Source organism: Loktanella sp. D2R18, assembly GCF_003318235.1.
GTDB lineage: Bacteria > Pseudomonadota > Alphaproteobacteria > Rhodobacterales > Rhodobacteraceae > Yoonia.
Genome location: NZ_QOCG01000030.1, coordinates 563,716 through 652,579, shown reverse-complemented (window position 1 = coordinate 652,579; position 88,864 = coordinate 563,716). Strand labels below are relative to the sequence as shown.

Genomic DNA, 88,864 nt, shown 5'->3' with positions numbered 1-88,864 from the left:
TTCGAACGAAAGGTGGCTTAGACTATCTCAGTGGATAGTTAAGGTATTCAACAAAAAAGGGGCGGATTTCTCCGCCCCAGTTTTCAACTTCAGATTGGGCCTGCGAGGGCGCAGCCCGCTTGGGAATGCAAACCCGCGCTTAGTTGAAAGAGTACACCAGCGAAACGCCGAAGGTGTTGTCTGTGTTTTCAGCGGTGCCGGGCTCAGTGTGATACTCTGTCAGTACGCTTGTGCGCAGGGCCAGTGTTTCAGTCATCGCCACATTCAAAGCTAGGTCGTTGAACAGAACTGTGTCAGATTCAGACCAGATGACGTCAGTGTCATTGGTGACAAACACGGTTTCGCTCAGCTTGTGCGCATAGTCCGATGACACACCGAATGCACCTTCGCTCACGTCGCCATCTGTGACGTCATTCAGCTCGGCAAAACGGTAGCCTGGGCCAGCCTGAACAGACCACTGACGGTCAGCATCGTTGAACACACGGTAGCCTGCACCGAAGCTCAGGAATGTGTCGGATTCAAACTGCGCGTCTGTCGCACTGTCAGCCGAACCTTGGAGTTTCGCGAAACCAAAGAACTGTGGGTTCAGGTCACGTGTGTACTCAAGGCCGTAAAACAGGCTTTCTTCTGCATCAGTTTCGTCGTCGTCGCTGTAGGCATAGTTCAACTGCAGCTCGATACCGTTTGGTCCGAAGACATAGTTCATGTCAGAACCGATACCGATGTATGTGGTGTCGGTGTTACCGCTTTGCGCGATGCCGCGAAGTGCGACAGAACCGGTAAAGCCATCAGGACGGCCTTCGTTGCCGAAACGATCAAGCTCACGCTCTGCGTCGTCTTCAATGGCTTCGATCAGGTCTTCGTTACGGTCACCGGCAACGGTGTCACGGCCGATCAGGTTTTGCGCTGATGCGGATGATGCGATGATTGCAGCGATAGCCGCTACGATAAATACGTTCTTTGTCATGGGTCTATCCTTTCCCAACAAGGTGACCCGTCCTTCCTCAGGATCGGGAGCATTTCTGCTGAGGGGATATCTAGTGGGAAACGATGCTTAAGAGAAATTCAAAATAATCATGCTTAAAGCGATATTCTCTTATGTTTGGCCAAGCACCTCGACAACGGTATTATCGTTGATATCACGCAGTCGTTCCAACACAGCTTCGCCGTCCGCCTCTGCGGCATTTGCGACCTGGGTCAGCGTTGTTTTCGCAATCTCAGCGATGGTTGGATCAAGGTCTTCACGCCAGACGGCCCATACCGGATAGGGAAAGCGTGGTGCATCCGCGACGAGGTACAGCTGACCGCTATCAATGTAGCGCTTCACATAGCGTGCGGGCAGATAGGCAGAGGCTTTGCGATTGATGACATATTCAGCCACCATGGCCCCAAGCGAAAACGTCAACCCCGGATTGGTCAGCTCCGGCAGCGCGAGAGCATGCGCGCTGACGAATTCTGGACCCCAGTCAACGAACACATAGTCGGTCAGATTGTTGATGTCCGCATCCGGCCGCGACGCAACCATCACCAGTTCTTCTTCCATCACTTTGTCGACGGATAGGCCCGGTCGCAGTTGCGGCATATACAATAGACCCACCTGCATGATCCCTTCTGTCAGAAACCGGGTTAGCCTGTCAGGCATGCCCAGTTCGGCCCGGATGTTCAAGTCGGGTGCGGCAGCCTGCAACCCATCAATCCAGCGAAAACCCAGCCGTGGCCAAAGTGAGTATTGCGCACCAATGGTCAAGCTGCGCGTAAATCCATCAGGGATAGCAACTTGCTGGCGCGCCTCTTCCCAGACCCGGATCATGGACAGCGCATAGCGCTCAAACTCGCGCCCTGCGTTGGTTAATTCTGCCCCGGCCTTCGAGCGCGTGAACATTGGCTTTCCAAGCGCATCCTCCAGCCGCTGGATACGCAGCGACACTGCGGATTGGGTGACGTAAAGGCGTTCGGACGCTGAAACAAACGATCCAGTTGCAGCGACTTCGAGGAAGGTTTTGAGAAGGGTAATGTCCATCCCGCGATCATGAGAGTTGCTCATCTAAACGTCAATTCAGCTTATGATCTCTGATGCGTGTAATGTGGAAACAAATCCGGAGAAAGTCGGGTTGGGACCAACCCCTCACGACGCCACCGAAGCGGTTTGAACTCGCTTCCACGGCTTCGTCATAGCAACATCCAGAAAATTCTGAAAACGAGTTTTAATGGTATGATCGCTGAGAAATACTCATGCATTGATGCAGCCGTTGGCGGGGACGATCGATGAGGAAAGCTGTGGTTGACCCTGAGTATTTGCCGTTTTGGAAAACCATTAGGATACATATCTGATTGACGTGGAAGTGCGCCACCAATGTCGCGCTAAGCACTTGGGCCAGATACTTGTCCCCACCCCGGAAAACCTGGCGGGATCATTTCCACAACTTCAGATGCAACACACGTTCCGTGCGATGCCCGGTATCTGCGAGAGGATGAAAACACCGGCCCCGGCAAATTGCCCTACATTCGAAAATTCGATATCAAGTATCAGATAAATTCGCTATTCAAATGCCAATATCAGATCTATTTCCGACTGGTAACGATGGTTTCATGTGCCCATGCGTTTGTTGAAACAAGAGTGCTGACCAAAGGAAGTTTGGAATGTCAAAACGGAAACCTGTGGACAAGTATCTCCGTGATGAAGATCGCAATCCCACGAGCATACTGTCCCGCCTGAAGTCCCAAAAGCAATTGCGTAAGTTTGCCAAGAAACACGCCAAGACATGGCGGGAAGATTTCTACGGCTCGGCGATTGAGAGCTAGGCAGTTTCGATACTGCCGGGTGCGCGTACCCGTTTTGATACGGTGGGTACCTGAAGTGACCTGACCACGAGCATTACCCAAGAAGACGACTGCGCCCGCATGTGTCTGCTATGACCATGCGGGTATTTTTGTAGCTCGACATAAAGGATGGCTGTTGCCGATCCGCAGTATTCAATGCGAACCAATCGTCAGGGACCGCGAAACGCTTTGAAGATGTCGTGCTGCCTGCCCTGGAAAACTATCTTCCTGATCCTTGTTGAACACCGCATGTACCGCATAGGCAAACCGGGGCGCATCATCGATCAGACGCAACGACCCGCGTTTGATGTCCGCCTCTACAATTCTGCGCGGAAAATAGCCCGACGCAGGCGTTGAAAGCAGGTATTGCAAGCCAAGTGTACCGATCATCAAATGCAGTCCAGGCGAGACAAGATCAGGGAAATTCAGCAAGTGATCCGCACGGAACTCTGGCCCCCAGTCCACAAAAACATACGACGTGCCGAACGGATCACCGTTGTCGTCTTTGTCGCTACTGACAAGCACCAACTCATCCTCAAACAGCTGCAACGCAACAAGCCCCATCGCATTTCTGGGCCGGTACATAATCGCAAGATCAAGTGCGCCATCCTCGATCTGCCGGTTGAGATCCTCGGTGTTGGCCCAAGTGGCTTTTATGGCCACATTAGGCAAGCTTTCCTGCAAAGTTGGCATTGCCTCAATCAGGAACCCATCCCATAGGCTGGGGACTGCGCCTATTTCCAGTGACGCATACAGTTCGGCAGGCAGTGCCGCATCGAGTTTTGCCTGCGTCCAAGTGCGCACCAGCGTTATCGCATGCCGTTGGAAGTGCAGTCCGGCAGGTGTCAGTTTGGCGCCGGTTTTGCTGCGCTCAAAGACCGGATGCCCCAGTTGTTCCTCAAGCGTTTTGATCCGCATGCTGACGGTCGATTGGGTGACATGCACCTTGTCGGCGGCATCAAGGAAACTCCCCGTTTCCACAACAGCCAAAAACGTCCGTGCGAGTTCGATATCCATGCGGCACCTATTGGTATTTCAAATATCATCGTCGTTTTAAATTCGTTATTCAAGACTGAAAGAATATGCGACCTTATTGATGCGGGCGACTGCCGCCCGCCGTGATCAGGCGCGTTTCAAATGGCAACACTGCCAAAGCTTGAACAACTGGGGCAAACTGATGAAACAAGTGGTCTTTGCTGCTGTCGTGCTCTCACTTGCCGCCACTATGGCAAGCGCAATGCCGACTGATGTGGACACAAACCGTGATGGTTTCGCTTCACTGACTGAACTGCGCGCAGTCTATCTTGATATAACTGACGAACGATTTATCGAAATCGACTTTGATGGTGACGGTCTTATCAACGATGAAGAGATGCTGATTGCGATCGATGCAATGTTGATCTCAAAGGCAGACGCCTATGTTTGAAGGCCCGAGAGATCGTGACATGCACAGATCTGTATTCCTTCGGCAAACCTATGTGGTCGCTGGGCTCTGGCTGATCATATCGCCGTTTTTGTTGTTCAGCCAAATGTCCCTGTCACAGAATGCGACTGCCTCAGAAGCGACAATCCTGATGTTCTTTGGTCTGCTCGCATTGATGATGGCCGGGCTGAATTCTAGATGGCCCGACATCTTGCTGACGGGACTTGGTATCCTGCTAGCCATGACGCTGATGATGGCACCCTGGTTCTTTGGTTTTAGCATAGGCGGCGTGGCTGAATGGAACGCTGGCATTGTCGGTCTAGCGGTCCTGGTGATTGCCCTTTTCAGTCTCACAAGACATGGAATTGGACGCGCGATCTAGGACCCAAGCACGGGAGAAGGGAGGCTCCCGTGCAATTTTCAATTCGAACCAATTAGCAGATATCCAACATAAACGACATAGGCCGAAAGCAGGCCGAAACCTTCACGCCGCCCGATCTGCCAGCCAGTGCGCGCGAATATGATCAACGCGAGCGTCGCAAGGCTCATCACCCAGATATCGAGCTTGGCGATCTCTGGTGGGACGCTTAGCGGCTGGACCAGTGCTGTAATGCCCAAAATGCCCAGAATGTTGAAAATGTTGCTACCAATGATGTTGCCCAATGCCACATCCCCCTGACCTTTGCGGATGGCAATGATCGAAGTCACCAGTTCAGGCATCGAGGTCCCGATGGCGACAATGGTTAAGCCAATCACGGTCTCGGACAGTCCTACGGCTTGTGCAAGGGAAACCGCGCCAAGGATCAGATAGCGTGCAGCGAGAATGGTGACTACCAACCCCACACCCGCGATCAGCAGCGACTTTCCGAGGCTTGTAGTCGGGGCCGTCACGAGGGTAGCCTCAGCGCTATATAGCTCAGCCACAGGCGAGGACTTGCGCCGTTCCAAAAACAGCGTCACGCCAAGATAAACACAGAGCAGTGTGATCATGGTACCACCCGCCATGCGACCGATATCCCCAAGCAGCACGGCGACAACACAAACGGCCGATGCCAGCACCAAAACAGTTCCGTCGCGCTTCAGCACCTGTGGATCAACAGCGATTGGCATCAGCAATGTCGCGATCCCAAGGATCAGCAGGATGTTTCCGATATTGCTGCCCACAACGTTACCCATGGCGATACCCGGGGATCCGGCCAAAGCCGCCTGAATGCTGGTCACCAATTCGGGGCTGGATGTTCCGAAACCCACCAGCGTCAGGCCAATAATCATCGGCGAAATGCCAAAGCGTTCTGCGGCAGCAACGGCACCACGCACCAGCATTTCGCCGCCAATCACCAGCCCAATAAGGCCGCCGAGAAGAAATAGAACGTCCATTTTCGTTTTCCTCATCGCGCTTTACGGGCCGAGTGCATCTCTATACCTATCGGCCCAGCAATATAGGCATATTCCCATGAAACAACCCGAACAAAGTGTCGAGACCGACAAAGTCTTGCGGTTTGCACATCGATTTGAAGAGATTGTCATTATCATTCTTTACGGCGTCATTGCTCTGATCACGATCTTTGCGCTCATCCGATTGGCATTGGCCATTTTTGATGCCGCGTTTACCTCTTGGGATGTAAAGAACGTCTATTCCTTACAGGTATTGTTCGCGATGGTGCTTACCGTTCTCATCGCCCTTGAACTCGGCAACACGATCTTGCGGCATTTGCGGGAACACTCGACCATTGTTCAGGCACAGGAAATTATCCTGATCGGCATGATGGCGGTTGTGCGCAAAATAATGTTGATTGATCTCAGCACGGTATCAGCAGGACTACTGGCCGCATTGGCCTCTGTCGCATTGGCGCTCTCTGCCGCATACTGGTTCACGCGCAAGATGGATGAGCGATGAACCCTGCATGATTGAAAATATTGAGGACTACTTCACCAAAGGCTGTGGGCGATGCAAGCGCTTTGCGACGCCGGATTGTTCGACCAGAAAGTGGGCCAAAGGACTTGCCATACTAAGAAGCTATTGCATAGACGCAGGGCTGGTTGAAACGGTGAAGTGGGGCCATCCCTGCTATATGCATGAGCAGCGCAATATTGCGATCTTGGGGGCCTTCCGTGATGACTTCCGGCTGAACTTTTTCAATCCTGCATTGATGAAGGATGCGCGGGGAGTGTTGGAAAAACGGGGCTCGAATACGCAGAATGCGGGCATGATCCGCTTCACGTCCAATGATCAAGCGACCGAGATGAAACCCGTTATTGTTGCCTATCTGGAAGAGGCGATGGGCTATGCAGTGGCCGGAATTCTGCCTTCTAAAATCGTCACAACGTTTGAATTGCCCGATGAGTTGATAGAGGCTCTGGATGCCGACCCTGAATTGGCGGAGGCGTTTCACGGTCTGACACGCGGGCGACAAAAAAAGCTATGCCATCAACCTTAACGCCGCCAAGAAGCCTGAAACACGCGTCGCCCGCATCGCCAAATTCCGTGATCACATCCTGTCCGGCAAAGGTGCCTTAGAGCGTTAATGTCTTGACTAGCGCGTTCTGGTTGGCGTTCAGCCGGTCATTTATCAGATGCAGGCCCTTCTTCCTTCTCTGCCAGCACGGCAGTTTCAGGCGTCGTCGAACGTGGGAGCGGTGCTGCTTGGAATGCCACCTTTTCTTCAGGCGCAACGGCGGCTCTTTTCCGCAATCGCAGGGCGGCAAAGCCAAGCAGAAGGACGTGCGCGAAACCCGTGACGGCAAACATGCTGTTGTTGCCAAATGACGTCATGGCAAAGCCTGCCACCGTTGGCCCGATGATCGATCCTATTCCGAACACCAACAGCAGCCCGCCGCTGACCTGAATGAAGGTTCCCGGTGCGGCATGATCACTCGCGTGGGCCACGATGACAGGGTACATCGCAAAGACCGATGCACCAAACACGCCGGACATGGCCAAGATCGCCAATGGCGTGGAGATACCGGAGAAGACAAAAATCAAATCGGCCAAGACCGCGATTGCAGCCGTACCCATCAACACCTTCCGGCGGTCGAACTTGTCAGATAATATGCCGACGGGCACCTGTGCAAGCGCCCCAGCGAGGATCGGAATACTGGCAAAAAGTGCAATCTCAGCAATCGAAAGACCGGCACGTGCGCCGTAGACCGCCGCCAATGTGCCAAAGGTCGCGTTGGATATGCCGACCATCAGGATTGCAAAAACAGCGATGGGCGAGTTGCGCCAAAGGCCCCGCAGGTCCAGTTTGACGCTGACAAGGGCCGTCGGCGTCGCGGAAGCTGTAAGTGCTGTCGGCAGCAACGCCAGACAATAGACCATCGCGGCAACGACAAAGAACAAATACCCAGATGCGTCCCCAAGTGTGATCACCATCTGCCCTGCGGTCATCGCGCCAAGATTGATCATCGTGTAGAACCCGAAAACCTTGCCGCGTGAGGCGCTGTCGGACCGTTCGTTCAACCAACTTTCGACGATCATCGCAGCCCCCGCAAAGCAGAAACCGGAAATCGCGCGCAGTGGTATCCAGATGTAAGGTGTGAGGAAGATTAGCGCCATAAGCACTGTGATCGCTGCCAAAGCGCACATCACACTGAAGGACCGGATATGGCCGACGTTGGCAACCAGTGTGGGCGTTAGCAGACATCCTGCAACGTATCCGATGGCCCAGCCGGTCCCCAACAGACCAAGCGACGCCGCTGAAAACCCCTCAATCTCGCCGCGCACAGGCAAGATCAGCCCGTTCACGCCCCCCGCAAACAGCAGGAACGCTGATCCCAAAAGCAATGCAGAGACGGGCAATAGACCTCTTACCATTTTCTAAATTCCTTCGAGGTCACAGCCATTTTGAAAATTTGAAGACGAGGTACAACAAGATACCAGTAACAGCGGAGGCAACGGTCAAGGTCCAGAAAGCATTTGGCGCTTCAACGCCCGGCATGCCGCCCACATTCACCCCGAACAATCCGGTCAGAAAACCCAGTGGCAAGAAAATCGCCGCGACGACAGACAAAAGATACCCGTTGCGTGTTAGTGCCTGCGCGCGATCCGCGTCGATGTGATCCTGAATAACGGAAAGGCGTTCGCGGGTGGCATCTAACGCCTCGACTGAACGGCGCGACCGGTTACAGGTCTCTCGGATCAAAACCAACGCAGTCTCTTCAATGAGCGCGCCGTTCCAATTCGCCAAGGCATCCAGCGCCTCGCGTTGGGGGTTCAGGAAACGGCGCATCTTGATCACTGTTTGGCGTAGCACGGCGACTGTTTCGGGCTGTATCTTATGTCCGCCAAGCGCCATCTCCTCCAGATCATCGGTATTGTCCTCCAATTCCAGTGAGACACCTTCGATCCGCTTGGACAGTCCGTGAGTAAGCTCTGCCATGAAGGCACCAACTGTAACTGGCGCTTTGCCTGACAATGCGCCTTGCCGAATAGTGTCAATGGCCCAGACCTTTCTCAGACGCGCCGAAATGATGCAATTTGGCGTCACCCATAGACGCAGTGAAACCATGTCTTCAGGGCTTGCTTCCGGGTTCAAATTGACCCCGCGTAGGTTCAGGATCATCCCGTCGCCAAGCGCATCGCATCTGGGCCGCGTTTCGCTTTGCAACAAGGCGCTGGCGGCGATTTCGGGCAGCTTCTCTGCTGCCCAAACCTTGATTTTAGGATCGTTTAGATCCAGGTGAATCCAGCGGTAGCTCGACTGTTCATCCGGAGCCAAGTCGTATTCTTGATCGGTGATTGGCTTTGCATGCCCGTCGCTATCGACATCGAATGCGCAAATTGGCTGAATTGAAGTCAATGACATATCTACTTTCGATCAATCAAGCGCTTTGGCGTAGCGTGGCATTTGACTTTACAGAACACAAGACAACGGCATCACCGCCGTGAAACACTCAACATCGATCTTATACCAATGGCAATGCTGCCTGCGACGATTAAGAAACGCCGGGTTTCCCAAGTCCAACTGAGGAAGCTGATTTCAATCTCTGCAGCCTCCCAAACAGAGAGTGTCACGGTCAATGAGATCAGTGAAACGGCAAGCGCGATTTTGAGCTGGCTGTTCGCTCATTCGCTTCTGGTAGCTGCGTTAATCGCAGCACCAGTGCCGCGTACGACAAGTTTACCCGCACCTACAGCACCTTTGACAGCAGTTTGGCCAACAAACAATGTTCCGCCGACAGTGTTGTCCACAACCTTTTCAGCAGTACAAGCGGACAGCGTGATTGCTGCGGTTATTACAAAAATCAGAACTTTGTTCATCGGTTTAAGTCTTTCCCAACAAGTTACCCGTTCCTTCATAGGGACAGGAGCATCTCTGCTGTGATGGGGGATAACGAACTTCTATACATGATAGAAATTCTAAATATTTATACTTAAAACGATAATTGCAAATACAATGATCTATATGATCTCATCCTCATCAAACATTGGATCATCGCTCAGTTGGGTGCTCAGATCCTCAACCTTGCCTTCAACCGTTTCGACCGATTTGACGCGGGCGAGGTGAAAGATGGCATCGCCTTCGTTCACGATAGGCATGACCGCCCGTCCCACGACGATACCATCGAAGGGCGCAATCAATTCTTCTTCCTGTTCACCAAAGGGGTCGGATACGGACGCCATCACATCGCCTTCACGGACGAGGTCACCATCGGCCTTGAAGGTTCGCAACAGCCCGCCGATGGGCGCACGCAACCACTTACTTGACGGACAAAACTGCGGCTGCGTTTTTGCTTTGGCGATACCTTTGCCCGCAACCATGCCCTTGTAACGCAGAACCCGCAGAATGCCTGCAACACCTGACCGAACAGAGTATTCATCAAACCGCAAACCCTCGCCAGCTTCGAATAGCAGGACGTCAATCCCCATATCCTTCGCGGACCCGCGCAATGATCCTTCGCGCACCGACGATTGCATGATGATCGGTGCGCCAAAGACGTTTGCAAGGTCCAGCATGTCTGGGTTGTCGGGCGACACACGGATTTGGGGATAGTTCGTGCGATGAATGGCCGCCGAATGCAGGTCAATCCCGAGGTCGCATCTTGCGACAATCTCGGTCGTGAAGATATGTGCCAGTCGCGATGCAAGCGAGCCTGTTTCAGTGCCGGGAAACATGCGGTTCAAGTCACGTCGATCAGGCAGATAGCGGGAGTGATTTAGGAACCCATATGTGTTCACAATCGGAACCACGATCAGAGTACCTTTGACGGTGCCCATGCTGGGTGACCGCAATAGACGGCGAACAATCTCCACACCAATCACTTCGTCCCCATGGATACCCGCGCTGACAAAGATGGTTGGTCCATCAAGACGGCCATGGATGACATGCACCGACATCGAAACCGGGGTATGATCAGATAACACACTCACAGGCAGGTTCACCGTTTGTCGGGAACCTGCTGGGATGATGGTATTCCCGATTTTGAAATCTGGGCGCTTCAGCACTTAACCCTTTCCTTTGGTCTTGGTTGCACCGGGTTTGGCATGTTTTTCGATATGTTCGATGATCTTGCCTGCGATATCCAGGCCGGTCGCTTTCTCGACGCCTTCCAGACCGGGGGAAGAGTTCACTTCCATCACAAGCGGACCACTGTTTGCGCGTAACATGTCTACGCCACAAGCATTCAATCCCATCGACTTAGCCGCCCCAACAGCGGTTGCGCGTTCTTTGGGGGAAAGTTTGATTACTTCAGCAGACCCACCAAGATGCAAGTTAGAGCGGAATTCACCCTCTGCACCTGTGCGTTTCATTGCAGCCACAACTTTACCACCGATAACAATCGCGCGGATGTCCGTACCGCCAGCCTCTTTGATAAACTCTTGGACCAAGATGTTGGTCTTCGTGGCGCGAAACGCTTCGATCACCGATTTGGCGGAACGATCCGTATCAGCCAAAACAACACCCATGCCCTGTGTCCCTTCCAGCAGTTTAATAACGAGGGGGGCGCTGCCTGCGACCTTAAGCACTTCTTCGGTTTGCTTGGGGTCATGGGCAAAGGTGGTGACGGGCAGACCGATGCCGTCACGGGCCAACAACTGCATCGAGCGCAGTTTGTCACGTGACCGGCCAATCCCGACACTTTCGTTTAGGGGGTATACGCCCATCATTTCAAATTGCCGCAAAACCGCCATACCGTAAAAGGTAATCGAGGCTCCAATCCGTGGGATTACGGCGTCATAACCTGTCAGCTTCTCGCCATTGTAATAAATCTCGGGCTTTCGCGAGGCGATGTTCATGTAGCACCGGAGGGTGTCAACAATACGTATCTCATGCCCGCGTGTTTCAGCGGCTTCAACAAGGCGTTTGTGGGAATATAGGTTGGGATTTCGGGCGAGCATTGCGATTTTCATGGGTGCTCCTTTTCTGCCTATAGGCGTTAATCAGGTCGTTTCTGCGTGAGGAGGGCGCGGCGCGTATGCACTGCGATGGAATGGTTCTTGAGTGCAGTGCGTCCGACAATAAGCCCGAAGGCCATATTTTCGCGGTCTGCCAGCGAAAGGTCTATGGTCCACGACCGTTTTGCTATGCGGAACTTAGCACGGATGACGATCCGTTCTTCCGGCACGCCACCGGTGTTCTTGATGCTGCGTTTGGAACTGACCGGGCATTCAAGGCGAGTATCTTTTTCGCCATGCGTTGCGTGGGTCGTAAACCGCACCCATTCCTCATCACCCTTCATGAAGGTGTCAATATCCCGTGCGTGAAGAGCAGAGGTCCGCGCACCAGTATCAATCTTGGCCTTGAGATCAACAAGCCCCAAGTCTGGCAAGTCGACATATTCCATCCAACCCACAATCAAAAGCGGGCGCTCGGTTTTTTGTGGGTGCGGGTGTTCGGCCATCTGGTTCATACGAGCCACGGCATCATGAGGGTTGCAAGGCTGAGCACAAAGAAAAATCCTGCCATATCAGTGATTGTTGTCAGAAGCGGACCACTGGCAACCGCCGGGTCCTGACCAATTCGTTTCAGAAGAAGTGGCACAACGCCACCGATTGAGACCGCAAGAATAGTGTTGAGGGCCAATGCAAGACCAATGACCAATCCCAAGGCCGGACTGCCTTTCCAGATCCAAGCCACGATGCCGATCAGGATACCGAGCGCGATGCCGTTGATGACGCCAACGCTGACTTCTTTCAGCCAAACGCGAAACGCATCTGATGGACGCACAAGGCCCAAGCTGAGTTCACGCATAGTCACACCGACAGCCTGATTGCCGGAACACCCGCTCATGTCTGAAACCATCGGCAAAAACACCGCAATGGCGATAACGGCGATCAGGGTTTCTTCGTATGCAGAAATCACGCTGGCCGCGATGATATTGAGAACGATGTTGGCCGAAAGCCAAGCCAATCTGCGACGTGACCGCAACCATGTCGGCATTGAGCGCAACTCATCGCCCACAACACCCTGGCGTTTTAGGCTTTCGCTCTCGGATCGTTCCAAAGCCGCAGCACTGACAGCGGCGCGTGACACAACACCGACGAGGGTTCCGTCAGCCTCCACAACTGGAATGCCCAAGAACGCATGTTCATCGAACAAATCTTCTAGATTGAAGAGCGGCATATCAACCGTAACGGTCAATGGAGGTGTCATGATCGAAGTCAGTAGTGCGCTACGCTTTGATGTCAGCAGGCCCCGCAATGACACAACGCCAACCGGCTTTCCGTCTTCATCCACAACATATGGGTGTTGGCCGCGATACCGTTCAAAATCATCGTCGCCACTGGCCAGGTCCCGTAAAACCTTGCCGACTGTCTGCGTGTCTGAGAATGAAAAAGCTTCGGCGACCATCAAGCCACCGGCGGTGTCATCGTCGTATGTGACAAGCCGACGGACATCTGCCGCGTCTTCGACATCCATTTCCGACAAGATCGCCTCAGCGTCTGCGTCATCCAGATCGCCAATGAGGTCCGCCTGAACATCTGAGTCCAACTCGTCCATGATCTCGGCCGCACGAATGGCAGTCAGACCTTCGACCAGATCAGCGGCGGCCTCGCCCGGTGCTTCCTCGATCAGTTCGGCGGCGAGCTCAGCGGGGACGAGTGACAAAACCAGAATTCTGTCGTCCACCGACAGGTACAACAACTCTCGCAGTGCTTCGCTCAGCGCAAGCGGGTCAAGCATTTCGACAAGCGCAGATGCATCAGCCGCATCGGCGGCTGCTTTGATCCGGGCTGACAGCTCTCTGTCATTTTGACTTTGGTTTGGTTGGTCGGACATTGCGGCACCTTTCAAGAGGTGTTCGTATATAAGCAACATAAATTTGTCTATAGACAATAATTTATCACACAATATACTTTGATTATGGAAAACGAAGAGATTACAGCCAAAAAGCTTGCAGACATGTACGCGACAGAGTTTGGCGGCAAGCCATCCGGTCGGTATCGAATCTCACGCAAGCTGCTAGCCGAACTCGCGGAGCGACGTAGGCTCTACTCCGAGGATGTGACGGCTCTGACACGGGCGCTTTTTGAACAGGGTTATGTGCTGATCGACATGGAAAACTTTTTTGTCGTGATGAGCGTCAACGCGTTCGTTAACTACCGGCGGGTGGGTAAAGGAACGAGCGGCGAAAAGTAGGCCACAGGCCGTCTGTCGAGAAGATGCCCCGACACCATCCCGCAATGACCGGTTCGGAGAGATAGGCTGCATGGCAGCAATTGGTATGCCGCATGAGCGAAACGATGCTGCGTCAGCGAAGCGGGAAAAACGAATGTCGGTTTTGTCCCGCTTAGCAGACATCGACGGTGTTTTTCTACGTCAATCTGGATGCGGGTGCAGCGAATGGCAGGAACGAGCCCAGAGCGTAAGAAAGCCCCCGCGTCGTCCCAAACGCGGGGGCCGAATCCACAGTAGCGGACTCTGGCGGTAGCCGTGTCAGTCAATTTGACACAGTGCTAATGAACAACTGAGGCACTTTGCGCGGTCCGTGAGTGGGTCGTGTGTGAACCTTCGTTAAGACCTCTGTCATTCAATGCACTTTTGGCATTTTCCTATGAAATACGAGGGATGCTACTCGGGCAAGCGCGTCTCCGGATAGCTGCCGTATCCGAAAGGGTAGGTCCGGTTTGTCCCGCTGAGCGGACATAGGCCTGTGATATTGAACCAAACGGCGTTCGAACATGCAGCGAACGGAGGCTACCTTGCGGGCATCGCTCGGGTAGGAAGAACCCCAAGGAAATGCTAGATTTGCCTATAGATTTCGGAAAATATCTTGAGGTGCGAAAATGGGCGGATACGGATCGGGACGACCCAGTAACAAACAAAAGGCAGAAGATTGTCGTTCTCTTGATATCTACAAGATGAAGCGAGAGGGTTGCTTTGAACCGGGCATGCGCGGCAATTGGATTTGGTCGCGCAACGAAAACGAGATTGCCCGCATTGGGTATCACTACACCGGAACTGCGCTGGAACTGGATTACCGCGTGAGGCTCTCTGGCGGGAAGTGGGAGCTAATCAAGCAAAATGTGCCGCTGGTCCAAACGGATTGCAATTATGGCGGTCAACGCACCTATGCCATTTGCCCCGGCGTGTTGAATGGTCGGCACTGCGGGCGGCGTGTTGGTAAGTTGTTTTCGGGTGGGCGCTTCTTTCTTTGCCGCCATTGTTATGGCATCGCTTACGCCAGCCAATCAGAACCGCGCTATGACCGTATGCTGCGCCGCGCTCAAAAATTACGTATGGCGCTGGGCGGCGAACCCGGTGCAGCCTATCCGATTGCGCCTAGGCCAAAGGGCATGTGGGAACGGACATACAGGCGCAAACGTCTTGAAATTGACTGGTGCGAGCATCAAGCAAACATCGGGTTTATTGAGAAGTATAGGCACCAGTTTAGCGGCAGTGATTTGAAGCTCTTTGATGATTTGTTCTGAGAGCTTTTGTGCTGTTCAGCGCACCATCACGACAATTGCTAAGCATTTATCAGTTGTGGGGTGTTATGTGGGGTAGGTTGCTAAAAGAAGTGATTTATTCAATAATTTCAAGATTGTCGAACGTCGCGAACCTTTGACTCTTTCGTTGTCCCAAACCTCAAGAAACGCCCAGATCACGTCATTCAATTCTGACCCAAACGTCAAGCATTTCTGACCCAAAGACGAGAACAGCAGAAGCGGTCGTTCGTTTGCCGCGCAGCGAATTCACCAAAAGAGCCCGACTTGTGAATTCGATTTTCTCGCTGCGTGCGCTCGCTGCGCGGAAAATGCTGCGCCAGCGTAAAACCCGATGCCACCACGCAACGGGAAAACCAGTCGTTCATGCAAGCCGCAGCGAGGAGCAACGCTCGAATTCACAGGTTGCGGACGGAGTTATCGTTCGATGCTGCGATGCAAACGACCGCTTAACTCCAACCGCAAACTTGCTGTGTGAGCCTCTAGCTTCAGGCTGCTTCGATCTCCGGAAGCTGTACATCGGCATTCTTGAGTTGCCGCGCCATAATTTCCGTAAAGGACAAAGTTGGGTTTGCCTCGGCAAGCATTCCGACTTTCATCCAGAACTCGGCCTGCGCATTGATCGACCGGCACATGACAGAGCTGGATTTGCGCAGTTCTTCGTGCAGACCGTCTCCTATTTTTACGATACCCATCGACCTCTCTCCCATCTCTCAATATATGAATCATATACGATTCGTATATCTTCATAACTTTCCACAGGTCAAACTGACCTTGAATGTTGTGTGCTACTTTACAGGAACAGGACAGGAAATGGACAATTATATCAACGTGCCCGTTGCACCACCGGCACGGAATGCCCGCAGAACTGAAAGCATCAAACTTTATGGACCGGATGCCTTTGAGGGAATGCGGCGCGCTGGTGTCTTGACTGCCAGATGTCTCGACGGCGTGACAGACCTAATTCGCAGGGGCACAGCTCTCGCTGAGATAAACTCCTTCGTTATCGACTTCGCTGCGGCCAATAAATCAACGCCTGCCACATTGGGCTACAAGGGTTATCAATACGCCTGCTGCACATCGGTCAATCACGTCGTCTGCCACGGATTCCCGAACGAGAAGAAGCTGCGTGACGGCGATATCGTCAACGTAGATGTCACGCTTATTTTGGACGGTTGGTACGGAGATTCCAGTCGGATGTACGTAGTCGGAAGGCCTAAACGCGCGGCTGAGAGACTAATCCAGATTGCACATGAGGCGATGATGAAGGGGATTAAGGCCGTGCGGCCCGGCGCGCGATTGGGCGACATCGGCTATGCAATCCAGAACTACGCACATTCCGAACGCTGCTCCGTCGTCCGCGACTTTTGCGGCCATGGCATCGGTCAGGTCTTTCACGACTCGCCTAACATTCTGAACTTCGGAAAGTCCGATACCGGCCCAGAGCTTCGCCCGGGTATGATTTTCACAGTCGAACCGATGATTAACCTAGGACGCGGCGACGTGAAGATGCTTGCAGACGATTGGACCGCTGTCACGCGAGACAAGTCTCTTTCGGCGCAATTTGAGCACTCAATCGGCGTGACAGACAATGGGTTCGAGATCTTCACGCTCTCCCCCAAAGGCCTTCATGCGCCAAATATCGATTTGCTATCTATTTCCGCGTAGCCGATTTACTTGTTAGGTCTCGCCACTTCTCGAAAGTTGCACAAACCCAGTCTCAAAGTATGGCATCGGAACGTCGTGCGGGACGGATACGATGGTCAAATCGACACCGGCGCAAAACGTGCCGGTGCCAAGATAGTGCAGTTTTTTGTCGCCACATTCACACCATGCCGCCATTGGCGCGCAGAGTTTGGCCGTTGATCCATCCGCCCTCGGGACCGGCAAGGAATGATACAGCATTTGCGATGTCTTCTGGCTGGCCGAGCCGTTCCAGCGGGTTCAGTTTCGACAGGCCTTTAATCTGCTCATCTGTCTTGCCATCCATGAAGAGTTCAGTTTCCGTTGGCCCTGGGGCGACAGAATTGACGGTGATGTTCCGTCCGCGTAGTTCCTTTGACAGAATGTCGCCCATCACTTCTATTGCGGCCTTGGTGGCAGCATAGACACCATAGCTGGGCAGTTTCACGCCGGTGACCGAGGTTGAAAGGTTTACGATCCGTCCGCCATCCGGCATCCGCTTTGCGGCTTCCCGCAGGGTGTTGAACGTGCCCTTCAAGTTCGTCGCAATTGTGCGATCGAACATCTCGTCCTCACTTGTCGCCAAGGGCGAGAGCTGCATGATCCCAGCGGAGTTCACCAACACGTCCGGGACACCAAACGTCGCTTTGGAGTGGTCGAAGAGTTCGGCGACCTGCGCGGGATCGGCAACATTGGCCTGCAGTGCAATCGCGCGACCGCCTGCACTTTCGATCTTGGCCACAACGTCGTGCGCGGCTTTCTCGCTGGCTGCATAGTTCACCACGACGGCGAACCCATCCGCAGCGAGTCTTTCGGCGATTGCAGCACCGATTCCGCGAGAGGCACCCGTCACGAGGGCGGTCTTCTGCTTTTCAATAGTCATCTTAAACTTCCTTCCTGATTTATTTCATCAAATGGAAATAGGGTGTGATAGAGATAGGATAATAGCCATGATACCGGCATCAGAATCCGAAAAGAGCGAACAATGGACCGCTTCGATGAAATGCGCATCTTTATCCGCGTCGTTGAGACGCGTAGTTTCCGACGCACCGCCGAGACCCTTGGTTTTCCGCGGTCAACAGTCACGGATGTAATCAAGCGGATAGAGGCGCGGCTCGGCGTACGTTTGCTTGACCGGACGACACGCATGGTGGCTCCCACACTTGACGGGGAGGCGTGGTATCGACGGTGTGTATTAATTGTCGGACAGATTGAGGACGCAGAGGCGGCCTTCACCGGTGGCAATGTGAAGGGAAGGCTAAGGGTCGAAGTTCACGGCACATTGGCGCGACACTTTCTGCTTCCGAAACTGCCGGATTTCCTCGCACTGCATCCAAACTTGGACCTTGTAATATCCGAAGGCGACCGGCTGATTGACCTGATCCGAGAGGGGGTTGATTGCGTGGTCCGCGTCGGCGAACCGGCGGACAGCGATCTTATTGCCCGCCGTCTCTGTGATCTTCCCGAAGCCGTTGTCGCCACCCCCGACTATCTGCAGCAGCACGGCATTCCGCAGACACCTGACGACTTGGACGGACATCATGTCGTTGCCTTCCTGTCATCAAAGACCGGCCAACCGATAGACTTGGAGTTCACCTTTCGCGGACGCACAGTCGTCCGTCCGCTTCCGGCAACGCTAACGACAACTGGGGCCGAGACGATGGTGGCTGCGGGGCGGCGGGGCCTCGGCTTGATCCAGGTTCCGCGTTACCATCTGGAGACTGATATAGCCGCCGGGCGACTGGTAGAAGTCCTTGCCGACTATGCCCCCTCTCCCTCGCCAGTCGTCGCACTCTACCAGCGCGATCGGCAGCTCTCACCTCGTCTCCGCGTTTTTCTCGCTTGGCTTGCTCAAAGTGCGTTCGCCATCCAACGCGTAGGTCACGACGCAAAAGGGTCGCCGTGACCTTGATTTAAGAATTCGGCTCTAAATCCTTACTGCAACCATTCTGAATGACACATGTTCTGGCTGCACTTATGCCCGTCAGAGATTTTGACCAATAGCGTTCAACGGGCTTTAGCGGACATTTGTGGCGAAGGTCGCGCTGGCCTGTCTTCGTTCACGGCCGACAGTGTGATCCGCGAAAAGCCGAAGGCGATGACACTGCACAGGGCGATTGCTGTGACCATTGGAAGGGCTGTTCCGTCAAAGAACGGCTCGCCCGCCAGAATGACAATCGCTGCTGTGACCATCTGAATAGTCCCGCCAAGGGATGACGCCAGTCCCGCAATTTGGCCGTGGTTTCGGAGTGCCAGAACCATCGTTGGGGGAATGACGAGGCCGAGCATTGAGAAGCCAAAAAAGAACAGTGCAATCGTAACTGGCAGGCTGCCGAACCCAGTTGCCGTGAGCACCGCGAGGGCGATCATGATGACGGCAAAAACTGTGACCGCCCCTTTGATCATGCGCGTCATTCCAAGTCGTTGCGCAAGCGGTGCCTGAAGGCGGGAGGCACAGAACAGGCTCAATCCGTTGACCGCAAAGGCAAGGCTGTATTGCACGTGAGTCAACCCGAATTGACCTGTGTAGACGAAGGACGCATTCGCAAAAAACAGATAAAGACCGGCCATGCCGAACGCACCTACGAACGTTAACCCCATAAAGGTACGGTCGGTGAACAGAACGCGCAGCCCCGCGAAAAAGCGACGCAGATTGAATTTGACGCGGTTCTCTTCAGAGAGCGTTTCTGGCAGTGCTGTTCTGGCAAGCACCATGTTGAACACGGCGAAAATAGCTAAAGACAGAAAGATGATGCGCCAACCGCCGAGGATCAACACGCCGCTGCCAGCAAGGGGGGCAAGCATGGGCGAGACACTGACCACCATCATAATCGTGCCCATAAGGCGCGTCGCACCGACGCCTGCATCCATATCGCGGATCGCAGCGCGGGGGATGATCATGCCAGCGGCTCCACCTAAGCCTTGCAAGACCCGTGCCGCAGAAAGGGCCTCGATCGTGGGCGCGAAGTAGCAGCCGAGTGATCCGAGGATGAACAGAAACAGCCCCAGATACATCGGAAATTTACGACCCGTCTGATCCGAAATCGGGCCGTAGAACAATTGACCCAAACCGAATCCGATCATATAGGCCGTTAACGTGATTTGCGTGCCACCAATTGTGGTGCTGAGGTCAGTCGCGATAGACGGCATCGCTGGTAGATACATGTCCGTGGAAAATGGACCGAGGACAGTGAGCAGGCCCAAGACCAGCCCTATTCTGAGCATACTTTGTGACATTTGGTTTCCTGTGTGATGGACGGGCGCTTAGACACCCGTTGAATGTTGAAAATGGGGATCAGGGCCGATGGGCCTTAAGCGCAAAGGGCGACAGAATCTTTCCCGGCGGGAATACGCATTGGGCTGTCGGGGTCTATGACAGCCTGCCAAATCGCTTCGGTAACATCTTTGGCGTAGGTATATTTTTTACCTTGGGTGTTTCTATTTGCCCCCATGACCTGCGCGACAAACGCTGCGTAGTCGTCCGGCGTGTCCTTTGCTTGCGCCATCAAAGCCATTGCGTTCTGGCCGAAACGGGTTGTCGGTGCTTGGCCAGGCAGAACAAGATGCGCACGGACGCCAAAGGGTTCCAGTTCAAGGGCAAGACATTCGGTAAACGCGTTCACGGCAGTCTTACTGGCGGTATAAACCGAGGCCAGCGGCAAGGGCTTCAATGTCACGCTTGACGTGACATTGACGATCACGCCCGCCTTCTCCGCGCGCATTTGCGGTAGGACCGCACGGGTCACCGCAAGTGTGCCAAAGACATTGGTTTCAAAAATTCGGCGAACGTTGTCTTCTGATGTGCCTTCAAACGGATTGAGCCAGCCAACGCCTGCGTTGTTAACCAACGCATTGATGGAGCCCGCTTCCTGCACGACGCGCGAGACGCCGTTTGGGTCCGTGATGTCGAGTTCAACGATTTTTAGGTGGTCGGACGCTGGCAGCAACGTGTGATCAGGTTTGCGCATCGTGGCAGTAACGGCCCACCCTTGGTTCAGAAAATGATGCGCCGTTTCCAAGCCAAAGCCAGAGGAACATCCAGTAATCAGTACGGTCTTCATTATGAAGTCTCCTTATATGTGATGAACTGAAGGTAGACTTTGAATGATGTACTTTCTATAATGAAAAATCCGCATTTAATTATCGAAAGTCCTAAAATGAGCGACCCGTACTCGGAAATCATCTCTCTTTTGCAGCCGCAGGTTGCTCTTTCGAAGTTGGTGCACACATCGGGGCCCTTTCGGGTGCAGCGCGATGATGTGAACGAAGCAATATATTGTTCCGTTTTGGCAGGTCGGGCCTGCCTGGAGGCCGAGGGACACAGCCCGTTGATGTTGGAGGCAGGTGATTTTGTACTTATTCCTGCAGTCAAATCCTTTACGTTTTCCAGTGTTGATCCACCGCCACCCGCAGGGTTGCTGAGTCACCCTGTTGAAGGCAAAGACGGGATCGTCTGGCTTGGAACGCCTGCAGATACTGCAGAGGCCCAGCAGCTTATCGGGCATTGCACATTTGCAAGCCCTGATGCCGAACTTCTGGTATCACTATTGCCGGACTTGGTCCTTGTCCGTGGCGAAGGGCGGTTACCGGTTGTGACTAACCTTTTACGCGACGAGGTGCGTTCCAATCGTCCGGCGCGGAACGTGATTGTCCAGCATTTGTTGCAGGTCCTTCTCATCGAGGCCTTCCGCTCGGCTGCGGCACCGGATGGGGCCGGAGGGCTTCTACATGGCTTGTCAGACCTACGCATTGGCCCTAGTTTGCGCGCCATTCACGCCGCACCGCACCGAACTTGGAAAATCGCGGAACTGGCTAAAGAGGCCGGACTTTCACGGTCGGCATTTTTTACGCGCTTCAGTCAAATCGTAGGAATGGCGCCAATGGGCTATGTGTTAAATTGGCGCATCACGCTGGCAAAACACATGCTTAGAATGGGGGATTGCAGTATCGCCGAAATCGCCGAAAGCACGGGATACGGCTCTTCCAGCGCGTTCAGCACGGCGTTTGCCCGACATGTTGGGGCACCGCCAGCCCAATACGCGCGGATGACCGCGATCGAATGACGTTTTAGCCGCGTCCGGCCTAGCACTGGATGAAGACAGCAGCGAAGACAGAATCGATGAGGCATAGCAGCAAAGCAACCGGTCCTTGCCGCAATATACAGGTTGGAATCTGAGGGGCGTGTTCTCAATGGCATATCTTATGAATTGCTGATTGCCCTCTTACACCAACGATTGCGTATTTAGCACATGCCGCGAACGCGAAGTGATGCTGAGTCAACGAAGACGAAAAACCCAAGGGCGGTTTGCCCGCGTCTTTTGAGTTCAGACAAATCGCCGCGTAACGACGCTCTGGCTCCCATCTATTTTTACTCGTTTAAATGGCTGGTTTGGTGGGAATTGCTGCACCGCTGAAATTCCCGTGTTGCGCGCGTAAGTAAATGCTGCGTGAGCAACAGCTGCGCCTGCACAAATCCGGTTTGTCCGCAACTTACCCCTTCATACGTCGTGCAGCGAACGGCGGGTTTGAGGTTTGCTGTGCAAACGGTCCTTTGAGCAACTTGGTGCAATGACTGCCTGAAACGGATTCATAATAGTGTTGCACACCTCTCTGCTTCCGCAACAGGTTTGCGCAACGCTTCAAACTTGGATGCATTGAAACGTCAGCAAACAAAACTCTTAGAAACGGCTCACAGCCGTGGCCTCGAAGCAATCAGTTATTCCTCCAGAATTATCTCGGAACGAAAAAGGTTGCCAATGGTCATAGATGCAAACCCTTCGCTACCTTTGCTCACACTGCTCCCAAGCTCAGATGCCCAGCTGGACCCGGATTCCGACACAAGGCCATCTATGCTCGGATTTGATTGCATCTCCTCGATGGCTTCTTTGCGCAGACCTTGCCTCAAAATTACGCGATAGGCCGGGTTTCCATCGACGATCACAGGTCGAGGCAACATGAACTGCCTTTCGCGACCAACATAATCTTCTGCGAACTGGACTGTGCGCTCTCTGCTTCCTAGCTCTTCACGTGCACGTTCATCACGCCGGTCAGTTTCGGCCGCATCATCAGAGAAAGCCTTAGATGCTCGGCGTTGCGCGAAAAAGACATCGTCACGCGGAGAGGCCATAGCTTCAGCCGCGACTTCGTAGCCTGATTGGCGCAGGGCCTTTGAGATTACACATCTGGTTGCGGCATCATCCGCAATCGCCATATCCGCTTCGTTCACCTGGAACGGATCTTCTGAAACGGGGTCAATGATGGTCAAACGACTTGGCTGCCCGTTTGGAACGCCAATCTGAAGCCCACTGACAAGGCGTTGTCCTGTATGTCCTGCAGGAAAAATGATGGAGTGTTTCTGGGCAATGCCTCCCGTTCGCGGCGGACCTTCTTCCCCCAACTGTCTGGCACTGTAACCTGAGCCAGATTGCGTCCCTTTGCATTCTATCACATGCCACAAACCGGTAATATCCCGCGCCACAAAATCGGGGGTTTTGTTCGGGCCACGCTTGGCGGTTCTTTGCTGTGTGGCCCCCAACCTTGGAGCTAGGTATTCTACGAAATAACGCCCGTCTACTATTCGGTCTAAGTCAAAGCGTTCACTTAGCCACAATAGAGGTGCTCCAATTCCAAAGTCGTCGCTCAAGATTGTCTTTTGGTGCGCATCAAGTTCCGAAAAACTGTTGGTGAGCCTGAGGTCTGGATCGGGCGTTACAGCAGATAAATACCTTACCCATGCCCAAAACTCGCTAAGAGAGACGCCCGTTGAAGTGGTCGGTGTCGTCAAATACCCGGTCATCAGCAACATCGCAGGAAAATTCATATCCCACTGCGCGATGCCCCGGTGAAAGGTACTCGGAAAAGCGGGAAGATTTCCAGGCTGCGGCCAAGAGGACGCAACCACGTCAACGATCAGGTTTCTATTCAATGGCTTCCTCAGAAATAGTTTTCCAACGGCTTAGACGCCGCCAGTCACACTTATTATCTAAGTCCGCTTGATGGCAACGCGTTTCCAATCATGACCACCCTGACGAAATGGCACAATCCCATATCGCCGCGCCACAACCGCCACCGTCGCGCCTGGCTCATAGCTCTCAGCAACAATCACCGCTAGTTCTGCAGACATCCTCCGAACTGCCTTACGCCGCCCCAATCCAATTCCGTCATCAAGCATCTAAACCTCCATAGCTGCTGGCGGTCAGAATCTCACATCACGAATAACTGCGATACCATGGGATCCACGCATCGCTTACGTTTCTACAATCGGTTTATGCCAAGCATAAGGCTGCGTTAAATAAGATCGACCACTTGCCCGTTTTGAGTATACTCGCAACGGACGCCCGAAATGCCACCCCAATTGTCTCATATGACTTAACGAATCATTTATCGGACGATAGGGATTTATCGGACAGTCATATGGAACAGGAGAACATGCATGGGTGAACTTATTGGTTACGGTCGCGTCAGTAGCCCGAGTCAGTCACTGGACATCCAAATCGAAGCTTTGACCACCGCAGGTGTCTCCCGTGAACACCTCTATTTGGAGAAGGCGTCAGGCCGTAACCGTAAAGGCCGTGCCGCATTGGAAGACCTTCTGGGCCGTGGAATCCGCAAAGGTGATACCGTCGTCTGTACCCGTCTGGATAGGTTGGCCCGCTCTACTCGTGATCTGTTGCAGATTTCGGAGACGTTGGAAGATAAGGGTGTGAACCTAAAGGTCCTGGAACAACCCATCGATACATCGTCACCCGCAGGTCGATTGTTCTTCACCGTTCTGGCGGCGTTTGGTGAGTTTGAAGCCAGCATCCGTGCGGAACGTCAGCGCGAAGGCATAGATGCAGCTTTGGCCAAGGGGGATGGTAGTCCGTTCAAGGGGAGGCCTACAACAATTGATCCGATGGCTGTTCGTCATTTGCATGATGATGGAATGAACCCAACATCTATTGCCAAAAAGCTTGGGATCGCCCGATCTTCAGTTTATCGCTACTTGCAAACCAAGAACGAGTAATCAATCTATGGGGGTGCAACCTTTTATATTTGATTGGAACTTTATTGCGGCTTATTTCGCCAAGACGTTTTGATGCGTTGTGCTATGTCAGGGCACCCTACATGACGATGATGGCCGCTGAGGTCCGTCATTATGAAACGCCTGACAAGTCTAACCTCGCCATCGTTGTTTTTGATAAGACTGATAGTGATTTCGGATACATAATACTTGGCCGCGATGGTCGGAAGATTTTTAGGTGCCTTGAGGTTGGCAACGAATTCTATGCATCTGCGGACGCGGCTGAAGAGGCGCTGAATGAAGCAATCAAGCCTTACGAAGCAGACGGAATTTCAGAGTACTCTCAGGGTGATGAGGTTAAGCCGATCCTGGACATTTTTGCTCCAATAGTGGCTGACGACAAGCAACATGACTACTTCAAGGTTCTTTCATCCAATGAGATGCGTTCCGCGGCTCGTAACCTCATCCAAGAAATAGCGTATTCTTTTGTTGATGTAGACGGGAACTACATCGAACAGTTTCAAACGACTGGCTTCGATCAACGGCTTTGGGAACTATTTCTGTATGTTCTGTTTCACAAGGAGGGCTTTGAGTTTGATAACACCAAGCCTGCCCCTGACTTCTCACTCTCCAGGTTTGGGATGCCTGTTTTCGTAGAAGCTGTTACCGTCGGCCAAAACCCTGATTTCGATGTTCCCGCTGACACCGCAGCCCAAATTGCGGAGTTGTCTCAGAACTACATGCCGATCAAATTTGGTAGCCCGCTATTCAGCAAAATTAACAGAAAGAACAAGTATTGGGACCTACCACACGTCGCAGGTCACCCATTTGTTCTAGCAATTCACGACTACCATGGCCTTGCGACATCGGACACGCCTGGTTCGATGACATGGTCACGTGCTGGTTTGGTAAATTATCTGTATGGTGTACGTGATGACGTGATCATTGAAGGCGAGACCGTAAGGCCGCGAATGGTTGTGGGGAAATATGGCCTGGAACCTTCCATCAAGATTACAACTGAGCATACGTATGGTGACAAGACGATACCTAGCCGCTTCTTTGGTCTGCCTGATGCTGAAAACGTCAGTGCGGTATTGTTTTCTAATGGAGCAACAGTGACGACATTCGGTCGTATGGGAAAAATTGCAGGGCTAGGTGACCATGATGTAAAGATGCTTCGCATGGGCATGTGGGTGAGCGACGAGATGGGAACTACACAGCCCTTCGCGACAGATGTTGATGCGGACGACTATGATGAGGCATGGGGCGATACAGTGACAATGTTTCACAATCCTTGGGCAAAAAATCCAGTTCCCGACGAACTATTCCCCAACATCAGTCACGCAATTCTTGACCCACTGACAAATCAAGTGCGGTATCGGTTTACTCCGAAGCATGTATTGACCTCGATGACGACCGTTATTGTTCCGACAAATGATGACACAACGGAAGACTAGAAGCCCTATGCGGCAGACCGCAGGCGCTTGAGGATTGATCCGCACCGGGTTTGCGCACCACCCTAACTCGCTGAAATATGTGGCAACGGCGGCCTGCTGCACAAACCATGACATGCGCACCACCCCGCCATATTCATCATACCTTCAAAAGTGCGAAAGCGCATTGCACCCCATCCGAAACTCACGTGGTTGCGATCAATTTCCGCAGTGCGGCTACGATTTCGTCCTCAACCTGCGCAAGCCGCAATCCCCGTTCCAGTGTTAGTTCTCGAACAAGATTTTCTATATCCACGTTCTTAGGCCCATAGAGAAACCAGTCATCGATTGCATGTTGATCAGGATGCCCCACATCTTCGTCCGATTTCATACTTCGCCCCCCTTTCTTACCTGAGAACCATCCAAGCCAAACTCTCTCTTACTGTAAACTCGGACAAGTGCCCCTGCACATGGGATTGGCTCGATACCTTCAACATCCAGCTTGCGCGCGAGATGGATTGGGGCAACTTTCTGGACTTCCGCCAACTGCCCAAGGGTTACATATGACCGCTCAAATGCTTGGATACTGCCCTTAGAAATATATTGCTTTTGATGATTGGTGTCTGGATTACGTTTGCGGACTTCTGAAAGGATCCCTTGATCTCGTAGGTGTCTGATCGCGGCGACATTTATTTTCAAGTACCGGGCGGTTTCAGGTAACGTGATATCTTGGTGAAGCCTTACAGTCTTTCGTGGGCATATTGCGTCCCAATCAACTTCAATTGCATTCAAACCCACACCGCCTCCTCGGCAAATTTGGCCCTCTAAGTCTCCTTTGCGCCAGAGATCAACAACTTCCGACAATGGTATACCCTTTTCTCGGCAGAACACGTTTAGCGGCGCAACGGATTTTCCAAGAAGTAGTTCTGGTAGCCGTTCAACTTGCTCAATAAGATCCATCACCTCAACACGGGACAGATACCGCAACGTCGATGTTATCCGAATGGTCTTAAGCACGCCTCGGTCTTGCAAGCCTTTTACCTGGGCAGTCATAAGCCCAAGGAGCCCGGCCGCGTCCTTTAAGTTGATCAGACCATCCCAGTAAGTAAGAACTTTGGGGATTTCGTCGACATGGACATCAGTTCGTTTTAGGGCTTGGTTTTCCGCAACACCGTCCAAATGACCTAATAGTTTTTTGAGGAAAACTGCGCCAAACCCAAGGCGTTTCCGCGCTTGATCAATCGTGAGCCAGACCTGCCCTGGGGGCAATCGGTCAAAGACCTTTTTGCCAGGTTGAGTTGGGTAGCGCGCAAAAACGTGCTCCCGGGCAATACTTGCGAGCACTTCGATCTCCGGCGCATTGCGCACTTCGCGCAACCAACGGAAATGCACGCCAAAGTCGGCCGAGTAGTAGGGTCGCTCTGCGTTTCCACTGTCATACAGGCTGGATAACGCTTTCCTGTAGGCCTGAGGGCCCTCGACAAGGCTTTGAAAGCCCGCTTGGCACAACTCCCTAATCCGCGTTTTTGGCAAATCCTGCATGCGTTTGACTTTGACGTCACATAAAGCCGCCCCAAGCGATACGCTGGCTCGATGAAGTTGCGTTAGGTCCAAATTCTGCAGCCAATCGTCCGCAGCCCCATTTCGAAGCCTTTCCCTGACATAGGTTTCAAAACCAATTTCTGGCACCTGCACGCTGCGATCAGCTGCTTGAAAAACTTCATAATGATGCGCCAGAACACGGGCGACAAAATCATAAGTTGCATGTGAATTTTCTGCGCTCGGTAGCGTTATGAACCGACAGCCATGCTCAGCGCATCGATCAATACAAACAAGTGACCACTCTAGTAATTGACAGACGCCGGCAGGCCCAGCTTTAGACAACGAGCGAGCAACGCATTGCGGGCACAGGCGGACAGCTGTGCGCCGCAACGTACCCATGCTTGCATGCGCTTGTCCCACTCGATATCGGCCATTTCCGACTTTCTTAACGCTCCATGATCGTAGCTTCTCGGACGACTCGCCTGTCAACCATGCCAAACGCCCAATTTGCTCATCGTAACCGCTGCAAAGTGCTGGCCAACGCATTCCGAGGTCAGTGCAGAAATCACGCGGTGTCGTCTCAAATAGCTTTGCATGCCGACTGACGTAACCTGTCAACGCCTCCCCCTCAAAGAGGGGTAGAGTTGGTATTAGACGCGCGGTCACGCGTCCATTCCATCGAACTCGAAGATTTTTCTTGAGTCGATCCGCGCAAAGTCCTCGGCAAGAAATGGGTTGAGTGCATCAATCGCAGAACTTCTGTCATAGTACACATCCGCAAAGTGCCGAATTCCTAGCTTTGCATCGAAACCATCGCAAAGAAGCACCTTCGCGAAGGCCTGAACCGTAATCTCAGCCATCAGGCCAAACTCATAATCCGCCGCGTGCATGAGCCGCTGCGCGAAAACCTCGTCAAGCACCGACGACTGCGTTTCGACCTTCGCCTTTTTCGCATACTGCTGGATTGTGCCCAGCACTGGCGTGACATCACGGATCGCGTGCAACCTCCCGATCTCTACCGGATACAGGCGACGTGACAACTGCGGGTCTTGATTCACAATCTTCTTGAGATCAGGCATCCCAGACAGAATAAGCCCCGTTGGCCAGTACGAATTCTCCATAACGGATTTCAACGTATTGACGACGGACTGTCGTTCCTTGTCGGTTTGATAGCGCGCCAAGTCCTGTGCTTCATCCAGATGTAGAAAGCATGTCTGCCTCAACTTGAGCTGTACCTTGACCTGATCCCAAATCGCTGGCCCCTGCTTGTCGCCTGAATAGGGGTAACCAAGCGCGCGCAGCGTCGCCGCACCGACAAACTTCATGGTTGCCGGACTTGGCACCTGGAGGCCAAAAAACTCGCAATGGTCTTGCGTGGCATCAATCTTCAGTAGCGACCTATTCTTGCGAATAAGCTCTCGAATGGCAGTGGTTTTCCCACTGCCAGAATGCCCCACCACAACAATGCCACGTGCGTTATTTATCATGCCGTCAGCCATGTCTGCACGGCGTTGTTCCAGCAGGCTTTGGAAGTGGGTTTCCAGCTTTTGGTATGATGGTGTCACGAGGTATGTCGAGCGCAGGTATTGGATGGTTTTCCGGATTTCATCATTCGTGGTTGTCATCGTCGCTCTCCTGTTTGGCAGGGTTGTCGTCATTCACTGGTTCGTCATGGTCATCGCTGGATGGCCAATATGGGATGGGTTCGTCTTGTCCTTCGGGCAAGATCGGCCGCTCCTCTTGCTCAGGTTTGGGGTCGTATTCGATTTCGTTGGATAGAAGACCCTGACTGTTTTGCCCGCGATCATCCAAAGGCTTGGGGTCCAACTGAGGATCCGAACCCAAAGAGAGCCCCCAGAAGGTCTCCTTCTGGGCCCGCTTGATCTGTTCGTAGGTCTCACCAATTGGCCCGAGCTGTCGCAGCGCACATTGCTCCGCGTCGATTTCTTTGATGCGCTCGATTGCGCGATCAACAACACCTTGTGTCAGAGACGCAGCATTCCGATTGTTCTGTCGAAGATCGAAGATGGTCTGTTCCCACGCGGCAAAGGACACGCCATCAAGTCCATCGATTTGCGCATTAAGAGTGGACCAACCGCTATCCGGGCCATTTTCCAACCAGACAGAGATGTACCCCATATCTTCGGGGTCGATCCGAACGTCTGCATGCTGTTTTCCAAATTTCTGGAAGTGTTTAGCCAAGCGTTCTGAATGGTAGTTTACTCCATTCATCAAAACGCCATGCCGTCCGATGTCGCGGGATAGTGCAACCCCAAGGACGTGGCGCAGAGTATGGTTGCTCATCGACGGGGACCAGCCAAAGTCCTTGATCAGACGATCCCAAACGATGTTGGGCGTCGCATATTCAAGCCCCCTATGTTTGCGGTTGTGGTACACATCAACAGTAAACCGCACCAAAAGCTCAATAATGCTCTCCGCCGTGTGCACGGCGTATTTCTGTGCCGGGTAGTCACCCCGTTCTTTCGGGTTGGAGTGTGTTCGCCCCGTTAAATACGGCATTAGCCGTTTTGCAAGGGTGAGGAATACGCGTTCCACGTGCCCCCTCAGCTTGGGTATGCCAGCGGGCAACACCGAGTAATCAATACAGAGGTCTGAAAGAGCCGCTTTAAACTCTGCATTGACGAAGGCAGGTCCGTTGTCGACCGCAACATGACCTATGTGTCCGTGTTGTTTCCATACCGTTTCACAGCCAAGTTGACGTGCAAGATCAGTTTTATCACGCATGGCCATCCACAAGACCGCTTTGGCATCTTCGGCAGTCGGACTTCTCGACAGCTTCAAGCCAACTATGCTGCGGGTGGCCGTATCGAAAGCGACACAAACCCAATATCGGCCAGTTTCGATATCACGTACGCTATCTTTGCTTATGTCAAACCCACCCTTCTTCAGCAGAGCAATGAGATCAATTTCCCATTCATCCATCTCAATCCGGCTGAGCGGGACGGCAAGTTTTAAACCCCCGCCATGCGCACCAAGCTTGTTTTTGGCAACTGCCAATCCCTTTCGAGCCGCAAGAACTTCAAACTGATCAAGTTCTTTGATCCGGCGCTCGATTGTGCTTTGTGAAACTTCGCTTAACGGGATTTCGCCACTCAACTCTCGAACCTTGTTGCGCTTGCGGATTTCAATATTCACAGTTTCATGGACATGCGCCGAAGCAATTTGGTTTGGATGCAAGTAACCCTCGAGGGCCCATTGAATGATGGCTTCTTGTTCAGCGCCCACGCGTTTGGCATTGCTGCCGTTGAAGATCGATTTCTTAACAAAGACCATGGGGTCTTTGGCGTCCTCCCAATCTCGAACCCAAGACATAATGGACGTCCTTCCTGGCGTCCTGCGCAAGGCGATACTGTCAAAGAAGGCACCAGCCGTTGCCTTCTTCAAACCCAACTTGAGTTTTTCAGTAACACGGCGTTCAAGTTCCGGTAGGAATTCATCCCAGCGATTGGAGGAACGATTAATCGCACCCTCGGCTTCCATTTCTAGATACGTTGTCGCCCAACACTCCTTCCAAAAGGCATCCAGCTGGGCTTTGATCGAAATGCGCGTCATCAGCGAGCGCCCAGCAATGGCACGTCTCGCAACTTGGCGACTTTCAAAATAGCCATACTGGATCGAAAACTGGCCTCCGTTAATCAATTCGGCAAGCTCTGCGTGTGTGAGCGAGATTGGCTCTCGATCGCCGCGAAGGTACTTTATTTCCACGAATAGCGACGTCACTTTCGTGATTGCATGCAGTTCGCCGTTTGCGATGATCGCATCACAAGTGGTCACGCCAAGACGGATTGGTTCATGCTTCATGGTTTTCTCCACTGGGCGCTACAATTGAGTTGTTAGTGATCAGCTCACGCGTGTTGGCAATGAGACTTCCAGCGTAGATTGCGCGAAAGGCTGCTCTGAAGGCCCGTGCACCCAAGCCAGACTTGCTGATCAACTCTGTCAGAGAGATTTCGCCAAATAGCCGGTTTGTAAGGTCAGAAATGACGCTATCCGCTTCGGTGTCCGGGCACCGTCGAAAGAAGTTCAAGAGCTCTGCATTCTGAACTTCGACGCGATGCCGTTCGCGCTCTGTGACCAAAACGACCTTATCGGCGAAGCCAACAGGTAGATCGCGTTTGATCGCCCTAAGCGAAGCTTTGAAGTTCAGTTTTTTCGCGCGTTCAAATGGTTTGACCGCGATCGCGACACGTTTTCCGCCTCTGAACTCAGCGAGATAATCAAACCGGTGAGTTCGCTGCCTGCCATCGATTTCGACGAAGCTGACTGGTTTCGGTTGATCGAATAGGTTCCAAAGGTTTGGCATCGCCAGCGTCAGGAGGCAGGTTTCGCGTTCTCCTTGGCTGGCACTGATGATCTGCCGCCAATGCTGCTCTGCTGGCGTCTTCGCCAATGTGAAACCACGTACAGTCTGCTTCGACCGCGCAGGGAACATTAACCCAGCCGTTGTCGGCGCAGGCGGACGATAGAAATCGTCGTCAAAAAATGAAGTCATGTTTCTTGCCAGGGCAGCCGGTTCTCCCGACGCCAACGGCACTCCTTGATGTTTAAGACAAGCGGGACCCGCCCACAGAAGCGCTCTGCAGAGTTGACGGGTCTCGGAATTTGGGTCATGAAGGAGGTGCGAAGGGCGACAAACTCTTGCACCTAAGGCCTTGTCGGAAGTCTTCAGCTTCCTTCGAGGCCTTTGCTGTCTATGGGCTCATTATTCATCCTCCTTGGATATGGGTGAGAAAAGTTCGTCGACCGGCTGATCGAGCACCTCGGCGATAGCACGCTCAACCCGTGGCACGCTCATTTTCCGTAGACCGACAAGCGACATCGTGGTTCGCGACACGCCTACCTCCCTTGCAATCTGCGCAAGCGATGTACCCTTCAGACGAAGCGCCATTTTTAACCTTTCATGGGCGGCAAACGCCTTTTGATCGTGTTTGCTCATGCAGAAGTCCAATCGCTAATGATCTTCAGAGAGACCAAGTTTCAGCGAGGTTTGCGTGTAAAGTGGCTGCAGGCAAGGGCTGTCAGCCGTTCGCGCAGCCTCAACATTTTGAGGGTACGTAAACGCCATGCACAACAATTTGTAGATTTTCCCGATTGCCTGTTTGATTTCAGCGGCATCGACTTGATAGGTTCGCAGTTAAGGAACCACAAAAAATTCTGCGACAGCGCAATTAGTGACGAAAACGACGACCATGAAACGATCCCGAAGACAACAAATAGGCACCGCAGAGCGTTGTCCGAGAGAATCGAAGGCACATCACAACGATGGAGTCCGCCTACGGATTATTCGGCGACGCCTTGGAAAGACCCAGAAGGAATTTGCAACCGAACTAGGTATTTCAATGAGCACCCTCGCCAACTACGAAAACGCTAGAACGGAAATGCCACCTAGTTTTGCAAGAGCCGTTTTTAGGACCACTGGCTTGAACCCCGTCCCTCACGATCCTGAACAAGAACCCAAGCTGCTCCTACAATTGAACGACACGAATGCGGCGCTGCCTACAGGATCCATTTACGTCAAAATACAGCGGGTGCGGAAACGGTACATAGCGATGAGAAACGAGCTGTATTCGCCGATGCGACTGATGGTCGATGATGCTATTCACATCGCTTTCTCGATAGCTGCGTTGGTTTTCGCAATTGAACAGCTTAGACGCTCCACCTCCCTTGTGGCACAAGAACCAAGCCTCTTCAGAGACGTCTCATTAGTAGTCGCGTTCTTGACAATAATCGCACTGTTTGTCCCAGTCGCTCAGAGCTTTCCATGGGGAATACGGGCACAGGTCAGCCATAGAACTTGAACCTGGGGGGCGGGAGAGCAGACCTTCGCTGCGGTTGCAAAGTCGAGACAGTTGTTGTGCAAATTACCTATACCTCCTTGAGAGGCGGTAGTTTTCAACGATTGGCCTGCGCGGTATGGTTGTGCAAAGAATGTAATGATGAACGAGGCTGGCAGAGTGACGGACGAAAGCAAATTAGCTCAACTGATTATCGAAGGCGACGCCGCCAGACGCCTTATCCCCGTAATTCTCGACCTCGAATACAAAGACAGAAAGCGTGAATTAGGCGGTTTTTTAGCTGAACTGCACAACTCGGGTGAGATCACTCTGCTCTCGAACGACAACCTTGCGGCCATACGACGGCTTGAGCACAATGAATTTTGGATGATTTTCGGAGCGTTGTCTGACGCAATTGAGCACGTGGTGGATGACTACCCCGCTGTGCAGCAGTTTGCCGAGTGTCTGGTCGAGAAAGCCGGTAACGACGGAGCTTCTAACACACCGTTTGTATCATTCGTTCGTTGGTGCGAAAAACATCCCTCGCAAGCCATACGAATTATGAAAGGCGCAAAAGACGGCCAAGAGAATTGCCAACGCTCCTGTGTGTTCGCCCTACAAGGCCTCAATGATTTTGGGCGCTTGGTAGATTTCCTAGCGGACAGCAGAGCAGAAATTCGATCCATTGGATTTCGCGCCTTAGGAAGGCTCAAGAACTTGACATCACAGGATGACCAAACTGGCATAGATGCTTGCTTGTCGGAAATTCTAAGTTCTTCTTCTGGTGATGCGCGAAATGCAGCTATTGAGGCCGTTTTTCGCATTTGGGACAAAGAGACGGACAAGAAGAAGTATCGGCAAGACGAAGTGCTCATGTCCCTTCTCGCCAAGCCATCAGATGAAGACTTGGTGCGCCTGTGTGCGATGCTTTTCTATCACAAGAATGCATCTACAGGCAAAACTATCAGTGCGGTATTGAGTAGATCACAAAGCATATCCTCCGGCTTCGAGACCGCAAGCCACTGGATAGAAAGCGCCCTAACTTGGAAAGATGTCCGATGGTCATTCAAGGAGGTGGTCGCATTCATGGAGGCTATGGTTCCGCACTTTGAGCAGCCAGTGAAAAGCAAGCAGTTTCATAGCTTTTGCGAATGGGTTTGGGAAGAACCTGCAAACGCTTCATATCTTTTCGCACGCTGGCTTTATTCTGGCGACTTCTCCTTGTGCAGCTTCTTGGCTGAAATGGTCAGCGGCGGAGATAAGGGAGCAGCGCTATCTCTCCTGCCGCAAGACCTACCTTCAGAAGCGGTAGATCAAGTCTTTCTAGCCCGAAAATGTATCGGCTTCCTTTGGCTGCATGAGGTCACTGCAGCGTCAATTCTGCTAAGCTTAATAGAACATGGGCATCCAGATGCTGTCCCTGAGATCGAAGAACTTCTTTGGAAACCGCTTCTTCTTAGCTACTCTAGTGAGCTTAGGCCGTATCTTGGGCAACAAGCATCTAGTGCTTCCCCGACTGTGGCTAAGGCGTCTCAAGAGCTGATGGCGAAGCACGCAGCATACATTGAGGGGCTGGAACAGGCGCAAGACCTAAGCGAACTTGAGCCTTCAAACGAGGCGAGGCGGGCGGCTGCGATCAAGGATCACCAGAGGAACACAGATATCCAAAAGCAAGCGCGAAAGATGTCGGTCTTTGGCGATATGTTTCACACTGCTACGATGCTCTATGGACGCAAGAGCTTTAGTCTGGTGACTGGTGGTGACGGCAAAAAGTTTCCGAACATCACCCCGCTCAGCGAACACTCCTATAGTTTTGAGTTTCCGCGTTTGTCCGTAGTCGACCCGGTTGGTTTCAATGGTCTGCTCGTCGTTTGTAGGATCGAGCAGAGGAAAACCCAATGAAACTAATACTTAAAGAATACTTGTCGTCTCTTAAAGAGCGGGGTGATCTCGACAAAGCACTGCTACCAAACCTGCTATCGGCGATGGGTTTGCAGGTTGTGAAGACTCCAATGATCGGGACCCGCCAAGATGGAGTTGACATTGCTGCTGTAGGACGCTTGCCAGATGACGACCAGAAGTACCTTTACCTGCTTTGCGTCAAAGCAGGAGACGTAGGCCGTACTGATTGGGACGCTGGCCCGCAATCAGTGCGCCCGGAGCTACAAGAAATTCTAGACGTCTATATCGGTTCAAGGATTGCAAAAGAGCACCAGAGTTTACCAATCAAAATCTGCCTCTGCATGGGCGGTGAACTTAAGGAAACGGTTGAAGGTAACTGGGCTGGGTTCACTCGGAAGAACGCGACTAACGAAGTTCATTTTGAGCTTTGGAATGGGGACCGGCTTGCTGGATTTATGGAAAAATCTTTGCTCGCTCGGGAACTGCTGGACGAAGCAGCGCGTAGGCACTTCCAGAAAGCCTTGGCAATGGTGAATGAGCCGGAGGCCTGCTACGAGTATACCAGAAGTTTAGTCGCCATCATTCTCCCACAAGAGGACATGAAAGACAAAGAGCGCCTATTGAGGCTCAGGCAGGCGTATATTTGCCTCCACGCGATTAGCGCCTGGGCCGTTGAAGCAAAGAGCCTCGATGTCGTTTATCGGATATCTGAATTGGGCTTGCTTTTCTGCTGGGATGCAATGCGAGAAGAACCAGTCAAGACGAAGCCCACCAAACATCAAGTCGCTCTGACGGAAATTCTAGATCAGTACGTCCGGCTCTATTTGATGATGTCCGAGATATATTTTGAGAAAGTACTGTATCCTCATGCCGAGACGCTTCATGCCCTAACGGTTTCGGTGAAGTCGCGAGAAGCGGTCGATGCCAATCTTGCGATGTTCGACTTGCTTGGCCGTGTGACCACCCGCGCAATCTGGACAGACTTGTTCGGGAAAGCTCTCTCGGAGGCGAACCCCGAGTTCGCTCGCAGTCTGAACGAGCAGACAAAGAAAATGCTCGATATGTTGGTGGCCCTGATCAACAACAATCCGACTTTGGGGTCTCCGTTCAAGGACGATCACATGATCGAGGCAGCCTTGGTCATGTATCTTGCTCAACAAACATCGTCAGGCAGGCGATTTATGCCATGGTTTCATGCCATGGCTGAGAACACATCGTTCGCGCTTCTAACCAATGCCAGTTACCCAACGTGTTTTCGCGACTACAACGATCTGCTTGCTCATCCTGCGAGTAATGAACAGGAATATCGTGCTGAGGCTTGTGTTGGCAGCGTCCTGTATCCCTACCTGTTCGTTTGGCTTCAGTTTGGCGCTGAACAAGGTTTCATTGAAGAGTTCTCCAGCCGACTTTCACAGAAAATACCCGACTGCACACATCAGGCGTGGTTCCCCGATGAAGACACGGATCAGAAAATCTGGCGTGGGGATACCTACCATGGGATTTGCGTGACTGATTTGTCGCCAGCAAGTGGACATGCGGAGATAGCAGATGCCTTGAACCTAGCAATCAAGGAGTGTGGGGCAATTTTTGAAATGACAGCAATGAAACGAGGACTGGTTCCACTTTTCTTGACGGCCTGTAGGCATTACCGCTTGCCTATCCCGCCAGCACTTTGGATGCCGCCGCAAAGCAATTCAGATGTGGTTCAGGTGGAGCCCCATTCATAGTTGAGCAAGAAGCTTCCTTGTCCTTTGGTAAAAGCTGCGCCGCAGCACCGTCGGGGTCCGCCAATGTCCGTATTGGGCCGTTTTGTACGGTGGTGAGAACGCTCCGCACCATTTTTTGCACCTAGCCTACGTTAACTCAAATACTTCGAGATAGCCGTTCATCGCCATCAGCGGCGATTTCTTCGAAGCAGCTATCGAGAGTTTGAAACAATTCCCACCGATCAGCTTGTAGCCGGGCTACGACACCATCAATAACTTGTAGCTCCAAGTCGGCTTCTCGTGAACCTTTCCACAATGTATCGGCAAGCGCGATTATAAGCTCTTCGAAGGAAGCACCCATGCTGGCGTATTGTGCGTGGCTGCGACAGCACCGAGCAATTTTGGCGTCAACCCCACGTTCTAGAAGTAACTTTTCGCCTGCTGCTTCATGCAAGTCCCCGCCTTTTTCAAGCTCGCTGGGATGAACGATTTTACCCGCATCATGTACCGCAATGCCGATTTCGACGAAGAGCCTATCGTACTGAACCCCAAGGTTATCGAGCTTTGAAATGACTTCAACGCCGACTTCCCCAACTAATTCGAGATGTCTTATCAATCGTCTTGGTGCACCTAATCTTTCGAGCAACTTGAAAGCGTCTTCTGGAGATTTCAGCACGACTAGCTCCAAATAGAATAATCGATCATGGATTTAGGCTTACCTTATGCAGCATTCAAGTCAGCATCGATCTCTGCGGGCTCAGAGCCGCCCATGCTGGCGCAATATAAACGGGGTGCGGTGTTGGTTCCAAATCTGCCAATGGCAGGAATGACCAACCACATCCGACCCAAAGAAAAGAAGGGTGAGGGCGCGGCCCTCCCCCTCGGGCAACCCAATTAGACTGAGCCGTGTCCTCGGCTACGCCTGCGGGCCGCACCACCTCTGTCGAATTGCATTGCCTCGCCCCCACCCGCGTTCGCCACGTGGCAGATTTGCAGGAGCAGGCGGCTTCGCCGTCTGACCTCCAAATCAGCCCTGATTTTCGGGAACGGAAGTCAGATCAATGAAACAAAACGTGGGAGCATAAAATGAAGATGTTGGGTCAGTTAATGACGCAAAGGTCAAAGTCGTGTGACGTTCAACAGTTAATGACGCAAAGGTCAAAGTCGTGTGACGTTCAACAAAGATGTAATGGCGGACTGGGGAGGATTCGAACCCCCGACCCCTTGATTCGTAGTCAAGTACTCTATCCAACTGAGCTACCAATCCGCGTATGGGGGGATTTAGACGGGCTGGCGGGTGGACGCAAGGCCCTAATTGGATTCTTTTGTCATTCGTTGGATTGTATCAGCGCAAGATCCGCTTTGGGCAGTTCAATGACGAATGTTGTGCCTGAGGGGCCGGTGTCTTGAAGGCGCAGGCGCCCGCCATGCCCTCGGATCAGGTCACCTGCAATCACCAGGCCAAGTCCAGAGCCCCCCTTACGGACACCGCCCTGAAACGGTTGGAACAGGTGTTCTTGGGCTTTGGGTGGCAGACCTGGCCCGGTGTCAGAAACGGTCACTTGCCAGCAGTCGTCATCTTCATGCGCGTGAATGCAAATTTCACCGGGTTTCTTGGTCGCCATGATGGCTTGGCGCGCATTGCGCACAAGGTTTTGAATAACGCGGTAAAGCTGCTCGCCGTCCGCGCGCACCGCCATTGTGGCGGGAATATCTTCAGAGAACGATAGCGCGTAGTCCCCAGCCGCGAGCCGTTCGCTATCAATCACGTCGCCGACAATATGGGCGAGGGTCACGCGAGAGAGGGCGGGGGCGGGTTCTTCAGCGCCGCCAAAGGCTAACGTGTTCTCGCATAGGTTCACCGCGCGTGTGATCGATCCAACGAGTTTGGGGGCCATGCGTTGCACCAGCGGATCTTCGGAGCCTTCGATGCGATCCGTAAACAGTTGCGCGGATGTTAAGATGTTGCGCAGATCATGGCTTACCTTAGCAACACCGCTGCCCAATTGGGCGAGCCTTTGCTTTTGCTTAAGCGCGCTGGTCAGCTGCATTTGCATCATTTGCAACGATTCTTCGGCGGCGCGCAGTTCTTTGATGCTCGCGGATGGCACAATGATTTGGCGGGCGTCTTCAGGGGCTTTGGCGTATGATTCCATATGGGTCACAACGCCCTTGATTGGCGTCACCAACAATTTGCGCACGGCAAAGAATAACATCCCAGCTGTCACAACTGAAATGAACGCGGAGAGGATCAGAATGTTCCAGCCGTATTGCAGCATCGCGTTGCGCAGAGGCATTTCATCGATGGTGACTTCGATCAGCAAGCCGCCATCTCGGACCGGGTTGCCGATGATCCGAATGACGCGTTCTTCTTTATCAAGCAACGTGCGCAGTGCATCGCGGATCAAGGTCATGCTGGTCGGCGCACGCATATCGTAGGTAGCGGTAATCGGCGATGGGATTGGCGATGAGAGCACCAGCTGACGCATGTCGTCGCGGCGCAGCACGACGTTATAGACTTCGGCATTGGTCAGCAGTTCAGCCTCTAATGCGGGGCTAATCATATCGTCTGCCTCGAGCGCGAGTGACGCAAGCTGCGCACGCTCGAGCCGTGAAACAAGATAATCTTGTCGGAACCGCGCAATCGATGGAACAAAGATGAATATCTCGGCCAGCATCACAAAAATGACCGTAAGAATCAAAAATCGGCCCGAAAGTGAGTTGGTCATCTAACCTCGCTATGGCAACCAGCGCTGCACAAGTCCGACGACACGTTTAACCGTCGGGTTTTCAAATAGTCTTGGGGTAAAATAGGCACCCGCAGCGCGTTTGTTAACCTCACTAATTGTGGGGTAGGGTAAAACAGTGTTCGCGACGGCTGACATTTTCATTTTATTGGCGATTGCCATCGCCCACATGCCGATCAACTCGCCCGCTTGATGCCCCGCGATAGATGCGCCTACGGGGCGACCTTTCACGACCATGACTTTGATCAGGCCTTTGGTTTTGCGTTCTGCGATTGCGCGGTCGTTATGCGCATATTCAAAGCGCACCGTTTCGACGCCATTCCCGAATTTTTCTTCGGCTTGCGCTTGGGTCAGGCCGACCTGGGCCAGCTCAGGATCGGTATAGGTCGCCCAAGGGATGTGATCTGTGCGTTGTTTGGAAGGCAGACCAAACAGCATTGATCGGATTAAGACCCCAGCATGGTACCCTGCAACATGCGTGAATTGCAGCCCGCCGGCAACGTCGCCAGCCGCAAAAACCTTTTTATTACTGATAGATCGAAGATTATCCCCGACCTTTAGCCCGCGACGGTCATGGGCGATGCCGCCTTTATCAAGGTCCAGTTTGTCGATGTTGACCTTGCGACCTACGGCTATCAATAGGTGCGACCCGGTGAAATCTCCGGCGGGGGTGTGAACGGTGATACTGTCTCCCGCGCCGCTGATTTTTTCGGCCTGCGCGCCTTCGATGATGTTCACGCCCTCAGCCCGTAGGTTATCCAGAACGATTGCTGCCATTTCTGGGTCATCATTGCCCATCGCTTTGGCACCTTCGATCACGGTGACCTCGCAACCAAGCCGCCGATGTGCTTGCGCCATTTCCATACCAATCGGGCCGCCACCGATAATGATCAGATGCGCGGGTTTGTCGCGCAGATCAAAGATGTTTTCATTTGTGTAATATGTGACGTCATCCAACCCCGGAATGGGCGGAACGAAGGGGCCAGAGCCCGTGGCGACCACAAAACGTCGCGCCGTGACAATGGTGTCGCCTGCCTGTACTTCGGTTTCTGAAATAAAGCGCCCGTAATCTTGGATCACCTGCACGCCAAGCCCTTCGAAACGTTCGACGCTATCGAGAGGAGCGATTGTGGCGATCACATCATGCACGTGATCCTTCGCTGCGGCATAATCAACGACGGCTTGCGCGTTCGCGACGCCAAGTTTGGCCCCGTGGGACATTGCGTGTGCTTGTTTGGCTGATGCGATCAGCGCCTTGGACGGCACGCAACCGTAGTTCAAGCAGTCGCCCCCCATTTTGCCACCTTCGATCAGGACAACCTTGGCGCCCATCTGTACGGCACCCGCCGCAATCGAAAGGCCGCCAGAACCGCCGCCAATAATGCATATATCTGTCTTAATCCGGTTCATGGCTTAGACGCCTTTCTTGCCGCGTAGGGCTTTGATCACGATGGGCAATGCGGCAAGCGCTGATAGCCCGATAATAGGAAGCAGGATGGCAGGTTCAAAGATGATGCCAAGGTTAGGTGTTTCACCGCGTGCGAAAATCTCGCCCAGGCCTGCGCCAACAGATGTGTAGACAACTGTTCCGGGGATGATGCCGATGAATGTCGAAATCACAAACCGGTGCAGTGGTACGCCCAAGAATGAGGGAATCAGGTTTGCCAAGAAAAATGGAACAACCGGTAACAGGCGCATCAGGAATAGCATGGACCATTGGTTTTCATTGATCCCCGCTTTGATCTTTTTCACTGGGCCTTCGGCATTATCAAGCTTTCGGCTAAGCCCTTCGCCAAGGCCCCAGCGCGCAGCAAGGAAGATACCCGTGGCACCAATAGTCGCGCCCGTGATGTTGAACAATGCACCGGGGAACACGCCAAAAAGAAAACCACCCGTTAAGGTGGCGATTGTCGCGCCGGGCAGGGAAAAGCCAACGATGGCAATATACGCCCCGACAAACGCTAGGGCGGTGATCAGGTAGTTGCCGTCACGAAATGCCAGCAGGGCTTCGCGGTTTTGGGCAAGCGCATCAAACGTCAGCTTATCGCGCAATAAATATGTCCCAATTGCCGCCACGAAAAGAATCGCGATTAGTGGTAGTTTACGGGTGAGAGACTGTGACATGCTGGATCCTGATAATTCCTGTGTTGCCCTATAGATGGACGTATCAGCGCTGTTACGGTACCCGCATCACGACGCCTTGATGGAAAACCAACGGTTATTTCAGTTTTCGACCGCTTTGCCCGAAACACTGAAACATTTACCCCTGTGACATTCTTGGAATTGTTGCAGTTTCCTCCCCCTTGGCGCGTTGACATAGGGTGGCGTCCTCTCTAAAGGACAGGTCTGAAATGTTGATCGGCTTCGAATCCCATGTGGGGTTTGGCCTCGAACCGGAGAGAACGCGATGAAGCGCACGTTCCAACCATCAAACCGGGTTCGCAAGAACCGCCACGGATTCCGCGCACGGATGGCTACAAAAGCTGGCCGTAAGATTCTGAACAATCGCCGTGCCAAAGGCCGTGCGAAGCTAAGCGCGTAAGCGTTAAGCCTGTTTTGAGCGATTTGAAACCGCCGGTTGGGCCTGCCAAAGGCACTCCGGCGGTTTCCGTTTGTCTGCATGTTTTGACCAAGCGTGCGGATTTTGTGCGCGCGTCACATGCGCGCCGCCAAGGTACCCCGGGCATTCACCTACAGGCGCGTAAGCGTGCAGAGGGTGAGGCAATGGGGATTCGCGTCGGATTTACCTGCTCCAAGAAAGTCGGTAACGCCGTTGCCCGCAACCGCGCCAAACGCCGGTTGCGTGAAGTCGCGCGCATCGTACTGCCTGAAATGGGCCGCGACGGTTGGGACTATGTGCTTGTGGGTCGTAAAGATGTCACCGCGGCCCTATCTTTTGAGACATTGATCGCGGATTTTCGCGGCGCGTTGCAAAAGGTTCACAGATGACACCCCTTGCCTATGTCGTATCATTACCCGTGCGGGCTTACCGTTTGGTTCTGTCGCCTTGGATCGGCAATAGCTGTTGCTATCATCCCACCTGTTCGGCCTATGCGCTTGAGGCGCTGGAAAAACATGGGGCGATTAAGGGGAGTTGGCTGACGATATGGCGCATCCTGCGCTGCAATCCGTGGTCTAAGGGTGGCGTGGATAACGTGCCGGACTAAAATTTCGGTTGGATTGCGTGCGTATCATCTGGCATAGCACGCGCATGTTAGATGAAGCCGACGATATTCACCCGCTGTTTTACGGTGCGCCCAAAACCACCGAATTCAAGAAGCTGCGCAAACGCATCGTGCAAAATGTGCGCGAGGCGATTGAACAATACGGAATGATTGAGCGCGACGCGAAATGGCTTGTCTGCTTGTCGGGGGGCAAGGACAGCTACACGTTGCTTGCGATTCTGTATGAATTGAAATGGCGCGGGCTTTTGCCGGTTGACCTGATCGCGTGTAATCTGGACCAAGGGCAACCGGGGTTCCCGGCAACTGTCTTGCCCGCGTTTCTTGAAAAGATGGGCGTGCCGCACCGAATCGAATACCAAGACACATATTCTATTGTGATGGATAAAGTGCCTGCGGGCCGGACATTCTGTGCGCTGTGTTCACGGTTGCGGCGTGGGAATCTGTATCGAATCGCGCGCGAAGAAGGTTGTTCTGCCGTTGTGCTGGGACATCACCGCGACGATATTTTGGAAACATTTTTCATGAACCTGTTCCATGGTGGGCGTCTCGCGACGATGCCGCCCAAGCTGGTGAACGAAGACGGCGATTTGTTTTTGTATCGCCCACTGGCCCATGTCGCAGAAGCTGATTGCGAAAAATTTGCAACTGCAATGAATTATCCAATCATACCCTGTGATCTATGTGGATCGCAGGACGGGTTGCAGCGCCAACAGGTGAAACAAATCCTCGATGGCTGGGAAAAGAATAGCCCCGGCCGTCGGCAAGTCATGTTTCGGTCGCTGATGAATGCGCGGCCATCGCATTTGCTTGATCCGAAGCTCTTTGATTTTGCAGGGCTAATGCTTAGGTCCGACGATGCCCCAGACCAAAAAGCGGACTAAATGCCGCAATTTTCCGGGCGCATTTTTCAGCGTCACTGTGAACCGGGGTTGATCAAAGTTTAGCCGCCGAACAAACTTGCATCGCAAGCAAAGCGCATGATTGTATGTAAAATGTTGCCTTTACACACAGTTTGCACGCTCTCTGACACGCCAACAGTTGTATCGGCGGAAATCCGCGGCTAACAATTAGTTAATTTTGGCTGTGTATGTTTTCTGAGTGTCAGCGCCCTCTGAGTTAAGTGAGGGCAAGTGTTCCGGTTTTGCCAACCGTTTTGAAATATATATGCCGCGTCTATACTCGCGCGTGAAATAGCGTGGCACTGGAGTTGAATATGATGAAGCTAACAAGTCTTTCCGCAGCACTATTGTGCGCAGTTGCGCCAGCAGCGCTTTTCGCCGAGCCGGTGGAGCTGCGCTCTGTCGATGGGTTCATCAGCGTTGACGGTGAGATTGTTGGGTACAATGGCACGATGTTGGCCGTGGAAACATCCGTAGGGCAGGTCAGCGTCCCAGCATCAGAGGTTGTTTGTTACGGTGCAGGTTGTGACGAAGTGATCGCTAACAATGATTTTGGCCTAACGCGCGCCGCGTTTCAAGACGTTGCCACCCAAGCCGAAGCCGTTGTCGTTGGCGGCACAGACGAAATAACCGTAAGCTTCCTCATTCCCGCATTTGACGTGATTTACCGTATTGTTGTCGGGGCTTATGTCACGACCGGCCAAACAGACGCGAATTTGACCATTGGATCGGCGGGCGAAATCACACTGGATCATCCTGACACAGGTGCGCAAGCGAACTTGCGTATTGCTGATGCTGGGGGAACTTCGCATGCGGTAGTGACTGTTGCTGCATTGCAGAGCGAAGCACCGCAAGCCTATACTGCCGCGGCGGATTGGGCGCTTGCGCCGGCGGTAAGCGACCAGTTGTTAGCAGCGCGTGCACTTGCCGTGATTGTCGCTCCAAACATCGATATTAGCGCTGTCTCAATGGCGGATCTGGCCGGAATCTACGCTGGCGACATTACCAATTGGTCAGAGCTTGGTGGGCCGGATTTGGCGATCTTACCGTTGCAATTGCCTGCAACTTCCACAATGCGTACCGAGTTTATTCAACTGGTCATGGAGCCAGCGGGGAAATCGATCGCAGGCAATGTTTTGACAATGGCTGATGGGCCCGGCATCGCGTCATCCGTCAACCAATTCGCCGGGGCGATTAGCGTCGTCGAAGTTGCTGACGCATCGGATAGCAATCTTCTTCCAGTCTCTGGCACATGCGGCACCCCTGTTGTGCTCGATAGCTTTAACGTGATTTCTGGCGACTATCCGTTGGTGCGCCCGTTGATGATTAGTTTTGATAGCGTGCCTGAAACACAATTGACGGCGGACATCTTTGATTATGCTGCTGGTTCTGTTGTGCAGCGTCTTGTTTCCGCCGAAGGGTTCGATAGTATTTCGGCAATTGCGCAAGACGAAGATTCCAAAAACCATCGTTTGAACACACTGCTTGGGGCAGATCTCGCGGAAACAGAACGTCTTGCCGCTGCGCAAATGTTCCAGCGCTTGTTTGAGGCACAGCGCCTGTCGCCTACGATGTTTGGGGGCGCGACAAGCGGACCCGAAGCGGGTTGGAACCGTGCAATGTTCACAACGCTTGCCGAAGCATTGGCGACGTCCGATATGGCTGGCCGAGAAGTCATGTTTGTTGGTTTCGGCGGGACAGGCGACGCCGCAATGGCCGTTTCAGCGGCTGCGGCAGCAGACATGCAAGCAGCCTTTTCACAGTTTGCACCAAATGTTGCGGCGGCCAATGGGCTTACGCTGTCTGCACAGGGTTTCGGGAATATTTCGCCGGCAACCTGCTACGAAGGTCAAGTGGCGGGTGCTGAACATACGCGTGTCGAAATTTGGGTAAAGTAACCCGGTCCTTTATATTCACGAAAATGCCGCGAATTATTTGCGGCATTTTTTTGAACAATATTGAAAATTCCACTGTGTTATCTGAAAACCGCTGGCCTGATATCGCCTATCATCGCCATAAATGCTGTTCTTATGCGATCTAAGGCTGGAACTTCCCGGTTGAACACATAGGTAAAGAGCATGAAAAAACGTATCCTATCATCCGTCGTCGCCATTGGTCTTGCGCTTTGCGCAGGGGCCACCTCCGCACAAGAGCTCAGCCTTGCGCAGATTTCGCAATATCTTAACGGGTTGCAGACTGCCCAAGGGGGGTTCACGCAACTTAACCAAGACGGCACCTTGTCGACAGGCACAATTTATATCAAACGTCCCGGCCGCATCCGGTTCGATTATGCAGCACCTGACAATACGCTTGTGATTGGTGGCGGTGGGTCGCTTGCGATCTTTGATCCGCGCTCAAACGCAGGGCCAGAGCGGTATCCGCTGAATCAAACGCCACTTGGGCTGATCTTGCGCGACAATGTAAATCTAGAGCAGGCCGATATGGTGACAGGCGTGACGTCAGACGGCACGACAACCACCGTGACCGCGCAGGACCCGGATCACCCCGAATATGGGAATATCCAGCTGGTGTTTACAGGAAACCCCATTGAGCTGCGCCAGTGGATTGTCACAGACGATGTGGGCGGACAGACGACGGTTATTATGAATGATATGGTCGCGGGCGGACGAGTGCGCGATATTTTGTTTAATATCCAAGCCGAAACCCGCAATCGCAGCAATTAGAATGCAGGCAAACGAAATGAAAATGGCGGCCACGGTGGCCGCCATTTTTTTTAGCGTTTGCGGCAAGCGCGAAGCTGTTGATCGTACATCACGGCGCGTGCTTCGACTTCGCCTGCGATGCGGATCAGCCAGCTTTTCGAACGCCATGTGCCGCGCAAATACCCTGACCGCCCGTCGTGATAGGCAAGGTATTGGTTGCGGGTATCATCGATGGCGACGCCGGTTTCTTCGACGGTTTGCACCATATACCAGCCCATGAAGTCGGTGGCAGCGTTCACATCTTGGCGCCGGGCACGGGATCCGCCCACCTCATCTTGATACTCGCGCCAGGTCGCATCAAGCGCCTGACTATAACCAACGGCAGACGACTGGCGCCCAACAGGAATTACACCCAGCGCATAACGATGCGGCGGACGGTTATCGCTGATGAATTTACTTTCCTGATAGATGATCGCCATTAATGACGGGACAGGCACGCCGTATTTACGTTCAACCGCGCGGAACGCGCGTAGGTATTCGGGGCGCTCGGACACAATACTACATGCATCATCAAGGTTGCGCGGGGCCGAGTTATGGCTCGATTGCCCGCCGCAGCTGCCTAAAATCAGCATCAGTGCCATTGCGCGAAAGAAACTGCTCATATGCCTCTCGCTTATTTTGTTTTTTTTGCACGATAGCCTGTTCTGGCTGATCTGCAAATGCTTAAGCGCGGCAGATCAGATCACAAAAGCCAAGATGAGCGGCAAATAGATCACGGATAGCACTGTCGATGCCACAACAAGCCCGGCGACGGGCTGCGCATCCGCCCCATATTTTTCGGCCAAGAGGTAGGATGTGACTGCCACTGGGGTCGCGATCTGCACGATCAGGACGGCGGCCGCGATTTCATCAAGCCCGAACCAGACGCTCGCGCCCCACGCCGCTGCGACACAGATCACAACCTTTACAGCAGATAACCAGACCGCTTGTGTCATGGCCTTTGTCTCAAGCCGAGCGACAGCCACCCCAAGCGTGATCAGCATCACCGGGATCGCCATTTGTCCAATTAACTCAATGGTATTGGTGATGACCAATGGCGTTTGCCAGCCTTGCCACAAGAACAATGCGCCCAACAATGTCGCCCCGACAAGCGGCTCTTGCACCACGCGTTTAAGTGACCCGCCACCTGAAACGAACCAAATCCCGATAGTAAAAGACATAATCGCCATGACCGCGAAAACGACAACGGCATAGCCGAATCCAACTTCGCCAAATGCAAAAAGCGCCAAGGGCAGACCAAGATTGCCTGTGTTTCCAAAGACCAGCGGGTTGAGATAGGTGCGCATTTCAAGCTTTGCGATCTTAATCAACGCAAAGAAAGCTGCCATAACGATAAAGTAGGCAGCAACGGCAGCGAGCGATAACGCCGCCAACGACTCTGGGTCGATGTCGGTTTTCATCAATGCGACAAAGATCAGGCAGGGCACCGAAAGCGTCATCGTCAGTCGCGTGACGAACTCAACCCGGTATTCAAAACCCAATTTGACCCAAGTGAAACCAATCGCGGCCAAAATGAAGACAGGTGCCGAGATATTGAGCACCGTTAAGATCATGTTCACAGACTGTTTCCCTAAAAACGCAGCGACTGCCGTGGACTTTAGGTCCCTATGGGCCATATATTCAACATATGTTCAAGACACGCGCGAAATATCATCTCGGCCAAGTGGTTCGCCACCGCAAGCACCCCTTCCGGGGGGTCGTCTTTGACGTGGATGCGATGTTTTCGAACACAGACGCGTGGTATAACGCCATCCCCGAAGACAGCCGCCCCAAAAAAGATCAGCCGTTTTACCACCTTTTGGCGGAAAACGATCAAAGCTTTTACGTGGCTTACGTGTCTGAACAAAACCTTGTGGCGGATTATTCGGGTGAACCGGTTGATCACCCGGATGTCGATGATTTCTTTGGGCCGTTTGAAGATGGGCAGTACCCGTTGCAAGGCCAGTTGAACTAGCGGCCAAGCGTGCTACATCTCCCTATATCACTATAGGAACACTGCCATGCTCGTCGTCATTTCTCCCGCCAAAGCACTTGATATGGATCCGGTCGCCACTGCGCCGACGCAACCCGAATTCCAAGCGGATGCCGTGGCGTTGGCAGAGGTCGCGCGCGAATTGACTTTGGACGAGCTTAAGAAGCTGATGAAGCTCTCGGATAAACTGGCCCAGCTGAACCATGATCGGTTCAACGATTTTGCCGAAGTGCCTGCCGATGACGCGGTAAAGCCAGCGGTGCTGGCATTCAATGGCGATACTTACCACGGGCTCGAGGCCAAGACCTTCTCAGAAGATGATATCATGTGGGCGCAAGATCATCTGCGCATCCTGTCTGGGCTTTACGGTGTGTTGCGCCCGTTGGACGCGTTGCAGCCTTACCGTTTGGAAATGGGCAGTCGTTTGAAAACGGCGCGTGGTAAGTCTCTTTATGATTATTGGGGGGCGACGATTGCAAATGCACTAAACGCTCAGGCCGAGACTGTCGGCGCACAGGTCTTGGTGAATTGCGCGAGCCAAGAATATTTTGGTGCGGTCGATCAAAACGCATTGAAACTGCGGGTGATCACGCCGCAATTCATGGAGATCAGAGACGACAAACCCCGCATCGTCAGCTTTTTCGCCAAACGTGCGCGCGGGGCGATGGCGCGGTTCATCGTTGAAAACCATTTGAATGCCCCCGAAGGGATCAAAGGCTTCACCACTGGGGGCTACGCCTTTGATCCTGATCTTTCGGCGGGTGATACTTGGGTGTTCACCCGCGCCTATCCGACCTAGATTCGTTCAATCGCAAGCGCGATCCCTTGGCCGCCACCGATACACATGGTGATCAGCCCGCGTTTGCCGCCTGTCCGTTCCAATTCATACATGGTTTTTACGGTGATGATTGCGCCTGTTGCGCCCACGGGGTGGCCCAGTGCAATCGCCCCGCCATTCGGGTTGACCTTTGCAGGATCGAACCCCAATTCATTGCTGACGGCCAAAGCCTGCGAAGCAAAGGCCTCGTTCGATTCGATCACGTCGAAATCACCTGCGCTTAGTCCGGTTTTTTCAAACAGGTTGCGCACGGCAGGGATCGGGCCAATACCCATAACCTCGGGACGCACGCCTGCATGGCCATATCCTAACACGCGGAATTTTGGTGTTAGCCCCGCCTTTTCGGCCGCATCGGCGGTTGCCATCGCAATCGCCGCCGCCCCATCGTTAATGCCCGAGGCATTGCCAGCCGTTACAGTGCCGTCTTTTTGAAAAACGGGGCGTAAGCTGCCAAGTTTCTCAAGTGAACTGGGCTTTGGGTGTTCATCGCGGATGAAATCGATCATCTCGCGTTTGACTTTGACTTGGACAGGGGTGATCTGGCTGTCAAAATGTCCGGCCGCGATGGCTTGCGCTGCGCGTGATTGGCTTTGCATGGCAAAAGCATCCTGATCTGCGCGGGTGATCCCGTGTTCAGCGGCAACATTTTCGGCAGTGATCCCCATATGGCCTGTGCCAAACGGGCAGTTCAACGCACCGAGCATCATGTCTTGGGACTTGATATCGCCCATCTTGGCGCCCCAACGCGCGTCTGGCAAAATATAGGGCGCGCGGCTCATGCTTTCGGCACCACCGGCCAACCCGAACGCGGCATCGCCTAGCATCAATGATTGGATCACTGATACAATTGCTTGCACGCCCGATCCACATAGGCGGTTCACGTTCATTGCGGGGGTTGTGTCAGGAACGCCCGCGTTCATTGCCGCAACCCGGCTGAGATACATATCGCGCGGTTCGGTATTGATAACATGCCCAAATGCGACGTGGCCGATCTGGTCGCCAGCCACGCCCGCGCGGTCAAGCGCAGCCTTTGCAGCCGATGTGCCGAGGTCAATCGGCGTTGTTCCCGCGAGGGACCCGCCGAAGGTGCCAATAGCCGTGCGCGCGCCACCAAGAATTACAATATCAGTCATGAATGCCTCTTTGATCTGTTTGGCGCAGTTTACGCGGGCAAGAGAGCTCGGCCAGAAAAACGTCAGGTCACAAGGTTGAAAATTTAAGAAAATGCCCTTAAATTGTATACATATGTATACTGAATTTGAGGGGTGGATTATGCGTTTGATGAACTTAAACTGGCTGCGCGTTGCTTATACGGCGCGTAAATTGACACGGCGCGGCGGTATCCATGCCGCCAATGAGGGGGCAAACATTAGCCCGGGGCTCTTTCACGATAAATGGATGGCCGACCCGGTCCGCCGCCAAAATGGTACGCCAGCGAATATGGTGCGTGTGCCGCTTTTGCCAGATCAAGAGCAAGAGATGCGCCACTTTTACCTCACGCTGCTGGGTATCCCAGAAATCGACATAGAAGATGATGACGCGGGCAAAGACGCGTTTTGGGGGGACACCGGGATGCGACAGGTCCGCTTTGGCCCGTCAGACCCGACCCGGACCCTGGAAATCTCTTTGGTCATCCCAGACATTGATGACGCTTTTCGGCAGCTGACAGATGCGGGCGTGGCCCCCTATTGGGACGACAGCCTGAAATACGTGCGCCGCCTGCGGGTCACGGATCCGGCTGGGAATTTGATCACCTTGGTAGGCGCCTAGACCTTTTCATCGTGCGCCCACGTGTTAGTCATACGAAACGCGCGAGGGATCATGCTGCTTCAAGTCGAAAATATTCACAAAACTTATGCCACGGCCGACGGCCCCTTTGAGGTGTTGCGCGGAATTGGTTTCGCTTTGGGCGCGGGCGAAACGCTTGCGCTGACCGGGGAGTCGGGAAGCGGCAAGAGCACGCTTTTGCACATCATCGGTGGGCTCGATACGGCTGATCAGGGACGTGTGTTGCTGGATGGTTCCGATATCGCGGCCCTTGATGACAACGGGCGCGCGGCGATCAGGCGCGGGGCAATTGGCGTGGTCTTTCAACAGTTCAATCTGATCCCAAGCCTGAAGGTCGCAGATAATATCGCATTTCAGGCGCGTCTCGCTGGGCAGTATGACCCCGAATGGACCGCGACGCTTGCAGAGCGCATGGGGCTTGCGGGCCAACTCAACAAATACCCTGAGCAATTGTCCGGCGGCCAACAGCAGCGGGTTGCCATTGCGCGCACGCTTGCACCAAAACCACGCTTGGTGCTGGCGGATGAGCCCACGGGCAATCTCGACGAAGATACCGCTGGCACTGTGATGGATTTGATCCTTGAATTGGTCAGTGAAACGAACGCGGGGCTGCTGATGGTTACCCATTCGCAAGCTTTGGCGGGCCGAATGCAGCGGCGGTTGCATTTGCGTGCTGGCCAGATCGCATGACACGCGTGACCCTTCACGCGCTACTCTCACATTGGTGGCGCAGCCCGTTGCAGCTGTTTACCTTGCTGGCGGGGTTGGCGCTGGCGACTGCGCTCTGGTCTGGGGTGCAGGCTGTCAACGCAGAGGCGCGCGCAAGCTACCGCGCTGCATCCACAACATTGGGTGAAGGGCGCTATGACCGATTGGCCCGCCGCGATGGGCAGCCGATCGATCTAGCGACCTATGTAGCGCTGCGGCGTGCGGGCTGGTTGGTCAGCCCTGTGATCTCGGGACGACTGAATGATGTGCGGATCATTGGTGTTGACCCGCTCACGGCCCCCGGGTCTATGGGGGCGGCGGAGATTGCGCAGGGTGCGGATGTAGCGGGCTTTCTTGCCGGGCAAGGCCAATTGTTTGGATCAGCGGATGTCGCCGCGCGCTTGCCTGATTTTACCGTGATTATAAGCGAAAACGCTGCGCCAAATACCGCCGTCACAGACATCGGCATCGCGCAAAATGTTTTGGGGCGCAGCGGAGAAATAGATAGTCTGGTGATCGCGCCAGAGCAGCCGATCTGTCAAGGCGATTTGGCGCAAATTGCCCCTGATTTGATCCGACAGCGTGCGCAGCAATCCACGGATACAGCACAGCTAACGGATAGTTTCCATTTGAACCTCACCGCCTTTGGGCTGCTATCCTTTGCAGTGGGTATTTTCATCGTGAACGGGGCCATTGGGTTGGCGTTTGAACAGCGCCGCCCGGTGATCCGCACTCTGCGCGCGCTGGGGGTACCTTTGCGGCGTTTGATGCTGTTGATGGCGGCTGAATTGATGATCTTTGCGACGGTTGCTGGTGTCGTCGGGGTATTCCTTGGCTATGTGATTGCGGCGCTTTTGCTGCCCGATGTGGCCGCTACCCTGCGCGGGCTATATGGGGCGGATGTGTCTGGCACGCTGCAATTGCGCCCGTCTTGGTGGGTATCCGGCCTTGCGATTGCGCTGGGCGGCACGGCTGTGGCTGCGACTGGGGCGCTGTGGAAGCTATCAAAAATGCCTTTGCTCGCTGCTGCGCAAAAGCGTGCGCTTGCGATGGCGGCCGGGCGGCGCGCTGGATTACAAGCGATGATCGCTGCGACATTGCTGATCGTCTGCCTGATTCTATGCATCACGGCGCAGGGCTTGATCGCGGGTTTTGCGTTACTCGCATGTCTACTGATCGGCGCGGCGCTGGTGCTTCCATTTGTCTTGGACCGGGTGTTGTCGGTTGCCAGCCGTGGGGCCAAATCTATCGTGGCACAGTGGTTTTGGGCGGACACACGCCAGCAATTACCGGGCCTTTCATTGGCGCTGATGGCGCTGCTGCTGGCAATGGCGGCGAATGTCGGCGTATCGACGATGGTTTCAAGCTTTCGCACGACGTTTACCGGGTTTCTTGATCAGCGGCTCACCTCAGAGCTTTATATCGATACCGCTGATCCGGCCCAAGCCGCCGACTTTGTTGCCTATGCAACACCGCGTGTGGATGCGGTGCTGCCGATCATGTCCAGCCAAATCACTATCGCTGATCATCCGACTGAAATCTACGGCACCCGCGATCACGCGACCTACCGCGACAATTGGCAGATGCTTGAGGCTGCGCGGGATCATTGGGATACGACATTCGCAGGCCAGACGATTTTGCTCAATGAGCAACTCGCGCGGCGCGGCGGTCTGTCTGTTGGGGATTATGTCACTGTCCAAGGGCGTGAGATGGCGATTGCAGGCATTTACGGGGATTACGGCAACCCGATTGGCCAAGCGATCATTGGCGAAGCGCTTTTCAAAGAGATGTACCCTGAGATAACACCAGACCGTTTCGGCGTGCGTATCGCTCCGGAAAAGGTGCCGGATTTCATTGCGGCGCTGAATGCCCAGACAGATATATCGGCCGCAAAAACGATCAATCAAGCAGGGATCAAAGCGCTTTCGCTTGCGATTTTTGAGCGCACTTTTACCGTCACGACGGCGTTGAATATCCTGACGCTTGCAGTCGCCGGGTTCGCCATTTTGATGAGCCTACTCACCCTTGCAGCGATGCGGGTGCCCCAGCTTGCCCCAGCATGGGCAATGGGGATGACCCGGGCGCAACTGGGGCGTTTGGAACTGCTGCGTGCTGTGATGCTTGCGATGCTGACGGCGGTGATTGCTTTGCCGTTGGGGCTTGCCCTCGCTTGGGCGCTTTTGTCGGTGGTTAATGTCGCGGCCTTTGGTTGGAAGCTGCCGATGTATCTGTTTCCAATGGATTACGCGCGCTTGGGGCTGTTTGCGCTGCTCGCGGCGGCGCTGGCCGCACTGTGGCCTGCGCGCAGATTGGCGCGCACCCCGCCCGCAGATTTGCTAAAGGTTTTTTCAAATGAACGTTAAAGCACTGATATTTTGCGCGTTGCCGTTCATGGCGCATGCGCAAGGGTTTGCGGGGCTTGGGACAGAGGTCGAAGGATTTTCTGTGCCGCAACCGAGCCCTATTTTTACCTTTCCGACTGATCACGGCCCCCACAACGACTACCGAATTGAATGGTGGTACCTGACCGCAAACCTGGCGGGGACGGATGGGACAGATTACGGGCTGCAATGGACGCTGTTTCGTTCAGCCCTCGCGCCAGAAGAAGGGGCAGGCTGGGCCGCTCCTCAATTGTGGATGGGTCATGCAGCCGTGACCACGCCTGACGCACATTATGTCAGCGAACGATTGGGCCGGGGCGGAATTGGGCAAGCGGGCGTGAATGCTGATCCGTTCGTTGCGTGGATTGATGATTGGGAACTTTCTGGTGATTGGAACACCCTTGCGATGTCGGCCTCTGGTGCGGATTTTGCCTATGATATGGAGTTGACTGCGCAAGGCCCGTTGGTGTTTCATGGCGACGCGGGATTTTCGGTGAAATCAGCCGAAGGCCAAGCGTCATACTATTATTCACAGCCCTATTTCGATGTAGCAGGTGTGTTGGCTTTGCCGACCGGTGATGTCCCTGTGACGGGATCGGCGTGGCTGGATCGCGAATGGTCTAGTCAGCCTTTGGGTGCAAATCAGACCGGCTGGGATTGGTTTTCGCTGTCGTTTGACGAGGGCGCAAAGCTGATGGGGTTTCGATTGCAACAGACAGATGGGGCGCATTTTACCGCAGCCACATGGATTGCAGCTGATGGGGCCACCACCGCGATGGAAGACGGCGCGTTCACGGCGGTGCCGTTGGATGAAAACGCGCAAGGCGTTCCGGTGCGTTGGCAGGTTACACTGCCCGCACGCGATGTTGATGTTACTGTAGCGGCCATCAATGATAATGCATGGATGACCACAAGCGTCCCCTATTGGGAGGGGCCAGTAACGGTTACGGGCAGCCACCAAGGGCGCGGATATCTAGAGATGACAGGTTATGAGTAATTGGTTTGAAACACTTGGCGGGCTCAAGTCGTGCGTATGGGAAACGTTGGCCCGTGGCGTGGCAGAGGCAGATCACCCCGCGCGCCTGCCGAGTTTTGCGACGCTATCGGCCGATGGTTGGCCAGAAGTGCGCACGGTTGTGCTGCGCAGCGTGAGCCACCGGGACCATAGCTTGACAGTGCATACGGATTTGCATTCTGCCAAAATGCGCAGCCTGCGCGCACATCCCCGCGCCGCCCTTCATGTTTGGGACTCCGAACAAGCCTTGCAACTACGGTTACAGGCCGAAGTCAGCATCGCCTCTGGTGCAGACACGCGCGTGCTTTGGGAAAAAATTCCGGACCACGCGCAGCAATCTTACGGCGTTGTCCCGCGTCCGGGCGCGCGGATCGAAACGGCGCTTGATTACGTCAAACAGCCAGATCCGGCGACATTTGCTGTGCTGACTTGCCGGATCGTGACCATCGATGTGGTGCATCTTGGGCCAGATCACCGCCGAGCCTCTTTTTCCCGTGCAAGCAATTGGGCTGGCCAATGGTTGTCGCCATGACGGATATTGTGTTGATCGGCGGTGGGCATTGCCATGCGTTGGTTCTGCGCCTTTGGGGGATGAACCCGTTACCGGGCGTCCGCGTTACAGTGATTAACCCGGGGCCAACGGCGCCCTATTCTGGCATGCTGCCCGGGTTCGTTGCGGGGCATTATGTGCGGGATGAACTGGATATCGATTTGGTGCGCCTTGCCCGGTTCGCGGGTGCGCAGCTGATCAATGGGGCGGCCACAGGGATCGACCAAGACGGGCAAATGGTCCATGTTTCCGGACATGCCTCGATAAGATATGATCTGTGCTCTGTTGATATTGGGATCACCTCAGAGATGCCGCAGATGCCCGGCTTTTCAAAGCATGGGGTGCCTGCAAAACCGCTGGGGGTTTTCGCCAGCCGTTGGGACCAGTACCGGGCTACGGCGACCGACCCCAAGGTGGCAATCATTGGCGGCGGTGTCGCGGGCGCTGAACTAGCGATGGCGATAGCGCACGCACTGTCGGACCGCGCGCCACAGGTGACATTGATTGATCGCAGCACCGCCTTGTCAGCGCTGGGCGATAGGGCTCGTGCGAAAATGCGCGCGGCCTTGGATGCGCAAGGCGTTGATATCCTTGAAAATTCCGAGGTATCCGCACTGACGCAAAATGGTGTCATGCTCGTTGGGGGGCAAGAATTATCCAGCGATTTTGTCGTTGGGGCGGCAGGTGCCAAGCCGCATGATTGGATCGCTGAGACGGGACTTGCGCTACAGGACGGCTATATCACCGTGGACCCAACGCTTGCGTCCAATGATCCGCGTATCTTTGCGGTCGGCGATTGCGCGCATCTGGCGTTTGATCCTCGGCCCAAGGCCGGGGTCTATGCCGTGCGTCAAGCACCGGTGCTTTTCGATAATTTACGCGCGGTGATTTCTGGCGGGGTAACGCGCCCCTATAAACCACAAAAAGACTATCTAAAGCTCGTATCGCTTGGTCGTAAATCGGCCTTGGCGGAAAGGTTCGGCGTGGCGTGGGGCGGCCCGCTGCTGTGGGGGCTGAAAAACCACATAGATCGTAAATTTATGCGGCAGTTTGACTAAGAGGTTAGCATGAGATTACGGGTCAAGGTAGCAGTGGCATCCGGCCTTTGTCGGTGAGCGTCCAGCACTTGCGGCCTTCGAACACGGCGGGGACAAGCGGGCGACCGTAGCCTGCGCCGCCGTCTAGATCGACGCGATTGCCAAAGTGTTCGGGGTGATCAAGCGCTGTATGCCCGTGCACAACGAGTTGACCAAAGTTATGATTGGTCTCTAGAAACCCGTCCCGAATCCAAATCAGGTCTTCGGGGTCTTGATGTTCTAGTGAAATATGCGGGCGCAGGCCAGCATGGACACACAGTAGGTTTTCAGTCTCGTGCCAAAGCGGTAGATTTTCGATGAATGCGATATGTTCTTCTGGAATGGCTGCTTGGGCTGCGGCGATCAAGGCGGCGAGTGTGGTCGTGTCTCCGTCGACCTCACAATGGGTCAATGCTTCGAGGTCGCCGAATTTTTGTTCTGCAAAATGCATTTCGCCTGTCACGCCATATGACGAAAGCGTTTGCGCGCCGCCAAGCCGTGGGTTGAGCCAATTCAACCCTGATTTCACACGTGGGTCATGCTGACGGCCTTCGCGGATAAATCGCGCAAAAAACCGATCATGATTGCCAAGCAAACATGTCCAAGGCTTGCCCGCAGCTTGACCTGCCATCAACGTGTCAATCACGCCACGACTGTCGGGGCCGCGATCAACATAGTCGCCCAAAAAGATGATTTCTGCGTCTTTGCCGCCATCCGTCTCAATCAGCGCTAGCGCGTGGTCGAGCATTTCTTTCTGCCCATGAATATCGCCTATGGCATAGATTGGACGCATGAGATTTCCTTGCAGCAATGAAGTAAGGCGCGCGATGTCTCACGCGCCTTGTTGATTTATACGTCGAAACGTAACGGTTTGACCTGTTTGAACAACCCGGTTTCTTTCAAATCATCAACTGCCGCCTGCGGCATTGGCGCGTCGATATAAAGCAGGGCGATAGCCTCGCCTTTCTCAGCTGCGCGGCCAAGTGTAAAGTTCGCGATGTTGACATTGTTCTTGCCAAGCAAAGTACCCAATGTCCCGATGATGCCGGGGACATCGTCGTTAGTTGTGTAAAGCATGTGCTCGCCGACTTCGGCGTCGATGTTGATGCCTTTGATCTGGATAAAACGTGGCTTGCCGTCGCTAAATACGGTCCCCGCGATCGAACGTTCGCGCGTTTCGGTGACGATTGTGATCTTGACGTAACCTTCGAACGCACCTGATTGATCTTGTTTGGTGGTCGAAATTTTCACGCCACGCTCTTTGGCAATCACTGGCGCAGAGACCATGTTTACATCAGGGTTGGCCGTTTTCATGATGCCTGCAATCGTGGCGGCGGTCAGTGCCTTCAGGTTCATTTCGCTGGCTTCACCGTCGAACAAGATGTTCACGGCTTTGATCGGCTCGTCTGTCATTTGACCGATGTAATTGCCAAGGTGACCAGACAGTTTGATCCACGGGCCCATGATCTTGGCCTCTTCGGCGGTGACAGATGGCATATTCAATGCGTTCTGCACGGCACCTGTCAGCAGGTAATCTGACATTTGCTCGGCGACCTGTAGGGCCACGTTTTCTTGAGCTTCGGAAGTCGCAGCACCAAGGTGCGGGGTCACCACAACGTTCGGCAAATTGAACAGTGGATTTTCTTTGGCGGGTTCTTCGGCGAACACGTCAAATGCGGCACCAGCCACGTGGCCGGATTTGAGCAGTTCGGCCAATGCGGCCTCATCCACCAGACCACCACGGGCACAGTTGATAATGCGCACACCTTTTTTGGTTTTGGCAAGGTTTTCTGCACTCAGGATGTTTTTCGTATCTGCAGTCAATGGTACGTGCATGGTGATGAAATCAGCGCGCGTCAGCAGCTCGTCCAGCTCAACTTTCTCAACGCCGATTTCTGTCGCGCGTTCTTCGGACAAGAATGGGTCCATCGCGATGACCTTCATCTTGAGGCCGCGGGCGCGGTCACAAACGATAGAACCAATGTTCCCGGCACCGATGACACCCAGTGTTTTACCGGTCAGCTCAACACCCATGAATTTAGATTTTTCCCATTTGCCCGCATGTGTGGATTGGGATGCTTCTGGGATTTGGCGCGCAACCGCGAACATCATCGCAATCGCGTGTTCGGCAGTCGTGATCATGTTGCCGAATGGCGTGTTCATCACAATGATACCCTTGCGGGATGCGGCCTCACGGTCGACGTTATCCACGCCGATACCGGCACGGCCGATGACCTTAAGGTTGGTCGCAGCAGCGATGATTTTTTCAGTTGCTTTGGTGGCAGAGCGGATCGCAAGACCATCATATTGGCCGATGACTTCAAGCAGCTTGTCCTTGTCTTTGCCAAGGTCAGGCTGGAAATCAACGTCAATGCCGCGATCTTTAAAGATCTGAACCGCAGCTTCGGAAAGTTTGTCAGAGATAAGTACTTTAGGTGCCATTGTTAGCTATCCTTTTTAGGTGGCGCGGCAGATCAGATTGAACCTGATCGCCTGCGCCGAAAATTTTGCGAGATTTTTGAGAGATTATTGTGCGTCGATTTCGGTCGCAAATGCCCATGCCAACCAAGGCAACATGGCTTCTATGTCCGATGTCTCAACGGTGGCACCACACCAGATCCGCAGGCCAGCAGGGGCGTCACGATAGGCACCGATGTCGAGCGCGACGTTTTCGGCCTCAAGACGTTTTGCAACGGCTTTGGCGAAGGCGGCGCCGTCTTTGATACGGTCATCCGTGAATTTCAAGCAAACCGATGTGTTTGACCGGGTCGCTGGATCAACGGCTAGATTGTCGATCCAATCGTTTTCAGCGCAGAAGTTCCAAATCGCGCGTGCGTTTGCATCGGCGCGATGCATCAGCGCATCCAGACCACCGATAGACCGGCCCCATTTCAGCGCGACAAGGTAATCTTCAACGGCGAGCATCGACGGCGTGTTAATTGTTTCGCCACGGAAGATGCCGTCGATCAATTTGCCACCTTTGGTTAGGCGGAAGATTTTCGGCAAAGGCCATGCAGGTGTGTAGTTTTCGAGACGCTCAACTGCGCGCGGGGATAGGATCAACATGCCGTGTGCTGCTTCGCCGCCCATGACTTTCTGCCAAGAGAAGGTTGTCACATCCAATTTGTCCCAAGGCAGGTCTTGGGCAAATGCAGCAGAAGTCGCATCGCAAAGCGTTAGACCAGCCCGGTCGCCGGGGATCACATCGCCATTGGCCACGCGCACGCCGGATGTGGTGCCGTTCCAAGTAAAGCAAACATCGTTGTCATAGTTCAGTGCCGCCATATCGACGATCTCGCCGTATTCGGCTGTATGAACGGTGGCGTCGATTTTCAACTGTTTGACCACATCAGTGACCCAACCGGCCCCAAATGATTCCCATGCGACCATTTCGGCTGGGCGTTCGCCCAATAGGGACCACATCGCCATCTCAAAGGCACCGGTGTCTGACGCTGGCACAATGCCAATGCGGTAGTCAGCGGGAATGCCCAAGATGTCGCGGGTTAGCTCAATCGCTTCGGCCAATTTGGCCTTGCCCACGGATGCACGGTGTGATCGGCCCAATGGGGCGTCACGCAAAGCATCCAAATTCCAGACGGGGGGTTTGGCACAGGGGCCAGAAGAAAAACGCGCGTTTGCCGGCCGCGTAGCCGGTTTGGTCATAACCATTGCTGGTATCCTCACAGATATCTGCCCTTCGTTGGGGAAGGGTGTCCCACCGCCGGACATAGAGCCTGACTTTGGCTTTCACAACAGCCAAAATGACGCTAGACCGCCGCTTAAGCCGCTTTTTGCGACACCCTTTGACGCGGATAGGAAACATCATGTTCACAGTCACGCTTTTGACGAACCCTGAAAAACGCAACCTTGAATTGGCGCTGGTCGAGAACCTGCGCAATGCGTGGGGTGGCGGTGATGCGGTCTGGCTGGCGATCGATGAAGCCGCGGAATTTGCGATCCCGCAACGGCCCGATAATCAGTGGGACGTCTGGAATGATCTGCAAGTCGCAGGTGTCGACTTGATCGTTCAACCTACTGAAAATAGGCGAAAAAAGATGCTGTTGGCCGACATGGATAGCACCATGATCGAACAAGAATGCATCGATGAATTGGCCGCAGAGGCTGGCGTTGGCCCGCGCGTGGCGGACATCACTGCGCGCGCCATGAACGGTGAATTGGACTTTAATGAGGCCCTCACCGAACGCGTTGGCTTGCTAACGGGCCTATCTGAATCCGTGATTGATAAAGTCCTTGAAGAACGTATTACATTGATGCCGGGCGGCCGGGCGCTTCTGAGCACTATGAAGGCGAATGGTGCGTACGCCGCGTTGGTATCGGGCGGGTTCACGGCCTTTACCGCGCGAATCGCAGCTGAATTGGGGTTTGATGAAAACCGGGCGAACACGCTGTTGGTTGCGGATGGTCAAATGACGGGTGCGCCCGGGCTGCCAATTTTGGGGAAGGCGGCCAAGGTCACCGCACTTGAAGAAATCACAGTCAAATTGGGCATCTTAGAAGATGATGTGCTGGCCGTGGGCGATGGCGCCAATGACCTAGGCATGTTAGGCCGCGCCGGCACTGGCGTTGCGCTTCACGCCAAACCAGCGGTGCAGAAAGAGTGTGACGTGCGGGTCAATCACGGCGACCTGACCGCGCTTCTATACCTGCAAGGCTATGCGCGCGATCAGTTTGCGGGAAGCTAGACTGTGGTCGACTGCCATAATTTTGGTAGATTGAAACGGTTTACAGCAAAAGGTCTGGGACCTTTGGCCGCTGTATAAAAGACGAGACACAATCACGTGGAATGGTTTGATAAGCCTTTTGAACTTACGTTCGGCATTCGCTGCGAAGTATGTTCTTGTCCATGAATATTGGCGCGGGTGTCTGTTTTGTTAACGTTATCAACGCTTTACTGCATGTATCTTATGATGCGTTACACATCCCGGCATTGGATCCAGCGTTTTGGGATGGGTGGCCGCTTTGGTTGCTGTGCATTGTTGGCATTATCCCACGCGATTTTGCCGATTATTGGAGCCACCGCGCCATGCACACGCGATGGGGCTGGCCGACACATGCGGCGCATCATACTGACACCCATGTAAATGCATTCACTGGGCTGCGCGTGCATGCGATCGAATCGATACTTATGACGATGTCCTATATGATCTTGCTGACGTGGCTGCAAATGCCCGAAGCGATCCCGATTATTGCAGCGTTCTACCTTGTGCATGGGATCTATGTGCATATGGACCTTGAAATTGATCACGGCCCATTTAAATATCTGATTGCGTCGCCTATTTTTCATCGCTGGCACCACGCGGATGCGCCTGTTGCATACGGCAAGAACCTTGGAAATATCATGCCTTTGTGGGATCGGATCTTTGGGACCTACTATAATCCCGGGCCATGTCGTGAACAAATGGGCGCTCTTAGCAGTGGGTTGGCGGATACGAACCCGTTCTTGATCTATATTTATCCGCTGCAAGAGTGGTCGCGCCTCCTAAAGGAAACTTGGGTGGAAACAGTGAGCCCTATTTTCAACAAACGCCAAAGCGCCCCGAACGATCCCGACCAGTAGGCGAGCATCGCGAAAACCTGCCCTTCGAAAAGTTACACGAAAAAGAGAAACTTCGCGTATGATCCCCCTAGAAACTTGGAGGGCTCAAGATGGCTGACTACAATTATAGTGCGTTCTCATCCGCTGATTATGACTTTACGACCGCAAGTGGCCCGGCCGTTGGTGCGAAGGCTCCGGATATCGATGTGACGACTTTGAGCGGGGCAAAGCGACGGCTTTTGGATTTTGACGGTGATTTCTTGGTGCTGGAACTGGGCAGTATCACATGTCCGTTGTTCCAAACCCGGCGTAAAGCGATGGCCGCGATGGATGCGATTTACCCAAATGTTGCCAGCGCCGTGCTTTATGTCCGCGAGGCCCATCCGGGCAAAGACATTCCTAACCACGATGACTTTGGGCAAAAGCAAGCCTGCGCACAGCGTTTAGCCGAGGTTGATGGCGAGACACGTGAAATTTTGGCCGATGATTTTGACGGGTCTGGGCATCGCGCCTTTGGTGGCATGCCGAACGCGGTCTTTGTCATCAACCGCAACGGCTGTGTGGTGTTTCGCGCCGCGTGGAATAATCCGAAAGTCACGAAATCTGCATTGGATGCTTTGGTTGCGGGGCGACCAGCAACAACCAAGAACTATTTTCGACCCGCCACGCCAAAGATCGCAGTACAGACCTTACGCAAAGCCGGCAAAGGGGCGGCGGCTGATTTCTTCAAAAGCCTGCCCGCATTGGTTTGGCAGAATGTCGTGAAACGGAACCTGCGTGTGTTGTTCAACCGCCCGAAGCCTGTTGCGCCCGAAATGACCTGTTAATTTTGGCGTAAGACCTTGCATCTGTCGTGAATTCTGCGCCAGATAAACGCATGAAAAATGATCTAAAACCCGCCACGATCGCCGCCCATGCCGCAGGGGCGCTTGACCCGCAATCGGGCGGCGTTGTGCCTGCCTTGCAGCCTTCGACCACGTTTATGCGTGATGAAAACTACGACTTGCTGCGTGATGACAATATCTATGCGCGCGACAATTCCGACAATCTGCGTCAGGCGGAACGCGTGTTGCAGCAGCTTGAAGGGGCGGCTGATACGTTACTATTCCCATCGGGTATGGCTGCGATTGCTGCGGTGTTCCGGACCCTGCCCAATGGCGCGACGGCTGTTTTGCAATCGGGAATTTATTGGGGCACGACCGCATGGATTCGCGATTTTTGTACAAGGCGCGAGATTACGTTGATCGAAGTGGACGTGCCGGAGCTTGCCCGGGCCTGCGCCACCCATGATCCCGCCTTGGTGTTTATCGAAACGCCGTCTAACCCTTGGCTGAAATCTGTTGATATTCGGGCGCTTTCTGAGGCGACAAAAGCCACCTTGGTGGTCGATGCCACCGCCGCGACGCCGATCCTGATGCAGCCGCTTGCGCATGGTGCGGACATCGTGATGCATTCGGCAACCAAAGGGATCAACGGGCATTCGGATGTGCTGGCGGGCGTGCTGTCGACTGGTAATTCGGACGCGCAAATTTGGGAGGACATCCGTGTGGACCGCAAGGGGGCTGGTGCAATTCTGGGTCCGTTTGAAGCATGGCTACTGACCCGCGCAATGCGCACATTGCCGCTGCGGGCTGAGCGAATGACGCAGAACGCCCAAAGCTTAGCCGAACATCTATTTGATCATCCGCAAGTCGACGATGTGTTCTACCCCGGCCTGCCGCACCACCCCGGCCACGATATAGCCAAACGGCAAATGACGGGCGGTTTTGGCGGGTTGCTGTCGGTGCTGGTCAAAGGCGACAAACAAGACGCGTTACAGGTTGTCGGGAAACTGCAACTGTTCCTGCGCGCCACGTCGCTCGGCGGGGTCGAAAGCCTCGTGGAGCACCGTCACACGATTGAGCCGCACACGGGCATCCCAGAAAACCTGATCCGTGTATCCGTTGGGGTTGAGGATATCGGGGATTTGATTGCAGATTGGGATCAGGCGTTAGCGTGATGGAAACGGCAAAAATTATCTGAAGTGCGAAACCACAAAAGGTCGCGCGATTTTATTTCGTAATTGAGGGAGAAGCACGTTGAAACGAATTATAATGAGTATTTTTGGCGCGGTACCTCCCCCTAGACTGGGCTTGGCAGTTCTCATGTTGATTGCGTGGTGTTTGCCTGTGTTTGCGCAAACCCATTGTGATCCTTTGGGTGGCGCTATCACTCAGCTCGAACACGTTAAAACTGAATTTGCCTCGGGGCAATATGCGGAGTTTTTCGAGTATGTAGATGCAAGACTAACCGATGCCGCAACTGACGGTGATGCATTGACAGTTATGAACCAAGCATTTTCGTCTGGGTTTGAAAGTTGTCAAACGATTGTTTCTACGAGGGTTTCGGAGCGATTAGTTTCTGAGATTATACTGTTCTATGCGGCCGATGGTCGGGTTCTATTTCTAGCGTGGGATGCGATTGATACGTCGGGCGATTGGTGGGTTGTAAGGTATTTGCTATCCGATAATTTCGACGAAATTAGTCAAGGGTGGGTGTAGTCTCATAGGGGAATGCCAATCGTGCTTCAGTGCGCAATTTGTTCGCGATCGCCTAAAAAAAACCCGGGCATAAAGCCCGGGCAAGTCCAACAGGGAGGTGGTGATATGAACCGATCACCGGCGGTATTCTTTGGCCCGGTCACATGCAGGGGGAGGAGTCATGCGACCGGGGCTTGGTCTTACGCAACTAATCTATAACCACCAGATTCGGTCACAAGAAGGCGTGCATTTGACGGATCTGGTTCTATTTTTTGGCGAAGACGGTAAATATGTGTCTCTAATGTGTGCGTGGTCACACCCGCATTATAGCCCCAAACCTCGTGCAGCAGCACATCGCGGGCCACAACGCCGTCGGTGGAACGGTACAGGAATTTAAGAATATTCGTCTCTTTCTCCGTCAGTCGAACCTTCTTATCGTCTTCTGTTACCAGCATTTTTTGGGCTGGTTTGAAAGTATAGTGCCCCAGCTGGAACACGGCATCTTCAGACTGTTCATGCGCGCGCAGCTGGCTGCGGATACGCGCCAGAAGCACCGGAAACTTGAACGGTTTGCTGACATAATCATTCGCGCCGGCATCAAGACCCAGAATTGTGTCTGCGTCACTGTCTTGCGCGGTTAACATCAAAATCGGGCATTTCACGCCTTGTTTGCGCATCACGCGGCACAATTCGCGACCATCCGTATCGGACAGGCCGACATCAAGGATCATCAGATCGTACAGCCCTTCTTTGGCTTTCACCATTGCGCTGGCGCCGTCGTCGGCCTCGAATACGTCGAAATCTTCGGTCATGAGCAACTGCTCACCCAATGCTTCGCGCAGATCGTCATCGTCGTCGACCAGCAATATTTTCTTGAGTTGTCCCATGACATGCTCCTTCGTTACTCACTAGAAATGTGCCTTTGATACGCATGAGACAAGGTTTTCCGTCAAACTTTCACACGGACGTGTGATTAAACGTGCAAATGTTTCACTTTGCTTCAAAACGGGGTATCTGTTCGCGGATAAAGTGGGGTGCGACGCATGGATTTTTCACCAGATATTACAGAACGGCTGGCGCGGGCCCGTGCAGATTTGCGCATGGGCGTGCCAATTGTGCTGGATGGTGGTGCGATTATTCTGGCGGCGGAAACGCTGACGGGGGCGCGGCTCGCGGCGTTGCGCGCGTTGGGTGGCGATCCGGTGCTGGCGGTGACAAGCTGGCGGGCGCAGACATTAAAGGCGCGCGCTTATGACGGCGATGTGGCGCGCATTTTACTGCCCGGTGAAGCGTCGCTTGCATGGGTCCAGTCGCTTGCGGACCCTGCTGACGATCTGCGCGCGCCAATGAAAGGCCCCATGCAAACCCAACGCGAAGGCGACGCAGACTTGCACCGCGCGGCAATCGCCCTGACCAAGGCCGCGCGCCTGATGCCTGCAGCGATTGTACTGCCCATCCCAGACCCCGCGATCTTTGCGCAAACCCATAACCTGACGTTGGTGCCAGCGGATGCGGCGATTGATGATGCTCTTAGTCCGTTAGATCCGATCATCAGCGCGCGCCTGCCGCTATCCGTATCAGAGGCCGGCCGTCTTCATATTTTTCGGCCTGATGACGGGGCCGAAGAACATTACGCCGTTGAAATCGGCAAGCCTGATCGCAGCAAACCCGTTTTGTCGCGTCTGCATTCCGCCTGTTTTACCGGTGATCTTCTGGGATCGCTGAAATGCGATTGCGGCCCGCAATTGCGCGGAGCGCTGGCACAAATGGGGGCGGAGGGCGCGGGTGTCTTGCTCTATCTGAACCAAGAAGGGCGCGGGATCGGCCTTGCCAATAAAATGCGGGCCTATTCGCTCCAGGATCAAGGGTTTGATACTGTAGAGGCCAATCACCGCTTGGGGTTTGAAGACGACGAGCGCGATTTTCGGATTGGTGCAGAGATTTTGAAACGGATGGGATTCAGTGAGACCCGATTGCTGACAAACAATCCCGCCAAGGTCGCCCGGATGGAAAGCTGCGGGATTACAGTTGTTGAACGGGTGCCGCTGAAAGTCGGAGAAAACCTACACAATCATGACTATCTGGCAACGAAGGCCGCAAAATCAGGCCATCTTTTATAAGATCAGTCAGTGACGTCTATATTTTGACAGTTGCGGGTCAGGTTGTGGATCTCATGGCCCAGACAGCTCAGCGTCAGCGTGTTGAAATTCATTTCGACGAGGCGCAGCTGGATCAATCGCTGCGTTTGCGGGCATGATCGCGACAGCGTTTCTGGACAAATACGGGCGTTTTCCAAAGATGCCAGCTCTTCGGTGGTAAGGATCCTTAGGACTTCGGTTGCCAAGCTCATGTGCGGTGTGTCTTCTTCTGCGTGAGTATGAAATAGCGGCGTTCCCTCTTATACGTGCAATAAATCCGGTTTCGTCGAAATAAGACTGGATATGTCGATTTTTTTATCGTTGTTTCAGGTTTCGTGGCCGGTAGTTGCTGCCTAAGGGTGGGATTGCTATCTAAGCCCCATGAAACCCACTGACCTTGTTTTGACCGGCACCCATATCAGATTTCTGAACCGCCGTTTCGCGCGGACCATCGGCCGAGGCGGGCTGACCGTTGATAAGGTCGAAGGCGACGGTGCGACACCACGCGGCACCCATAAGATTGTCGATATGCTGTACCGGGCAGATCGCATGGCCCGGCCTAGTGATTGGGCGCGAGCGATTGGGCCACAAGATCTATGGTCGGATGATGTGTCTGATTGCGCCTATAACCACATGGTCCGCGCGCCGCATGGATTCAGCCATGAACGCTTGCGACGGGCGGATCCGATGTATGATTTGGTATTCATTACCGATTGGAACTACCCGGATGCAACGCCGGGCAACGGGTCTGCGATATTTATTCATCAATGGCGCGGACCGGGGCGGCCGACGGCGGGCTGTGTTGCGTTTCGGCGCGATCATCTGCGGTGGATCGCGGGACGGATCACGCGTGGGTCACGGCTTGTTATCGCATAGCGGGTGGACCTTGGGCCATGTTTGGTGCGACACGGAACTGAGACAACCGAAAGATTAGGCGAAGATGACACCAGAAGACATTGCGGCACTTCCTTATCGGCCATGCGTCGGCATCATGCTTGCCAATACGCGCGGCCATATTTTTGTAGGTCAGCGGATTGATCGCGACACGGACGCGTGGCAAATGCCGCAAGGTGGTGTTGACCCGGGCGAAAACACCTATGATGCCGCGCTGCGCGAGTTGGAAGAAGAAACCGGAGTGACGTCAAATTTGGTCAGCCTTGATGGTGAATGCCCAGGGTTGATCCCCTATGATTTGCCACATGATCTTGTCCCTAAAATCTGGAAGGGCCGGTTTCGCGGCCAAGAGCAAAAATGGTATCTGCTGCGCTATCATGGGACCGATGATCAGGTGAATATCGTCACGAAACAGCCAGAGTTTTCCGAATGGAAATGGATTCCACCGGCTGAACTGGTTGACGCAATCGTGCCGTTCAAACGGGCCGTCTATGCGCAGGTCTTGGATGCGTTCCAAGAGAAATTGTGATCGACATGCCCCGAATGATGCACCCTATCTGGCTGGCCGCTGTACTTGCCTGCGCTGCCGAACAGGCGCAGGCTCTTCGGTGTGTTGCGCCTGATCCATTGCGGACATTTTCGCAAATCGCAGCCGCGCCTGAAGATTATTTTGTACTGTATGGGCAGTTGACGTTTGATGAGGCTGAATTGCCTAAGGGATTGCGCGCGATGGGGGCCGGCCAGCCCGCACCAATTGCCGCGCACTTTCAAGGGAAGGGGCTGACGCAAGCTGGCTTTACGTCGGATTACATCAGCCCGATGACCTTGCAGATCGACTGCATGGCCAACTACTGCGGTACGGCGCAAAGCGGGATTGACGCGATTTACTTTGTACGCGCAGACCCAACGCCTGTAACGATTGTCGCATCTCCATGTCGGGAATGGATATTTCCAGAACCAACGCAAGCGGTGTTGGATCAACTGACCGCTTGCATGCAGGGCGGCTGCTAACGTAGCCGTTCCAACAAAGAAAGCGATGGATGCCCGTCTTGTGGTAACCCTTGTGATGCCTGATAGGCCCGGATTGCACGGCGTGAATTCGGTCCGATTTGGCCGTCGACCCCACCCGTTGAATAGCCAGCATTGGTCAGCCGCTGTTGCAGTTCGACCCGCTCTGCGCGGCGCAATCGGCGTTCACCTGCGGGCCATTGTGTGCGCAGCCGATCGCCACCGCGGATACGGTCACCCAGATGGCCAACCCCGATGATATAGGCCTCGGCGTTATTGTAGCGCGAGATTACATCGTAATTGCGGAACACCATAAAGGCAGGGCCGCCGGCGCCCGTCGGCGTGATCAGTGAAGCATCGCCGTAGTTCGCAACTGCGCGCCCGTTGACATCGCCAACACCAAGCTGCGCCCAAGCCGCCGGGCTACGGGTCACAGTGCGCCCGGTTTGGCTATAATCAAACCCACGTGGAAGCAGCACTTCAACACCCCAAGGTTGGCCTTGCTGCCAGCCAAACCGTCGGAAATAAGCAGCCGTAGAGGCGAGCGCATCGCTTGGGTCATCTGCCCAAATGTCGCGGCGTCCGTCGCCTGTGAAATCGACGGCATAGGCTTCGTAGGATGTGGGGATAAACTGCGTGTGCCCCATCGCCCCGGCCCAAGAGCCGGTCATGTTTTCGGGGGCGACGTCGCCGTTTTGCAGAATCTTGAGCGCTGCAATAAGCTGCCCTTCAAAGAACCGCCCGCGGCGGCCGTCATAGGCCAGAGTGGCAAGGGTCGAGATCAGCGGTGTGCTGCCACGCCGCTGGCCATAGTTGCTTTCCATGCCCCAAACCGCCAACACAACGTGCGGTTCGACCGCATAAGTCGCTTCGATCCGCGACAAAAGCCGCCCGTGCAGGCGCAGCATGTCACGCCCGTTGCTGACCCGCGCATCCGAGACAGCGGTGCCCATGTAATCGGCCAATGGCTTCACGAACTCGGCTTGGTTGCGGTCCCGGTCTATGCTGTCTTGAAGATATTGCGCGCCTTGAAACGCGCCATCAAACGTGCGGTTTGAAATGCCTTGTGCGTTTGCGCGAGCACGAAAATTTGCGATCCATGTTCCAAACCCGCGCGCATCGGCAAAAGCCGGGCTAGCCATCGTTGCGGCGCTGGCCGTCATAAGAAATTGTCTGCGATCCATCTGCTTGACCTCTTTATTTTGGCTGCAACCTAGCGCAGTCTTGTGGGTTGCGACAATCACCTTTGCGCCAGATGTCAGTTTTGGTCAGCAATGCGCGCATATAGTCTGGGCAGGTCCGCGCTTGGGGGCTAGGGTTACCGGATGAACCCGATTGTCGATCCCAAGGTACAAGCCGCATTTGACGCTTTCCCTGCAGCCGCGCGTGAAACGGCGATGGTTTTGCGCGGCCTGATTTTTGACGAGGCGGGGCAGAATGATGCCGTTGGCGCGCTGGACGAGACATTGAAGTGGGGGCAACCTGCCTATCTGACAGCAGCGAGCAAATCAGGGACAACGCTGCGGATCGGCGTCCCGAAGTCAGGGGGCTGCGCGATATACGCACATTGTGCGACCACTGTGATCGGCAAATATGCAGAAACATTTGCGGGTCTCGATATGATCGAAGGAAATCGTGCCGTGCTTTTTGCCACAGCGGATGATGTCGTGCCAGACCGTCTACGGCTGTTGATCCGGCACGCGTTGACATATCATCTTTAGCGTCGCGTGCGTTTGACCTTGCGCGCCGTTTTTGCGGCCTTCTTGCGTGCGGATCCGGCTTTGCGCCGCACAGGTTTTCCGCGACCACGCACGGGGCCGCGCGGCATGGCGCGATCATCAATCGATAGCAATTCAACGATCAACCCGCCTGTGACAGGGGTTGCTTCTGCCAGTTTGACTGTCACACGCTGGCCTAGGCTAATCATCAGCCCAGTGTCTGACCCCATCAAGGTTTGGCTTTCGGCGTCGTAATGAAAATACTCGCGGCCCAAGCTGCGGATCGGCACCATCCCATCTGCGCCCGTTTCATCGAGCTTTACAAAGACGCCGAATTTGGCGATGCCGCTAATGCGGCCGGTCATTTCGGCGCCGATACGATCTGACAAAAACGCGGCAAGGTAGCGGTCTGTTGTGTCACGCTCGGCAACCATTGATCGGCGCTCTGTGTCAGAAATCAGTTTGGCCGTGTCGGGCAAGTGATCGACGTCCCAAGGGCTTAGTCCATCATCGCCCCAGCCGTGCGATGCGATCAATGCGCGGTGCACGATCAGATCTGCGTAGCGCCGGATTGGTGATGTGAAATGGGCATAGGCGCGCAGCGCCAATCCGAAATGCCCAAAGTTTTCAGGGTTGTAATAAGCCTGCGTCATCGACCGCAGTGTAGCGATATTGACCAGCTCTGCATTTTCAGTGTCTTTGGCTTGGGCCAACAGGCGGTTTAAGTGGGCCGTTTTGAGAACCTGCCCTTTGGCCAGTACCAGCCCGGCAGAATGCGCCACATCGCGCAGCGCGTCCAGCTTATCGGAATTGGGCTCTTCGTGGACCCGGAACAAGAGCGGTGATTTCTTCGCGATCAGCGTTTCGGCGGCAGCGACATTGGCAAGCACCATGAACTCTTCGATCAGGCGGTGTGCGTCTAGCCGCTCTTTGAAATTCACCGAAGTGACCTTACCATCATCGCCCAACACAATCTGGCGTTCGGGAAGGTCCAGCTCAAGCGGTTGCCGATCTGCGCGGGCTCGGGTCAGTGCATCATAGGCCGCGTAGATCGGCTTGATAATATCATCCATCAGCGGCGCGACCTTGTCGTTGGCGCGCCCATCCATCGCGTCTTGCACTTCTTCGTAGTTCAACGAGGCGACCGATTTCATCAGCCCGCGATGAAACGCGTGATCAATCAAATTGCCGCTTGCGTCGATGCGCATGGCCACCGCCAAACAGGCGCGCTCAACACCTTCGTGGAGCGAACATAGGTCACCTGACAAGCGGTCGGGCAACATCGGTACAACGCGGTCGGGGAAATAGGTGGAATTGCCGCGCTTGCGGGCCTCAATGTCGAGTTCCGACCCCGGCGTGACGTAATGGGCGACATCCGCAATCGCGACCCAGATCACAAATCCATCCGCGTTCTTGGGGTCAGGGTCCGCCTCGACATAGCAGGCATCATCGTGATCGCGCGCGTCCCAAGGATCGATGGTGATCAAGGGCATGTCGCGCAGGTCTTTGCGCCCTTTGAGCCCGGCAGGGCTAGCAGCGTCCGCTTCGGCGACGACTGCGTCAGGGAAATGATCAGGGATACCGTGCTGATGGATCGCAATCAGGGACACCGCGCGCGGCGCGGTTGGATCACCCAATCGGGCAACAATGCGTGCCTTGGGCAGGCCCATGCGACCCTTTGGCCCGGCTTGCTCGGCTTCGACCAATTCACCGTCTTTGGCGCCTCCGGTGGCGCCTGCGGCGACAGTCCATTGCTTGTCAGCGCCCTTATCGACCGGCACAACGCGGCCCCCTTCGGATCCAGCACGAAACACCCCTAAAATGCGCAGCGGGTTGCTGCCAATACGGCGGATCATGCGGGCGGTGTGCGAATGATGCTCGGACTTATCGACGGTGAGCCGTCCCAAAATGCGGTCGCCTTTTCCAAGGGCGGGGTCACCGTCACGCGACACCATCAGGATCACGGGTTCGGCGCCTTGACCTTTCCATTCCAAAGGCCGCGCAAACAGATCGCCATCGGCATCTGGGCCAGTGATTTCCAACACGGACACCGGTGGCAGATCTTCTGCATCACGGTAGGATGACCGGCGCTTGGTCAGCTTGCCTTCTTCTTCAAGCTCTCTCAGGAGCCGTTTAAGATCAATGCGAGCAGCACCCTTGATCCCAAAGGCCTTGGCGATATCACGCTTGGCGGCTTTGGTTGGGTTCTGGGCGATCCATTCAAGGATCTCGGTTTTGGAAGGGATACGTATCATTCGCCAGCCCTAGCATGGAAGATGGTGGGCGTCACTGGGATTGCACAAACTGGGCACGGCACTTGCGACGCTTGACTGTTGTCACAGTTTACATACGTGCGCCTTTTAAGTTAGGCAAAAAATTCTTTTCATATCTGCGGATCGTTAAGCAATGATGTCAAAGTTCATACGCGTCTTCATACCTGCCTTCGTGCTGATCGTTGGCATGCTGGTGGTCTACGCGATTGCAATCGCACTGAAGGTCGAAACAGTCAGCGCTGCGTTCTTGCTCGGCTTTCCCGCTATTGCAGGCTTTCTGATTTTGCGTTTCAAGCCGAAAGGGACGCTCAAAGGGGTTGTAAAAAGCGTTGGCTGGCTTGTTGGGGTCTTCCTTTCGGCGTTGGTCGGATCGTTGGTGACTGGCCAGGAAGGGTTGATATGCGTCGCGGTCGCAGTGGTGCCGATGTTGTTGGGCGTTCTGGCTGGTGGGTTCATCTATATGCTGTTCTTACGTTGGAAGGACGATACAAAGGGCGCGCTGAAAGCTGTGACAATCCCGGTTCTGGCGTTGTTGTTGGTCGGGCTGCCAAGCAAAGAACCGCAAATCTATACTATTACGAATGAAATCGTGATTAGTGCGCCCGTCGACGTTGTCTTCGGGATGCTGAAATCGATTCCTGATATAGCGCCCGACGAAATCCAAACACGTGCGTCACATTTGCTTGGCGTTCCTAAGCCCACAGCCGCGGTTTGGGAAGAAACGCAAGATGGTGCGGTCCGCCATTCATTTTGGGGGGGTGATGTCCATTTCCGCGAGATGATCACGGCCTTCGAACAAAACAAACGCATCGCTTGGGATTTTGCGTTTCCAGAAGGTTGGGTCGCTGACGGTATTGAAGACCCGCATGTCAAAGTTGGGGGGCGCTATTTTAACGTTATCTCAGGCGAATACATTCTAGAGGATCTTGGTGGAAGCACACGTTTGGTGCTGACCACGCGCACATATGATAATTCCGGTTTGGGTGTGTATGCCGAGTTCTGGCATCATTTCTTTTTTGAAGATTTTCATGAAGTTATCTTGGATCTCGTGAAAATGCGTACCGAAGCAAGTATTTAACGACGTTCACTTGCGCCAATAGAGGTGCTTCAAAGACGGCATGATGGCCTTATATATTTCTAACACACCTTATGCGGTTCCCCCACCGTCGTAGAGTGCCCAAAGCAACGAACCCTAGCCTTTGTTGGATGTCAAAGGCTTGTTTTGCGACGGGATTGGGCGTGCCACCCGTTACACTTACCCATGCCGCAAAAGGAAGAAACGATGCAGTATTCCCCAATTGTCTGTCTATTTATGACGCTCACGCCCGTTTCTGCCTTTGCGCATGACAACGAAAGCACCTTTGAAATTCGTGGCGATATGACCTGTATCGTATCAAATGGTGCGCCCAATCACGATATGGGGCGGTTTCCCAACCGGGCGAACCCCAATGCGTTTCGTGAACAAGAATTGACGTTTTGTTTTCCAACAAACCCGCAACTGGCTGGGTATATTACCGAAGATTTGATGACGGTCGGCGTGTCGGTTACCGGGGTACCGATCCGGCCCTATACGGCGGGCTATTACGATCCGGATGGACGGCGTTCGCTCAGCCGTGATTCATCAAGCGGTTGGCGTCAGCAGGCGATGCACGACCCGCGTAGTCTTGGCATGGATGACCAAAACGCCCATGTCGACCAGTCCGGTCTTTATCATTATCACGGCGTGTCAGCTGATCTTTTGGCCGGGCAGAATGGGACATTGATTGGCTATGCACCTGACGGATTTGAAATCCGCTACAGCCCGTCGACAGCGACGTCATCGTGGCGGCTGAAATCAGGGGTGCGTCCCAGCGGGCCGGGCGGGGCCTATGACGGCAGCTTTGAAGAAGATTTCATCTATATGGCGCAAAGCGGCACGTTGGATGAATGTAACGGGGGGATGGTCAATGGCACCTACACGTATTTCGCGACAGACAGCTACCCGTATTTCCCACGTTGTTTCAAAGGCGAGGTGAACCCGCGGTTTATGGTTCGGAACTGATCAATTTGATAGCGGGCGCACCATGTCTTTATGCGGGATGCCTGCGTCATCATAGAACGGACCTTGGGCGACGAACCCCAACTTTTCATAAAAGCCGATGGCGTGGTCTTGGGCGCTGAGCTTTGCGGTGGTGATGGAGGGTTGCGCGCGCAAGTAATCCAGCGCGACCACAACAAGACGCGCGCCAAGCCCAGTACCACGCTGATCGGCCAGCACGCAGATGCGTCCGATTTTCCCAGTTGTTCCTGCGAACAGTATTCGGGCGGTGCCAACAGGCCGCCCGTCGATAGTCGCCAATAAATGTACAGCCTCATCGTCGAGATCATCCATTTCTTCCGCTTCGGAAATGCCCTGTTCGCCCATAAACACAGCGCGGCGCAGTGCGATGCAAGGGGCGTAATCCGCGACAACCGCGATCATGCAAAGTAATCCGTCAGAATGCGGGCATAGATGGATTTGAGCTGGCCGATTTGTTCTACCGCGACGCGTTCATCCACTTGGTGCATGGTTTTGCCGACCAGCCCAAATTCGACCACGGGGCAGTGATCTTTGACAAAGCGCGCGTCGGACGTGCCACCAGACGTCGACAGTTCAGGCGTGCGCCCGGTTTCAGTGGTCACGGCGTTTGCGACCAAATCGGATAATTCGCCAGGTGGTGTGACAAAGCTTTCGCCGGACACTTTGACTCTGGTGTCGACCTCTACCCCAAAGGTATCTTTGATCTGCGCGACCTCAGTTTCGAACCAGTCGATGATCGACTGGCTAGAATGCGCATCGTTGAAACGTACATTGACGGCGGCAGTGCAGCTGGCGGGGATGACGTTTGTTGCAGGGTTGCCCGTATCGATTGTGACCACGGCTAGCGTAGAGGGATCAAAGTGATCGGTGCCTTGGTCCAATTCATGTGATGACAGTCGATCAACCAGACGGGCCATCGCAGGCAGCGGGTTATTGGCGCGATGCGGATAGGCCGAATGCCCTTGTTCGCCGCGCACGGTGAACCACGCTGTCAGTGATCCGCGCCGCCCGATTTTCATCGCCTCGCCCATTTCATTGGGGCAGGTGGGTTCGCCGACGAGGCACACTGACATGGTTTCATTATTGGAGGCCATCCAATCCAGTAGGGCGGTCGTACCGTCAAGCGCGTCGGCTTCTTCATCGCCAGTGATGGCCAAGACAACCGCACCGTCGGGTGGTGTGTCAGTGACAAAATCAATTGCGGCGGCTGCAAAAGCAGCGACGCCGGATTTCATATCCGTGGCCCCGCGCCCGTACATAAACCCATCTTTCACCTCGGCGCCAAACGGATCAACCGTCCAATCGTCGCGGTTGCCAATAGGGACCACATCAGTATGGCCGTTAAACCCAAACGTCCGGTTCGCACCTTGACGTCCCCAGCGGGCATAAAGGTTCGCGATGCCGCCGCGATCAACGCGGGTACATGTGAACCCGCCATTCGTCAGCAGCTTTTCCAACAGCACCAATGCGCCGCCCTCAGTTGGCGTGACAGACGGACATCGAATCAAATCGGCGGTCAGGGCAATTGGGTCAGTTGTCATGGCAGCGTTCCTTTTTAGCTATGAACAAAATAGGGGCGCAGCATCGGTTGTAAACCGCCGATAGCGCCGGGGAAGTGGCGAGAATGCGCCGCCTTTTGCGAGGTTCTGTGCTTCCATAGTCAATCTATACGTGCGCTGTAACGATTACGCTTGTGAAGGTGCCAAATGTCATCAAATGGTACCCGCAAAGCTATATTGGAGAGAAGTGTTGGATATATACGTAGAAAACGCCGCCGAGTTGACTGCGGCCTTGAATAGCGCGAGTGCGGGTGATGTGATCACTTTGGCGTCTGGCGATTATGGATCTGTCACGATTACTGCCGATTATGCGGACATGGTGACGATCCAGTCTGAAGAGCCCGGCGGTGCGGTTTTTGATAGCCTCAAATTGACAAACGCGACCAACATCACTGTTGACGGTGTGCATGTTGACGGCACCGGTAATGGCGGCGCGGGCGGATCCTTTGTCAAAATATCGGATGGAAGTCAGGGCATTACGCTGACCAATATGGAAATCAACGGGCTGGTCGATGGCGTTTATACGGGCGCTTATGGTGTTCACGTTGATGGATCATCCGATGTCACGTTGAACAATAACTATATCCATGACGTTAAAATCGGCATGCTTCTGAACGGCAGCAGTGATGTATCGGTCGTGGATAACGGGCTTGATTATCTTGGCAATGACGGCATTAAATTTGCGGGCATGGATGGCCTGTTGCTTGAGGGGAATATTGAATACGGCAACGTTTTCCCAGAAGAGGGCGACCACGTTGACTTTATTCAAGGCCAAGGCGCGGATTCGAACGATGTCACAATCCGTGACAACGTCCTTCTGGCGAGCAACGTCAATAATATTCAAGGCATCAGCCTGTTTGATGTGAACTATACCAACGTCTTGGTTGAAGGGAATGTGATCTATTCGGGTCAAACCCGTGGGATCACCGTCGAGTTCGGCGAGAACGTCACGGTGATTAACAATACTGTTCTCAACATTCCGGGCACGAACAAGTCCACATATATCGATGTTGTTGATGGCGGCGTGAATGAGGGCAATATCTTTGTCAACAACGCGACCACACCGGGTGAAGCCAATGGCAACCTGCAACTCCAAAATGACGATCCGGACGGTGATTTTTATGTCGACGACTATTTTGTCAACGGATCTGCCGGACAGGGCATCACGTTCGAAGACCTGCAAATCATCGAAGGCACACTCGCTGAAGAATACGGCGCGGTCGGCGTCGTCGAAGCTGTCGTGGCTGTCTTGGAAGGGGGAGAACCAGTTGTTCCGGTCGACCCAGTTGACCCGATTGAGATTGTCGACCCGATTGTCGTGACTGGTAGTGAGGCGCTTGATGCAGCATTAGATGCGGCAACCGGTGGCGAAACAATTTCTGTAGAAAACGGCGATGATGGCTATGTTATCATTCTTGATGACGAAACCGATGACGTCACTTTGCATATCGAAACACCATCAGAAGTGGCGGAAGCGGGTACAGTTGACCTCGTTTTCTCAGGCTCTGACGGCAATGATATCGTGTTTGGCGCGGATGGTGATGATGTCATCGCCGGGGGGGGCGGTGTTGATCGGCTACTGGGTGGCGAAGGATCTGACACATTTGTCTTCGCGCAAGGAACTGAATTGGATATTGTCTACGACTTTGCCGATGGCGTTGATCAGATCGGCCTACAGGATATTGCTTTTGACGACCTGACAATTAGTGATTATCGTAATGGCGATACATTGATCCAAATGGGCGATGATCGGCTTATTTTGCGTGACGTTGATTTCCAGGAGATTACCGTTGACGACTTTATCTCACTCTGAACTTAGGCGAAAATAAATATGAATACCTTACTTAAAACGGGCGCTAAGCTTACTTTTGTATTGTCTTGCGGTCTTGTACTTGCAGCCTGTGAGCCATCAGACGACAGTACAACAGCTTACGGTTCGTTTGACGAAATCGATGCCGCTGCAGTTGCGGCAATCGGGACCTATATCGATGATGATGGTGATATCACTGCAGACCTCACTGACGCGAGCACTTTGACCACTGGATCGGCTGCCTATGCCGGTTTCGTCAGAGGGGAAGTCGATGGGTCTACGTTGACCGGGACATTAACAATGGACGCCAACTTTGCGACTGGTGCCGTCACAGGAAGTGCGACGGATTTCTTTCATGAAACCGATGGGGCTTATGATGGGACGCTCTCTGGTACGGGTGTCGTGAACACCGGTGCCGCTGGGACTGTACCACACGTGACGGCGACGTTGGACGGTGATCTGACAAATGGCTCTGACACTTTTGACACAACCCTTGCATTTGACGGTTATTTCTTGACCGTCGGCGGGGCCGATGCTGCAGCTATTGCTGGAGAGGTTGAAGGTAATGTTGGTTCTGACGACTTCGACGACGGCCTGTTTGTGGCAGAAGAGTAATCTAGGTGAGGCCCTTCGGGGCCTCATCAAAAAACGGCGTCATCTGTGCGACGATGACGCTGTTTTCGGCCAAGGCACGGGCCATCAGGTCTTTTTCATCGTCGGAAATATCGTGGCCTTCTTCGATCCGTTCGTCCAGCGTACCATAGCCCGACACGTCCAGTGGGGCGAGGTCCGCTTGTTTCAGGATGGCAACAGTTTCGCGGACCGCTTCGGCCTCATCCACGCCGCTGGCGTAGCACATCAATGCCGCGCCTGACGCGCCCTCGGGCAACCCGTCGTTGTCGCTGCGCCCGACTTCGACCAATAGCGTGTATACCTTTTGGCGGCTTTCTTTTTTGGTCATTGGGGGTCTTCCTCTTCCCAGCGGGATTTGACCGCCCAAAGCGTTGAGATGATCAACACAATTTGCGCGGGCACGTAGATCACAACCATCAAGAATAGAATGGTCCAGATCAAGGACATATGCATGACGTAGGTCACTGTCACTGCGGGCATCCAAAGCGCTGCCAGAAGCAGGCCGATAATGACCGCGTCCGCCAACACAAGTAGCCATGCCGCCCGCCGCGTGGGGCGATGCCCCGCGGCGATGCGTTTACGTGCAACTGTGCGGCTGATCAGCATTTAGTCGCGCAGCAATTCGTTGATGCCAGTCTTTGACCGGGTCTTTGCGTCAACGCGTTTCACGATCACTGCGCAATAGAGGTTCACGCCGTTCTTTGATGGCATGGTTCCCGCAACAACAACGGAATAAGGCGGTACTTCGCCGTACATGACTTCGCCCGTTTCGCGGTCAACGATCTTGGTGGATTGGCCGATAAACACACCCATGCCCAGAACGGCACCTTCGCGCACGATGCAACCTTCGACGACTTCGGAACGTGCACCGATGAAACAATTATCTTCGATGATGGTTGGGCCCGCTTGCATTGGTTCTAACACGCCGCCGATGCCGACGCCGCCAGATAGGTGCACGTTTTTACCGATTTGCGCGCATGACCCAACAGTCGCCCATGTATCAACCATTGTGCCTGAATCGACAAAGGCGCCAAGGTTTACAAAGGATGGCATCAGCACAACGCCGGGGGCGACATAGGCCGATTTGCGGACGATGGCGTTTGGTACAGCGCGGAAGCCTGCGGCACCAAATTCTTCGTCGCCCCAGCCTGCGAATTTGCTGTCGACCTTATCCCACCAGCCAGAACCTTGCGGGCCGCCCGACTGGAATTCCATATCTTTGATGCGGAAGCCGAGCAACACAGCCTTCTTGGCCCACTGGTTTACATGCCAGCTACCATCGTCTTGCTTTTCGGCGACGCGCAGGCTGCCGCTATCCAAAGCATTAAGCGTATCTTCGATAGCTTCGCGGGTTTCACCGGTTGTTGCGGGTGTAATCGTATCGCGGGCATCCCACGCGGCTTCGATTGCGGTCTCAAGGGCGGCATTTGACATCGGGGTCTCCGGTTTCTTGTGGTCACGTGTTGCCATCGGCTATAGACCGGAAAAGCCCAAAAGTGCAATGCGAGGAAACGCAGTATGACCGACGATCGCCGCCACCCACTCCGCCACAGTTCGCAAGACCGCGAGGCGGCGACACATATTCCAGATACGCCGCAAACGCGCGCGCCATCTTATGCGCTAGCCTTTGCCGACGAAGATTTTTTGTGTCGTGAAGAACTGCGGCCCGTTCGGCTGCAGTTGGAACTGCTCAAGCCTGAAATGCTGATGGATGAAGCAGGGATCGATTCGACGATTGTTTTGTTTGGTGGTGCGCGGATTCCATCGCCCGCCAATAAACAAAGCGCCCGCACCCAAACATTGGCCGATCTGTCGGAATATTACGCGCAAGCCCAAGAATTCGCGCGCATCATGACCGAGCGTTCGTTGAAAACAGGCGGCACTGAAGACGTGATCGTCACAGGCGGTGGCCCCGGCGTGATGGAAGCAGGCAACCGTGGCGCATTGGAGGCTGGCGGTAAATCTATCGGCCTGAATATTGTGCTGCCGCACGAACAGGCCCCAAATGAATATGTAACGCCTGAACTTTGTTTTAACTTCCACTACTTTGCGATCCGCAAAATGCATTTTCTGATGCGTGCTTCCGCCGTGTGTGTGTTTCCGGGGGGCTTTGGCACGTTGGACGAAATGTTCGAGGCCCTTACGCTGATCCAGACAGGCCGGATGGCGCGTGTGCCGTTCTTGCTGTTTGGCAAAGAGTTTTGGAAGAAAATCATCAATTGGGACGCGCTTTCAGACGCGGGCACAATTTCTGCCGATGATTTGGACCTGTTCCAATTTGTTGATACGGCTGAACAGGCCGTTGCGGCCATTGATAGTTGGGAAGGCAAAGGCGAAAAGCGCGGCGTCATTCCGGGGCGCTAAGGCATGCATAAGGCAATCATGGTCATGGGCGTGTCGGGGGCCGGCAAGTCTACCATTGCGCAGGGCTTGGCCACTGTGCTGGGCGGTGTGTATCTGGATGGGGATGATTATCATCCGCAAAGCAACGTCGACCATATGGCCGCAGGGCGTCCGTTGACAGATGACATGCGATGGCCGTGGCTTGATATTTTGGGCGCGACAGTGAATGCGTCGCGGGCGGATCATGTCACGGTGTTTGCATGTTCTGCGCTTAAACGCAGCTATCGCGATCATCTGCGAGCTGCGATCCCGGATTTGCAGATAGCCTATCTAGATGCGCCCTATGAGGTCGTGTCGGCCCGTATGGCCGCGCGCGAAAACCACTATATGCCGACCAGCCTGCTCGACAGTCAGTTTGCTGTGCTTGAGGTGCCGCAAATGCCCGCGATGAGTGTATCTATCGATCAACCTGTGCCCGATATTATCGCAGCGCTAGCTGTCTTGGGCTGACGGGACTTCCAAGTGCTGCATGGGCGTGGAGAGCGGTGATCTGATCGCTTCGATCGCGGCACGCGCCAAAAATTCACCTGCGGCCCCGACTTTTTCAGTGGTCGTCAGGATGTCGGCGCGGAACAGTTTCAAGAACGGAACGGCCTCTTTCGTCGACACATCGATTTCACGGCCTACCTTTGCGCCCGCTTTTTCCAACCCAGCAACAGCGGCCATCGCCGAAGATGTCGATGCCGTCATGATCGCATCAATTTCGGGATGGCTGCGCAGCGTTGTTACAACATAGTCTACGATATCATCGATCTTTGTGTCGCTGGTGACAGGATCGGCAAGAGTGACATTGAGGCCGCGATCTGCGGCCCCTTTGCGTGTGCCGTAGATTATGTGCTGTGCATAGGCTTGGGCGGCGGGTGGCGCGATGAGCAGGACGTTTTTGCGGCCACGATCGGCGAGCTCGTTGATAGCTATCTCGCCAAAGGCGCTGTTATCAAAGTCGTAATAGGGGTGCCGGTCCGCCCAATCGGAACGTCCGTGGGTCGCAAAAGGAAAATGGCGTTCCATCAAGTAGGCGATACGCGGGTCTTGCGGCTGCACTTGGTTAATAATGACAGCATCCGCAGAGCCTGTTTCAACAATATAGCGGACAGGTTCCATCGGATCTTGGTCCGGAAAAAACGGGGTCACGACCAAATGAAATGGTGTGTCGCGCAATCCGCCGGCCACAGATGAAATGAGCCGCGTAGTGTGGCCCATCATGTCGTGTTCGGTGGACATAACGAGGCTGATCACATTGGTGCGACCAGTACGCAGACGCACGCCAGCACGGTTGGGGATATAGCCCACATCCTTGGCAATCTTGCGAATGAGCTTTTTGGTTTCGGCCCCAATATCGGGTGCATCATTAAGCGCGCGCGAGACCGTCGGTACGGCCAGCCCGCTGATCCGGGCGATTGTCTTAAGCGTTGGCTTTCCTGTCGCGGAACGTGCCTCTGCGACCGTCGTGGTCGGCGCCTTTTTTTGTGACATGATGGGCCTCCTCCTCGTATTCCTTAGACAGTCCGTTTTGAAAAAAATCCTCACTGAAATTTCTGGACTGGTCTTAAAACCGTTTAAACACAGGTTGTTACCAATACTAACCGCGCCCACTATAGACAATGTCTTATTTTTGCTTGCTAGGTCAATCTAAAACGATATAGGCTTTACTACAACGATTTAGAACCAGGGAGGAGAGAATCGTGAAACTGACAACAAAATTGATGGCGTTCTCCGCTATCGTCAGTGCATCTTCCGCGTCAGCGGTCGAATTGGAGGTTATGCACTGGTGGACATCCGGCGGCGAAGCTGCGGCTGTTACGAAATTTGCCGAAGCTTGGGACGCGACAGGCAACACTTGGGTTGATGGCGCAATCGCCGGCGGCGGCGACACAGCCCGCCCGATCATGGTGAGCCGTATCATCGGTGGCGATCCGCCCGCAGCGTTCCAGTTTAACCATGGTCGTCAGGCTGAAGAGCTGATCGAAGCTGGTCTTCTTCTGGATCTTACAGATGTTGCCGAAGCCGAAGGCTGGGCCGAAATCGTAAACCCATCGAACTTGTTGGATGCTTGTACAGTTGATGGCCGTATTTATTGCGCGCCTGTAAATATTCACTCTTGGCAGTGGATGTGGTTGTCGAACGGCGCATATGAAAAAGCGGGCATTCCTGTACCACAAAGCTGGACAGAGTTTGCAGCAACAGCTGGTGATCTTGAGGCCGCTGGTATCACACCACTTGCGATGGGCGGCCAGTCTTGGCAGCAAAACGGCGCATTTGATGTTATGTCGGCCGCATTGGTTGGAATCGATTCATGGCTGGCTGTAAACCGTGACAAAAACGCTGATGTTGTACTGGGTGCGGACTATGCGCGCGTATTTGAAGCCTTCGGCGCGGCGCGTGAATTGTCTGCTGGTCTGAACGTTCAGGACTGGAACCAAGCGACTGCTGCTGTGATCAACGACACTGCCGGTGCGCAGATCATGGGTGACTGGGCGCAAGGCGAATTCGCTCTTGCTGGCGAGATTGCTGGCGAAGATTACTCTTGTCTTCCGGGTCTGGGTGAAATCGCTGTGCTGTCAACAGGTGGTGATGCGTTCTACTTCCCTGTTGTAGACGACGCGGAAATCACTGCTGCACAAAAAGAACTTGCAGCTTTGTTCTTGTCGCCACCCGTTCAGGTGTCTTTCAACTCGGCTAAGGGTTCCCTCCCGATCCGCGGTGACGTTGACCTGACAACTGTGAACGAATGTACGCAAAAAGGTCTCGACCTTTTGGCTGCTGGCGACCTGCTTCCTGATGTAAATGCGCTGCTGTCTCCTGATACAAAGACACAGTTGAACGACCTGATGACAGAGTTCTGGAATACGCCTTCCATGACGCCTGCTGAGGTTCAATCTGCCTACGCAGACATCATCGCCGACGCTGACTAAGCGCGGCACTGCTAAACGTGTACAGGCCCTCCATTCGGGGGGCCTGTGTCACAGTCTAGCCAGACGATTCTAGGGAGGAATAAATGGCGCTTTCTGAAGCCACAGATGCCGGGCGGGCTGGCCCAACCAAAAAGCCTACGCGATTATTCAAGAACATGGCATCTAAGATTGCGGCGGTGCCGATGGTCTTTACGGCACTTGTCATTTTCGTTGGGGGCACGGTTTGGACGATCGTTTATTCATTTACAAGTTCAGGTCTTCTGCCCCGTCTAAAATGGGTAGGCCTCGATCAATATGAGCGCCTATGGAACAGCCGTAAATGGCTGGTCTCAATCGAAAACCTTGCCATTTATGGTATTTGTTCGCTGATTTTAACGCTTGTTATCGGCTTCACGCTTGCCGCTTTACTTGACCGTAAGGTCCGTGGTGAAGGCGCCTTGCGCACCATTTTCCTCTACCCTTTTGCACTGTCGTTTATTGTGACGGGCCTAATCTGGCAGTGGATTTTGAACCCCGATCTGGGTCTGCAAAGTGTGGTGCGTGGGATGGGCTGGGAAAGCTTTACCTTTGATCCGCTCAATAATGCGTCACTGGTGATGTTCGGTCTGTTGATTGCGGGCCTTTGGCAGGGCACCGGGCTGATTATGTGCATTATGCTCGCTGGGCTGCGCGGCATTGATGAAGATATCTGGAAAGCCGCCCGTGTTGACGGCATCGGCACCGTTAAGACCTATATCCGCGTGATTATTCCTATGATGCGCCCGGTATTTGTGACCTCGTTGGTGTTGATCGGCTCTGGCATTGTGAAGCTATACGATCTTGTGGTCGCGCAAACGTCGGGCGGTCCGGGGCTGAGTTCACAAGTGCCCGCCATGTACGTGATGACATCGATGTTCGGCGGGCAAAACCTTGGCCAAGGTTTTGCGGCGTCCACCATGATGCTTGTCAGCGTTGTCATTATTCTTGTCCCTTGGGCAATTCTTGAATTCGGAGGGAAGAAGCGTGGCTAATTCCGACACGATGGCTGCACCTGCCGCCCTTGCCGCTGGCCCACGCGGGCCAAAACCAAAACGTCGCATGACCCGTGGAAATATCATTGTCTACGGCACGCTGTTCATTTTTGCGCTGTACTACGCGCTTCCGCTGTATGTGATGGTCGTAACCTCGCTGAAGGGGATGCCAGAAATCCGGATGGGCAATATCTTTGCGCCACCAATGGAAGTCACATTTGAACCTTGGGTCAAGGCGTGGTCGCAGGCCTGTACTGGGATCAATTGTGATGGGTTGTCGCGGGGGTTCTGGAACTCTGTGCGCATTCTGATCCCGTCGCTTTTCCTTTCCGTGGCAGTTGCCAGCGTGAACGGCTACGCGCTGTCGATGTGGAAATTCAAAGGTTCTGAAGTCTTTTTTGGCATTTTGATGATCGGCGCGTTCATTCCATATCAAGTCATGCTTTACCCCATCGTGATCTTGCTGCGCGAGGCAGGGCTTTATGGATCTCTTACCGGGTTGGTTTTGGTGCACGTCGCCTTTGGGATGCCGATTAACACACTTTTATTCCGCAATTACTTTGCCTCTATTCCCGAAGAATTATTCAAAGCGGCCCGCGTCGATGGCGCAGGATTTTGGGCAATCTTCTTTAAGATTATGTTGCCGATGTCGCTGCCCATTTTCGTTGTTTCGTTGATCATTCAGGTGACCGGCATTTGGAATGACTTCTTGTTTGGTGCAAGCTTCACCGGGCCTGACCTTTATCCGATGACGGTGCAACTCAATAACATCGTGAACTCTGTACAGGGTGTCAAAGAATACAATGTGAACATGGCGGCGACCTTGCTGACCGGGCTTGTTCCGCTGACCATCTACTTTGTGTCTGGAAAACTTTTCGTACGCGGCATCGCTGCCGGCGCTGTCAAAGGCTGATAAATCATGACTAACTCAATCGAAATCAAAAATCTCGACCTGTCGTTTGGCGCGGTAAAAGTGCTGCAAGACTTGAACCTCAATATAGGGGAAGGTGAGTTCCTAGTGCTTCTTGGTTCATCTGGCTGTGGAAAGTCGACCCTGCTGAACTGTATTGCTGGCTTGCTTGAAGTCACCGATGGTCAGATTTTCATTAAGGGCAATAACGTCACTTGGGCCGAACCATCCGAGCGCGGCATCGGCATGGTGTTCCAATCTTATGCGCTGTATCCACAGATGACCGTCAAAGGGAACCTGTCGTTTGGCCTGAAAAATGCTAAAGTTCCAAAAGACGAGATCGAGAAGCGCGTCGCCCGCGCCGCCGAAATCCTGCAAATCGAAGCGCTGCTTGACCGTAAGCCCGGTGCCCTATCGGGTGGTCAGCGTCAACGTGTTGCGATTGGCCGCGCGCTGGTGCGCGATGTGGATGTATTTTTGTTCGACGAACCTTTGTCGAACCTTGATGCCAAACTGCGTGTTGATCTGCGGGTCGAGCTGAAGCGCCTGCACAACCAGCTACAAAACACGATGGTTTACGTGACCCACGATCAAGTAGAGGCGATGACTTTGGCTGACCGGATCGCTGTGATGAAGGGTGGCAAAATCATGCAGCTTGGCACCCCAGATGAAATCTATAACCAACCGCGCAATCTTTATGTTGCGGATTTTATTGGTAGCCCGTCTATGAATTTTCTAGAGGGAAATTTGGAAGGTGGCGCGTTCAAGGTTGACGACATGACCTTGCCAATGACCGGATATGATTTTGCAGCGCCGCAGACTGCTGGTCGCCCGGCCATTGTCGGGATCCGACCTGAACATGTTGTGACCGGTGAACTGGTGCGCAATGCGCCGCTGCAATTTGAAGCAGACGTTGATCTGGTTGAACCGATGGGATCTGACACTTTGGTTTACGCTAAGCTGGGCCAGCACAGTTTCCGCATCCGCATGGATGGCCAAGCGCGTGTTCAAGCGGGTGAAGTGTTGCAGATCGGGATCGACCCTGCACGCGCGTCACTGTTTGATAAAGCGACCGAGGATCGCCTGTGACCCATCTAAATTTGGCGGGTGAGTGGGCGCTGTCTGATGACAGCGGTGACTATGCTTGCGCAATGCAAATGCCGACAGACGGTATTACAGCCCTGCGAGAGGCCGGATTGATTGCCGATCCTTACTGGGGTCGCAACGAATATGATTTGCGGTGGATCTGCGAACGCGACTGGACGGTCACTCGCAATTTCGATGTCACCGAAATCGATATAGATTTGGTGCTGTCCGAGATGGACACCGTCGTAACCGTACGTGTCAACGATCAGGTCGTGCTAGAGGCTGAAAACGCTTTCCGGACCTACCGAGTGCCGCTTGCAGGCGTCGCAAAGGTTGACACAAACACAATCAGCATCACTTTCCATTCCCCTGTGGTTGCGGGCGGCAAAAAACATGCGGCGCATCCGTTTGAACTGCCGATCAGCAAGAACTGCCCAATCCCGGATGGGAATTTTCTCCGCAAACCCGCCTGTGATTTTGGCTGGGATTGGAATATCGCGCTCGCGCCTTTTGGTATTTATGGCACGATGGCAATTGAACCATCGCGTGCGCCACGGATTGATCGGCTCGCGATCACGCAAACCCACACGGTTGGTGCGGTGACCCTAGGCGTGACCGCCTATACCGCCAATCATGATGGCGAGGTCGTGGCGACCATTGCGGGGCGAACCGTGACGGGGGAGGCGGTCAATGGCGTCTGCGCGTTAAGCATCTTGATTGAGAATCCAGACCTATGGTGGCCCGTCGGTCAAGGTGACCAGCCACTTTATGATTTGACCGTAACGGCGGGCGCGGCAAAGACGCAGCGCCGCATAGGTTTACGTGACTTGCAGCTGATCACCGAGGCCGATGATATTGGCCTTGGGTTCAAATTCCGGATCAACGGCCGCGATGTATTCTGCAAAGGGGCGAATTGGATCCCCACAGATGCACTGCCCGGTCAAATCACCGATGAAAAGACACGCGACCTGCTGCAATCGGCGGTCGATGCCAATATGAATATGATCCGCATTTGGGGCGGTGGGCGGTACGAACCGTCGTCGTTCTATGACGCTTGCGACGAAATGGGCCTATTGGTTTGGCAGGACTTTATGTTCGCCTGCAATCTTTACCCATCCGACGCCGTATATCTGGCCGAGGTTCGGGCTGAGGTCTCCGACAATGTCGCACGGATGCACCACCACGCGAGCATCGCGATCTGGTGTGGCGACAATGAATTGATCGGTGCATTGGGATGGTACGACTGTAGCATCAACGACCGCGATCGCTATCTGGTAAATTATGACCGGCTGAACC

Annotated in this window: 93 protein-coding genes, 1 tRNA gene and 1 pseudogene (1 of these 95 cut by a window edge); 52 read left to right on the top strand and 43 right to left on the bottom strand. The window is 54.0% G+C overall.

What is annotated here, in order from left to right:
- Window positions 1-139 precede the first annotated feature (139 nt).
- Together DS901_RS16775 and DS901_RS16770 are read right to left on the bottom strand one after the other, a co-directional pair.
- Window positions 140-967: a DUF481 domain-containing protein gene (locus DS901_RS16775; RefSeq protein ID WP_113778026.1), complete on the bottom strand. Its 828-nt coding sequence runs from the start codon at window positions 965-967 to the stop codon at window positions 140-142.
- 129 nt (window positions 968-1,096) lie between these two features.
- The gene (locus DS901_RS16770; RefSeq protein ID WP_309472540.1) at window positions 1,097-2,044 is read right to left on the bottom strand and encodes a LysR family transcriptional regulator; all 948 of its coding nucleotides are present in this window, start codon (window positions 2,042-2,044) and stop codon (window positions 1,097-1,099) included.
- Between the two features lie 596 nt (window positions 2,045-2,640).
- Between DS901_RS16770 and DS901_RS18845 the strand changes: the two genes are divergently transcribed.
- The gene (locus DS901_RS18845) at window positions 2,641-2,802 is read left to right on the top strand and encodes a hypothetical protein (protein ID WP_181820909.1); all 162 of its coding nucleotides are present in this window, start codon (window positions 2,641-2,643) and stop codon (window positions 2,800-2,802) included.
- Between the two features lie 171 nt (window positions 2,803-2,973).
- On the opposite strand, the gene DS901_RS16765 is transcribed toward DS901_RS18845, so the two are convergent.
- Window positions 2,974-3,837, bottom strand: coding sequence for a LysR family transcriptional regulator (locus DS901_RS16765; RefSeq protein WP_113778024.1), 864 nt, complete (start codon window positions 3,835-3,837; stop codon window positions 2,974-2,976).
- A gap of 79 nt (window positions 3,838-3,916) precedes the next feature.
- Between DS901_RS16765 and DS901_RS16760 the strand changes: the two genes are divergently transcribed.
- Window positions 3,917-4,246 (top strand): hypothetical protein, encoded by a 330-nt coding sequence (locus tag DS901_RS16760; RefSeq protein ID WP_113778023.1) that lies wholly within the window; start codon window positions 3,917-3,919, stop codon window positions 4,244-4,246.
- A 19-nt stretch (window positions 4,247-4,265) separates the two neighbouring features.
- Window positions 4,266-4,625, top strand: a complete 360-nt coding sequence (locus DS901_RS16755; protein WP_181820908.1) for an SPW repeat domain-containing protein — start codon at window positions 4,266-4,268, stop codon at window positions 4,623-4,625.
- Between the two features lie 38 nt (window positions 4,626-4,663).
- On the opposite strand, the gene DS901_RS16750 is transcribed toward DS901_RS16755, so the two are convergent.
- A complete protein-coding gene (locus DS901_RS16750) occupies window positions 4,664-5,620 on the bottom strand; it encodes a calcium/sodium antiporter (protein WP_113778021.1) in 957 nt (318 codons plus the stop codon).
- 76 nt (window positions 5,621-5,696) lie between these two features.
- Here DS901_RS16750 and DS901_RS16745 point away from each other — a divergent pair, with 76 nt between their 5' ends.
- From DS901_RS16745 to DS901_RS19180, 3 genes are read left to right on the top strand one after another with little or no spacing between them, the layout of a single operon-like run.
- Window positions 5,697-6,140, top strand: coding sequence for a phosphate-starvation-inducible PsiE family protein (locus DS901_RS16745; RefSeq protein ID WP_181820907.1), 444 nt, complete (start codon window positions 5,697-5,699; stop codon window positions 6,138-6,140).
- Complete coding sequence (locus DS901_RS16740; RefSeq protein ID WP_309472539.1) at window positions 6,130-6,681, top strand: YdeI/OmpD-associated family protein; 552 nt, start codon at window positions 6,130-6,132, stop codon at window positions 6,679-6,681. The genes DS901_RS16745 and DS901_RS16740 overlap by 11 nt, the downstream gene beginning before the upstream one ends.
- Window positions 6,671-6,769, top strand: a complete 99-nt coding sequence (locus DS901_RS19180; RefSeq protein WP_368506482.1) for a hypothetical protein — start codon at window positions 6,671-6,673, stop codon at window positions 6,767-6,769. The genes DS901_RS16740 and DS901_RS19180 overlap by 11 nt, the downstream gene beginning before the upstream one ends.
- Before the next feature lie 37 nt (window positions 6,770-6,806).
- Here DS901_RS19180 and DS901_RS16735 read toward each other — a convergent pair whose 3' ends face one another.
- Entirely contained in the window at window positions 6,807-8,057 is a 1,251-nt protein-coding gene (locus tag DS901_RS16735) for an MFS transporter (RefSeq protein ID WP_113778019.1), read from the bottom strand.
- A gap of 19 nt (window positions 8,058-8,076) precedes the next feature.
- Window positions 8,077-9,048: a zinc transporter ZntB gene (locus DS901_RS16730; protein WP_113778018.1), complete on the bottom strand. Its 972-nt coding sequence runs from the start codon at window positions 9,046-9,048 to the stop codon at window positions 8,077-8,079.
- Between the two features lie 108 nt (window positions 9,049-9,156).
- On the opposite strand from DS901_RS16730, the gene DS901_RS18840 reads away from it, so the two are divergent.
- Window positions 9,157-9,567, top strand: a complete 411-nt coding sequence (locus DS901_RS18840; protein WP_220150245.1) for a hypothetical protein — start codon at window positions 9,157-9,159, stop codon at window positions 9,565-9,567.
- Between the two features lie 77 nt (window positions 9,568-9,644).
- On the opposite strand, the gene DS901_RS16720 is transcribed toward DS901_RS18840, so the two are convergent.
- The 4 genes from DS901_RS16720 to mgtE are packed head-to-tail and all read right to left on the bottom strand — an operon-like array spanning window position 9,645 to window position 13,464.
- Window positions 9,645-10,688, bottom strand: coding sequence for a succinylglutamate desuccinylase/aspartoacylase family protein (locus DS901_RS16720; protein WP_258546765.1), 1,044 nt, complete (start codon window positions 10,686-10,688; stop codon window positions 9,645-9,647).
- A complete protein-coding gene (rimK, locus tag DS901_RS16715; RefSeq protein WP_113778016.1) occupies window positions 10,689-11,594 on the bottom strand; it encodes a 30S ribosomal protein S6--L-glutamate ligase in 906 nt (301 codons plus the stop codon).
- A 26-nt stretch (window positions 11,595-11,620) separates the two neighbouring features.
- A complete protein-coding gene (locus DS901_RS16710) occupies window positions 11,621-12,094 on the bottom strand; it encodes an ATP-dependent zinc protease family protein (protein WP_113778015.1) in 474 nt (157 codons plus the stop codon).
- The gene (gene mgtE, locus DS901_RS16705; protein WP_113778093.1) at window positions 12,091-13,464 is read right to left on the bottom strand and encodes a magnesium transporter; all 1,374 of its coding nucleotides are present in this window, start codon (window positions 13,462-13,464) and stop codon (window positions 12,091-12,093) included. The genes DS901_RS16710 and mgtE overlap by 4 nt, the downstream gene beginning before the upstream one ends.
- An 84-nt stretch (window positions 13,465-13,548) precedes the next feature.
- Here mgtE and DS901_RS16700 point away from each other — a divergent pair, with 84 nt between their 5' ends.
- Together DS901_RS16700 and DS901_RS16695 are read left to right on the top strand one after the other, a co-directional pair.
- Entirely contained in the window at window positions 13,549-13,824 is a 276-nt protein-coding gene (locus DS901_RS16700; RefSeq protein ID WP_113778014.1) for a hypothetical protein, read from the top strand.
- Between the two features lie 722 nt (window positions 13,825-14,546).
- On the top strand, window positions 14,547-15,116 hold the full coding sequence (locus DS901_RS16695) for a hypothetical protein (protein WP_258546764.1): 570 nt from the start codon (window positions 14,547-14,549) through the stop codon (window positions 15,114-15,116).
- Between the two features lie 503 nt (window positions 15,117-15,619).
- On the opposite strand, the gene DS901_RS16690 is transcribed toward DS901_RS16695, so the two are convergent.
- Entirely contained in the window at window positions 15,620-15,826 is a 207-nt protein-coding gene (locus tag DS901_RS16690; RefSeq protein WP_113778092.1) for a ParD-like family protein, read from the bottom strand.
- A gap of 118 nt (window positions 15,827-15,944) precedes the next feature.
- Between DS901_RS16690 and map the strand changes: the two genes are divergently transcribed.
- Window positions 15,945-16,799 carry a type I methionyl aminopeptidase gene (map, locus tag DS901_RS16685; protein ID WP_113778012.1) on the top strand — a complete coding sequence of 285 codons (855 nt, stop codon included), beginning with the start codon at window positions 15,945-15,947 and terminating at the stop codon, window positions 16,797-16,799.
- A 157-nt stretch (window positions 16,800-16,956) separates the two neighbouring features.
- Here the strand turns inward: map and DS901_RS16680 are convergent, their stop codons facing one another.
- Window positions 16,957-17,697: an SDR family oxidoreductase gene (locus DS901_RS16680; RefSeq protein ID WP_113778011.1), complete on the bottom strand. Its 741-nt coding sequence runs from the start codon at window positions 17,695-17,697 to the stop codon at window positions 16,957-16,959.
- Between the two features lie 102 nt (window positions 17,698-17,799).
- Between DS901_RS16680 and DS901_RS16675 the strand changes: the two genes are divergently transcribed.
- Window positions 17,800-18,720 carry a LysR family transcriptional regulator gene (locus DS901_RS16675; RefSeq protein WP_113778010.1) on the top strand — a complete coding sequence of 307 codons (921 nt, stop codon included), beginning with the start codon at window positions 17,800-17,802 and terminating at the stop codon, window positions 18,718-18,720.
- 101 nt (window positions 18,721-18,821) lie between these two features.
- On the opposite strand, the gene DS901_RS16670 is transcribed toward DS901_RS16675, so the two are convergent.
- Window positions 18,822-20,051, bottom strand: a complete 1,230-nt coding sequence (locus DS901_RS16670) for a multidrug effflux MFS transporter (protein ID WP_258546763.1) — start codon at window positions 20,049-20,051, stop codon at window positions 18,822-18,824.
- Window positions 20,052-20,125: 74 nt separating this feature from the next.
- A complete protein-coding gene (locus DS901_RS16665) occupies window positions 20,126-20,875 on the bottom strand; it encodes an SDR family oxidoreductase (protein ID WP_113778008.1) in 750 nt (249 codons plus the stop codon).
- 96 nt (window positions 20,876-20,971) lie between these two features.
- Between DS901_RS16665 and DS901_RS16660 the strand changes: the two genes are divergently transcribed.
- Entirely contained in the window at window positions 20,972-21,877 is a 906-nt protein-coding gene (locus DS901_RS16660; protein WP_113778091.1) for an AraC family transcriptional regulator, read from the top strand.
- A gap of 653 nt (window positions 21,878-22,530) precedes the next feature.
- Here the strand turns inward: DS901_RS16660 and DS901_RS16655 are convergent.
- Together DS901_RS16655 and DS901_RS16650 are read right to left on the bottom strand one after the other, a co-directional pair.
- Window positions 22,531-23,619 (bottom strand): hypothetical protein, encoded by a 1,089-nt coding sequence (locus DS901_RS16655; RefSeq protein WP_113778007.1) that lies wholly within the window; start codon window positions 23,617-23,619, stop codon window positions 22,531-22,533.
- A 177-nt stretch (window positions 23,620-23,796) separates the two neighbouring features.
- A complete protein-coding gene (locus DS901_RS16650; protein WP_113778006.1) occupies window positions 23,797-23,985 on the bottom strand; it encodes a transposase in 189 nt (62 codons plus the stop codon).
- 261 nt (window positions 23,986-24,246) lie between these two features.
- On the opposite strand from DS901_RS16650, the gene DS901_RS16645 reads away from it, so the two are divergent.
- Together DS901_RS16645 and DS901_RS16640 are read left to right on the top strand one after the other, a co-directional pair.
- The gene (locus DS901_RS16645; protein ID WP_113778005.1) at window positions 24,247-24,819 is read left to right on the top strand and encodes a recombinase family protein; all 573 of its coding nucleotides are present in this window, start codon (window positions 24,247-24,249) and stop codon (window positions 24,817-24,819) included.
- 101 nt (window positions 24,820-24,920) lie between these two features.
- On the top strand, window positions 24,921-26,273 hold the full coding sequence (locus tag DS901_RS16640; protein WP_113778004.1) for a hypothetical protein: 1,353 nt from the start codon (window positions 24,921-24,923) through the stop codon (window positions 26,271-26,273).
- Between the two features lie 181 nt (window positions 26,274-26,454).
- Here DS901_RS16640 and DS901_RS16635 read toward each other — a convergent pair whose 3' ends face one another.
- The 6 genes from DS901_RS16635 to DS901_RS16610 form a co-directional block, all read right to left on the bottom strand.
- Window positions 26,455-26,640 carry a hypothetical protein gene (locus DS901_RS16635; protein ID WP_113778003.1) on the bottom strand — a complete coding sequence of 62 codons (186 nt, stop codon included), beginning with the start codon at window positions 26,638-26,640 and terminating at the stop codon, window positions 26,455-26,457.
- Complete coding sequence (locus DS901_RS16630) at window positions 26,637-28,457, bottom strand: TniQ family protein (protein WP_258546762.1); 1,821 nt, start codon at window positions 28,455-28,457, stop codon at window positions 26,637-26,639. Before DS901_RS16630 ends, DS901_RS16635 begins: the two co-directional genes overlap by 4 nt.
- The gene (locus DS901_RS16625; RefSeq protein WP_181820904.1) at window positions 28,454-29,416 is read right to left on the bottom strand and encodes a TniB family NTP-binding protein; all 963 of its coding nucleotides are present in this window, start codon (window positions 29,414-29,416) and stop codon (window positions 28,454-28,456) included. Before DS901_RS16625 ends, DS901_RS16630 begins: the two co-directional genes overlap by 4 nt.
- On the bottom strand, window positions 29,400-31,613 hold the full coding sequence (locus DS901_RS16620) for a Mu transposase C-terminal domain-containing protein (protein WP_113778000.1): 2,214 nt from the start codon (window positions 31,611-31,613) through the stop codon (window positions 29,400-29,402). Before DS901_RS16620 ends, DS901_RS16625 begins: the two co-directional genes overlap by 17 nt.
- Window positions 31,603-32,304, bottom strand: coding sequence for a hypothetical protein (locus tag DS901_RS16615; protein ID WP_113777999.1), 702 nt, complete (start codon window positions 32,302-32,304; stop codon window positions 31,603-31,605). The genes DS901_RS16620 and DS901_RS16615 overlap by 11 nt, the downstream gene beginning before the upstream one ends.
- Window positions 32,305-32,514: 210 nt before the next feature.
- Window positions 32,515-32,748, bottom strand: a complete 234-nt coding sequence (locus DS901_RS16610) for a helix-turn-helix domain-containing protein (RefSeq protein WP_113777998.1) — start codon at window positions 32,746-32,748, stop codon at window positions 32,515-32,517.
- A gap of 253 nt (window positions 32,749-33,001) precedes the next feature.
- On the opposite strand from DS901_RS16610, the gene DS901_RS19175 reads away from it, so the two are divergent.
- The 3 genes from DS901_RS19175 to DS901_RS16595 all read left to right on the top strand — a co-directional run bounded on the left by DS901_RS19175 (window position 33,002) and on the right by DS901_RS16595 (window position 37,215).
- Window positions 33,002-33,610, top strand: coding sequence for a helix-turn-helix domain-containing protein (locus tag DS901_RS19175; RefSeq protein ID WP_113777997.1), 609 nt, complete (start codon window positions 33,002-33,004; stop codon window positions 33,608-33,610).
- Window positions 33,611-33,745: 135 nt separating this feature from the next.
- Complete coding sequence (locus tag DS901_RS16600; RefSeq protein WP_113777996.1) at window positions 33,746-35,488, top strand: HEAT repeat domain-containing protein; 1,743 nt, start codon at window positions 33,746-33,748, stop codon at window positions 35,486-35,488.
- Window positions 35,485-37,215, top strand: a complete 1,731-nt coding sequence (locus DS901_RS16595) for a hypothetical protein (RefSeq protein WP_113777995.1) — start codon at window positions 35,485-35,487, stop codon at window positions 37,213-37,215. The genes DS901_RS16600 and DS901_RS16595 overlap by 4 nt, the downstream gene beginning before the upstream one ends.
- A 136-nt stretch (window positions 37,216-37,351) precedes the next feature.
- On the opposite strand, the gene DS901_RS16590 is transcribed toward DS901_RS16595, so the two are convergent.
- From DS901_RS16590 to DS901_RS16565, 5 genes are all read right to left on the bottom strand, one after another.
- Entirely contained in the window at window positions 37,352-37,870 is a 519-nt protein-coding gene (locus DS901_RS16590; protein ID WP_220150244.1) for a hypothetical protein, read from the bottom strand.
- A 514-nt stretch (window positions 37,871-38,384) separates the two neighbouring features.
- A tRNA-Arg gene (locus DS901_RS16580) sits at window positions 38,385-38,461 on the bottom strand.
- Window positions 38,462-38,522: 61 nt separating this feature from the next.
- A complete protein-coding gene (locus DS901_RS16575; RefSeq protein WP_113777992.1) occupies window positions 38,523-39,923 on the bottom strand; it encodes a sensor histidine kinase in 1,401 nt (466 codons plus the stop codon).
- Window positions 39,924-39,932: 9 nt separating this feature from the next.
- Window positions 39,933-41,351, bottom strand: a complete 1,419-nt coding sequence (locus tag DS901_RS16570; RefSeq protein WP_113777991.1) for a dihydrolipoyl dehydrogenase family protein — start codon at window positions 41,349-41,351, stop codon at window positions 39,933-39,935.
- 3 nt (window positions 41,352-41,354) lie between these two features.
- Window positions 41,355-42,065: a TVP38/TMEM64 family protein gene (locus DS901_RS16565; RefSeq protein ID WP_113777990.1), complete on the bottom strand. Its 711-nt coding sequence runs from the start codon at window positions 42,063-42,065 to the stop codon at window positions 41,355-41,357.
- Window positions 42,066-42,348: 283 nt separating this feature from the next.
- Here DS901_RS16565 and rpmH point away from each other — a divergent pair, with 283 nt between their 5' ends.
- From rpmH to DS901_RS16535, 6 genes are all read left to right on the top strand, one after another.
- A complete protein-coding gene (rpmH, locus tag DS901_RS16560; protein ID WP_008231458.1) occupies window positions 42,349-42,483 on the top strand; it encodes a 50S ribosomal protein L34 in 135 nt (44 codons plus the stop codon).
- A 23-nt stretch (window positions 42,484-42,506) separates the two neighbouring features.
- Entirely contained in the window at window positions 42,507-42,890 is a 384-nt protein-coding gene (gene rnpA, locus DS901_RS16555; RefSeq protein ID WP_404932356.1) for a ribonuclease P protein component, read from the top strand.
- Window positions 42,887-43,108: a membrane protein insertion efficiency factor YidD gene (yidD, locus tag DS901_RS16550; RefSeq protein ID WP_113777988.1), complete on the top strand. Its 222-nt coding sequence runs from the start codon at window positions 42,887-42,889 to the stop codon at window positions 43,106-43,108. The genes rnpA and yidD overlap by 4 nt, the downstream gene beginning before the upstream one ends.
- A gap of 44 nt (window positions 43,109-43,152) precedes the next feature.
- The gene (gene ttcA / locus DS901_RS16545) at window positions 43,153-44,007 is read left to right on the top strand and encodes a tRNA 2-thiocytidine(32) synthetase TtcA (RefSeq protein ID WP_113778090.1); all 855 of its coding nucleotides are present in this window, start codon (window positions 43,153-43,155) and stop codon (window positions 44,005-44,007) included.
- A 332-nt stretch (window positions 44,008-44,339) separates the two neighbouring features.
- The gene (locus tag DS901_RS16540; RefSeq protein ID WP_113777987.1) at window positions 44,340-45,923 is read left to right on the top strand and encodes a PstS family phosphate ABC transporter substrate-binding protein; all 1,584 of its coding nucleotides are present in this window, start codon (window positions 44,340-44,342) and stop codon (window positions 45,921-45,923) included.
- A 180-nt stretch (window positions 45,924-46,103) separates the two neighbouring features.
- Window positions 46,104-46,709 carry a LolA family protein gene (locus tag DS901_RS16535; protein ID WP_113777986.1) on the top strand — a complete coding sequence of 202 codons (606 nt, stop codon included), beginning with the start codon at window positions 46,104-46,106 and terminating at the stop codon, window positions 46,707-46,709.
- A 50-nt stretch (window positions 46,710-46,759) separates the two neighbouring features.
- On the opposite strand, the gene DS901_RS16530 is transcribed toward DS901_RS16535, so the two are convergent.
- Together DS901_RS16530 and DS901_RS16525 are read right to left on the bottom strand one after the other, a co-directional pair.
- Complete coding sequence (locus DS901_RS16530) at window positions 46,760-47,350, bottom strand: transglycosylase SLT domain-containing protein (protein ID WP_113777985.1); 591 nt, start codon at window positions 47,348-47,350, stop codon at window positions 46,760-46,762.
- Between the two features lie 75 nt (window positions 47,351-47,425).
- The gene (locus DS901_RS16525; protein WP_113778089.1) at window positions 47,426-48,307 is read right to left on the bottom strand and encodes an AEC family transporter; all 882 of its coding nucleotides are present in this window, start codon (window positions 48,305-48,307) and stop codon (window positions 47,426-47,428) included.
- 68 nt (window positions 48,308-48,375) lie between these two features.
- Here DS901_RS16525 and hspQ point away from each other — a divergent pair, with 68 nt between their 5' ends.
- Both hspQ and yaaA read left to right on the top strand, forming a co-directional pair.
- Entirely contained in the window at window positions 48,376-48,702 is a 327-nt protein-coding gene (hspQ, locus tag DS901_RS16520; protein ID WP_113777984.1) for a heat shock protein HspQ, read from the top strand.
- Window positions 48,703-48,748: 46 nt separating this feature from the next.
- Window positions 48,749-49,519, top strand: coding sequence for a peroxide stress protein YaaA (yaaA, locus tag DS901_RS16515; protein ID WP_113777983.1), 771 nt, complete (start codon window positions 48,749-48,751; stop codon window positions 49,517-49,519).
- On the opposite strand, the gene DS901_RS16510 is transcribed toward yaaA, so the two are convergent.
- A complete protein-coding gene (locus DS901_RS16510; protein WP_113777982.1) occupies window positions 49,516-50,691 on the bottom strand; it encodes an acetyl-CoA C-acyltransferase family protein in 1,176 nt (391 codons plus the stop codon). The genes yaaA and DS901_RS16510 overlap by 4 nt on opposite strands.
- 112 nt (window positions 50,692-50,803) lie before the next feature.
- Here DS901_RS16510 and DS901_RS16505 point away from each other — a divergent pair, with 112 nt between their 5' ends.
- From DS901_RS16505 to DS901_RS16480, 6 genes and pseudogenes are all read left to right on the top strand, one after another.
- Window positions 50,804-51,328, top strand: a complete 525-nt coding sequence (locus DS901_RS16505) for a VOC family protein (RefSeq protein ID WP_113777981.1) — start codon at window positions 50,804-50,806, stop codon at window positions 51,326-51,328.
- Between the two features lie 51 nt (window positions 51,329-51,379).
- Window positions 51,380-52,036, top strand: coding sequence for an ABC transporter ATP-binding protein (locus tag DS901_RS16500; protein ID WP_181820903.1), 657 nt, complete (start codon window positions 51,380-51,382; stop codon window positions 52,034-52,036).
- Window positions 52,033-54,417, top strand: a complete 2,385-nt coding sequence (locus DS901_RS16495) for an FtsX-like permease family protein (RefSeq protein ID WP_113777980.1) — start codon at window positions 52,033-52,035, stop codon at window positions 54,415-54,417. The genes DS901_RS16500 and DS901_RS16495 overlap by 4 nt, the downstream gene beginning before the upstream one ends.
- Window positions 54,407-55,432 carry a lipocalin-like domain-containing protein gene (locus DS901_RS16490; protein WP_113777979.1) on the top strand — a complete coding sequence of 342 codons (1,026 nt, stop codon included), beginning with the start codon at window positions 54,407-54,409 and terminating at the stop codon, window positions 55,430-55,432. Before DS901_RS16495 ends, DS901_RS16490 begins: the two co-directional genes overlap by 11 nt.
- On the top strand, window positions 55,425-55,982 hold the full coding sequence (locus tag DS901_RS16485) for a pyridoxamine 5'-phosphate oxidase family protein (protein ID WP_113777978.1): 558 nt from the start codon (window positions 55,425-55,427) through the stop codon (window positions 55,980-55,982). Before DS901_RS16490 ends, DS901_RS16485 begins: the two co-directional genes overlap by 8 nt.
- A pseudogene (locus DS901_RS16480) lies at window positions 55,967-57,055 on the top strand (FAD-dependent oxidoreductase); the annotation flags it as partial. The gene DS901_RS16485 and the pseudogene DS901_RS16480, both read left to right, overlap by 16 nt.
- 25 nt (window positions 57,056-57,080) lie before the next feature.
- On the opposite strand, the gene DS901_RS16475 reads toward DS901_RS16480, so the two are convergent.
- The 3 genes from DS901_RS16475 to DS901_RS16465 form a co-directional block, all read right to left on the bottom strand.
- Window positions 57,081-57,869, bottom strand: a complete 789-nt coding sequence (locus DS901_RS16475; RefSeq protein WP_113777976.1) for a metallophosphoesterase family protein — start codon at window positions 57,867-57,869, stop codon at window positions 57,081-57,083.
- A 56-nt stretch (window positions 57,870-57,925) separates the two neighbouring features.
- Complete coding sequence (gene serA, locus DS901_RS16470) at window positions 57,926-59,518, bottom strand: phosphoglycerate dehydrogenase (RefSeq protein WP_113777975.1); 1,593 nt, start codon at window positions 59,516-59,518, stop codon at window positions 57,926-57,928.
- An 84-nt stretch (window positions 59,519-59,602) separates the two neighbouring features.
- Window positions 59,603-60,745 carry a phosphoserine transaminase gene (locus tag DS901_RS16465; protein WP_113777974.1) on the bottom strand — a complete coding sequence of 381 codons (1,143 nt, stop codon included), beginning with the start codon at window positions 60,743-60,745 and terminating at the stop codon, window positions 59,603-59,605.
- 155 nt (window positions 60,746-60,900) lie between these two features.
- Here DS901_RS16465 and serB point away from each other — a divergent pair, with 155 nt between their 5' ends.
- The 5 genes from serB to DS901_RS16440 all read left to right on the top strand — a co-directional run bounded on the left by serB (window position 60,901) and on the right by DS901_RS16440 (window position 65,173).
- Entirely contained in the window at window positions 60,901-61,779 is an 879-nt protein-coding gene (gene serB, locus DS901_RS16460) for a phosphoserine phosphatase SerB (RefSeq protein WP_113777973.1), read from the top strand.
- A gap of 161 nt (window positions 61,780-61,940) precedes the next feature.
- Window positions 61,941-62,654, top strand: a complete 714-nt coding sequence (locus tag DS901_RS16455) for a sterol desaturase family protein (protein WP_258546775.1) — start codon at window positions 61,941-61,943, stop codon at window positions 62,652-62,654.
- An 89-nt stretch (window positions 62,655-62,743) separates the two neighbouring features.
- Complete coding sequence (locus tag DS901_RS16450) at window positions 62,744-63,460, top strand: TlpA family protein disulfide reductase (RefSeq protein ID WP_113777971.1); 717 nt, start codon at window positions 62,744-62,746, stop codon at window positions 63,458-63,460.
- Between the two features lie 50 nt (window positions 63,461-63,510).
- On the top strand, window positions 63,511-64,632 hold the full coding sequence (locus DS901_RS16445; protein ID WP_113778087.1) for a trans-sulfuration enzyme family protein: 1,122 nt from the start codon (window positions 63,511-63,513) through the stop codon (window positions 64,630-64,632).
- A 94-nt stretch (window positions 64,633-64,726) separates the two neighbouring features.
- Entirely contained in the window at window positions 64,727-65,173 is a 447-nt protein-coding gene (locus tag DS901_RS16440; RefSeq protein WP_113777970.1) for a hypothetical protein, read from the top strand.
- 179 nt (window positions 65,174-65,352) lie between these two features.
- Here DS901_RS16440 and DS901_RS16435 read toward each other — a convergent pair whose 3' ends face one another.
- Window positions 65,353-66,039, bottom strand: a complete 687-nt coding sequence (locus DS901_RS16435) for a response regulator transcription factor (RefSeq protein ID WP_113777969.1) — start codon at window positions 66,037-66,039, stop codon at window positions 65,353-65,355.
- A gap of 156 nt (window positions 66,040-66,195) precedes the next feature.
- On the opposite strand from DS901_RS16435, the gene ribA reads away from it, so the two are divergent.
- Entirely contained in the window at window positions 66,196-67,272 is a 1,077-nt protein-coding gene (ribA, locus tag DS901_RS16430; RefSeq protein ID WP_113777968.1) for a GTP cyclohydrolase II, read from the top strand.
- 2 nt (window positions 67,273-67,274) lie between these two features.
- On the opposite strand, the gene DS901_RS16425 is transcribed toward ribA, so the two are convergent.
- Complete coding sequence (locus DS901_RS16425) at window positions 67,275-67,502, bottom strand: hypothetical protein (protein WP_113777967.1); 228 nt, start codon at window positions 67,500-67,502, stop codon at window positions 67,275-67,277.
- 169 nt (window positions 67,503-67,671) lie between these two features.
- On the opposite strand from DS901_RS16425, the gene DS901_RS16420 reads away from it, so the two are divergent.
- The 3 genes from DS901_RS16420 (at window position 67,672) to DS901_RS16410 (ending at window position 69,195) form a co-directional block, all read left to right on the top strand.
- On the top strand, window positions 67,672-68,166 hold the full coding sequence (locus DS901_RS16420) for a L,D-transpeptidase family protein (RefSeq protein ID WP_113777966.1): 495 nt from the start codon (window positions 67,672-67,674) through the stop codon (window positions 68,164-68,166).
- Between the two features lie 64 nt (window positions 68,167-68,230).
- Window positions 68,231-68,713, top strand: coding sequence for an RNA pyrophosphohydrolase (locus DS901_RS16415; RefSeq protein WP_113777965.1), 483 nt, complete (start codon window positions 68,231-68,233; stop codon window positions 68,711-68,713).
- A 5-nt stretch (window positions 68,714-68,718) separates the two neighbouring features.
- Window positions 68,719-69,195: a hypothetical protein gene (locus DS901_RS16410; RefSeq protein WP_258546761.1), complete on the top strand. Its 477-nt coding sequence runs from the start codon at window positions 68,719-68,721 to the stop codon at window positions 69,193-69,195.
- Here DS901_RS16410 and DS901_RS16405 read toward each other — a convergent pair.
- Window positions 69,192-70,334: a lytic murein transglycosylase gene (locus tag DS901_RS16405; protein ID WP_258546774.1), complete on the bottom strand. Its 1,143-nt coding sequence runs from the start codon at window positions 70,332-70,334 to the stop codon at window positions 69,192-69,194. The genes DS901_RS16410 and DS901_RS16405 overlap by 4 nt on opposite strands.
- A 183-nt stretch (window positions 70,335-70,517) precedes the next feature.
- On the opposite strand from DS901_RS16405, the gene DS901_RS16400 reads away from it, so the two are divergent.
- Entirely contained in the window at window positions 70,518-70,913 is a 396-nt protein-coding gene (locus tag DS901_RS16400) for a DUF1801 domain-containing protein (protein WP_113777964.1), read from the top strand.
- Here the strand turns inward: DS901_RS16400 and rnr are convergent.
- Window positions 70,910-73,165: a ribonuclease R gene (gene rnr / locus DS901_RS16395; RefSeq protein WP_113777963.1), complete on the bottom strand. Its 2,256-nt coding sequence runs from the start codon at window positions 73,163-73,165 to the stop codon at window positions 70,910-70,912. The two genes, DS901_RS16400 and rnr, sit on opposite strands and share 4 nt — an antisense overlap.
- A gap of 151 nt (window positions 73,166-73,316) precedes the next feature.
- On the opposite strand from rnr, the gene DS901_RS16390 reads away from it, so the two are divergent.
- Both DS901_RS16390 and DS901_RS16385 read left to right on the top strand, forming a co-directional pair.
- Window positions 73,317-74,261: an SRPBCC family protein gene (locus DS901_RS16390; protein ID WP_113777962.1), complete on the top strand. Its 945-nt coding sequence runs from the start codon at window positions 73,317-73,319 to the stop codon at window positions 74,259-74,261.
- A 204-nt stretch (window positions 74,262-74,465) separates the two neighbouring features.
- Entirely contained in the window at window positions 74,466-75,224 is a 759-nt protein-coding gene (locus DS901_RS16385; RefSeq protein ID WP_181820901.1) for a YHYH protein, read from the top strand.
- On the opposite strand, the gene DS901_RS16380 is transcribed toward DS901_RS16385, so the two are convergent.
- Both DS901_RS16380 and dapE read right to left on the bottom strand, forming a co-directional pair.
- Window positions 75,225-75,644 carry a GNAT family N-acetyltransferase gene (locus DS901_RS16380; RefSeq protein WP_113777960.1) on the bottom strand — a complete coding sequence of 140 codons (420 nt, stop codon included), beginning with the start codon at window positions 75,642-75,644 and terminating at the stop codon, window positions 75,225-75,227.
- The gene (dapE, locus tag DS901_RS16375; protein ID WP_113777959.1) at window positions 75,641-76,783 is read right to left on the bottom strand and encodes a succinyl-diaminopimelate desuccinylase; all 1,143 of its coding nucleotides are present in this window, start codon (window positions 76,781-76,783) and stop codon (window positions 75,641-75,643) included. Before dapE ends, DS901_RS16380 begins: the two co-directional genes overlap by 4 nt.
- Window positions 76,784-76,991: 208 nt before the next feature.
- Between dapE and DS901_RS19095 the strand changes: the two genes are divergently transcribed.
- Together DS901_RS19095 and DS901_RS16365 are read left to right on the top strand one after the other, a co-directional pair.
- Window positions 76,992-78,614, top strand: coding sequence for a calcium-binding protein (locus tag DS901_RS19095; protein WP_181820900.1), 1,623 nt, complete (start codon window positions 76,992-76,994; stop codon window positions 78,612-78,614).
- Window positions 78,615-78,632: 18 nt separating this feature from the next.
- Window positions 78,633-79,226, top strand: coding sequence for a hypothetical protein (locus DS901_RS16365; RefSeq protein ID WP_113777957.1), 594 nt, complete (start codon window positions 78,633-78,635; stop codon window positions 79,224-79,226).
- A gap of 1 nt (window position 79,227) precedes the next feature.
- On the opposite strand, the gene DS901_RS16360 is transcribed toward DS901_RS16365, so the two are convergent.
- Genes DS901_RS16360 through dapD form a run of 3 tightly spaced genes read right to left on the bottom strand, consistent with a single transcriptional unit; the run spans window position 79,228 to window position 80,678 of the window.
- On the bottom strand, window positions 79,228-79,572 hold the full coding sequence (locus DS901_RS16360) for a hypothetical protein (protein WP_113777956.1): 345 nt from the start codon (window positions 79,570-79,572) through the stop codon (window positions 79,228-79,230).
- Entirely contained in the window at window positions 79,569-79,850 is a 282-nt protein-coding gene (locus DS901_RS16355) for a hypothetical protein (protein WP_113777955.1), read from the bottom strand. Before DS901_RS16355 ends, DS901_RS16360 begins: the two co-directional genes overlap by 4 nt.
- Entirely contained in the window at window positions 79,851-80,678 is an 828-nt protein-coding gene (dapD, locus tag DS901_RS16350; RefSeq protein WP_113778084.1) for a 2,3,4,5-tetrahydropyridine-2,6-dicarboxylate N-succinyltransferase, read from the bottom strand.
- Window positions 80,679-80,762: 84 nt separating this feature from the next.
- Between dapD and DS901_RS16345 the strand changes: the two genes are divergently transcribed.
- Window positions 80,763-81,608 carry a TIGR00730 family Rossman fold protein gene (locus tag DS901_RS16345; protein ID WP_113777954.1) on the top strand — a complete coding sequence of 282 codons (846 nt, stop codon included), beginning with the start codon at window positions 80,763-80,765 and terminating at the stop codon, window positions 81,606-81,608.
- A 3-nt stretch (window positions 81,609-81,611) separates the two neighbouring features.
- Window positions 81,612-82,097: a gluconokinase gene (locus tag DS901_RS16340; RefSeq protein ID WP_113777953.1), complete on the top strand. Its 486-nt coding sequence runs from the start codon at window positions 81,612-81,614 to the stop codon at window positions 82,095-82,097.
- On the opposite strand, the gene DS901_RS16335 is transcribed toward DS901_RS16340, so the two are convergent.
- Window positions 82,080-83,123, bottom strand: a complete 1,044-nt coding sequence (locus DS901_RS16335; protein ID WP_113777952.1) for a LacI family transcriptional regulator — start codon at window positions 83,121-83,123, stop codon at window positions 82,080-82,082. The two genes, DS901_RS16340 and DS901_RS16335, sit on opposite strands and share 18 nt — an antisense overlap.
- A gap of 209 nt (window positions 83,124-83,332) precedes the next feature.
- Between DS901_RS16335 and DS901_RS16330 the strand changes: the two genes are divergently transcribed.
- From DS901_RS16330 to DS901_RS16310, 5 genes are all read left to right on the top strand, one after another.
- Window positions 83,333-84,562 carry an ABC transporter substrate-binding protein gene (locus DS901_RS16330; protein ID WP_258546760.1) on the top strand — a complete coding sequence of 410 codons (1,230 nt, stop codon included), beginning with the start codon at window positions 83,333-83,335 and terminating at the stop codon, window positions 84,560-84,562.
- A gap of 83 nt (window positions 84,563-84,645) precedes the next feature.
- A complete protein-coding gene (locus DS901_RS16325; protein WP_113777951.1) occupies window positions 84,646-85,572 on the top strand; it encodes a carbohydrate ABC transporter permease in 927 nt (308 codons plus the stop codon).
- Between the two features lie 10 nt (window positions 85,573-85,582).
- Window positions 85,583-86,485, top strand: a complete 903-nt coding sequence (locus DS901_RS16320; RefSeq protein ID WP_113777950.1) for a carbohydrate ABC transporter permease — start codon at window positions 85,583-85,585, stop codon at window positions 86,483-86,485.
- A gap of 6 nt (window positions 86,486-86,491) precedes the next feature.
- Window positions 86,492-87,571 carry an ABC transporter ATP-binding protein gene (locus DS901_RS16315; protein ID WP_113777949.1) on the top strand — a complete coding sequence of 360 codons (1,080 nt, stop codon included), beginning with the start codon at window positions 86,492-86,494 and terminating at the stop codon, window positions 87,569-87,571.
- On the top strand, window positions 87,568-88,864 hold the 5' portion of the coding sequence (locus tag DS901_RS16310; RefSeq protein WP_258546759.1) for a beta-mannosidase. 1,076 nt of this gene lie beyond the right edge of the window; 1,297 of the gene's 2,373 nt are visible here — the first part of the coding sequence; its start codon is at window positions 87,568-87,570; its stop codon lies off the right edge, out of view. Before DS901_RS16315 ends, DS901_RS16310 begins: the two co-directional genes overlap by 4 nt.

What these genes read in the sequence shown, in the direction of transcription:
- DS901_RS16335 (WP_113777952.1), bottom strand. Translation starts at nt 83,123, where the DNA reads ATGTCACAAAAAAAGGCGCCGACCACGACGGTCGCAGAGGCACGTTCC.
- DS901_RS16320 (WP_113777950.1), top strand. Translation starts at nt 85,583, where the DNA reads ATGGCTGCACCTGCCGCCCTTGCCGCTGGCCCACGCGGGCCAAAACCA.
- DS901_RS16445 (WP_113778087.1), top strand. Translation starts at nt 63,511, where the DNA reads ATGAAAAATGATCTAAAACCCGCCACGATCGCCGCCCATGCCGCAGGG.
- rnr (WP_113777963.1), bottom strand. Translation starts at nt 73,165, where the DNA reads ATGATACGTATCCCTTCCAAAACCGAGATCCTTGAATGGATCGCCCAG.
- DS901_RS16670 (WP_258546763.1), bottom strand. Translation starts at nt 20,051, where the DNA reads ATGTCACAAAGTATGCTCAGAATAGGGCTGGTCTTGGGCCTGCTCACT.
- DS901_RS16425 (WP_113777967.1), bottom strand. Translation starts at nt 67,502, where the DNA reads ATGAGCTTGGCAACCGAAGTCCTAAGGATCCTTACCACCGAAGAGCTG.
- DS901_RS16420 (WP_113777966.1), top strand. Translation starts at nt 67,672, where the DNA reads ATGAAACCCACTGACCTTGTTTTGACCGGCACCCATATCAGATTTCTG.
- DS901_RS16450 (WP_113777971.1), top strand. Translation starts at nt 62,744, where the DNA reads ATGGCTGACTACAATTATAGTGCGTTCTCATCCGCTGATTATGACTTT.
- DS901_RS16600 (WP_113777996.1), top strand. Translation starts at nt 33,746, where the DNA reads ATGATGAACGAGGCTGGCAGAGTGACGGACGAAAGCAAATTAGCTCAA.
- hspQ (WP_113777984.1), top strand. Translation starts at nt 48,376, where the DNA reads ATGTTCAAGACACGCGCGAAATATCATCTCGGCCAAGTGGTTCGCCAC.
- DS901_RS16315 (WP_113777949.1), top strand. Translation starts at nt 86,492, where the DNA reads ATGACTAACTCAATCGAAATCAAAAATCTCGACCTGTCGTTTGGCGCG.
- DS901_RS16495 (WP_113777980.1), top strand. Translation starts at nt 52,033, where the DNA reads ATGACACGCGTGACCCTTCACGCGCTACTCTCACATTGGTGGCGCAGC.
- DS901_RS16735 (WP_113778019.1), bottom strand. Translation starts at nt 8,057, where the DNA reads ATGGTAAGAGGTCTATTGCCCGTCTCTGCATTGCTTTTGGGATCAGCG.
- DS901_RS16610 (WP_113777998.1), bottom strand. Translation starts at nt 32,748, where the DNA reads ATGAGCAAACACGATCAAAAGGCGTTTGCCGCCCATGAAAGGTTAAAA.
- DS901_RS16690 (WP_113778092.1), bottom strand. Translation starts at nt 15,826, where the DNA reads ATGGGTATCGTAAAAATAGGAGACGGTCTGCACGAAGAACTGCGCAAA.
- DS901_RS16365 (WP_113777957.1), top strand. Translation starts at nt 78,633, where the DNA reads ATGAATACCTTACTTAAAACGGGCGCTAAGCTTACTTTTGTATTGTCT.
- DS901_RS16775 (WP_113778026.1), bottom strand. Translation starts at nt 967, where the DNA reads ATGACAAAGAACGTATTTATCGTAGCGGCTATCGCTGCAATCATCGCA.
- DS901_RS16660 (WP_113778091.1), top strand. Translation starts at nt 20,972, where the DNA reads ATGAGCGACCCGTACTCGGAAATCATCTCTCTTTTGCAGCCGCAGGTT.
- DS901_RS16635 (WP_113778003.1), bottom strand. Translation starts at nt 26,640, where the DNA reads ATGAAATCGGACGAAGATGTGGGGCATCCTGATCAACATGCAATCGAT.
- DS901_RS16740 (WP_309472539.1), top strand. Translation starts at nt 6,130, where the DNA reads ATGAGCGATGAACCCTGCATGATTGAAAATATTGAGGACTACTTCACC.
- DS901_RS16710 (WP_113778015.1), bottom strand. Translation starts at nt 12,094, where the DNA reads ATGAACCAGATGGCCGAACACCCGCACCCACAAAAAACCGAGCGCCCG.
- DS901_RS16440 (WP_113777970.1), top strand. Translation starts at nt 64,727, where the DNA reads ATGAGTATTTTTGGCGCGGTACCTCCCCCTAGACTGGGCTTGGCAGTT.
- DS901_RS16765 (WP_113778024.1), bottom strand. Translation starts at nt 3,837, where the DNA reads ATGGATATCGAACTCGCACGGACGTTTTTGGCTGTTGTGGAAACGGGG.
- DS901_RS16455 (WP_258546775.1), top strand. Translation starts at nt 61,941, where the DNA reads ATGAATATTGGCGCGGGTGTCTGTTTTGTTAACGTTATCAACGCTTTA.
- ribA (WP_113777968.1), top strand. Translation starts at nt 66,196, where the DNA reads ATGGATTTTTCACCAGATATTACAGAACGGCTGGCGCGGGCCCGTGCA.
- DS901_RS16385 (WP_181820901.1), top strand. Translation starts at nt 74,466, where the DNA reads ATGCAGTATTCCCCAATTGTCTGTCTATTTATGACGCTCACGCCCGTT.
- DS901_RS16510 (WP_113777982.1), bottom strand. Translation starts at nt 50,691, where the DNA reads ATGACTGATATTGTAATTCTTGGTGGCGCGCGCACGGCTATTGGCACC.
- dapD (WP_113778084.1), bottom strand. Translation starts at nt 80,678, where the DNA reads ATGTCAAATGCCGCCCTTGAGACCGCAATCGAAGCCGCGTGGGATGCC.
- DS901_RS16535 (WP_113777986.1), top strand. Translation starts at nt 46,104, where the DNA reads ATGAAAAAACGTATCCTATCATCCGTCGTCGCCATTGGTCTTGCGCTT.
- DS901_RS18840 (WP_220150245.1), top strand. Translation starts at nt 9,157, where the DNA reads ATGGCAATGCTGCCTGCGACGATTAAGAAACGCCGGGTTTCCCAAGTC.
- DS901_RS16745 (WP_181820907.1), top strand. Translation starts at nt 5,697, where the DNA reads ATGAAACAACCCGAACAAAGTGTCGAGACCGACAAAGTCTTGCGGTTT.
- rimK (WP_113778016.1), bottom strand. Translation starts at nt 11,594, where the DNA reads ATGAAAATCGCAATGCTCGCCCGAAATCCCAACCTATATTCCCACAAA.
- DS901_RS16625 (WP_181820904.1), bottom strand. Translation starts at nt 29,416, where the DNA reads ATGACAACCACGAATGATGAAATCCGGAAAACCATCCAATACCTGCGC.
- DS901_RS16645 (WP_113778005.1), top strand. Translation starts at nt 24,247, where the DNA reads ATGGGTGAACTTATTGGTTACGGTCGCGTCAGTAGCCCGAGTCAGTCA.
- serA (WP_113777975.1), bottom strand. Translation starts at nt 59,518, where the DNA reads ATGGCACCTAAAGTACTTATCTCTGACAAACTTTCCGAAGCTGCGGTT.
- DS901_RS16505 (WP_113777981.1), top strand. Translation starts at nt 50,804, where the DNA reads ATGTATACTGAATTTGAGGGGTGGATTATGCGTTTGATGAACTTAAAC.
- DS901_RS16410 (WP_258546761.1), top strand. Translation starts at nt 68,719, where the DNA reads ATGCCCCGAATGATGCACCCTATCTGGCTGGCCGCTGTACTTGCCTGC.
- DS901_RS16650 (WP_113778006.1), bottom strand. Translation starts at nt 23,985, where the DNA reads ATGCTTGATGACGGAATTGGATTGGGGCGGCGTAAGGCAGTTCGGAGG.
- DS901_RS16380 (WP_113777960.1), bottom strand. Translation starts at nt 75,644, where the DNA reads ATGATCGCGGTTGTCGCGGATTACGCCCCTTGCATCGCACTGCGCCGC.
- DS901_RS16355 (WP_113777955.1), bottom strand. Translation starts at nt 79,850, where the DNA reads ATGCTGATCAGCCGCACAGTTGCACGTAAACGCATCGCCGCGGGGCAT.
- DS901_RS16435 (WP_113777969.1), bottom strand. Translation starts at nt 66,039, where the DNA reads ATGGGACAACTCAAGAAAATATTGCTGGTCGACGACGATGACGATCTG.
- DS901_RS16675 (WP_113778010.1), top strand. Translation starts at nt 17,800, where the DNA reads ATGGACCGCTTCGATGAAATGCGCATCTTTATCCGCGTCGTTGAGACG.
- DS901_RS16620 (WP_113778000.1), bottom strand. Translation starts at nt 31,613, where the DNA reads ATGAAGCATGAACCAATCCGTCTTGGCGTGACCACTTGTGATGCGATC.
- DS901_RS16655 (WP_113778007.1), bottom strand. Translation starts at nt 23,619, where the DNA reads ATGTTGCTGATGACCGGGTATTTGACGACACCGACCACTTCAACGGGC.
- DS901_RS16730 (WP_113778018.1), bottom strand. Translation starts at nt 9,048, where the DNA reads ATGTCATTGACTTCAATTCAGCCAATTTGCGCATTCGATGTCGATAGC.
- DS901_RS16345 (WP_113777954.1), top strand. Translation starts at nt 80,763, where the DNA reads ATGACCGACGATCGCCGCCACCCACTCCGCCACAGTTCGCAAGACCGC.
- DS901_RS16570 (WP_113777991.1), bottom strand. Translation starts at nt 41,351, where the DNA reads ATGAACCGGATTAAGACAGATATATGCATTATTGGCGGCGGTTCTGGC.
- DS901_RS16695 (WP_258546764.1), top strand. Translation starts at nt 14,547, where the DNA reads ATGAAGCGAGAGGGTTGCTTTGAACCGGGCATGCGCGGCAATTGGATT.
- map (WP_113778012.1), top strand. Translation starts at nt 15,945, where the DNA reads ATGGACAATTATATCAACGTGCCCGTTGCACCACCGGCACGGAATGCC.
- DS901_RS16485 (WP_113777978.1), top strand. Translation starts at nt 55,425, where the DNA reads ATGAGTAATTGGTTTGAAACACTTGGCGGGCTCAAGTCGTGCGTATGG.
- DS901_RS16400 (WP_113777964.1), top strand. Translation starts at nt 70,518, where the DNA reads ATGAACCCGATTGTCGATCCCAAGGTACAAGCCGCATTTGACGCTTTC.
- DS901_RS16390 (WP_113777962.1), top strand. Translation starts at nt 73,317, where the DNA reads ATGATGTCAAAGTTCATACGCGTCTTCATACCTGCCTTCGTGCTGATC.
- DS901_RS16540 (WP_113777987.1), top strand. Translation starts at nt 44,340, where the DNA reads ATGATGAAGCTAACAAGTCTTTCCGCAGCACTATTGTGCGCAGTTGCG.
- dapE (WP_113777959.1), bottom strand. Translation starts at nt 76,783, where the DNA reads ATGACAACTGACCCAATTGCCCTGACCGCCGATTTGATTCGATGTCCG.
- rpmH (WP_008231458.1), top strand. Translation starts at nt 42,349, where the DNA reads ATGAAGCGCACGTTCCAACCATCAAACCGGGTTCGCAAGAACCGCCAC.
- DS901_RS16755 (WP_181820908.1), top strand. Translation starts at nt 4,266, where the DNA reads ATGCACAGATCTGTATTCCTTCGGCAAACCTATGTGGTCGCTGGGCTC.
- DS901_RS16340 (WP_113777953.1), top strand. Translation starts at nt 81,612, where the DNA reads ATGCATAAGGCAATCATGGTCATGGGCGTGTCGGGGGCCGGCAAGTCT.
- DS901_RS18845 (WP_181820909.1), top strand. Translation starts at nt 2,641, where the DNA reads ATGTCAAAACGGAAACCTGTGGACAAGTATCTCCGTGATGAAGATCGC.
- DS901_RS16595 (WP_113777995.1), top strand. Translation starts at nt 35,485, where the DNA reads ATGAAACTAATACTTAAAGAATACTTGTCGTCTCTTAAAGAGCGGGGT.
- yaaA (WP_113777983.1), top strand. Translation starts at nt 48,749, where the DNA reads ATGCTCGTCGTCATTTCTCCCGCCAAAGCACTTGATATGGATCCGGTC.
- DS901_RS16640 (WP_113778004.1), top strand. Translation starts at nt 24,921, where the DNA reads ATGACGATGATGGCCGCTGAGGTCCGTCATTATGAAACGCCTGACAAG.
- ttcA (WP_113778090.1), top strand. Translation starts at nt 43,153, where the DNA reads ATGTTAGATGAAGCCGACGATATTCACCCGCTGTTTTACGGTGCGCCC.
- DS901_RS16405 (WP_258546774.1), bottom strand. Translation starts at nt 70,334, where the DNA reads ATGGCTAGCCCGGCTTTTGCCGATGCGCGCGGGTTTGGAACATGGATC.
- DS901_RS19175 (WP_113777997.1), top strand. Translation starts at nt 33,002, where the DNA reads ATGAAACGATCCCGAAGACAACAAATAGGCACCGCAGAGCGTTGTCCG.
- DS901_RS16500 (WP_181820903.1), top strand. Translation starts at nt 51,380, where the DNA reads ATGCTGCTTCAAGTCGAAAATATTCACAAAACTTATGCCACGGCCGAC.
- yidD (WP_113777988.1), top strand. Translation starts at nt 42,887, where the DNA reads ATGACACCCCTTGCCTATGTCGTATCATTACCCGTGCGGGCTTACCGT.
- DS901_RS16360 (WP_113777956.1), bottom strand. Translation starts at nt 79,572, where the DNA reads ATGACCAAAAAAGAAAGCCGCCAAAAGGTATACACGCTATTGGTCGAA.
- DS901_RS16760 (WP_113778023.1), top strand. Translation starts at nt 3,917, where the DNA reads ATGCGGGCGACTGCCGCCCGCCGTGATCAGGCGCGTTTCAAATGGCAA.
- DS901_RS16530 (WP_113777985.1), bottom strand. Translation starts at nt 47,350, where the DNA reads ATGAGCAGTTTCTTTCGCGCAATGGCACTGATGCTGATTTTAGGCAGC.
- DS901_RS16700 (WP_113778014.1), top strand. Translation starts at nt 13,549, where the DNA reads ATGGAAAACGAAGAGATTACAGCCAAAAAGCTTGCAGACATGTACGCG.
- DS901_RS16680 (WP_113778011.1), bottom strand. Translation starts at nt 17,697, where the DNA reads ATGACTATTGAAAAGCAGAAGACCGCCCTCGTGACGGGTGCCTCTCGC.
- serB (WP_113777973.1), top strand. Translation starts at nt 60,901, where the DNA reads ATGTTCACAGTCACGCTTTTGACGAACCCTGAAAAACGCAACCTTGAA.
- DS901_RS16565 (WP_113777990.1), bottom strand. Translation starts at nt 42,065, where the DNA reads ATGTCACAGTCTCTCACCCGTAAACTACCACTAATCGCGATTCTTTTC.
- mgtE (WP_113778093.1), bottom strand. Translation starts at nt 13,464, where the DNA reads ATGTCCGACCAACCAAACCAAAGTCAAAATGACAGAGAGCTGTCAGCC.
- DS901_RS16750 (WP_113778021.1), bottom strand. Translation starts at nt 5,620, where the DNA reads ATGGACGTTCTATTTCTTCTCGGCGGCCTTATTGGGCTGGTGATTGGC.
- DS901_RS16615 (WP_113777999.1), bottom strand. Translation starts at nt 32,304, where the DNA reads ATGACTTCATTTTTTGACGACGATTTCTATCGTCCGCCTGCGCCGACA.
- DS901_RS16665 (WP_113778008.1), bottom strand. Translation starts at nt 20,875, where the DNA reads ATGAAGACCGTACTGATTACTGGATGTTCCTCTGGCTTTGGCTTGGAA.
- DS901_RS16465 (WP_113777974.1), bottom strand. Translation starts at nt 60,745, where the DNA reads ATGGTTATGACCAAACCGGCTACGCGGCCGGCAAACGCGCGTTTTTCT.
- DS901_RS16415 (WP_113777965.1), top strand. Translation starts at nt 68,231, where the DNA reads ATGACACCAGAAGACATTGCGGCACTTCCTTATCGGCCATGCGTCGGC.
- DS901_RS16770 (WP_309472540.1), bottom strand. Translation starts at nt 2,044, where the DNA reads ATGAGCAACTCTCATGATCGCGGGATGGACATTACCCTTCTCAAAACC.
- DS901_RS16490 (WP_113777979.1), top strand. Translation starts at nt 54,407, where the DNA reads ATGAACGTTAAAGCACTGATATTTTGCGCGTTGCCGTTCATGGCGCAT.
- DS901_RS16325 (WP_113777951.1), top strand. Translation starts at nt 84,646, where the DNA reads ATGGCGCTTTCTGAAGCCACAGATGCCGGGCGGGCTGGCCCAACCAAA.
- DS901_RS16475 (WP_113777976.1), bottom strand. Translation starts at nt 57,869, where the DNA reads ATGCGTCCAATCTATGCCATAGGCGATATTCATGGGCAGAAAGAAATG.
- DS901_RS16575 (WP_113777992.1), bottom strand. Translation starts at nt 39,923, where the DNA reads ATGACCAACTCACTTTCGGGCCGATTTTTGATTCTTACGGTCATTTTT.